Here is a 111,822-nt window from a genome sequence, read left to right on the forward strand (position 1 = left end):
CAGCGGCACGGTGGTCTTGCGGCGGCCGCCGAAGAGGATCGCGTCGATCGGGACACCGCGCGGGTCGTCGTACTCCGGCGCGAGGATGTCGCACTGCTTGATCGGGGTGCAGTAGCGGGAGTTCGGGTGGCTGGAGAGCTCCTCGGACTGCGGGCCCCACGGCTCGCCCTTCCAGGAGGTCGCGCTGGCGGGCGGGTTCTCCAGGCCCTCCCACCAGATGTCGCCGTCCTCGGTGAGCGCGACGTTGGTGAAGACCGAGTTGCCCTTGTTGATGGTCTTCATGGCGTTCGGGTTGGTGTGCTCGTTGGTGCCCGGGGCGACGCCGAAGAAGCCGTACTCCGGGTTGACCGCCCACAGCCGGCCGTCCTCGCCGATGCGCATCCAGGCGATGTCGTCGCCGAGCGTCTCGACCTTCCAGCCGGGGATGGTGGGCTCGAGCATCGCGAGGTTGGTCTTGCCGCACGCGCTCGGGAACGCCGCGGCGATGTACTTCACGGTGCCCTCGGGCGAGGTGAGCTTGAGGATCAGCATGTGCTCGGCCAGCCAGCCCTCGTCGCGCGCCATCACCGAGGCGATGCGCAGGGCGTAGCACTTCTTGCCGAGCAGCGCGTTGCCGCCGTACCCGGAGCCGTAGGACCAGATCGCGCGCTCCTCGGGGAACTGCACGATGTACTTGGTGTCGTTGCACGGCCACGCGACGTCGGCCTGTCCCGGCTCGAGCGGGTGGCCCACGGAGTGGATGCAGGGGACGAAGTCGGCGTCCAGCTCGGTCATCCGGTCGAGGACCGCGGTGCCCATGCGCGCCATCACGCGCATCGAGGCGGTGACGTACGCCGAGTCGGTGACCTCGATGCCGAACATCGGCTTCTCGGCGTCGAGGTGACCCATGACGAACGGGATGACGTACATGGTGCGCCCGCGCATCGAGCCTTCGTAGAGGCCCCGCATGAGCGTCTTCATCTTCTCGGGGTCCATCCAGTTGTTGGTCGGACCCGCGTCGCGCTCGTTCACCGAGCAGATGTAGGTGCGGTCCTCCACCCGCGCGACGTCGATCGGGTCGCTCGCGGCGTAGAAGGAGTTGGGCTTGATCGCCGGGTTGAGCCGGGTGAACGTGCCGGTCGACACCAGGGCGTCGGTGAGCTCGGTCCACTCCTCGTCCGAACCGGTGCACCAGTGGATCCGGTCGGGCTGGGTCATCGCTGCGACCTCGTGGACGAAGTCGAGGATGCCCTGGTGGGTCGTCGGGGCGGTGGTAGGGGCCGTCGTGGTTTCGGCAGTCATGGACTGGTTCCCTCTCGCGGGTGCCGCAGTGCTCGCTCGGCGTCGTTGTCGGCGACTCTTCTGTGCCCACGAGGGAGCCGGTGCCGGACTGCTCCGACCCCGTGGGTGGTGTGACAGTAACCGGGATTCTGACGTGTACACATTGGAACGATCAACGGTAGGTGTGCGGCGTCACATCCCTTGTTTTGAGCGGGATTCGCGCGCCCCGCGGAGTCCGCAGTTGGGTCTTTCGGAGACCTAACTCCGGGTGGTCGCCGAGGACACCCGGACCGGCCGGTGGCCCTGATTTCGGCATCGCCGAGAGGGTCGGCTATCCTCGTCCAGTCGCTCACCCCGGTGGGTCGATGGGCGCCCGTAGCTCAACGGATAGAGCATCTGACTACGGATCAGAAGGTTTGGGGTTCGAATCCCTACGGGCGCGCAAGGTGACGGGCCCGTGACCTGCAGAGATGCAGACCGCGGGCCCGTGCTCGTCTGTGGTGGGCGTGAGTGCCGACGCACTGCTCACCGGACCGCTTCATGATCGCTGCAGAGGGCGTCTCCGAGCCCGTCTGCGCGTTCGCCGAGCACATGCGCGTCGACCCTCAGGGTTGCCGTGGCGTCCGAGTGCCCGAGGCGGTCTGCGACTGCATGCGGTGGCGGGCAGTTGCGACAGGTCCGGGTGACGGCACGTTCGTCGGCGCAGGCGCGCACGATCTCGAAGGAGCGGCTTCTCGCGCGGCCCCGGTGGAGTGATCCCTTCGGGGCACAGGGCGGCCTGTTCGCTTCCCGGATCCGGCCATCGCGCACGGGGCTCGACCTGCTGTTCGGACTCGCGCTGCGGCACCATGCGGTCCGACGCAACCGGTCGAGGAGGACCTCGTCTGCGCGACCAGGAAGCCTGAAGTTGGCTTCCCGGGCCGACGGAGTCGGTCATCGAGGTGTCTGCTGTTTCCCGCATGTTTCGACGGGGAGAGTTCTGAGTTAAACGTGCCGAAACCCTTGCATATCGCGGCATTCCTCTGCATACACTCTCCCCTCAGGCCGCCGAGCCGAAGAGAGGGGTGGCCGTGAGCATCACCACGGACGAACTGGCAGCGGAGCATTCCGCCGTGTTCGACGGACCGAGCGCGACGGGATCCTCCAACGCGCGCGGAGGCGTGCTCCGGCGCCTGCTGACCAGCCAGCTCTCCGGCATCATCCTCGCATTCGTGGTGTGGGAGCTCGTGCCTCGGATCGGGCTGGTTCCGAAGCGCTACATCCCGCCGTTCACCGAGGTGCTTCCGGAGTTCTTCGCCGAGCTCGGCCGCGCCGAGTTCTGGGTCGCAACCGGCAACACCCTGTGGGCCTGGGCCGTGGGCTTGGGCATCGGCGTCGTCACCGGTGTCCTCATCGGCGTCCTCATCGGCTCGAGCGCCGCCGCCTACCGGGCGACCCGTTTCGTGCTTGAGTTCCTCCGGCCGATCCCGTCGGTCGCGCTGATCCCGCTCGCCGTACTGCTGTTCGGGATCAACGGGCACATGAAGATCTCGCTGGTCATCTTCGCGACGGTCTGGCCGATCCTGATCCAGACCGTCTACGGCGTGCGCGAACTCGACCCCGTCGCCCGCGACACGGCGCGCTCGTTCGGCTACTCGCGGTGGGACGTCTTCAGTCACGTGACCCTCCCGACCGCCGCCCCTTCGATCGCGACGGGGATCCGGATCGCGTCAGCGCTGGCCATCGTCATCGCCGTCACGGCCGAGCTGATCACCGGCGTCCCGGGCTTGGGCGCTGAGGTGCTGTTCGCCCAGAGCGCCGGCTCCAGCGTCCGGCTCTACGCTCTCATCCTCGCCATTGGCATCGTGAGCTACGCCCTTTCTCAGGTCATCGAGGCCGTCGAGCGGCGCCTGCTCTGCTGGCATGTGAGCTTCCGGACGGAGCACGCCTGATGCGCGGTCGACTGCGAGCACTGGCCCTCGAGGTCGCCGGGCCGCTCGTCATCATCGCGGTGTGGTGGGTGGCGACGGCCAACTCCACGTCGCTGTACTTCCCGCCCCTGGAGACCATCCTCGGACGGTTCCGTGACGTCTGGCTGGGAGCGGGCTTCACCGAGCACGCCGTGCCGAGCCTGAGCCGGATGCTCATCGGCTATGTGATCGCCGTCGTCGTTGGCGTCGGGCTCGGCGTCATGGTGGGCCTCTCGCCGTGGGCACGCCGGCTCCTCGGCCCCAGCGTGGAGTTCCTGCGCGCCCTCCCCGCCGTCGTCCTGGTGCCGTTCGCCTTGGTCGTCTTCGGTGCCGGGGACGGCATGCAGATCTTCGTTGTCGCGCTCGGCTGCTCCTTCCCGATCCTGCTCAACACCGTCGCCGGGGTCCGGGGGACCGAGCCGGTCATGGTCGACGTGGCTCGCACCTTCCAGTTCACCAGGTCTGAGACCGTGCGCCGCGTCATCCTCCCGGCCGCGGCGCCGAGCATCTTCGCGGGACTGCGCGCAAGCCTCGCGCTCGCCCTGATCCTCATGGTGGTCGGCGAGATGGTGGGCAGCACCAACGGGATCGGCTACTCGATCCTGCAGTCGCAGCGCCTCTTCGCGATCTCGGACATGTGGGCGGGCCTGATCATGCTCGGCTCTCTCGGCTATCTCATCAATCTCCTGCTCCTCGGGACGGAGCAGGTCGCACTCCGCTGGCACCGCGGACTGAAAGCGAGGACAAGAGACGCATGAGCAACACGAGCAAGGTCCCTCACGAGCGCATGCCGACGACCACCGTCCGCTCCGGCGGCGAGCACGGCACCGCCATCGTCGAGGTCGACCACATCGCCAAGACGTACGGCAGCGGCGCGAAGATGCACGAGGCGGTCCGCGACGTCGCCTTCGACGCCCGGCCGGGAGAATTCCTATGCGTCGTGGGCCCCTCCGGGTGCGGGAAGACCACGCTGCTGCGGTGCCTCTCGGGCCTCATGCCACCCACCTCCGGCGAAGTGCGTCTGCACGGCCGGGCGATCACGTCGCCGCCGCCGCAGATGGGGCTGGTCTTCCAGGAGTACAACCGGTCGCTGTTCCCCTGGATGTCGGTGCGCCGCAACGTCGAGCAGCCGCTGCGCAAGCGTCTGGGCAAGACCGACCGGCGCACGGCCGTCGATGAGGCGCTCGCCGCCGTCGGGCTCACCGGTCACGAGGACAAGTACCCGTGGCAGCTCTCCGGTGGGATGCAGCAGCGCGTCGCGATCGCGCGGGCGATCGCCTATCGGCCCGAGATCCTGCTCATGGACGAGCCGTTCGCCTCCGTCGACGCGCAGACGCGCATCGAGCTGGAGGACCTGGTCTTGGAAGTCTGTGCGAGGTACGGCATCACTGTCCTCTTCGTCACCCACGACATCGACGAGGCGGTCTACCTGGCCGACCGCATCGTGGTGCTGAGCCCACCGCCGTGCGTGGTCAAGGAGATCGTGACCATCGACCTGCCGAGGCCGCGCGACCAGATCACCACCAAGGCGCTCGCCGAGTACAGCGAGCTGCGCAAGCACGTGTTCGAGCAGATCGTCGGCCGGCACTGAACCCCACTGAGGCCCGCGACGACGCGGCCGGCAACACCCACCCACTCGAGAACTTGTTTGAGGAGCTCACCATGACCCGCACCCGTTCCATCCGATTCGGTGCCGTCGTTGTCGCAAGCGTGCTGGCCCTGACCGCCTGCGGCGGTGGCGGCAGCGCCTCGGAAGCCGGAGAGGGGGGCCTCATCGAGATCACGGTCGGGACGATGCCGATCGTCACCAACTCCGTGCTCGCGCTCGGCGTCGAGAAGGGCTTCTTCGAGGAGGAGGGTCTCGACGTCACGCTCGAGACCGGCCAGGGCGGTGCCGCGCTGCTGCCGGCCGTCATCAACGGCCAGTACGACTTCGCCTTCTCCAACAACGTCTCCATCCTGACCGCGCGCGCCCAGGGCATGCCGGTCAAGATCGTGGCCGCCGCCAGCAGCGCCGGCGAGGACCCGGCGCCCCCGGACGAGGCCATCGTCGCCTCGGCGAGTAGCGGGATCACCTCGCTCGACCAGGTCCGGGACACCACAGTGGCCGTCAACCAGTTGCTCAACATGGTCGAGGTGGCCGACCGGGTCGCGCTGGAGAACGCGGGCGTCGACCTCGACTCGATCGAGTTCATCGAGATGGGCTTCCCGGACATGCCGGCCGCACTGGCCAACGACAAGGTCGACGTGGCCCACGTCGCCGAGCCGTTCCTCACCCAGGCAGTCGCCGACGGGGCCACCATCCTCTCGGCGCCGTACCGTGAGGTCACCCCCGACGTCTTCATGTCCTCCTGGTTCACCAGCGAGAACACGATCGCGAAGAGCCCCGAGGTCGTCGAGAAGTTCCAGGCGGCACTGGAGAAGTCCCGCCGGTACGCCGTCGACCACACCGACGAAGTCCGCTCCTTCATTCCCACCTTCATCGGCATGGATGCCGATCTCGCGGACAAGATCGCCCTCGGTAACTGGCCTGCTGGCCTGCCTGAGGAGACGTCGCTCCAGGCCTGGTACGACGCAGCGGTGACCTACGGGGTCTTCACCGAGGACCAGCTGTCCGACCCCACCGAGGTCCTCGCCGACTGACGCCCGCCCTGGACAAGCCGGGGAACTGCGGTGGGGTCGACTCCAGCTCGCTGGAGTCGACCCCACCGCACTTCAGCGTCCCAGTCCATGGCCGAGTGGCCGGGCAGCCGGCCCGGCGGCCACGAACGGAGCGATGGGCGGCTGAGACGGCAAGCCGATCGCCAGCCGCCCGTCCGGGTCGCCCAGGGTCGCCAGCGATCCGTCGACTCGCGATGGCCGAGTACGGCGGCTACTGCTGGCGGACGAACGGGCCGCGGTGGATCTCGTGGACTTCAGCGTCCGACGGTCGGTGGCTGTCGGCGCCAGTCGCTTGCACCGATCGTGGGCCCTGGACCTACCGGTTCGAGAGCGACTTCTCTGGTGAGTCCGTGCGACCGGCACGCTGGAGCGTGCCCCGTGTGCGGTCCGGGCTTCACTGCGTCATGTCAGACGGACGCTTCGGCTTCCGAAGCGTGGTGACCCGTCCACAGCCTGAGCCTGATGTTGCGCGATTCAGTGAAGTGCTCGGTCGCGAGCTTCGAGGCCTCGTCGCCGTCGCGGTTCTCGATCGCTTCGACGAGGGCGAGGTGCTGGTCGTTGCCCCGCTCCCAGCGACCGGGAAAGGCGAGCGTGGTCGCAGGGTAGCGGCCCAGATGCAGACCGAGGCGCTCGAGGAGGTCGATCATGGACCGGTTGTGGGTCGCCCGCCACACCGCACGGTGGAACCTGTCGTTGGCGGCTGCCATGTCCGGCGGCGCGGGGGATTCCATGTCGATCATGGCCTGGGCGAGCTGGTGCATCTGCAGAAGGTCGTGCATGGTGCGCCGCTCCGAGGCCATTCGGGCCGCCGTCGCCTCCAGCGCGATGCGCGTCTCGTAGAGGTCCAGGACGTCTTCGGGGCTGTCCTCCCGCACGCTGAGACCGCGATCGGTGCGCACCACGATGCCGTCCTGCTCCAGGCGCGTCAGGGCCTCCCGGATGGGGGTGCGGCTCATCTGGCACCAGTCGGCCAGGGCCGTTTCCACGAGGGGGTCGCCGGGACGCAGCTCTCCGCTGACGATGGCCTGGCGGATCCTGTCGTAGGCTCCGCGCTGTCGCGCTGTGGATGCTCGCCCACGCGTCGGCCCGGAGGGTGACGTTCGCGGGCTGCTGCTCGTGGTCATGACATACCTTTCCCCGATACCGAAGCCCGATGACGACCATCTCGGTCCTGACCCGGTAGCAGACAACGTGACTCTATACTGTGTACGTTAGTATGCATGTCTGGCGATGTGAAGACGCCGCGGTCGGCTGCGAGCGGTGATGAAACGTCCGCCCGTCTGTCCAGGCTGGGGGCGCTCGTGCGGGAGGCCCAGAATCCGGGCGTTTCGCCTGCCGATGTCATCGATCTGCCGCCGGGATCCGCCCTCGATCTGGCCCAGGTTCGGCTGACCCGAGCGTCCACGACGTCGGTCGAGACCCGCACTCCGGTCACCGTCTCGTTGCTGAACCAGCGGGGGACCGTGCAGGGCGGGGTGTTCTCCGTGATCGCCGACGCGACCGCCGGGTGGGCCACCGAGGCATACCTCGGCAACGACTCCTACGCCACCACCGCAGTCGCCAGTCAGTTGCTCGGGGTGGCTGTCGAGGGCGACGTCCTCGTCACCCGGGCGCAGATCGTTCACGGCGGACGCCGTACGGTCGTGGCGTCCGCGGAGATCCACCGCCAGCGGTCCGGCTCGAGCGACCGCTTGGTGGCCGTCGTGACCTGCCAGCAGCTGGTTCTAGCCGAGTCCTGAGCTTCCTTGATGTTCAACCGCCCCAAGTGCTTGCATGTGACAGCATTCATCTGCATACACTGGCGCCTCCGATCCAACTGAGGAGGCCCGCCGTGGTGCGTGTTCTACGTCCGACGACCTTGGATGAGGCGCTCGCCGTGCTGCGCGACGCCGATGAGGACACGAAGGTTGTCGCCGGAGGCACGGCGCTGATGCTCATGATGCGTGCCGGGTTGCTCTTCCCCGACACGTTGGTCTCGCTCGAGGACATCCCCGCGCTGGACTACATCACCATCGACGAGGACCAGGTCCGGCTGGGTGGGCTCACCACCCTGCGCACGATGGAGCGCTCGCAGGACCTCGCCGCCGTGCTGCCGACCCTGACCCAGGCGCTCCCGCTCGTGGCCAACCACCGGGTCCGCAACCGGGCGACGATCGGCGGGAACCTGTGCGAGGCCGACTACGCCTCCGACCCCCCGTCGATCCTGGTCACGCTGGACTGCCAGGTGCGGTTGCGCAGCACGCGTGGTGATCGGCTGGTCCCGTTGCGCGAATTCCTGGTCGACTACTACGAGACCACGATCGAGCACGACGAGCTCGCGGTCGAGGTGATCATCCCCCGACCGGCCGCGGGCACTCGCACCCACTACGTCAAGTACGTCAGCCGGACCTCCGAGGATCGTCCGTGCGTCGGCGTCGCCGCTTCGTTGCAGGTCGTCGACGGCACGTGCCGCGCTGTGAACGTCCAGGTCGCGGGAGCCACCGCGACTCCCTTCAGCGTCCCCCACGCCCTTGCCGACTGCGTCGGACAGGCGCCCACCGACGGCCTGTGGGCACACGTGGCGCACGCTTTCGCGACCGAGATCGACCCCATCGAGGATGTGCGCGGCTCCTCGGCCTACCGACGTCAGGTCACCGGTCGGCTCGTTGCGCGAACCCTGCGTGGCCTGACCCAGAACCACCAGAACGGAGCGACCCGGCTGTGAAGACCCCCGCTGAGATCAACAGCGACGGCGCTGTCGCCGTCGAAGCCGGCTCGGCCATCGGCAAGTCGGTCGACATGTACGCCGGCCGGTCCCGCGTCGACGGGACCATCGAGTTCGCCCTGAATGCCGAGATCCCCGGCATGCTGCACGCCGCCCTGGTTCGCAGCACCGTCCCGCACGCCGAGATCATCTCCGTCGACGTCTCGGCGGCCCTTGAGCTCGAGGGTGTGGTGACCGTCATGACCGCCGCCGACTTCGAGAAGCCGGGCGCCCCCGCGCGCCACTATGGCCCGGTCATCAATGACCAGCCGGTCCTGTGCGGGCGCAAGGTTCGCTTCGTCGGCGACCCCATCGCCATCGTCGGCGCCGAGACTGCGGAGATCGCACGAGCCGCGGCCGAGCTCGTGGAGGTGGAGTACAAGGAGCTTCCGGCCATCGCCTCGGTCGAGGAGGCGCTCGCCCCCGATGCCGAGCTGGTCCACGACCAGCCGCCGCGGGCCCGTCGGCGCAGCTACTCCGACATCCGCCTGCTCGGTCGTGAGGGCAACGTCTGCACCAAGTTCCAGGTCCGCAAGGGGGACGTGGACGCAGCCTTCGCCGAGGCCGACCACGTCATCGAGGACGTCTACTACAGCCCCGCGGTCTCGCACGTGACGATGGAGCCGCACGTCGTCCTCGCCTCCTTCAACGCGCAGGGCCTGCACGTGGTGAGCAGCACCCAGGCGCCGTTCGCGGTCCGCGACACCCTGACGGAGATGTTCGACCTGCCTTCCTCGAAGGTCCGCGTCACGGTGCCGCCGATCGGTGGCGGGTACGGCGGCAAGACCTACGCGAAGGTCGAGCCGGTCACCGCGGCGCTGGCCTGGCACAGCGGCCGGCCGGTCAAGCTCGTGCTCTCGCGGGAGGAGGAGTTCCTCACCACCACCAAGCACGCCGCCGAGATCCACATGCGCTCCGCGGTCAAGGCCGACGGCACCATCATCGGGCGCGACGTCACGATCTACTTCAACGGCGGCGCGTACGCCGACATCAGCCCGCGCCTGATCAAGAACGGCAGCTACAGCTGCGTAGGCCCCTACCGCATCGCCAACGTGCGGATCGACTCCTACGCCCTGTACACCAACCAGGTCCCTGCCGGGGCCTACCGCGGCTACGGCGTCTCTCAGGCCGCATGGGGCTACGAGAGCCAGATGGACCAGATCGCCGACGCCCTGGGCATGGACCCCGTCGAGCTCCGCCACCGCAACCTGCTCAAGCCCGGCGAGGAGTTCGCCACGGGCGAGATCATGAGGGAGGCCGTCTACGACGAGCTCCTCGACATGGCGGCCGAGGCGGTCGACTGGCCCCATGAGGCACGCGTCGACCTGGGCGAGGACCTTGTGCGCGCCAAGGGCGTCGCGGTGATCTTGAAGTCCACCATCACTCCGTCCACCAGTCACGCCGCCGTGCGCCTCGACAACGACGGCTCGGTGCACGTGCTGACCTCATCGGTCGAGATGGGCCAGGGCGCACACACGGTGCTTGCTCAGATCGCCGCGCAGGAGCTCGAGGTTGACATCGACCAGGTCAGCGTCAGCGCACCCGACACCGCGTACACGCCCTATGACCAGACCACCAGCTCCAGCCGCACCACCCGAGCCATGGGTGGCGCTGTGTCCAAGGCGGCCGCCGAGGTTCGCGAACGTCTGCTCGAACGCGCCGCGGACATGTTGGACGTGACCGCGGACAAGCTGGTCCTCAACGAAGGCAAGGTCGAGATCCGCGACGTCCTCGACAGTGGCATCGCTATCCCGGACGTCCTGGCCGAGTCCCGCACCGGCAGCATCGTGGGTCAGGGCGAGGTGATCACCGCCGGCGGCCTGGACGCCGAGACGGGTCAGGGCCTGGCCAGCGACCACTGGCATCAGGGCAGCGCGTCGGTCGTACTCGACGTCGACCTCGCCACCGGCAAGATCTACCTGCGCTCGCTCTACTCCGCAGCGCTCGCCGGCCGCGTCATCAACCCGAAGCTGGCCAAGCTCCAGATGCACGGCAGCATGATCTTCGGCATCGGGCACGCCTTGTACGAAGAGCTGATCTTCGAGGACGGCCAGCTGACCAACCCCAACCTGTCCGACTACGCCATCACCGCGATGGGCGACCTGCCGAAGCTGGAGATCGGGCTGCTCGAGGAGTCGGGGGCCGCCACGATCCACGGACTGGGGGAGACCACCCTTCCTCCCGTCATCGCCGCGATCGGCAACGCCGTCGCGCGAGCCACCGGAGCCCGGGTTCGTCGGCTCCCCATCACCCCGGAGCGGGTCATCGAAGCACTGGAGGCGCTGTGAGCGGGACCGAGGAAGTCAAGGACGTCACCTGCCGTATCAACGGCGAGGAGGTGACGTTGACCGGTGAGGCGGCCGGCTCGACGGTCGCTGCGCTGCGTGCACGAGGGCTCTACGGCGTGCGCGAGACCTGTGGGCTCGGCGTGTGCGGTACGTGCACCGTACTCGTGGACGGGGAGCCGGTCAGCACCTGCATCCTGCCCAAGTTCGCCCTCGAGGGTCGTGACGTCGTCACTGTCGAGGGCGCGGCCACGGACGGCGAGCTCAGCGAGCTGCAGAAGCAGTTCATCGAGTCCCAGGCGTTCCAGTGCTCCTTCTGCACGCCAGGGTTCCTCGCCAGCGCACAGGCACTGCTGGACCGCACCACCGGCGAGCTCACCCGCGACGAGGTCGAGGAGGGTCTGCAGGGGCACCTGTGTCGGTGCGGGTCCTACGACGCGATCAACGACGCGATCATCGCGGTCAGCCGGCGTCGGGGGGCTGGCGACCCGGACGCGGGCGTCGCATGACCTGGGCGCACGAGCGGCCGTTCGAGCCGGTCCACGACCGGCTGCCGTTCCAGCCCATCACGGCCAGGCCGTCGCCGCCGTGGCCGGGCGGGGCGCGGCTCGCGGTGTGGATCGTGCCCAACGTCGAACACTACGAGTACCTGCCGCCCGACGGGGCGCAGAACCCCTACCCCCGTGGACCGCACCCCGACGTCCGCAAGTTCAGCTACCACGACTACGGCAACCGAGCCGGGTTCTGGCGGATGGTGGAGGTGCTGGACCGCTGGGAGATCCCGTGCACGACCTCTCTCAACGTGGCGGTCCTGGACCACTACCCCGAGGTCGCTGAAGCAATGGTCACGCGCGGCTGGGAGTTCATGAGCCACGGCCTGTACAACACGCGCTACCTCACCGGGCTCACCGAGAGCCAGGAGCGCGAGTTCCTCACCGAGGTCGACGACCTGCTGTTCTCCCGCACGGGCCGACACTTCGCCGGGATGCTGGGCCCCAACATCTCGGGCAACCCGTGGACCCCGGACCTGATGGCCGAGCAGGGCATGACCTACCACGCAGACTGGGTCCACGACGAGCGACCGGCTCCACTGCTGACCCGCTCCGGTCGACGTCTCGTCGCGCTGCCCTACACCTACTCGCTCAACGACGCACCGCTGCTGATGCGCTCGCACCGCGAAGGCGCGGCGTACACCAAGATGTGTGCCGACCAGTTCGACGAACTCTGCGAAGGTGAGGAGCACGTGGGCAGGATGATGTGCCTGTCCCTCCATCCGTTCGCGATCGGTCAACCGCACCGCGTCGAGGCACTCGACGCGGTCCTGGCGCACCTGCGGTCGCGGGATGACGTGTGGATCGCCACCGGATCGCAGATCGCCGAGCACTACCTGAGCACGGCGTACGACGACGACCTGGCCCGTGCCACCGAGGGGGGCGCAGCATGAGCGAGGGGCATGTCACCGCAGGACCGCAGTCGATGAACCTGACCTCCGCGGCGCGGCCGGCCCGACCCGGTTACGACCACGGCTGGTTCAGCTACCGGCCCGTCCTCAGGTCATCGGCGCCTGCCTGGCCCGGAGGCCGACCGCTCGCGGTCGCGGTGATCCTCGACGTGCGCGCAGCCGAGTGGGAGAGCGTCGCACCGGCGGTTCCGGTGCCCGGCGGGCGCGGCATCGCGCCGTATCCGGACTACCCGCGTCTGTCGCACCGAGAGTTCGGGCACCGCGTCGGCGTGTGGCGCCTGAGCACGATGCTCGACGACCTGCAGATCCCGTGGACCGGGGTGCTCGACGTCCTCACCGCCGAGCACTACGCCCCGGTCCGGGAGCTGGTCGTGGACCAGGCCTCGCAGATCGCGGCGGGAGGTCTCAGCGCGAGTCGTCCGATCACCTCCGCGATGGTCGAACAGGAAGAGCGCGCCTACGTCGACGCCACCCTCGAGCGCCTCGACGCGGCCCTCGGCGCAGCCCCGAGGACGTGGATGGGACCCGGCTGGTCGCAGTCGGCGTTGACCCCGGGCATCCTGGCCGATGCCGGCGTGAAGGTCATGCTGGACTGGGGCAACGACGATGTGCCTTACCGTGTCGAGGCCGCCGACCCGCTGTGGTCAGTGCCGGTGTCGTGGGAGCTGACTGATGTCGCCGCCATGTTCGAGCGCGACGTGGAGCCGGCCGTGTACGCCGAGTCGGTCGAGCGTGCCGTCGACGTGCTGGCCCGAGACGGCGCCCAGATCCCGCGCATGCTGTGCCTGCACCTGCACCCGTGGCTCAGCGGTGAAGCATTCCGTACCCGCGCACTGCGACCAGTGCTCACCCGACTTGCACAGCGAGACGACGTGTGGCTGGCGACGCCCGAGCAGATGATCGTGCACCTGGCTGGCGGCATCTGATGCCGGGGCGGCCCAGCATCGCGCTGATCAGCACCGGTGGAACCATCGACTCCCTGGGCCATGACCGCACCGACCTGGCGTTCTACACCGAGGCTCGCTCGCGCCTACCCGAGGGTGAGCTGCTGTCCGCGGTCCCCGAGATCGCCGAGGTCGCCGACATCGAGCCGATCCCGTTCGACCGGGTCCCCAGCTACCAGCTGTCGGTCCAGTCCTGGGCCAGGCTGGCCCAGACCGTCCGACAGCTGATCGGTGAGTCTCCCCGTGACGGGGTCGTGATCACCCACGGCACCAACAGCCTCGAGGAGACCGCCTTCCTGCTCAGCCTGACCGTCAACTGCCTCAAGCCCGTCGTGGTCGTCGGCGCGATGCGACCCTTCAACGCTCTCGCCGCAGACGGACCGCTGAACCTGCTGCAAGCGGTGCGGCTGGCCGTCTCGCCGCACGCGCGGGGTCACGGAGTGCTGGTGGTCTCCAACGACACCGTCTTCGCCGCTCGGGACGTCGCCAAGGCGACCACGTTCCGAGCCAACGCGTTCACCGGCGCAGACCTGGGCCCGGTGGGTCACGTCGAGGCCGACGGCAGCGTCGACTTGCGGATGCGTCACCGCTCCAACGGCACGCCTCTCTTCGACGTCGCGGACGTTGCACACATGCCTCGCGTGGATGTGGTGACCTCCTACGTCGGAGCCGACGGCGCTCTGATCGACGCGGCCGTGGCAGCAGGCGCGCGCGGGATCGTGTCGGCCGGGACCGGTGGCGGCCGACCCACCCAGGCCGAGGATGAGGCCCTCGAACGCGCCGCCCGGTCCGGGGTGGTGGTGTGCCAGTCCAGCCGCGTCCCCACGGGGAAGGTGCTGCGCTCCCCCCAGATGAAGACCGCCGGACGCGTGGTCGCGGGCGCACGCCCGGCCTGGCAGGCTCGGATCGCGCTGGCGCTCGCACTGACCAGGACCCGAGATCCGGACGAAGTGCAAACGTATCTGGACCGCCTCTGAATGCAGCTGTATGCTGCGATGTACAACTGATTTCACGGAGGTGGCGGGACCATGCAGATCGACAACGAGTTCCGAGTGCAGGCGCCGGCCGATGAGGTGTGGGACTACCTCCAGCGCACCGAGGACGTCGTGGAGTGCATCCCGGGCGCTGCGATCCTGGAGAAGCTCAGCGAGGACGAGTACCGCGGTCAGGTGACCGTCAAGCTCGGTCCGCTGGCCGTCGTCCTGCAAGGCATGGTCACCATCGACGAGCGTGACCACGACGCACGCACGATGAAGCTCACCGGCCGGGCCAAGGACACGAAGGGTCGCGGAGCGACCGATGCCGGCGTCGTCGTCGACCTCGTCCCCGAGGGCGAGGGCACCCGAGTGTCGCTGGTGTCCGACATCAAGATCACCGGGAAGATCGCCCAGTTCGGGCGCGGGGTGATGAAGGATGTCAGCCAGCGCATCGCCGACGAGTTCGCCCGCAACCTCGAAGCGCGCCTGACCAGCCCGGCAGCCCCCGAGGCCGGGGCCGAAGCGGGTCGTGCGACGGGGCCGGACGCCGTCGCCGAGGCACACCCCGGTGCGACCTCGGCGGCGCCGCGCCCGGCCCAGACGGCTCCGGCGGCCTCGGGTCCCCGGCACGCTGCCGCGACCCCGGCTCAGGCGGCGCCGTCGGTGGGCGGGCTCCGCCTCGTCGCCGGCGCGCTGGCGCGCGCGCTCGGTTCGGCGATCGGCAGCTTGTTCCGCAAGCTGGCCAAGCCGTTCACCGGCGACAATGGCGGACGCCGCTGATGGTCAACCGGCTGCTGACGCGGCTGGACCCCGTCCAGTCCGAGACCTACTACCGCGAAGGGCGTTGGCGTACGGACTCGCTGTGGGACGTGTTCCAGGTGGGTGCCTACGCTCACCCCGACCGGGCGGCGATCATCGAGCGCACTCGCACCCACACCTATCGCGACCTGCTCGACGCGGCCGGCCGCCTGGCCGGGTGGTTGCACGGCCAGGGCCTGCGCCAGGGGGACCGGGTCGCCGTGTGGCTGCCGAGCCGTGCCGAGGTCGCGGTCGCAGTGCTGGCATGCGCCCGGCTGGGACTGGTCTGCTGCCCCTCGTTGCATCGGGACCACACGGTCGGTCAGGTCGTCGAGCTCGTCGAACGCATGCGGGCCGCGGCCTTCATCGGCCAGCCCGGCTACGGGGCTGACGCCGACCGGCACGACATCTTCACCGAGCTGGGCGAGCTCGACACCGCTCCAGTCATGCTGCAGCTGCCTGCCCTCCCTGACACAGTCGATCGGCCGGGGCAGTCGGGGCTCTTGGCCGACCTGGCCGACACCGCGTTGCCGTCCGGGCATCGAACGCACCCCGACGCCGTGGTGTACCTGGCCTTCACCTCGGGCTCGACCGGTGAACCCAAGGGCGTCATGCACTCGAGCAACACGCTGCTGTCGCCGGTGCGCGCCATGGTCCGGGACTGGGACCTGGGCGGAGACACGGTCATCTACTCGCTCTCGCCCCTCAGCCACAACCTCGGCTTCGGCGCCATGCTGACCGCGCTCGCCAGCGGTGGGACCCTGGTCGCGCACGACCTGCCGCGTGGAGCCAGCGTCGCCCAACGGATGGCAGAGACCGGCACCGCATTCGCCTTCGGCGTCCCCACCCACGTCGTCGACCTGCTCGGAGAGCTTGAGCGCGGTCACGCTCGAGAACTGCGCCTGCGCGGGTTCCGCATCTCCGGTGCCGCAGTGTCCGAGGACGTGGTCCTGCGACTGCGGGCACGCGGGATCACGCCGCAGACCGGGTACGGGATGACGGAGGCCGGCTCGCACCACTACACGCGTGCCGACGACGCGCCGGAGCTGATCGCCGCGACCTCAGGTCGCCCCTTCGAAGGCCACGAGGTCAAGATCGTCGATCGCGAGGACTCCACGCGCGAGCTGCCGCCCGGCGAGGTCGGCCAGATCCTGGGCCGTGGCCCGAGCATCACCGTGGGCTACTTCGACGACCAGCGGGCCACCGAGGCCAGCCTCACCGACGACGGGTGGCTGCTGACCGGTGACCTGGGATGGCAGGACGAGAACGGCTACATCCGCATCACCGGTCGCAAGAAGGACGTCATCATCCGCGGGGGGCACAACATCTTCCCCGCACGGATCGAAGGACTCGCCCACGGCTGCCCCGGGCTCGACGCCGTCGCGGCCGTCTCGGTCCCCGACCCGCGCCTGGGCGAGAGGGTCTGTCTGGTGGTCGCCACCGCAGGCCGACCGCCCGCGGCTGAGGTCGTCCTGCAGCACCTGGACCGGGCCGGGTTGTCCAAGTACGACATGCCTGAGTTCTACGCCGTCACGGACGCGCTGCCGCTGCTTCCCTCGGGCAAGGTCGACAAGCGCAGGATCGAGGCACTCATCGCCGACGGATCCCTGTCGGTCGAACCGGTTCGATTCACAACAGGAGCCACGGCATGAGCGAGAAGATGCAGGCAGTCCTCATCTCCCAGTTCGACGACCTCGACGCGATCGAGGTCGCCGAGGTCGACCGACCCGAGCCGGCCGCCGACGAGGTGCTGGTCGGTGTCGCCGCGGTGCCGGTGAACTTCGTCGACCTGGTCACGATGCGCGGGGAGTACCAGTTCAAGCCGACCCTGCCCTACATCCCGGGCAAGGGCCCGGCCGGAACGGTGCTGGCGGTGGGCTCTGAGGTCACCGACCTCAAGGTCGGGGATCGGGTGCTCGCCATGGCTGAGTACGGCGGTTACGCACAGGCGTGCGCCGTACGAGCCGACCAGGTCTACCTCCTGCCCGAGGAGCTGAGCTTCGAGGACGCCGCGGCCATGTCCCTGGCCTTCGACACCGCATGGATGGCGCTGGTCGACCGGGCTCGCGTCGCGCGGGGCGACCGGGTGCTGGTCCTGGGCGCCAGCGGCGCCGTCGGCTCCGCAGCCGTTCAGCTCGCCTGTGCGCTGGGAGCTGGTCAGGTCATCGCAGGCGTGTCCAGCCCGGACCGCTTCGAGGAGCTGAGATCCCTGGGTGCGGACGACTACGTCGACCTCTCGCAGGAGCCGCTGCGCGAGACCGTGCGCTCGCGCGTCGCGGAGCTCACCGACGGGCACGGGGCGGACGTGGTCATCGACATGCTCGGTGGTGACCCGTTCGACGGCGCCGTGCGCGCCGTGGCCTGGCGAGGCCGGATGGTCATCGTCGGGTTCGCCGCAGGTCGCATCCCGACGCTGAAGATGAACTACGTGCTGCTGAAGAACATCGAAGTCTCCGGCCTCCAGATCAGCGATTACCGCAAGCGCACCCCGGAGCTGATGCGTCGCTGCTACGAGCAGGTCTTCGACTTCACCGTCGCCGGCGCGATCACCCCGCCCGCCTTCGACGCTCGACCGCTGAGCCAGTGGCGCAGCGCTGTGGAGGACCTCTCCAACCGCTCCACCACGGCGCGGCAGCTGTTGCAGCCCTCCTGCCCGCATGCCGAGTGACGACTTAACACAACGGCAATCGCAGACCCATTGACGTGTCGTGTACCACTGCATACATTGGCACAACGTTGCATCCCGGGGGCACCGTGCCGCTGTCGCGAAGGTCGCAGTGGCTTCACCCAGAACGAGGAGCTTGGTCACATGAACCGGTTTCGCAAGAGCGCCGCACTCGCCGTCACCCTGACGCTCGCATCCGCCCTGACGGCCTGCGCAGGCGCTGACAGTGGTAGCGCCGGCGGCGACGACGGCGTCTTCAAGGTCGGGCTGTTGCTGCCCTCGGTCGGGCCGTTCGCCGGCATCGCCGAGGACCAGGCAGACGGCTTCCGGCACTACGTCGAGGACGTCGCCGGCGGCGAGTTCGGCGACACCGAGGTCGAGATCGTCACCGGAGACGAGGGCAACGACCCCACCATCGCCCAGGAGAACGTCCAGCGGCTGGTGGAGAAGGAGAACGTCGACGCCCTCGTCGGCGTGATCAGCAGCGCGGTTGCCTACGCCATCGCTCCCTACATCGCTGAGTCCGGCGTGCCAACGGTGTTCACCGCCACGACCGCCGACGACCTCACCCAGCGTCAGCACTCTCCGAACATGTTCCGCGTCAGCAACGCTGCCTCGCAGATCATGCTTCCCCTGGGCGAGTACGCCTGCAAGGACGCCGGGTACGAGACCGCGGCCATGGTGAGCCTCGACTACTCCTTCGGGTGGGAGGCCATGGGCGGCTTCGCCAAGGCCTACCAGGACGCCGGCTGCACCATCAAGCAGGAGCTCTACACGCCCCTCGGCACCGCCGACTGGGGCTCGGTCGCGCAGAGCATCGACAAGTCCGTCGACGTCATCATCCAGACGTCCTCCGGCTCGGACGCCGCCAAGTTCCTCCAGGCCTACCGCGACTTCGGCCTCAGCGACATCCCGATGATCGCCAACGGCTTCGGAACCGACCCCTCCACCCTGCCCGAGGAGTCGCAGCGCAAGCTCGCGACGCCGGTCGAGTCGGTCATGTACTACGCCGAGGCGCTCGACACCCCCGCGAACAACGAGTTCCAGGACTCGTTCCAGGCCAAGTACTCCTACACCCCCGGCATCTACGCGGAGGCCGCCTACGTTGCGGGCATGGTGCTCGACGCCGCCGTCGCGGACCTGGACGACATCACCTACGAGAGCCTCACCGAGGCCATCAGCGGCGTCCAGCTCGACGACGCGCCCCGCGGTGCGCTGCAGTTCGACGAGTACGGGCAGGCCAACCTCCCGGTCTACCTCCGCAAGATGAAGAACGTCGACGGTGAGTTCAAGAACACCGTCGTGACCACGCTCGGCGAGGACCTCAGCCAGTTCTGGACCTTCGACCCCGACGAGGCGATGGCCGAAGAGCCCTACAACGACCTCAAGGGCACCTGGGTCAAGTGAGTCGACGGCCTGGGGCCACCCGTAGCACGCGGTGGCCCCGGGCCGTGATCCTCGCCGACGCGGAAAAGGAAGAGTGCAATGGAGATTGAGATGGTGCTCGCACGCACCCTCAACGGCTTGTCGTACGGGGCGCTCCTGTTCTTGGTGGCCAGCGGACTCACGCTGACCTTCGGCCTCATGCGCACCCTGAACCTGGCTCACGGAGCCTTCTACCTCCTCGGTGGCTACCTGGCCCTGGAGGTGCTGAGCACGAGCGGCAGCTACTGGGCCGGACTCGGCGCCGCTATGGTCGCCGTGGGGCTGCTGGGCATGCTGTTCGAGCGCGTGCTGCTGCACCGCTTCATCGGCCGTGAGCTGCAGCAGATCATCGTCACCATCGGTCTCGCGTTCTTCCTCTCCGACCTGATGCTCGGCTATTTCGGAGGAGCTCCGAGGAACCCACCGCGTCCACCCGGGCTGACCACCTCCCTGGAAGTCGGCGGGCTGACGTTCCCGTGGTTCCGCATCGCGCTGATCTTCATTGCGCTCCTGGTCTGGTTCGGCTTGTGGTTCCTGGTGAACCGCACCCGTGCCGGAGCCCAGATCCGCGCCGCCGTCGACGACCAGGAGATGGCTCGCGCGGTGGGCATCAAGGTGCCCCTCATCTTCATGCTGGTCTTCGCCTGCGGGTCCGCGCTCGCCGCATTCGCCGGCGTCTGGGGCGGAGCCTTCACCGGCCTCGAGCCGGGCACCGAGTTCCAGATGCTGATCATGGCCCTCGTCGTGGTCGTCGTCGGCGGCCTGGGATCGGTCAACGGCGCCCTGCTGGCCGCCGCCCTGGTCGGGCTGGTCGACGAGTTCGGGAAGACGCTGTTCCCCGAGTTCGCGATGTTCACCGTCTTCGCACCGGTTGCGCTCCTCCTCGCGATCCGACCGCAGGGCCTGTTCGGAAAGGCGAACGCATGAGCACGCTGACCCACCCCCGCACCCGCACCGCGCTCGTGGTGCTCGCACTGGTGGTCCTCTTCGTCGCCCTGTTCCTGGCGCCGTTCTACGTTCCGCTCTACTACATGTCGATCGTCACCCGCATCGTCATCGTCGGCGCGTTCGCCGTCGCGTTCAACATCGTCTTCGGCCTCGGCGGAATGCCGTCCCTGGGACACGCCGCGTTCTTCGGCCTCGGCGGGTACGTGGTCGGGCTCGGCGTGACCCGATGGGACTGGGGACTCGGCACCATCCTGCTCGGCCTCGTCGTCGTGGGAGCCGGCCTGGGTCTGGTGCTGGGCGTGCTGTGTCAGCGCGTCAACGGCATCTACCTGCTCCTCATGACGCTCGCCGTCGGTCAGGCCATCTACGGCCTCGCGTTCCAGAATGCTCGCATCACCGGAGGCGACATGGGCATCAGCGGTGTCTTCCGTGACGTCCTGCCCTTCGAGATCGCCTCCCGCCAGCAGTTCCACCAGTTCGCCGTCATCGTCTGCGTCGCCGTCATGGCACTGCTGTGGTGGTTCATGCTCTCCCCGATGGGACGCGCCATCATCGGACTGCGCGAGAGCGAGAGCCGCATGGGCAGCCTGGGATACAACGCCGGCATCTACAAGGCTGCTGCCTTCGTCGTGTCCGGCCTGGCGTGCTCCTTCCTCGGCGCGCTGTACGCCATGCAGCGAGGCTTCGTCGGCATCGACGGGCTCGAGTGGACCTTGAGCGCAACGGTCCTCCTGGCCGCGATCGTGGGTGGCTCACGGTTCTTCCTCGGCCCGTTCATCGGCATCGCGGCGATCATCATCATCGAGGCGTTCTTCCAGGAGTACACCGAGCGCTACACCACCATCCTCGGCCTGTTCTACATCCTGACCATTTTGATCCTGCCCCAGGGCATCCTCGGCATCGGACGCACCCGCAAGGCGCCGACCGACGAACCAGCCCAGCTGGAAGACCACGCCCGACCTACCGAACGTGAGGCAGTCTCATGAACGCCGCACCCGCCATCGCTGCCCGTGACATCAAGGTCCACTTCGGCGGCCTGAAGGTTCTCGAGGGGATCGACCTCACCGTCGACACCGGAGAACGACGCGCACTGATCGGCCCCAACGGCGCGGGGAAGACGACACTGTTCAACGTCCTGGACGGCCACATCAAGCCGACCGCCGGCACGGTGGAGATCTTCGGGGAATCGGTCGGCACCCTCAAGCCGCACCAGCGCGCACGCAAGGGGCTGGCTCGCACCTACCAGATCACCAACCTGTTCGCCGAGCTCACCGTGCGCGAGAACGTGCACCTGGCGCTGGCCGCGGTGCGCGGTGTGGACCGCAACAAGTTCTGGAGCCCGCTGACCCGGATCCCGGGCGTGAAGGCACGCGCCGAGGAGCTCCTGCGCACGTGGGAGCTCTGGGACCGACGGAGCACCACCGTCGCCGAGCTGGCCTACGGCCAGCAGCGGGTCCTGGAGATCGTGATGGCCCTGGCCAGCAACCCCAAGGTCCTGCTGCTCGATGAACCCACCGCCGGCCTGTCCCGGCGTGACGCCGACATCCTCGCGCAGGTCGTCGACGCCCTGCCCAGCGATCTTGCCCTGCTCGTCATCGAGCACGACATGGACATCGCATTCCGACTCTGCGGCCAGGTGACCGTCCTGGCGGCAGGAGCCATCCTCGAAGAGGGCAGCCCCGCACAGATCCGGAAGTCGCGTGCTGTCATCGAGACCTACCTGGGAGAACACGATGACGTTGCTTGAGTGCGAGGGACTCGACACCTACTACGGCGACAGCCAGGTTCTCCACGACACCTCGCTGAGCATCGGCGCCGGAGAGCACGTCGGGGTGATCGGCCGCAACGGCATGGGCAAGAGCACGCTGGTCTACACGATCATGGGCATCGTGCGCGCACGTCGCGGACGCGTGGTGTTCAACGGCAAGGACCTCACCGGCGCGGCCCCGGAGAAGGTGGCAGCGGCCGGCATCACCCTGGTTCCCCAGGGCCGACGCGTGTTCGGCTCCCTGAGCGTGGGGGAGAACCTTCGGGTGTCCCACATCGACCGCGGCTCCGAGGGGTGGACCGTCGACCAGGTCTGCGACCGTCTTCCGATCCTGCGCGATCGCTGGTCCCAGCCGGCCGGGCAGATGAGTGGCGGCCAGCAGCAGATGCTCGCCCTGGGCCGTGCACTGGTCGGCAACGGCGACCTCGTCCTGATGGACGAGCCGAGCGAAGGACTCGACCAGCACCACCTTGCCCTGGTCGTCGACGTCGTCCAGGAGCTGCGCCGGCGTGGCACTGCGGTCCTGGTCGTGGAGCAGAAGCTGCGCTTCGCCCTCGACATGGTCGACGAGCTCAACGTGATGGTGCGCGGACAGTTCGTGCAGATCATCTCCACCGAGCAAGCCCGGAACGACCCGAGCGTGCTCATGGAAGGCCTCGGCTTCGGGTCCGCCGCCGTCTGAGCCACCCGTCACACACATCGAGGGTTGGAGGAGGACACCGTGCTCGACGCGCGAGACCGGGTGACAGGCCGCACGCCGTACGTCATCAACCACGACCTGCCCGGCATGCTGCACTGCCAGGTCGTGCGCTCGACGCTGCCGCATGCGCGCATCCTGGAGGTCGACACGTCGCAGGCGGCGGCCGCCCCCGGCGTCCGAGCCGTGGTGACCGGGCAGGACCTGCTCGCCATGGACGACGTCGCGCCGCGCTTCGGTCCCGTGCTCGCCGATCAGTCGGTCCTGGCTCACGACGTGGTGCGCTACGTCGGTGAACCGGTCGTGGCCGTCGTCGCCGAGACCGCTCGTGCTGCCGCCCTGGCCGCCGAGCTGGTCGAGGTGACCTACGAGCCGATGCCCGCGGTCTTCGACGCCATCGAGGCATGCAGCGGCGAGGCGCCCAGGCTGTTCACCGAGGTGCCGGAACGGGACCCGATGTTCGTGGACATCACCTTGCGTGCCGACCACGACCGCAACATCTGCAACACCTTCACCGTCGAGCGCGGTGACGTCGAGGCCGGCTTCGAGCAGGCCGACCACGTCTTCGACGAGTGGTACGACAGTCCGGCCGTCGGCGCGGCGCCGCTGGAGACCCATGCGGTGGTGGCCGACTGGCGCCCCGACAGCGTCACGGTGTGGAGCAACACGCAGACCCCGCACATCGTCCGCCGCCAGCTCGCCCTGCTGCTGCGCACCACCTTGAGCAAGGTGCGGGTCATCGTCCCGGCGGTCGGCGGCGGGTTCGGCGCCAAGGCCTACGCCGCCATTGAACCCATCGCCGTGGTGATGTCGAAGGTCTGCCGTGCGCCTGTGCGCATGCACCTGCGCCGTGACGAGGAGTTCGTCACGATGACCAAGCACGCGATGAAGGTGCGGCTGCGCACCGGCGTCAGCGCCGAAGGCGACATCGTCGCTCGCGAAGCCACCGCCTACTACAACGCGGGCGCCTACGCCACGATCAGCCCGCGCAAGGTCATGTTCGCCGGGTACGGCCTCAACGGTCCCTACCGGATCCCGAACGTCCGCATCAACGCGCACGCAGTCCTCACCAACACCCCGCCTGCGGGCGCCTACCGGGGCTTCGCCATCAACCAGGCCGCGTGGGCCTACGAGAACCAGATGGACACGATCGCCGAGCACCTCGGCATCGACGCGGTCGAGCTGCGTCGCCGCAACCTGCTCGTCGACGGTGACACCTTCTGCACCGGCGAACAGCTCGACTACCTCAACTTCGTCGACATGCTCGACACCGTCGCCGAGAAGGTCGGCTGGGGCCGAGGACCGGCCGTGGAGCGCGACGGCGACGTCGTACGCGCCTGGGGCGTGAGCGCGGTCATCGAGGGCACCATCACGCCCTCGACGTCCGCTGCCGCCGTGCGCGTCAACGACGACGGCAGCGTCGTGGTCCTGACGAGCTCGGTGGAGATGGGGCAGGGGATCCGCTCCGCGCTGGCCTACAACGTCGCCGAACACCTCGGTGTGTCCACCGACGACGTGCAGGTCTCCTACGTCGACACAGACCTGACCCCCTACGACCAGCAGACCACCGCCAGCCGGTCCGCGTTCTCCATGGGTGAGGCCCTGGGGCGGGCCTCCGAGGACCTCATCGACAAGCTCCGCCACCTCGCCGCGGGCCTGCTCGAGGCTCCGGTCGAGGAGATCGAGTTCGACCAGGGCGCGGTTCAGGTTCGCGGAGTACCCGACACCCGCATGAGCATGGGCGACGTCATCAAGCGCACCATGAGCGGTGACGTCCTGGGGGAGGGGACCTTCACGACCTCCGGCGGCCTGGACCCGTTCACGGGTCAAGGCATCGGGTCCGCGCACTGGCACCAAGCCATCGGCGCCGCACAGGTCGCAGTCGACCTCGCGACCGGACGCGTCACCCTCGAGCGCTACCACGGAGCCCTGTTCGCCGGAAAGGTCATCGACCCGCTCGGTGCCCAGCACCAGTGTGAAGGCTGCCTGCTGTTCGGCGTCGGCAACGCGTTGTTCGAGGAGCTCGTCTACGCCGACGGGCAGCTGGTCAACGGGAGCCTTGCCGACTACATGGTCCCGACGTTGGAGGATCTGCCGACGGACCGCTCCTTCGACCTCGTCGAGGACCCCGAGCGCCCGGAGCCGCACGGCCTCGGCGAACCTGCGTTGCCGCCTATCGCGCCGGCGATGAGCAACGCCGTCTACCGGGCCACCGGAGTGCGCGTGACCTCACTGCCTCTGACCTCGGAGCGGGTGTACCGGGCGCTGCAGGAGGCGAAGGGATCGGCGTCACGAACCAGCGCAGAGGGCGGTGTGGAATGAGCAGCGATGAGGAGAACTTGGTCCTCCTGCCTGACGAGGAGGGCGAGGTCCAGCTGAGCTTGAACGTGAACGGGCAGCGACGCAAGGTCACGGCCCGCACCACGCAACCACTCCTCGAGGTCCTGCGCGACGAGCTGCGTCTGCACGGCGCTCGGAGCGGCTGCGGTGTGGGGGTCTGCGGTGCCTGCACCGTGCTCCGTGACGGCGCGGCCGTCAACAGCTGCCTGACCCTGGCCGGCCTGTGCGCCGACGCCGAGATCACCACCATCGAGGGCCTCGATGACGGTGAGGGCGACCTCTCGCCGGTCCAGGACGCGTTCCTGCGCCACCGCGCGTTCCAGTGCTCCTACTGCACCTCCGGGTTCATCCTCGCTCTCGAAGCGCTCCTGCGCAGGAACCCCCACCCCAGCGAGAAGGACGTCCACGAGGCGTTCAGCGGGCACGTGTGCCGGTGCGGCAGCTACACCCAGATCATGGCCGCAGCGCTGGAGTTCGTGGCCGAGAAGTCGGTCACCGCGGAGTCGGCTGCCCTCGAGACGGCGGCCGCACAGGGGAGCGAGGACCAGTGAGCTCGCCGCCGATCTTCTTTCCTCGCACCCTGGGTGAGGCCTGCGAGATCCTCTCTGACTACGACGGGCAGGCCAAGGTCGTCGCCGGCTCGACGGCGTTGTCGCTGCTCATGGGCCAGAAGCTGGTCGACCCCGAGGCCCTGGTCTCGTTGAGCAGGATCGGCGACCTCGACCAGATCACGGTGACCGATGGCGTCCTGACCCTCGGCGCGCTCGTCACGCACGCGGAGGTCGATCGATCCGACGTCGTGCGCGAGCACGCTCCCGTCCTGGCGCAGTCCTTCGCCGTCGTCGGCAACGCACGGATCCGCGCGGCCGCGACCGTGGGCGGCGTGCTCGCCGAAGCCGACTACGCCTCGGACCCGCCTGCGTGCGTGGTGCTCCTCGACGGCTGGGTCACGGCGGTCGGCCCGCACGGGAGCCGCGAGATCGCCGCCTCGGAGCTGTTCGTCGGCTTCTACGAGACCAGCCTCGAACCCGACGAGGTCATCTCTCACCTGCACGTCCCGGTCACGGACCCGGCCGCCTTCACCTCGTACCTGAAGTACTCCTCCAGGTCGGCGGAAGACCGGCCGTGCGTCGGCGTGGCAGTTCTGGTCCACGTCGGCGAGGACGGCTCGTGCGCGGACGTTCGAGTCAGTGTGGGTGCTGCCGCGGAGGTTCCCCTGCGGCTGCGGGAGGTGGAGAAGGAGGCCATCGGTCATCAGCTGGACGAGGCCCGAATCGCTCGGATCGGCCAGGCCTACGCCGACGCACTGGACCCGATCGAGGACGTCCGAGGCAGTGGTTGGTACCGCACCGAGATGACGCGAAACCTGATCTCGCGAGCCCTCGCGAACGCACGCGACGCCGCGCCCCGAGTAACTGGAGCAGGAGAGAAGAAGCCATGATCGTAGACAGGCGGATCGTCATCGACGCCGCGGCCGCCGAGACGTTCGAGCGTGTCGTCGACATCCCCTTCGTCGGCGAGTGCCTTCCCGGCGCGTCCGGGGTCCGGGCCCAAGGTGACGGCGTCTACGCGGGCAACTTCGTCGTCAAGGTCGGCCCGGTCAAGGTCAACCTCGACGGCACCGTCAGCATCACCGAACAGGATGCCGACGCCCGCCGTGCAGTGCTGCAGATGAAGGGATCGGACCGGCGAGTCGGCGGGGAGGTCGTCGGTCGCATGGACCTCGCAGTCGAGGAGAGCGGCGACACCGCGTCCACGCTGATCGTGCACACCGAGTTCACGATCTCGGGCAAGCTCGGCCAGTTCGGCCAGGCCGTGATGCTGAAGAAGGCCGACCAGATCACCGAAGGGTTCGTCGACGAGTTCTCCCGGCGTATGGGCGAGCTCCCCCTGGCCGAGATCCCTGCGACCGACGGAGCCGATGCCGTCCCGGCCGCCAAGGACGCGCAAGGTGCTTCGGTGCCTGCCGCCGAGGCCATCGTCAAGCCTGCTGTCGTCGCTTGGTCCGAGCCGGCGCTGGTCGCACCGGTGGACATGGTCGACCCGATGCCGTTGCTGCACGCGCTGCTCGGCCTGCTGCGTCGCAGCCGCCACTTCACCCACATCGAGTCCCGCGCGGACCTGGGGGAGAAGGCAGCAAGCACCGAGCCGGCGTGGGTCACACACGAGGCGATGCGCTCCGGCGTTCGAGGAGCCGACGTCGCGGCCGCGCCCGCCTATGTGGTCGAGGCACCCCTGGGCAGGCCCGATGACGTCGCGACGTTCTGGCGCGACACCACCCGCGCCGGCCTGGACGGCGCTGCAGCGATCGCGCTCACCCCGATGGGGCCCGCAGTCGCTGACGTCTCCGCGCTCGCTGAGCTCGGTGCAGCACTCGCCACGCAGACCGGCCACCCGGTTCTCGTCGTGGCCACCACACCGTGGTCGCTGATGTCGGTGGCTCGGGTGGCCCAGACCGGTGTCGTGCACGGCATCGTCGCCGACACCGGTGCCGTGACGTCGGCCGACGCGACCACCTGGATGTGCCTGGCGGTCGAAGAAGTCCGCCGCGCCGGTCTGGAGTCACCGCTGGTGGCCGGCCCGAGCACTTCATCGGCAGACGATGACGCCCTCCGCGCGGCCGGCGCCGATGGCGTCATCCGGAGGCACAGGTCGCGCAATCCCGTCCGGCGGGTCACGGCAGCTCGACGGCGCTGACAAGACGTGCACGATGCGTGAGGTCCTCGACGAGCTGCTCGCCTGGTGGTCGGCTGGGGATGTCGTCGGTGCAGGAACGGTCGTCGAGACGTTCCGCTCGGCCCCCCAGCCGCCCGGGGCGACCATGCTCGTCGGACCTGACGGCACGGTGGTGGGGTCGGTGTCCGGGGGCTGTGTGGAAGGCACCGTGTACGACCTCGCCATCGAGGTGCGAGAGACCCGAGAAGGAGCACTGCACCGGTTCGGCGTCTCCGAGGACGAGGCGTTCTCCGTGGGGCTCACGTGCGGCGGAGAGATCGCGATCCTCGTCACCGCCATCGACAAGACGAGCTTCGCCGACTTTGACCGGTTCGTCGCCGACGTCGAGGTCGGCCGGCCCGTGGCGCTGGCGACCATCATCGAGCACCCCGACCCCGCCCGCGTCGGTCGACGGCTGGTGCTGCGGCCGGATCACCCCGACTCCACCGCGGCGATCGCCACCGGTGGCACCGCGACGGGCGACCTGGGCAGCGACCGACTCAGCCAGGCGGTCCTCGACGATGGCCTGGGCCTGCTCTCCGCCGGTCAGGACGGTGTCATCGAGTACGGCCCCGACGGGCAACGGCTCGAGGACGGATGTCGCGTCGTCGTCTGCTGCTTCGCGCCCGCTCCGCGCATGATCGTGTTCGGCGCCATCGACTTCGCCAGGTCCATGACGACAGCAGGGCGCTTCCTCGGCTACGACGTCACCTTGTGTGATGCCCGTCCGGTCTTCGCCACTCCGGAGCGGTTCCCCGACGCCGATCGGGTCGTCGTGGACTGGCCCCACCGCTACCTGGCTGCCGAACGGGACGCCGGCCGTCTCGACGCGCGCACGGCGCTGACGGTACTCACGCACGACCCGAAGTTCGACGTGCCCCTCCTCGAGGTGGCGCTCCGGCTGCCCGCGGTCGGCTACGTGGGCGCGATGGGGTCGCGGCAGGCCCACGAGGACCGGCTGTCCCGGCTGCGGGAGGCAGGTGTGACCACCGCCGAGCTGACGAGGCTCCGCTCGCCCATCGGGCTGGACCTGCGCGGGCGCACGGCGGCCGAGACGGCCATGAGCATCGGCGCGGAGATCGTGGCCACCCGTTGGGGTGGCACCGGCGCTCCACTCACCTATGTGAACGGAAGCATCCATCAGCATGCAACTGTGGATGCTGACGGACAGGCTCCAGCGCAGCAAAGCAGGCGAGCACACATTTACGCCTGAAATAGGTCAACAAATGGCTTGTACTCTGCGCTCCTGCTGCATACAGTTGTATCCAGACGATACGAGAGGCGGCAACAATGTCGAAGCGAGTCATTGTCGTAGGCGGGGGCAACGCGGCCCTGTGTGCGGCACTTTCTGCCCGTGAGAACGGCGCGGACGTCGTGGTGCTCGAGCGCGCCGAGGGCGACCTGAAGGGCGGGAACACCGCCTTCACCGCCGGTGCGATGCGCGTGGCGTACGAGGGGGTCGACGACCTGCTCACGTTGATGCCCGAGCTCACCGAGGACGAGCTGGCGATCACCGACTTCGGCACCTACTCCGCCTCGGACTTCTTCGACGATCTCGCGCGCGTCACTGAGTACCGGACCGACCCCGAGCTCGCCAGTGTCCTGGCCGACGAGAGCCTCCCGACGCTGCAGTGGATGAACAAGCAGGGCGTACGGTTCGTGCCCATCTACGGCCGCCAGGCGTTCAAGATCGACGGCCGCTTCAAGTTCTGGGGCGGACTGACCGTCGAGGTCTCCGGCGGCGGTCCCGGCCTCGTCGACGCGCTGACCAAGGCGGCCGCCAACGCCGGCGTGCAGGTCGAGTACGGCGCACGCGTGCTCTCGCTGATCGCCGGCGACCAGGGCGTGACCGGCGTCAAGGTGCGCCAGAACGGCGTGACCCGTGAGGAGCACGCCGACGCGGTCATCCTCGCCAGCGGCGGCTTCCAGGCGAACACCGCCTGGCGGACGCAGTACCTCGGCCCGAATTGGGACCTCGCGAAGGTCCGCGGCACCCAGTTCAACACCGGCGACGGTCACAGCATGGCGCTCGGTATCGGCGCCAGCCCTGCCGGCAACTGGTCCGGCTGCCACGCCGTGAGCTGGGAGCTCAACGCTCCCGAGTTCGGCGACATGGCCGTGGGCGACCACTTCCAGAAGCACAGCTACCCGTGGTCGGTGATGATCAACGCCGAGGGCAAGCGGTTCGTCGACGAGGGCGCAGACTTCCGCAACTACACCTACGCCAAGTACGGCCGCCGAGTGCTGGAGCAACCGGGCCAGTTCGCCTGGCAGGTCTTCGACAGCAAGGTCAGCCACCTCCTGCGGGACGAGTACCGGATCAAGCAGGTCACCAAGGTCACCGCGAACACCCTCGAGGAGCTCGCCGAGAAGATGGACGGCGTGGACGCCGCAGGCTTCCTCGCCGAGATCCGCGCCTACAACGCGGCTGTCAACCAGGACGTCGCCTTCGACCCGAACGTCAAGGACGGCCGCGGGACCACCGGTCTGGCTGTCAACAAGTCGAACTGGGCCAACACCATCGAGGACGGGCCGTTCGAGGCCTACGGTGTCACGTGCGGCATCACCTTCACCTTCGGTGGTCTGCGCATCAACACCGATGCGCAGGTTCTGGACACCGACCAGCGCGTCATCCCGGGTCTGTACGCAGCGGGCGAGATCGTCGGCGGCGTCTTCTACTTCAACTATCCGGGTGGATCGGGTCTGACGAACGGTTCTGTCTTCGGGAAGATCGCCGGCGCTAACGCGGCCTGCTGATCGCAGCCGGCCATGGGAGGGCATCCATGTCGACAAGTGCAGCGACATCCGATGGGGTACGGGGGAGACAGCCCACGACGTACTGGTTCACCGCATGCCAGTTCGTCGTCCGCACCGAGGCGGAGGGTCACCCGCGGCAGGCTGCCTCCAGGGCGCACGCCAAGGAGATGGGGACGACGCTGACGGCGTGCGGGCTCGAAGCCACGAGCTGGCACCGCCTCTGGGAGGTGCCGTTCGCCGTGGCGAAGGTCAAGGACCGCTGTCCGCAGTGCGTCGCGATCTGCGCCGAAGCGCGACCGTCGGACCGCGGGTCGGTGCTCGCACGCGCCCACGGACAGTCGAGGAGCAGACCAGAGGCGAGGGATGACCCGCAAGCGACGAACCAGCGCAGCGGGGTACGCCCGCTGGGAGCGCCCGCGCGACCGGATGGGCGCGCTGACAGACGCTCGCGGGAGGCCACCGACTGGGAGCCCTCGCCGGAGTGGGACAGCCGGCCTCGTACGAGAGACGTCCCTGCCGACGTACAAACGACCCAAGGAGATTCACGTTGATTCCCACTGAAGCTCTCACTGGCCCGTCCGTCGTCTTCGACGAGGTGCTCCCCGCCAAGCAGGGCACCGCGTTCGAGATGGCCGCGGGCCAGGTGCTGCGCATCGTCGACGTCGAGGGCCAGCAGGTGCCAGACCTGCTGTGCATCAATGCCGCGGACCATGCGGACAAGTTCTCGCCGCCGAACACGCAGCTGCTCAACCAGACGATCTTCCTCAAGACCGGGCACCACCTGTACTCCACCCGAGCCAGGCAGATGATGACTATCCTCGAGGACACGGTCGGCGTCCACGACGTGATCAGCGGGGCTTGCAGCGCGGCGACGAACGAGTTTCGTTACGGCGTGCGCGGGACGGCGAGCTGTCGTGGCAACTTCGAGAAGGCGCTCGCGCCGTATGGCATTTCCGAGCCTGAGATCCCGTACAACTTCAACATCTTCATGAATGTGACGGTGTCAGCTGACGGTGCAACCGCGATCGAGGAGTGCCCGAGCAAGCCGGGCGACCACATAGACCTGGGTGCGGACATGGACCTCATCGTGGCGATCTCGAACTGCCCGCAGTCGCGCAATCCGTGCAACGGCTGGAACCCGACCGCACTCCGCCTGATCCTGCACGAGCCGGAGGCTCGGACCGGCGTCTGATGGGTCATCTGCACCGGTGCGGCGCCGTGGCTATATCCGGCCGTCCTCAGCGCGCCCATGCCGCGGCCGCCGTGCTGTTGCGCCCCGGATGGTCGGCGCCGTCGTCGCGGCAGCGGTCGTCCACCGCTGACGGCCTCTGCGCGGCCTGCCCGAGGTCCCCGGAGGCTTCCGCCTCTCCGCTCGCGCTCGCGGTCGAGGGCCTCGGCTGGCTGTGCGTCAGGAGTTGGCGCTGCTGCTCCGGCACTGGTGGCCGCTCACCCAGGTAGGCGTCGTGCCGAGCCGTTCGGGTGGCCGTTCGGGTCGCCGCGCCGTGGTCAACGCGCTCGTCGTCGACGTCTCGGAAGCTCACGCGAGCTCCCCGGGGTGAATCCCATGCCGATGGTCGCAGGGCTGGCTGGACGACCTCACCTACGGAGCAGGCCTCTGGTTTGCGGCAGCTCGTGACCGCAGTCTGGGTAGCTTGACGGTGCGGCGCCTTGGCGGGCGTCGGGGCGCTTCGGCTGTGCTGTGCCCCGCCCATTCGGCGACGCAGAAGCCGCCGCCCCAGGCGACGAGGGAGCATGTCGATGAGTCGGTCTGGACGCCCTCCGAACCATCGGAGCGAGACCGTCCGCTCTTTCGGGTAGGCGCTGAGCCTCGTCAGCTCCGGTTCGTATGGGTGCTACCAAGTTGCTGACAACTCACCGCTCCCCGGACTGTCCCCCGGTCGAGCGGTGATGACGTCGCGGAGCCGCTGGTCGCGCCGGTGATCCTGCGATCGGAGGATGTCGACTCACCCCGCCCGGGCTCCACTATCTCAGCGAGGGCGGTCGCTCGGTCGCTCCAGGGTGAGATAGGAGATTTCTCTTGATCCGACACGTCTTCATGTGGCAGCTCGCGGATCCGAACGATGCGGACCGGGTCCTCGAGCTACTGACACGTCTCTCGGATCGGCTGCCCACCCTGCGCAGCTGGGAGCTCGGCTCCCACGCCGGCGAGCCCAACGAGAACGGGGACCCGTGGGACGGCTGCCTCATCTCGGACTTCGACGACTGGGAGGGACTGCGCGAGTACTCGGAGGACCCCTTCCACATGGAGATCGTCGAGGAGCTCCTCCCGTTGGTGAAGTCCCGGGCTGTCGTCGACTTCATCCGCGAGGGCGACGCATGAAGGCCGACATTCAGGTCGCGTCGAGTCCCTACGGCCCCGACGACCAGCTCGGGGCGCTGAACCAGATCACCGCGGCCATGCAGGCCTGCGCTCTGGAGCGGGCCGACGCGGCCCGCATCTACGACCTGAGCATCGACTACTTCGTCGGCATGCCGAGCTTCCAGGCCGCCGGCGACCCGTCCTACCAGATCTACATGAGTCACACGCCGGACGGAACGGTCGTGGACAACCTCAACGGTGTGGGGGCCGACGTCAATCAGCGGGTCTGCTACTCCGGCGACGTCATCTTCATGTACACGCACACCGGGACCCACATCGACTCGCTGAACCACTTCGGTGTCGACGGGAAGATCTACAACGGCTTCTCCGCGTCGGAGCATCTCGGGAGTCGGAGCTGGACGAAGGGTGGGGCCGAGCAGATCCCGCCGATCGTGGCGCGCGGCGTCCTGCTCGACATCGCCCGGTTGAAGGGCGTCGACTGCCTTCCCGACTCCTACGCGATCACGGTCGACGACTGCGTGGACGAACTCGCCCGGACCGGCCTGACGCTCAAGCCCGGAGACGTCGTTCTCGTGCGGACCGGTCGCATGCGGTACTGGCCGGACGGAGGCCGGACCCTCGGCAACCCGCCGGGGCTGTCCCTGGAGGCCGGCAGATGGCTGACGGGTCAGGGGATCGCGGTCATCGGAGCCGACCAGGAATGTGTCGAGGTCGGACCTTCGCAGCACGAGGACAACTGGCTGCCGGGCCACTGCCACTTCCTGGCTGAGGCCGGCGTGCCCATGCTCGAGCTCGTCAACCTCGAGGAGCTGTCGAAGGACGAGGTCAACGAGTTCTGCCTGATCGCTGCGCCGATCCGCCTCCGCGGAGCCACCGGATCGCCGATCCGACCTCTGGCGATCCCCTTCCGCTGATGGCCGTCCTGGACGTCCGTGTCCTGCAGGTCCAGTTCGACGACACCCGCGAGCCCAGCGATCAGCTCGACCGGGTGGCGGCCCTGGTCGCCGCCCAGGGAGGGGCCGACCTGGTCGTGCTGCCCGAGCTGTGGCTGCACGGCGCGTTCGCTCCCGAGCACTGGACGCAGACGGCGCTCTCCGTCGACGGACCCGAGATCTCGGTGTTGGCGGCTGCTGCCCGCCGCGCGGGAACGTACCTGCACGCCGGCACGTTCATCGAGCATTCGGGAGCGGGGGGCGGCTCGGGCCCCCCGTCTCGTCGCCTGTGGAACACCGCTGTGCTCCTGAGCCGCACCGGCGAACTGATGGCGAAGTACCAGAAGATCCATCGATTCGGCTTCGGCGCGGGGGAAGCGGAGCTCATCGAGGCCGGCGTGGACGTCGTCGCGGCGGAGCTCGAGGACAGGAACGGACAGCCTCTCTGCACCATTGGGCTCGCCACCTGTTACGACCTGCGCTTCCCCGAGATGTTCCGCGGACTCATCGACCGCGGCGCCGAGGTGCTCGTGGTCTCAGCCGCGTGGCCGCTGCCGAGGGTCGAGCACTGGAAGACCTTGGGCGTGGCCCGCGCCATCGAGAACCAGGCGTTCATGATCCAGAGCAACGACGGCGGCCGGCACGGGGGCCTCGACATGGGCGGGCACAGCCAGGTCGTCGGCCCCACGGGCGAGGTCATCGCGTCGGCTTCCCGAGGGACGTCGGTGTTGAGCGTCGAGCTCGATCTCGGCGCCGTCGCCACCATCAGACGGGAGTTCCCGGTGCTGGGGGACCGGCGCCTCGGGGTCGAGCGGGTGGGCACATGACCGAGCTCAAGGAGCAGGTGGGGCAGACGCTCGCGAACGATGCTGGAAATGTCATCACGGTCTGGTCCGACATCGGGTGCCCCTGGGCGACGCTGGCGCTTCACACGCTCCGACAGGAGATCCGCAGGGCCCGGGTCGATGTCCTCATCGACCACCGGACCTTCCCGCTGGAGTGGTTCAACGAGCGACCGACGCCGAAGCCCATCACCGACGCAGAGCTGGTGGCGATCGCGGGACTCGTCGGCGGTCTCGAGTGGAGGTCGTGGTCCGCACCGGAGTCGACCTTCCCGGTCACGACGCTCCCGGCTCTGGAAGCGGTGCAGGCGGCGAAGCACCCACGTGCCGGCGGACTCAAGGCGAGCGACGAGCTGGACGAGGCACTTCGCAGGGCCTTCTGGGTCGACCATGAGTGCATCTCCGTACTGCCCATCGTCTATCGCGTCGCGGCGTCGTGCGACAGCGTCGACCTGGACGGCCTGCGCTGGGCGATGGCCACGGGACACGGCCGCCAGGCCGTTCTCGAGCAGTGGCCCGTGGCCCAGCGCGAGGAGGTGGTGTGCAGCCCCCACTTCTTCACCGCGCGGGGTGTCAGCTCCAGCAACCCCGGCGCGCAGTACACTTGGACGGGCGGTGCCGAGGCCGGATTCCCTCGCCTGGTGTCCTACGACCCGCAGTGGGCCGCCGAGCTCGTCGACAGCGTCGCCGGCCGCTCCTAGGCGGAGGTTCGGGTAGTGCGACGACTCCGAGGAATCGCTCCGGATTCAGAACAATCCGCGTATCTTGAGCGCTGATGGTCGACTTCCGAGAGGTCTTCGAGGCCCTACCGTCGGCGACTGCGCTGGTGCAGTCGCAGTATCGAGGCGGGTCGACGGTCGTGGCGGTGAATCCCGCCTTCGTCCGGCTCACCAGGAGATCCGAGGCCTCCATCGTGGGCGCGGACCTCGCCATGGTCTTGCCAGGCGTGAAGACCCGGACGGTCTCCCCCGGTCATCAGGCGAGCGAGCGCGGCCAGGCGTGGTTCATCGACGCCGAAGGACGTCGGATCCCGGTGTCGTACGAGATCGCGCACGGGCGATCGAGGGACGATCCGCTGATCGTGCAGGTGCGGGAGATCGACGCGTCGGTCCAGGCTGACAGCGCGGTGCGAGCCAGCGAGAAGCTGCTGGAGGACATCGCCGACAACGTCGGGGCCTTGATCTATCTCAAGCGTGCCGACGGGCAGTACCTGTTCGCGAACCGCCACTACGAGGAGCTCCTGCGCCAGCCTCGCGGCGTCATCGTCGGGAAGACCGACCCGGATCTGTGGCCGCAGCACATCGCCGACGTCTATGCCGCCAATGATCGAGCGGTGTTCGCTGTCGGCCACCCGATGGAGTTCGAGGAGCCGATTCCCACGGAAGACGGGTGGGGGATGTGGCTGTCACTCAAGTTCCCGATCTTCGACGCCGACGGTGCCGTCTACGGCGTCGGCGGGATCTCGACGGACATCAGTGCCCGCACGCGGGCGCAGGCCGCCATCCGCGAGGCCCGGGACGAGGCGGAACGCGCCAACCGGGCGAAGGACGAGTTCCTGTCCCGGATGAGTCACGAGCTGCGTACCCCGCTCAACTCGATCCTCGGCTTCGGGCAGCTACTCCAGATCGAGGGTCTGCCGTCGTCGGCAGGGACGGACCTGGACCACATCGTCAAGGCAGGTCGTCATCTGCTCGCCCTCATCAACGAGGTCCTCGACATCTCGCGGGTCGAGTCGGGCACCCAAGCTCTGGTCATCGAACGTCAATGCGTCTGTGACTCGATCGGCCAGGCCTACGAGATGGTCCGCCCCCTGGCTGCTGACCGCAGCGTGGAGCTCGTCATGGACCTCCATGACTCGCTCGAGCGTTACGTGATGGCAGACCGCCAGAGATTGACGCAGGTCATGCTCAACCTGCTGGTCAATGCGGTGAAGTACAACCGGCCGGACGGTGTCGTCACGGTCACCACCGAGGTCGAGGACGAGCAGCACCTCCAGATCCTGGTGACGGACACCGGGGTGGGTATCGCGCCCGAGGATCTCGAGCGCGTCTTCGTGCCCTTCGAGCGCGTGGCCGATGAGGACGTCGAGACGGAGGGCACCGGGCTGGGCCTTGCGGTCGCGCGCAGCCTCGTGTCGGCGATGGGGGGTGAGATCGGGATCAAGCGATCGCTGCCCGGGCGAGGCACGGAGTTCTTCGTCCGGCTTCCACTGTCGAGTGCGCCCGACGGGGATGAGTGCGCGTCCCAGAAGCTCCGGGACGCGCAGATCCAGCACACAGCGGATCTGTCGGGTCGGACCATCCTGTACATGGAGGACAACCTCGCGAACCTGGAGTTGGTGCGTAGGATCTTCGACCGCAACGGCGCGCCCCACCTGATCACGGCTACTCACGGACAGACAGGCGTGCGCCTGGCGGTTGCGCACCGACCGGACATGATCCTGCTCGACCTCCATCTTCCCGACCTCGACGGTTCGGAGGTCTTGAGCCAGCTGCGCGCCGACGAACGGACGCGTCCGATCCCGGTGGTGGTGCTGTCGGCAGACGCCACCACCGCTCGGCGCAAGCAGCTCCTCGCCTCGGGTGCAGTTGACTACGTGACCAAACCGATCGCGGTCGAGGGCTTGCTGGACGCCGTGCATCGAAGCATCTCTGTGGGAGGCCGGCGATGAGCGATCGGGAAGCTTCGCAACCGAGGAGCGGAATCGAGATCGTCGTAGCCGACGATCATCCGGTGTACCGCGACGGCCTCATCCAGGCACTCGCGAGACAGGACGGTATCGACGTGGTCGCCGAGACAGGGGACGGCGAAGAAGCTCTCCGTCTCATCCAGCGCCTTCAGCCTGACATCGCGTTGGTCGACCTGCGCCTGCCGTCGCGGGACGGCATCTCGATCGCGGAGGCGGTCAAGGACTCCGAGGTGCGGACGCGCACGATGATCGTCTCCGCGTTCGAGGACGCCTCCACGATGTACCAGGCGTACGACGCGGGCGCTCGGGCCTACGTCACGAAGCATGCGTCGCCCTCCGTCCTGTGCGAGGCGATCGTCTGTGTCTTCGGCGGGCAGATCGTCTTCCCCGAGTCGGTGCGACCCGGGCTGAACGAGGCCGATCGACTGCAGAGAGCGCGAACCGCCTCGACCGGGGCCCTCTCCTCCCGCGAGCACGAGGTGCTGGTCCTGATCTCGCAAGGTCGGTCAGCGCCCGAGATCGCCGAGATGCTGTTCCTGAGCGTCACGACGGTGAAGACCCATCTCCAACACATCTACGACAAGCTGGGCGCCTCCGATCGGGCTGCCGCAGTCGCCACGGCCGCTCGCCGAGGCTTGCTGGACTGAGCATCCGCGCGTCGGGCGGAGGAGGGCCCGGAGCGCAGCGCACCCACGGGTCCTCTCCTGCCCGCCCGCGGTCTCTCGAGGCGCTCGATGCTGCCCTCGGCCCGGGGCGTCGGCCCTCGTGCGATCTCACCGACCACTGACCGGATCCGCCGTCCTGATCGTGCGATCGGAGGATGTCGGCGGCCCGTCCCGGGGACGCAGGATCACACCAAGAGCGGTCGCCGGTCGCTGAGGAACGGTCCTTCGAAAGGATTGCTGAAATGCGTGTCGCTGTGGGGCCGTTCGAGGAACTCCCGACGGGAGCGCTCAAACGCATCACCGTGGAGGGCCTGCCCCCGCTAGTGATCGGCAACGCTGACGGAACGGTGTTCTGTCTGAAGGACGAATGCAACCACGGTGAGGCGAACCTGTCCGAGGGGGAGCTCTGCGGCTTCGAGCTCCTGTGCCCCTTGCACTCCGGGTCGTTCGATGTGCGCTCGGGCAAGGCCGTCAAGCGACCGGCGAAGCGTCCGCAGATCCGCTTCGACGTCGAGGTCGACGACGGCATCGTCTATGTGCGCTCCGGCGAGGACGCCGACGCCGGTCGTCTCGAGCAGGCGGCAGGCAGCGTCACGGCCGGACGCCCCGAACTGTAACGACATTCGATCTGTGCCAACCCGGAGAGAGGATCAACGATGACGACTACGGACGACACGAGGCTCGCCAACGAGCCGTCGGTCATGGAGGACGTGAAGAGGTGGAGCCGGCGAAACGCCGAGCTCGGAACGGCTCCGCTGACGGTCGACCGCTTCATCTCGGAGGAGTGGTTCGAGAAGGAGCGGACCGAGCTCTTCGCGAAGAGCTGGATCAACCTCGGCAGCGTTCGCGACCTCGAGGGAGCCAACTCGTTCTTCACCCGCGACATCATCGTCCTCGACAAGCAGGTCGTCGTGACGATGGACGCCGAGGGCGAGGTCCGCGCGTTCCACAACGTCTGTTCCCACCGCGGCATGAAGCTGATGTGGGAGGACTCCGGCACGTGCCCCGCTGCCATGGTGTGCCGATTCCACGGTTGGGCGTACAATCAGGACGGTAGCGTCAAGTCGGTCCCCGACGAGGGCGAGTTCCACTTCGAGTCCCGCGCCGACATCGGGCTGGTGCCGATCCGCACCGAGGTGTGGAACGGGTTCGTCTTCGTGAACTTCGACGACGCCGGGACCACGACCCTGCGCGAGCACCTCGGGGCCCTCGGTGAGAAGTTCGAGAACTTCCCCTACGACATCCTCCAGCTCGACTACCGCTACGAGATCACCGAGCGGGCGAACTGGAAGGTCGCGATCGACGCTCAGAACGAGATCTACCACGTCCCGATGCTGGCCCCCGTGCACCGCTTCCTGGCGCAGGGCGCGTTCGCCTCGAACGACGACGGCTACACCAGGCTCAACGACTTCTCCCGCCTCGGTCTGCACACCCGGTACACGTCGGTCTCCGAGGACTACGACGAGACCGCCTTCTCGCAGGCCCTCATCGACGGGAACCCGGGCTGGAACGCGGAGCAGCTGCTGCCGCTCGACGACCCGTTCGAGTTCCACGTGCTGTTCCCGAACATGGTCATGTCGTTCTTCGGCAACATGATGTTCACCTACAACTTCTGGCCCCTCGACGTGAACAACGTCGTGTGGGAGATCCGGCTGCACTTCCCGAAGCCGGCCAACCTCGCGGACCTCGTCTCCCGGGAGTTCGGAGCCAAGCGCTTCCGTGACCTCCTGTGCGAGGACAAGACCGGCCACGAGGCCATTCACCGCGGGTGCGAGTCCCAAGCCCGACCGCACATCTTCCTCGGAGACCAGGAAGTTCAGATCCGGGCTTTCCACCGCAGCGTCGACGACTACCTGGAGGGCAAGCGTGCCTAGTTCGACTGTTGGCTTCCCGGCGGGATTCGAGGAGCTCGCCGAGTTCTCCGACTGGTGTCTCAGCAGGGACAGCGACCGGATCGCGAGGCGTCTGGACGCTCCCTTCCCGGAGATGGTCGCGTTCTACGACGGGGTGCTCCCGCACGTGGCCCGGGCGATGTCGTACTTGGCGACGCGCCCGGTCGAGAACCCCTCCCTCGAGGACACGAACCTCGTGAACCTCCTCAAGACCATGGCGGAGATGGCGAACGCCGTGGAGATCTACCACCAGGGAGCGATCCCCGACGCCGGTGACCTTCGCCTGTACGTGAGCACGATCGACCAGGATCTCCTCGGCAGCGACACTCATGGCTGAAACCTTCGGCTTCGCCTTCGTCACCGGCGGTGGCTCAGGCATCGGGCGGGCAAGCGCCGTGGCGCTTGCCCGCCAGGGCCTCCCCGTGATCGTCGCCGACCGCGCGGAGGACGACGCCGCGACGACAGCCGATCTCATCCGCCAGGACGGGGGCGAGGCGACGCCCGTCAGCGCCGACGTGACCGCGATCGACGAGCTGCAGCGCGCGGTCTCGCGAGGGATCGACCTCTACGGTCCGCTCGCGGCCGCCGTCAACAGTGCCGGGATCCAGGGTCAGATCGCCCCGGCCGCCGAGTGCGCTCCGTCGAACTGGGACGCCATCATCGGCGTCAACCTGACGGGGACCTTCCTGAGCATGCAGGTCGAGCTCGAGGCCATGCTCCGGCACGGCTCCGGCTCGATCGTGAACGTGGCGTCCAACTTCGGCCTCGTCGGCCAACGCGGGATGCCGGCGTACTGCGCGAGCAAGCACGGCGTGATCGGGCTGTCGAAGTCCGCGTCGCTCGACTACGCGACCAGCAACATCCGCGTGAACGTGGTCTCCCCCGGGCCGATCGGGACCCCGCTCCTGGACAGCTTCGTCGGTGCGAACGGGTCGCACCTGCTCGACGCCATCAAGGAGTCCGTCCCCATGGGTCGCGTGGGCACGGCCGACGAGGTGGGGGAAGCCATCGCCTGGCTCGCCGGCCCGTCGGCGTCGTACGTGACCGGCGCCGTCCTGACCGTGGACGGTGGTTACGTTGTCCCGTAGCCTCCGCCCGTCCGGCGACGGCTCGGCTCGATGAAGTCGAGCCGGAACCAGCTCACCGTCGAAGTGGCCCACCGGGAGTTGATCGCTCACGATGTCGTCCAGCTGACGGTGCAGGACACCGACGGAGCTCCCTTGCCCTCGTGGTCGCCGGGCGCGCACGTCGACGTCTACCTCCCAGGGATGCTGCGCCACTACTCGTTGTGCGGGGACCCCGACGACCGGACGTCGTACGAGTTCGCGGTCCTCTTCGAGCCGGCAGGTCGCGGGGGATCGAGATATGTGCACGAGCAGCTCGACCTCGGCTCGCGGATCCAGATCGGCCGTCCCCGCAATCACTTCAAGCTGATCGACGCGCCGGGCTACGTCTTCGTCGCCGGGGGCATCGGGATCACCCCGATCCGCGCGATGGTGAACGCCTGCGAGCGCTCCGGCAAGCCGTGGAGGCTCTACTACGGAGGTCGCCGCCGCGCTTCGATGGCGTACTTCGACGAGTTCTCAGGGATGGACGGCCGGGCCCACCTGCTTCCGCAGGACGTGCATGGTCTCTTGAAGCTGTCGTCGATCCTCGCCGAGGCGCCTGCGGACCATGCGATCTACTGCTGCGGTCCCGAGCAGCTTCTGCACGCCATCGAGGAGGTCGCCCTCTCCATCGGCCGCGAGGTCCACGTGGAGCGGTTCGCGCCCTCGGTCGCCAAGCACCAGCCGGATGACCGACCGGTGACGGTCGTGTGCGCGGAGAGCGGCCAGACCGTGCAGGTCGGGCCTCAGGTGACCGTCCTCGACGCTCTCATCGCGGCAGGGGTCGACGTGAACTACGACTGCCGGGACGGAACGTGCGGAACGTGCGAGCTCGAGGTGGTCGAAGGGGAGCCCGATCATCGAGACGCCATCCTCTCGCTGACCGACCGACTCTCGGGAAATGTCATGTATCCGTGCGTATCCAGAGCGAGAGGTGAGCGGCTGATTCTCGACGTCTGAACCAGCGTCATCGGTTCAGTGGAAGTGACCTACGCATCTTTCCAGTTATGCCCGGCTGTGCTCGGAGGTAGGGCTTGTTCAAGGAGATCACAATGCAATCCAGAACACTTGTGGCAGCGGGCACCGCGGTGATCGCGCTTGGTCTGGCCGGCTGCGGCTCGTCCGACGGCGCAGCCAGCTCAGCGCCTGACGAGGCCACCGAGGACTGGTTCCCGACGAGCGTGGCCGTGTGGCCCGAGCCGGGATTCGAGTCCGAGAGCACCGAGCAGGAGTACTCTCCGACGGACGAGGTGAGCAAGGCGTGGAACATCTGCGCCTCGTTCCCGCACCTCTCCGACGCGTACTGGCTGGCCGCCGACTACGGCGTCATCAAGGAGGCCGAGCGAGCGGGCGTCAACATGACGGTCGTCGAGGCCGGTGGCTACGGAAACCTCGACAAGCAGATCCAGCAGATCGAGGACTGCGCTCAGAACAACGACGCGGTCATCATCGGTGCCATCTCGTCGGACGGCCTCAACCCCACCATCGAGAAGCTCAGGTCCGAGGGCAAGGTGGTCATCGACTTCATCAATGGCGTCTCGTCGCCCGACATCACCGCGCAGAGCCTGATCTCCTACCGCGAGATCGCCTCGCAGACGGCGGAGTACCTCCTCGAGGCGTCCGGCGGCGAGGACGTGACGGTGGCCTGGTTCCCCGGCCCCAAGGGCGCGGGCTTCGCCGAGGAGGCGAACAAGGGCTTCACCGAGACCCTCGCCGGCAGCAATGTCGAGGTCATCAACACGCAGTGGGGCAACACGGACAAGGAGTCGCAGTCCAAGCTCATCGAGGATGCCCTCGCTGCGAACCCCGACGTCAACTACGTCGCGGGCAACGCCGTCGCGGCGGAGGCCGCCGGCCCGATCCTGCGCGACAAGGACCTCACCGACACCATCGGCGTCCTCGCGTACTACATGACGCCTGGAACCTACTCGGGGATCCAGTCCGGGAGCGTGCTCGCCTCCGCGGCTGACCCCGCGGTGCTGACGTCGCGTATCGCTACGGACCTCGCTATCCGGGCGCTGGAGGAGCAGGAGTTCGACCTGCACGTCGCTCCCGCGCTCCAGGTGATCGACAAGGGTGCTCTCGAGTCCTGGGACTCCACCACCACGCTCGCGCCGACGGACTGGAGCGCCGAGTTCTCCTACTCCGCCAACTAGCCGCCCACCACCCAGGTGGGGCGACGCGCTGCGCGTCGCCCCACCGTGGGCAGGCAGGAGTTCACGAAATGACTCATCAGATTCCGGCGCTCGAGATGGTCGGCATCTCGAAGCGATTCCCAGGTGTCGTCGCGCTCGACTCGGTCGACTTCCAGTTGCTGGAGGGCGAGACCCACGTCCTCTTCGGAGAGAACGGCGCGGGGAAGTCGACACTGATCTCCATCATGGCCGGAGCGGCGAGCTCCGACGCCGGGAGCGTGCGGCTCGCCGGGCGGGAGACGTCCCTCCGAAACGTCGCCGACGCACGTCGCCTCGGCGTCAGCGCCGTGTTCCAGGAGTTCTCACTCGCTCCGTCCCTCTCGGTGGCCGAGAACGTGGTGATGGGCGAACAGCCGTCCCGCGCGGGCGTCGTGAGCCGTCGCGCGGTCAGGGAGCTGGCGCGACAGCGGCTGGGCGGACTGGGATTCGAGATCCCGCTCGATGCCCCGGTCGAGACACTCACTCGTGCCGAGCAGCAGATGGTGGAGATCGCGAAGGCCTTCCGGTCAGACCTCAAGGTGCTCATCCTCGACGAACCCACCGCATCACTGAACGACACCGAGTGTGAGCGGCTCTACGAGCTCGTCGGGGACCTGAAGCGCCGAGGCGTGGGCGTCGTCTACGTGACTCACCGGATGGGCGAGATCACGCGCCTGGCCGATCGCGTGACCGTGCTTCGCGACGGGAAGTACGTCACGACGGTGCCCGGCACAACCTCCTCGGACGAGCTGATCCGACTGATGACGGGGCGGGTCATGGACCAGATCTATCCGGTCATTCCCCCTCCGACGTCGACGGTCGCGCTCAGTGCCGTCGGTCTCACCACCCGCGACAAGGCGGTGTCCGATGCTTCCTTCGAGGTCCGCAAGGGCGAGGTCGTCGGTTTCGCCGGCCTCATGGGCTCGGGCAAGTCGCACGCAGCGCGCGCTTGTGCGGGAGTGGAGCGCCTGGCCACGGGCCAGCTCGAGCTGCACGGCAGACCAGTCACCGGTGCGTCCATCGCTCGGTCGCTGAAGAACCGGGTCGTCTATCTCCCGCCGGACCGCAAGAGCGAAGGCCTGTTGCTCAATCGCCCGCTCCGGGAGTCCGTCTCTCTGCCGTGGCTCGGTCACTTCTCCTGGGCACGCACTCTGGTCCGGCGGAGAGCCGAACAACGCGAGGTAGCGCAGGTGCTGCAGACGATGAAGCTGTCGCCGCCCGATCCGGACCGGAACGCCGAGGCCTACTCGGGCGGCAACCAGCAGAAGGCCCTGCTGGGCCGGGCTCTGCTCAGCGACTGCGAGGTCCTGCTCCTCGACGAGCCGACGGTCGGCGTCGACGTCGGGGCACGCGTCTCCATCTACCAGCGCGTGGCCGAGATCGCCGAGGCCGGTGCGGGCGTCGTGATCGTCTCCTCAGACCTGCCCGAGGTGCTCCACCTGTGTCACCGGGTCTACGTCTTCTGCCAGGGACGCATCACCGCCCATCTCCAGGGCGACGAAATCAACGAGGAAAGGGTGCTCCAGCACATGATGCACTGGGATGAGATGGAGGCTGTCGGATGACCGACGTCGTGGCCAATACGGCGCCGGCTGCCGCCGGGAAGCGCCGAATGAACGTTGTCGGGCTCGGGGCAAGAGTCTTCGCACGTGTCGGAGCCCTGCCCATCCTGCTCGTCATCGCGATCGTGGTCTTCAGCATTCTGTCGCCGAACTTCTTGACGGTCGACAACCTGCAGTCGGCGCTCCGGCAGAACGCCTACATCGCGATCATCGTCCTGGCTCAGTTCGTGGTGCTGGTGGCGGGAGGCTTCGACCTGTCGGTCGGCGCCATCACCGCCCTCGTGTCGGTCGCCAGCGCTACGGCCATGGCCGACCGGCTGGCGGCCGGTGCCGGCCCGGCCGAGGCCATCGTGCTCGGCCTGGTCATCGGGCTCCTGGTAGGCCTGGGGGCGGGCGCGGTCAACGCGATCGGCATCGGCATGCTGAAGATCAACCCGTTCATCATGACGCTGGCCACTGCGTCGGTCTTCACCGGCGTTGCGCTGAAGGTGACGGCGGGCGTGCCGGTGAGCGGTCTGCCTGTCGAGTTCAGTGACCTGTTCGGCTACTCCAACTGGTGGGGAGTGTCCACCCCGATCTGGATCGCGGTCGCCGCGGCGGCGACTCTCTGGGCGTTGCTGCGGTGGACCAGGCCCGGCCGGAATCTCTACGCGGTGGGCTCGAACCCCCACGCCGCCCGGTTGTCCGGCATCAGTCCCGGATGGACCATGGCGCTGGCCTACATGGCGTCCGGCGTGCTGGTGGCGATCGGTGCTCTGCTCCTGACCGCGCGACTGCAGACGGGCGAGTCGAACATCGGAGCCGATCTCCCGCTGCTGACCATCGCGGCTGCTGTCATCGGCGGCGTGAGCCTGCGGGGCGGCTCCGGCAACGTGCTCAACGCGGTGCTCGGCGCTGTCTTCCTGGGTCTGGTCACCAACGGGATGAACCTGGCGAGGATCGAGTCGTACTACGAGATGATCGTTCTCGGCCTGGTCCTCGCTGTCGCGGTTCTCGCAGACCGTCTGCGAGGCAGGGTGGCCGCGGCGATCAACGCCGGTCGACTCTGACGACCCTGGCGCCCGGCCCACCGCCGCACAGCAGGCGATGGGCCGGGCGCCCGGTCCTCCGATCGGTGGATGGGTTCGCGCCGGGGCGGGAGAGATCCTTGAGTGGTGCGGGTGCTGGATCCGGCACACCGCGAACCCGTGTCGATTCCCAGGAGGCAGTCGCGTGATGCGTGTACCGGAGGCGACCGCCGAAACCCGGGAGTCCTCCCAGACCTATGTCGTGCGCGACCGGGAGCTGACGGAGGAGGGCTGCCGGCTCGTCGTCGAGGACTCCCGGGGTGATCGGGAGACCGTCACTCTGCCCGTGCTCCCCGACCGCTCGGCACCCGGTCAGCTCCACCGCGACGGGCTTCATCCGCTGGCCGTCCGGCTGGAGCTCGACCGGCCGGAGCTCTCCGCCAGCTGTCTCGTGCGTTCGAGCGATGGACCGATGCGCGTCGCGATCACTCCGGCGACGGCGCTCGCCCTCTGTTGTATCGAGGGCCGCCACACGATCCTCGTCCGGCGCGGCCCGGCGCGGAGCGGTCGTGGTCGGCTCGGACGGTGATCCTCGCGGGGAGCACGGTCAGCCCGTGCTCCTCGCGAGCAGCACGGAGCGCCCCGCCTCCAGGCGGGCGACCGGCACGCGGAACGGCGAGCACGACACGTAGCTCAGCCCGACCCGGTCGAAGAAGTGGATCGAGCGCGGATCGCCGCCGTGCTCCCCGCAGACGCCGACCTTGAGGTCGGGCCGGGCCTTGCGGCCCTTCTTGGTCCCCATCTCGACCATGCCGCCGACGCCGAGCTGGTCGAGGGACTCGAAGGGCGAGACGTCGAAGATGGCGTGCTCGAAGTAGCGGGAGAAGAACGACGCCTCGACGTCGTCGCGGGAGAACCCCCAGGCCATCTGGGTGAGGTCGTTGGTGCCGAAGGAGAAGAACTCGGCCTCCTTGGCGATCCGGTCCGCCAGGAAGGCGGCGCGGGGCAGCTCGATCATCGTGCCGACGGCGTAGTCGAGCTTCACGCCGCGGTCCTCCTCGATCTCGCGGGCGACCGCGAGGATGTCGGCCTTGACGATCTCGAGCTCGCGGACGCTGGCCACCAGCGGGATCATGATCTCCGGCAGCGGGCGCATGCCGGCCGCGGTGCGGTCGGCCGCGGCCTCGAGGATGGCGCGGGCCTGCATCCGGAACAGGCCGGGGATCTGGATGCCGAGTCGTACGCCGCGCAGGCCCAGCATCGGGTTCTGCTCGTGCAACCGGACCACGTGCCGGAGCAGGACCCGGTCGTGCTCGTCGACGTCACCCCGCTCCTCGGCCAGAGCCACCCGCACGGACAGCTCGGTGAGGTCGGGGAGGAACTCGTGCAGCGGCGGGTCGAGCAAGCGGATGGTGACGGGGAGCCCGTCCATCGCGTCGAAGATCTCGGTGAAGTCCTGGCGCTGCAGCGGCAGGAGCGCTTCCAGGGCGGTGCGCTGCGTGTCCTCGTCCTCGGCCACGATCAGCCGCTCGACCAGCTCGCGACGGTCGCCGAGGAACATGTGCTCGGTGCGGCACAGGCCGATGCCCTGGGCGCCGAAGCTGCGGGCTCGTGCTGCGTCCTCCGGGGTGTCGGCGTTCGTCCGGACCCGGAGCCGGCGAGCGCCGTCGGCGTGGGCCATGATCCGCGCGACCGCGTCGACCAGGTCGTGGTCGACCTTCTCGCCCTCGAAGTACCGCACCACGAGGGCCGCGGAGACCGGCACCGCGCCGGCGAAGACCTCCCCGGTCGTGCCGTCGATCGAGACCACGTCACCCTCGCGCACCGTCACCCCGTCGCGGGTCCGGAACTCGCGCGCCTTCGCGTCGACGTCGAGTGCGTCGGCGCCGCACACGCAGGTGCGGCCCATGCCACGCGCGACCACGGCCGCGTGGGACGTCTTGCCGCCGCGGCTGGTCAGGATGCCGCGGGCCGCCACCATGCCGCGGAGGTCGTCCGGGTTGGTCTCCTTGCGGACGAGGATGACGTCCTCGCCGCGCTCGGCCCACTCGACCGCCGTGTCGGAGTCGAACACGGCCTTCCCGACCGCGGCGCCGGGGGAGGCGTTCATGCCGACCGCGAGCAGCGTCCGCTCGGCCGAGTCGTCGAACCGGGGGAACATCAGCTGCGCGAGCTGGTCGCCCGTGACACGGGTGACCGCCTCGTCCATCTGGATCAGGCCCTCGTCCACCATGTTCACGGCGATCCGGAACGCCGCCTCCGGGGTGCGCTTGCCGACGCGGGTCTGGAGCATCCAGAGCTTCCCCCGCTCGACGGTGAACTCGATGTCGCACATGTCGCGGTAGTGCCGCTCCAGCCGCGCCATGATCGCCAGCAGCTCGTCGTGGGACCGGCGGTCGACCTCCGCGAAGTCGGCAAGGCTCACCGTGTTGCGGATGCCGGCGACCACGTCCTCGCCCTGCGCGTTCTGGAGGTAGTCGCCGTACTCCCCTTGCGCGCCGCTGGCCGGGTCCCGGGTGAAGGCGACGCCGGAGCCGGAGGTCATGCCGAAGTTGCCGAAGACCATGGCCTGGACGTTCACCGCGGTGCCGAGGTCGTCCGGGATCCGCTCCTGCCGGCGGTAGAGCCGTGCGCGGTCGGTGTTCCACGAGTCGAAGACCGCGCGCATGGCCAGGTCGAGCTGCTCGCGCGGGTCCTGCGGGAAGTCGCTGCCGGTGTGCTCCCGGACGATCTCCTTGAAGGTCGCGACCAGCGCTCGCAGGTCGTCGGCGTCGAGGTCCAGGTCGTTCTCGGTGCCGCGCGCCCTCTTGGCTGCGTCCAGCGCATCGGCGAAGTGCTCCGCGTCGATGTCGAGGACGGTGGTGCCGAACATCTGCAGCAGCCGGCGGTAGGAGTCCTGGGCGAAGCGCTCGTCGTCGCTCTGCCGGGCCAGGCCCACGACCGAGTCGTCGTTGAGGCCGATGTTCAAGACGGTCTCCATCATCCCGGGCATCGAGAACTTCGCGCCCGACCGGACGCTCACCAGGAGCGGGTCGTCGGCCGCACCGAGGCGCCGGCCCATGGTCGACTCCAGTGCGGCCAGGTGCTCGGAGATCTCCTCGCCCAGGCCGTCGGGGTCGCCGCCGTCGGCCAGGTAGGCGCGACAGGCCTCGGTGGTGATGGTGAAGCCCGGCGGCACGGGCAGCTCGAGGTTCGTCATCTCGGCGAGGTTCGCCCCCTTGCCGCCCAGCAGGTCACGCATGTCCTTGTTACCGCTGGCGAACGCGTACACATAGCCCATGTTCGGATTCGTCCTCTGCTGACTCGTCGTGCTCCTGGGGCGCCGGCGCTGCGACGACGCGGGTCCGGCGGTGCTCAGTCAACCACCTGCCCGCCGCGCACCTGTCCGCTGCTGTGACTTCGGACATGCCGGGTCCGGGAGGGATCGCGGACCCGTAACCTCTACCGGTCGGTAACCCCGCTCCAAGAAAACGTGAGCTCGTCAGCATGCGCAAGATCCTCGCCTGGGTGCTGGTCGCCCTCGGCGCCTTCCTCGTCGTCGCCGCCGTCGTGGCCCAGACCTGGGCCCCGGCCCAGGTCGAGCGGACGCCGCTGGACACCGACAACACGACCTACCTCTCCGGCAGCGCGATGAAGGCGAACCCCGCGAACGACTACGAGCTCGAGCCGCTCGACGTGGTCGCGTTCAGCACCAACCGGGCCGACGCCGACGTCTCCGACGACGACGTCATCGCCTGGGTGAGCACGCTCTGCCTGGTCGTCGACGAGGGCGACCCGACCGGCTGCGTGGACGAGGACGACCCGCAGGGCCGGCTGATCAGCGCCGAGACCGACGTCTTCGCGACCGACCGGCACACCGGCATGACCGTGAACGACGACGAGTACCTGCCGGCCGACGCGACGCCGCAGGAGGGGCTCCAGAACAAGTGGCCGTTCGGCGCCGAGAAGAAGACCTACCCGTCTGGGACGGACTGGCCGGGGACGCGGTCGACGCCACCTACGAGGGCACGCAGGACGTCGACGGCCTCGAGACCTACCACTACGTCGCGACCGTGGACGTCTCCGGCGTCGACGTGATCGCGGGGGTGCCCGGCGACTACCAGGCCACGACCGACTACTTCATCGAGCCGCGCACCGGCACGATCATCGACCAGGTCGTCCACCAGGAGCGCCAGGCCGACGGCATCGGGCCGATCCTCGAGCTCGACCTGGAGTTCACCGACGCCCAGGTGCGGAAGAACGTCGACGACACCCGGGACAACCTGTCGACGCTCGGTCTGATCGAGGACACCGTGCCGCTGGTCGGCTACGTCGTCGGCATCCCGGCGCTGGTCATCGGCGTCCTGCTGCTCGTCCGCGAGCGACGCCGGCGCATCGCCCCCGCCGCGGGCTGACCACGCGCGGACCACGAGCAGACCTTCGGGCCCACCCTGCGGGGGGTCACCCGCTGTCCCGGTGGGTACGGTGCCCCCCACAGGGCGTGCTGGCCGAAAGGTGTGCAGTTCATGGTCGACGTGCAGGCAGTCCTCGACGAGGCAGGTCTGACGAACCCCCACGTGCGCGAGTACGTCGCGCACTGGGCGGAGATCACCCAGCCGGAGCGGATCGAGGTCGTGAGCGCGGCCGACGACGCCCGACTGGTCCAGGAGGCCCTGGACGCCGGTGAGCTCCAGCCGGCGGGCGAGGGCCGGTACTACTCACGCAGCTACCACAAGGACACCGCGCGCTCCGAGGAGCGCACGGTGGTCGCCACGAACGAGCCGGCGGACCGCGGCGTCTACAACAACTGGCGGCCGGCGTCGGAGATGAAGCCGATGCTGGTCGAGCGGATGCGCGGCGCGTCGGCCGGCAAGACCATGTACGTCGTCCCGTACCTCATGGCGCCGCCCGGCTCGCCGCTCGAGCGGTACGCCGCCGGCGTCGAGCTCACCGACACCCGGACCGTCGTGCTGCACATGATCCGCATGGCGCGGGTGGGCGCGGCGTACGTCGACGAGCTCGAGGACCCGAACAGCTTCGTCCGCGCCGTCCACGTCACCGGCGACCTGGAGAACCTCGGCCAGGGCACGCCCGACGACCAGCGCTACTTCGTCACCGTCGCCGACGAGCGGACGATCCTGCACTTCGGCTCGTCGTACGGCGGCAACGCCCTGCTCGGCAAGATCGCGCACGGCCTGCGCCAGGCCTGCTACGACGGCTGGGCCTCGCGCGGCTTCCTCGCCGAGCAGTTCATGCTGCTCGGGATCGTCGACCAGGAGACCGGCAAGCGCTGGCACGTCTGCGGCGGCTTCCCGAGCGCCTCGGGCAAGACCAACCTCGCGATGACGCTGGCGCCGGACGCGCTGGGCGACCGCTACCGGGTCGAGTTCTACGGCGACGACATCGCGTGGCTGTGGGTCGGCGAGGACGGTCGGGTCTACGGGATGAACCCGGAGAACGGCGTCTTCGGCGTCGCCAAGGACACCAACGAGAAGACCAACCCGACCGCGCTCGACGCGATCCGGCCCGGCAGCGGCGCGATCTTCACCAACGTCGCCTACAACGCCGACACGCACGACGTCTGGTGGGAGGGCAAGACCCCCGAGCCGCCGGCCGACGTCACCGGCTGGCGGGACTGGAAGGGCGAGCTGATCTCCGAGCGCGCGCCCGGGGACACCTCGCCGTGGGCGCACCCGAACAGCCGGTTCACGACCTCGCTGGCCAATGTCCCGAACGTCGCCTCGGACTACGAGGACCCCGCGGGCGTCCCGATCGACGCGATCATCTTCGGCGGCCGCACCAGCGACCGCGAGCCGCTGGTCCGCGCGATCACCGACCTCGCCGAGGGCGTGTACGACGGGCTGACGCTCGGCGCCGAGGCCACCTTCGCCGCCGAGGGCGTCGACGGGCAGCTGCGCTACGACCCGATGTCGATGCGTCCGTTCATGGCCTACTCCGAGGGGGAGTACGCCGCGCACTGGCTGCGGATCATCGGCGCCGCGACGAAGCCGCCGATCTTCGCGCACGTGAACTGGTTCCAGCGCGACCCCGAGGACGGCCACTTCCGCTGGCCGGGCTACCGGGAGAACCTGCGCGCGCTGCTCTGGCTCGTCCAGCTCAAGGACGGCCTGGTCTCCGGGCGGCCCTCGCCGGTCGGCGTACTCCCCACCCCGGAGGCTTCCGCGCGCAGCACCTGGGCCAGTTCGACGGCCTGCCCCAGGGGATCTGGGAGGCGCACCGCCGGGTGGCCGCCGCCCTCGACGACGCCCGTCCGTAGCCGGCGGACGGCCGGAACCCGACGGTCGTCCTCCGGCTCGGCCAGGGATCGGCGATGTCGATACCGGCCACGGCGGGACTGTCGAGCGGTACGGTCGGCACCGTGCAGGTCCCCGCGCCGATCGAGTACGAGCGTGCGACCAGCGTCGAGCACGCGATCGGGCTGCTGTCCCGGCTCGGCGAGGAGGCGCGGCTGATCGCGGGCGGGCACAGTCTGCTGCCGATGATGAAGCTGCGCCTCGCCAACCCCGAGTACCTGGTCGACATCAACGACCTGCACGGCGAGCTCGGCTACGTCGACATCCGTGAGACCGAGGTGCGGATCGGCGCGATGACACGGCACCGCGAGCTGCTGGAGTCCGACCCGCTCGCCGACATCTGCCCCATCTTCCGCGACGCCGAGCGGGTGATCGCCGACCCGCCCGTGCGCAACCGCGGCACGCTCGGCGGCGCGCTCTGCCAGGCCGACCCGTCCGAGGACCTCTCGTCGGTCTGCACGACGCTGGACGCGAGCTGCGTGATCCGCGGGCCGCACGGTGAGCGGGTGGTGTCGATGGACGACTTCCACCTCGGGCCCTACCAGACCGTCGTCGGGCACGACGAGATCCTGATCGAGGTGCGCATCCCGGTGCGGCCCCGGGGCAGCAGCGCCTACGCGAAGGTCGACCGCCGGGCCGGCGACTGGGCCGTCACCGCGGTCGGTGCCGCGCTCTGGGTCGACGACAACGACACGATCGCCGACGCCCGGGTCGGGCTGGCTGCGGTCGGCCCGAACACCACCGGGATCCCCGCCGTCTCGGCTGCCCTGCGCGGCCGGAGCCCGAGCGAGGACGCCTGGGACGCGGCGGCCTCGATCGCCGCCGAGAGCTGCCGCCCGGTGACCGACGGCCGGGGGAGCGCGGACTACAAGCGCCACCTGGCCGGCGAGCTCACCCGCCGCACCCTCCGCACGGCGTGGGAGAGGGTGGCCACGTGGAGGTGACCCTCACCGTCAACGGCGAGCCGGTGACGCGCGACGTCGAGGCCCGGCTGCTGCTCGTGCACCTGCTGCGCGACGAGCTCGGCCTCACCGGCACGCACTGGGGCTGCGACACCAGCAACTGCGGCAGCTGCGTCGTCCTCTACGACGGCGAGCCCGTGAAGTCCTGCACCGTGCTCGCCGCGATGGCGTCCGGCCACGACGTGCGGACCGTCGAGGACCTCGAGTACGACGGGGTGCTCGACCCCGTCCAGCAGGGCTTCATGGAGTGCCACGGTCTGCAGTGCGGCTTCTGCACCTCCGGGATGCTGATGTCCGCGCGCGCGCTGCTCGACCGCGACCCCGACCCGAGCGAGCACACGATCCGCGAGGCGATCTCGGGCCAGATCTGCCGGTGCACCGGCTACGCCTCGATCGTGAGGAGCGTGCGCTGGGCAGCCGAGCACCCGGAGGGGAGGATCGAGGCATGACGTCGACCGCGCCGATCGGGCACGGCCGGATGCTCCGCAAGGAGGACCGGCGGTTCGTCCGCGGGCGCGGCAGGTACCTCGACGACATCGCGCTGCCCGGCATGCTGCACCTCGCGATCCTGCGCTCGCCGGTCGCGCACGCCCGCCTGGTCTCCGTCGACACCCTCGCCGCCGAGGCGCACCCCCAGGTCAAGGCCGTCGTCACCGGCGCGATGCTCGCCGAGCGCGGGCTGGCCTGGATGCCGACGCTGTCGGGCGACGTCCAGGCCGTGCTCGCCACCGACAAGGTGCGCTTCCAGGGGCAGGAGGTCGCGTTCGTCGTCGCCGAGGACCGGTACGCCGCTCGGGACGCCCTCGAGCTGATCGACGTCGAGTACGAGGTGCTCGACCCGGTCGTCGACGTCCGCCGGGCGCTCGAGCCGGACGCGCCGTTGATCCGCGACGACGTGCCCGGCAAGGCCGACAACCACTGCTTCGACTGGGAGACCGGCGACGCGGCCGAGACGGCTGCGGTCTTCGACCGCGCCGACGTCGTCGTGCGGCAGGAGCTGGTCTTCCCGCGGGTGCACCCGGCGCCGCTGGAGACCTGCGGCGCGGTCGCCGACTACGACCGGGTGGAGGAGAAGCTCACCCTCTGGGCGACGACGCAGGCGCCGCACGCGCACCGGACGCTCTACTCCATGTTCGCCGGCGTGCCGGAGCACCGGATCCGGGTGATCGCGCCGGACATCGGCGGCGGCTTCGGCAACAAGGTGCCGATCTACCCGGGCTACGTGTGCGCGATCGTCGGGTCGATGGTCACCGGCCGGCCGGTGAAGTGGACCGAGGACCGCACCGAGAACCTGGTCGCGTCCGGCTTCGCCCGCGACTACGTGATGACCGGCGAGATCGCCGCGACGCACGACGGCCGGATCCTCGCGGTGCGCAGCCACGTGCTCGCCGACCACGGCGCCTTCAACGGGACGGCCGCGCCGCGGAAGTTCCCGGGCGGCTTCTTCGGCGTCTTCACCGGGAGCTACGACCTCGAGGCGGCGTACTGCTCGATGACCGCGGTGCACACGAACAAGGCGCCCGGCGGCGTCGCGTACGCGTGCTCGTTCCGCATCGCCGAGGCGGTCTACCTGGTCGAGCGGATGGTCGACCTGCTCGCCCACGAGCTCGGCGTCGACCCGGTCGAGCTGCGGCTGCGCAACTTCCTGCGGCCCGAGCAGTTCCCCTACACGAGCCGCACCGGCTGGGTGTACGACTCCGGCGACTACGAGGCCACGATGCGTGAGGCGCTCCGGATCGCGCGGTACGACGAGCTGCGCGCCGAGCAGGCGGAGAAGCGTGCGCGGGGAGAGTTGATGGGGATCGGCGTCTCCTTCTTCACCGAGGCGGTCGGCGCCGGACCGCGCAAGGACATGGACATGCTCGGCCTCGGCATGGCCGACGGCTGCGAGCTGCGGGTGCACCCGACCGGGACGGCGGTCGTGCGGATCTCGGTGCAGACCCAGGGGCAGGGCCACGAGACGACGTTCGCCCAGCTGATCGCCGAGGAGCTCGGCATCCATCCCGACGACGTCGACGTGGTGCACGGCGACACCGACAACACGCCGTACGGGCTGGGGACCTACGGCTCCCGCTCGACGCCGGTCTCGGGTGCGGCGGCGGTGATCGCCGCACGACGGGTGCGCGCGAAGGCGCGGCTGATCGCGGCCGGGATGCTCGAGGTCGCGCCCGAGGACCTGGAGTGGACCAAGGGCCGGTTCGACGTGCGTGGTGTGCCCGGCAGCGGCGTCACCATCCAGCAGGTGGCGATGCGGGCGCACGGCGCCGGCGACCTGCCCGACGGGGTCGAGGGCGGGCTGGACGCGCAGGTGTCCTACAACCCCGACAGCCTCACGTATCCGTACGGCGCCTACATCTGCGTCGTGGACATCGACCCCGGAACGGCCGTGGTGAGGGTGCGCCGGTTCGTCGCGGTCGACGACTGCGGCACCCGGATCAACGAGATGATCGTCGAGGGCCAGATCCACGGCGGCCTCACCGACGGCGTCGGCATGGCGCTGATGGAGTTCATCGGGTACGACGAGCACGGCAACTGCCTCGGCGGCTCGCTCATGGACTACCTCCTCCCGACCGCGCTCGAGGTGCCCGACTGGGAGACCGGCATGACCGTGACCCCGTCGCCCCACCACCCGATCGGCGCCAAGGGCGTCGGCGAGTCCGCGACCGTGGGCTCGCCCCCGGCGGTCGTCAACGCGGTGATCGACGCGCTGGCGCCGTACGGCGTGCGGCACGCCGACATGCCGCTCACCCCGTCCCGCGTGTGGGAGGCGATGCACGGCCGTGCCACGCCACCTCGCTGACGTCACCGCGCTCGTCCTGGCCGCCGGCGGGTCCTCGCGGCTCGGCCGGCCCAAGCAGCTGCTGCCCCTGGGCGCCGGCACGCTGCTCGACGCCACCCTGTCGGTCGTGCGCTCCTGCGGCTTCGGCCAGGTCGTCGTCGCGATCGGCGGCGCGGCCGACGAGGTCGCCGCGACCGTCGACCTGGCGGGTCTCGACGTGGTGCGCAACCCCGGCTTCGGCGCCGGGTGCTCGTCGTCGATCGTCGCCGCCCTCCCGGCGATCTCCTCCGCCGCCGACGGGGTCGTGCTGATGCTGGGCGACCAGCCGGAGGTGTCGCCCGACGCCGTTCGTGCCGTCGCGTCGGTCGACGCCGAGCTCGCGGTGTGCCGCTACCGCGACGGACTCGGACACCCCTTCTGGCTGGGCCGGGGGCTCTTCGCCGACCTCGCAACCCTGCACGGCGACAAGGCGGTGTGGAAGCTGGTCGACGCCGCCGGCCCCGCGCTGGTGACGGTCGACGTCGACGCGTCGGTGCCCGCCGACGTGGACACCGAGGCCGACTACGCGGCGCTGCTGGCGAGGTGGTCGCCGTGACCCCGACCCAGCTGCGCGCGTTCGCGACCGTCGTCCGACTCGGCTCGGTGAAGGCCGCGGCCGCCGACCTCGGGGTCTCCGAGGCGGCGGTGTCGCTGCACGTCGGCCAGTTGCGCAAGGAGCTCGGGGACCAGCTGTTCAACCGCACCGCGTCGGGGCTGGCGTTCACCCCCGGCGGACTGCGGCTGGCCAGCCGGGCGGTCGAGCTGCTGGGCCTCCAGGATCGGACCGTCCTCGAGGTGCGCGAGGCCGGCGTCGGCCGCCGGATGCTGCGGCTCGCGACGACCTCGCTCTTCGCGGAGTACGCCGCCCCCGGGCTCATCGGGCTCTTCGCCGACCGCGCCCAGGACCTCGATGTCGAGCTCAGCGTCCACCCGGCCCGCGACTTCGAGCAGCTGCTGCTCACCCGCACCGTCGACGCGACCGTCGGCCCCCGCCCCGCGACCACCGAACCCGCGGTCAGCAGCCGGCTGTTCCTCAACTACCACGTGCTCGCGGTGGTCAGCCCCGACCATCCCGTCACCCGCGGGCGGCCCGGCGTCGCGATGCTGCGCGAGCAGACGTGGCTGCTCGGTCCGTCGGCCGCCGACGACGCAGGGGTGATCCCGGGACTGCTGCACCGCATCGGCGTACCCGAGGAGCGGCAGCAGATCTTCCAGAGCCACGCCGCCGCCCTCGAGGAGGCCAAGCGCGGGGCCGGCGTCACGCTGGCGGTCGCCTTCGCGGTCGCCCAGGACCTCGCCGCCGGCGCGCTCGTCCAGGTGCCCGGCCGGCCGGTCCAGGGCCAGGGCTCGTGGAACATCTCGATCCTCGCCGGCCAGCGGGCCACGCCCGCGGCGGAGGAGATGGCGCGGTTCGTCAGCACCCCGCGCGCGACCCAGGCGATGCTGCGCGGCCGCGGCGTCACGCACGGCCGGTTCCGGCCCGCCGTGCACGTGACGCTCTGGAGCTGAGCCCCGCGGCGTCCGTCTCCTCCGCGGGCCACTTAAGCGAAGTGTTGATCCGCTGTTGCCGGGGCGTGTGACCCAGAGCACAGTGACCGCCATCAAACTGGAGGCGAGGAGGCGGGCCGTGCCGATCGAGTCGGACGGACACAGCCGGGGGAACCCGCGCATGTACGAGCTCATCGAGAATGCACCGAGGACCGGCGCCAGCCCGACCGTGTTCGCGTTCCCGCAGCTCGTCGAGTTCATGAAGATCGCGGGGCAGCCGGTGGCGGGGCCCTGGCCACCGCACCAGCAGCCGCGGCCGGATCCCACCGACATCGACTCGCTGCCGGTGGCCATCGCGGACCCGGCCGCCGAGCCCGACCGGACGGTGGAGGCCTGATGTACCCGGACCGCTTCCGCTACGAGGCGCCGCGCGCGCTGGACGAGGCGATCGGGCTGCTGCACGAAGGCGCCGGCGAGGCCAAGGTGCTCGCCGGTGGGCAGAGCCTGGTGCCGCTCCTGAAGCTCCGTTTCGCGGCGCCGGAGCTGCTCGTCGACATCAACAACCTGCCCGGGCTCGACCACCTCGAGGTGGCAGCCAACGGCGGCATCCGGGTCGGCGCGTTGTGCCGGCACCGCGACCTCGAGCGCTCCGCCGAGATCGCGCGGGTCCAGCCGGTGATGGCGGCCGCCGCGCCGCTCATCGCGGACCCGATCGTGCGCACCCGGGGCACGCTCGTCGGGTCGCTGTGCCACGCCGACCCCCAGGGGGACTGGGCGGCCGTGGTCACAGCGCTCGGCGGGCACGTCGTCGCGCAGGGCCCGTCCGGCCGTCGGGACATCCCGATCGGCGACTTCGTGACCGGGCCGTTCCAGAACGTCCTGGCGTACGACGAGATCGCGGTCGAGGCGGTCCTGCCGGCGCCGAGCGGGGACGTCGCCGGCGGGTTCCTCAAGCTCGAGCGCCGGGTCGGCGACTTCGCGACGGCTGGTGCGGCGGTGTCGCTCGAGCTCAGCGGAGACCGGGTCACGAGGGCCGGCATCGCGCTGACCGGCGTGGGCAGCCGGACCATCGACGCCCGCGCCGCGGCCGACTCGCTGGTCGGCCAGGCGCTCACCGCGGTGGCGATCGTCCGGGCCGCCGACCTCGCGGCCGAGGCCGCCCAGCCCAACTCGGACCACCGGGGCAGTGCGACGTACAAGCGTCACATCATCCACACGTTCGTCACCCGGCTGCTGACCCGGGTGTCCCAGAGATCCGAGAGGGCGGCATGACCAGCCTGTTCGAGGAAGTGCCCGCGACCGCGGGCGAGGACGTACCCGTACGCCGGGTGACGATCACCGTCAACGGCCAGGCGCGCACGGCCGACGTGGAGCCGCGCCTGCTGCTCGCGCACCTGCTGCGCCAGGGCCTCAAGCTCACCGGCACCCACACCGGCTGCGACACCACGAACTGCGGGGCTTGCACCGTCCTCGTCGACGGGGCGCCGGTGAAGAGCTGCACGATGCTCGCGGTCCAGGCCGACGGGCACGCGGTCACCACGGTCGAGGGGCTGGCCGGGCCGAGTGCGCTGCACCCGATCCAGGAGAGCTTCAAGGCCGAGCACGGTCTCCAGTGCGGGTTCTGCACGCCGGGCATGATGCTCACCGCGAAGGCGCTGCTCGAGGACAACCCGGATCCCAGCGAGGATGAGGTGCGGTTCGCGCTGTCGGGCAACCTGTGCCGCTGCACGGGCTACCAGAACATCGTGAAGTCGGTCCTCCTGGCCGCGAAGACGATGCGGGGTGAGTCGGAGTGACCGCCACCGAGCCCGTCAGCCGGGCGCTGGACGAGATCAAGATCGGCGGCATGGGCGCGAGCCGCAAGCGGGTCGAGGACAACCGGTTCCTCCGCGGCAGGGGCCACTACGTCGACGACGTCGTGCTGCCCGGGATGCTCCACCTGGAGATCCTGCGCAGCCCACTGGCGCACGCGCGGATCAAGAGCATCGACGTCAGCAAGGCATGGGACATCCCCGGCGTCCGGCTGGTGCTCACCGGCGAGATGATGGCGACCCGCAACCTCGCGTGGATGCCGACGCTGAGCTATGACACCCAGGCGGTGCTGGCCACCGACAAGGTGCGGTTCCAGGGCCAGGAGGTCGCCTGCGTCATCGCCGACGACCCCTACATCGCCAAGGACGCGTGCGAGGCCATCGAGGTCGAGTACGAGCCGCTGCCGGTGATCGTCAACCCGACCCAGTCGCTCGCGCCGGACGCGCCGATCATCCGCGACGACAAGGAGAACCAGCGGGACAACGTCTGCTTCGACTGGCAGGTCGGCGACAGGGAGGGCACCGACCGGGCGTTCGCCGAGGCGGACGTCGTCTCCCGGATCGAGATGCACTACCCGCGCTCGCACCCGTCGCCGCTGGAGACCTGCGGCTCGGTCGCGGACTTCGACCGCGCGACCGGCAAGCTCACCGTCTACATGACCACGCAGGCACCGCACATCGTGCGGGCGGCCGTGGCGCTGATCGCCGAGCTGCCCGAGCACATGATCCGGATCGTGTCGCCGGACCTCGGCGGCGGCTTCGGCAACAAGGTGCCGGTCTACCCGGGCTACGTGATGTCGATCCTCGCGTCGATCCTCACCGAGCGTCCGGTGAAGTGGATCGAGGACCGCAGCGGCAACCTGATCTCCACCGGCTTCGGCCGCGACGTCTACCTGACCGGCGAGATGGCGCTGCGCCGCGACGGCAGGATCCTCGGCGTCCGTATGCACACCGACTCCGATCACGGTGCCTTCTTCGGCGACGCCCAGCCGAGCAAGTTCAAGATCGGTCTGATGCACTCGGCCTTCGCCTGCTACGACATCCCGGCGGCGCACCTGACGGCGCGCGGCGTCTACACGAACAAGGCGCCCGGCGGCGTCGCGTACCGGTGCTCCTTCCGGGTCACCGAGGCGATGTTCTTCCAGGAGCGGATGATGCAGGCCGCGGCCGACGACCTCGGCATGGACCAGGCGGAGTTCCGCCGGGTCAACTTCGTGCGCGACGACGACTTCCCACACCGGACGCCGTTCGGCTTCCTCACCGACTCCGGGCAGTACGCCAAGTGCCTGCAGGTCGGGCTGGACGCGATCGACTACGAGGGCTTCCGCCGCGAGCAGGCCGAGGCGGCGAAGAACGGCCGGCTGCTGGGCATCGGCATCTCCTGCATGACCGAGCCGCTCGGTGCCGGCAACAGCCGGGAGTACGACATCCTCGGCATCAAGATGTTCGACTCCGCCGAGCTGCGGGTCCACATGACCGGCCGGGCGATCCTGCGCACCGGGGCGAAGACGCAGGGCCAGGGCCACGAGACGACGTGGGCGCAGATCGTCGCCCACGAGCTCGGTATCCCGGCCGAGGACGTCGTCGTCGAGGAGGGCGACACCGACACCGCGCCGTTCGGCATGGGGACCTACGCCTCCCGCAGCACGCCGGTCGCCGGCGCCGCGATCGCGATGGCCGCGCGCAAGGTCAAGGCCAAGGCCCGCAAGCTCGCCGCGCACCTGCTGGAGGTGTCCGAGGAGGACGTGGAGTGGGAGCTCGGGCGGTTCTACGTCCGGACCGCGCCCGACCGCGGCGTCTCCATCCAGGAGTGCGCCATGGCGGCGTACGCCAACATGCCCGACGGCCTCGAGCCGGGCCTGGAGGCCAACGCCTACTACGACCCGCCCAACCTCACCTGGCCGTTCGGCTGCTACATCGTCACCGTCGAGGTGGACCCGCAGACCGGCGTGTGGGACGTGCTGCGGGTGGTCGCGGTCGACGACTGCGGCGTACGCATCAACCCGATGATCGTCGAGGGCCAGATCATGGGCGGCCTCACCGAGGCCTACGCCATGGCCAACATGCAGTTCATCACCTTCGACGAGGAGGGCAACTGCATCGGCTCGAACTTCATGGACTACCTGCTGCCGACCGCCTGGGAGACGCCCGGCTTCGAGCTGCACGAGGTCGTCACGCCCTGTCCGCACCATCCGATCGGCGCCAAGGGCGTCGGCGAGTGCGCGACCGTCGGCGGGCCGGCGGCGTTCGTGAACGCGGTCATGGACGCGCTCAAGGGCGCCGGCGTGCGCAACATCGACATGCCGCTGCTGCCGGACCGCGTGCACGAGGCGCTCACCGGGGGCCATGACGTCTCGGGCGCACCTCCGATCAGGACCGACCGATGAGCGAGCCGGAGCTGTCGGGCCAGGACCTGTCGGGCCAGGAGTACGCCGTCGCCACGGTCGTGTGGCGGCAGGCGCCGTCGTCCGGCCAGGTCGGGTCGCGCGCGTTCGTCACCGCGGACGGCCGGGTCCACGGCTGGATCGGCGGCGCGTGCGCCGAGCCGACGGTCGTGCGCGAGGCCCAGAAGGTGATCCGTGGGGGCGAGCCACGGCTGCTCTACCTCGGCGGCAGCGAGGACCTGGTGCTGCCCGAGGGGATGATCGCGATCCCGATGTCCTGCCAGAGCGAGGGTGCGTTGCAGATCTACATCGAGCCCGTGTACCCGCCGGTGCACCTCGTGGTCGTCGGCCGATCGCCGATGGCGCAGACCCTGACCGACCTCGCGGCCACGCTCGGCTGGCGATCCGAGCTCGTCGACGCCGCGGACTTCACCAGTGCGAACGTCGACCAGCGGTCCGTGGTCGTGGTCGCGACCCAGGGTCACGGCGACGAGGAGGTCGTCGGCCACGCGGCCTCGGCCATGCCGGCCTTCGTCGGCCTGGTCGCCTCCCACAAGCGCGGGGAGGCGGTGCTCGGCTACCTCGCCGAGCGCGGGGTGCCGCCGCACCTCCTCGACCGGGTGCGTACGCCGGTCGGGCTGGACCTCGGGCGCACGACCCACCAGGAGATCGCGGTGTCGGTGCTCGCCGAGCTCGTGCAGGTGCGGGCCGCCGGGGGCTTCGCGGTCGAGCCGGTACGGCAGCCGCGGCCGCTGCTCGAGACGGCCGACGCGCTCGACCCGGTGTGCGGGATGACCGTGCCCGCCGACGACGCGCACTTCCCGGTCGAGCACGACGGCGCGACGTACCACTTCTGCTGCGTCGGCTGCCGCGACGCGTTCCTGACGAGAGCGGGGGCCTGACCGATGCTGATCCGCAACGACTTCGAGGTCGGCCAGCCGGTCGACAAGGTGTGGGCGTTCTTCGGCGACGTGCCGCAGGTCGCGGCGTGCCTGCCGGGCGCCCGGCTCAACGACGACCTCGGCGACGACACCTACGGCGGCGAGGTCGCCATCCGGATGGGCCCGGTCAAGCTCGAGTTCGACGGCCGAGCCAGGATCGTGGAGCGCGACGACGCGACCAAGCGGATGGTCATCGACGCCTCCGGCGCCGACCGGAAGGGTCGTGGCCAGGCCGCGATGACGGTCACCGCCCAGCTGACGCCGGCGGGCGCCGGCACCCAGGTCCACCTCGAGCAGGACCTCCAGCTCTCCGGCGCCGCAGCGCAGTACGGCCGCGGCATGATCTCCGACGTCACGACCGTGCTCATGGGCCAGTTCGCCGACAACGCCCAGACGCGCATCGCCGCGCTCGAGCGGGGCGAGTCCGTGACCGCCACGGCGACGCCCGCCAGCGGACTCTCGATCGGCCTCCAGGCCGCGCGGATGGCGCTGATGCGGGTCTTCCGCCGGTTCTTCCTCCCCTACCAACCCAACCCGAGCTGAGGTGCCCTGATGCTGTGGTGGATCGGCAACATCGTGCTGCTGGTGGCCGTCGTGCCCGTGCTGGTGGCGCTCCTCAACCGCGTGCTGGCCGCGCTCGAACGCATCCGCGGTGCGGCCGACGACATCCTCGCCGGGGGCGGTGCGCTCGCCGCCGACCTCGAGGGGGTGCCGGAGACGCTGGCCGAGACGGGTGCGACCGTCGCTGCGGTCTCGTCGGGCGCCGTCCGGTACGCCGGCTCGGTCGGAAAGCTCCTGGGGTGATGCGCTGATGCCTGTTGTCGCCTGGGTGACCGTGGTGCTCGCGACGTTGATCATCGCCGCCGCCGCGCTCGGCCTGATCCGCGTGATCGGCCACCTGGTGGCCGTCCGGAAGACGCTGGACGGCGTGATCGCCGGGGTCGGCGTCGTCGCCGACCGCACCGCGACGGTGCCGGCCTCGGTCACGGCGGTCAACGCCAGCCTCAAGCCGGTCCGTGACTTCTGCGAGGGGGTGTAGGTCATGGCCGAGACCGGATGGGTCATCGGATACACGATCGGGATCGTCGTGGTGCTCGTCGTCGTGGCGCTCGTCGTACCGATCCTGCTGCTCGCGCACCGCATCGGCAAGCAGGCCGCCGCGATCGACGCGTCCCTCCAGCAGTCGGTGCAGAACACCGCCGGCCTGGCCGGGCTGAACACGACGATCGAGAGCGCCACCACCATCGTCGCCGGGCTCAACCGCGGCCGGACCCGGCTGGGAGGCTGAGATGACGAGCTTGACGACGATCTTCCTGACCGACACCCAGGAGAGCCTGTGGTGGGGCGCCGTGATCGGCGGCTTCGTCGTCGTCCTCGCGGTCGCGGCGCTGCTGACGATCCTGGTGCTCGAGGTGCGCACCATCGACCGTCGGGTCGCGGGCGTGAAGGCCACGCTGCTCGAGGCGGAGGCCAACACCAACGACACGGCGCTGATCGCCACGACCGCGACCGGCGTGGACGCGGTGCTCGCCGAGGGGCTCGAGCACCATCTCTTCCTCGGCCGGGTCCTCGGAAAGGTGCGGATGTGAACATCCTCGTCGTGCTGACCGTCGTCGACATCGTGGCGCTCATCGCCGGGCTGGCGGTCTACCTGTTCATCGTCGGTGGCCAGCTCACCCGGATCGCGGGCAACCTCGAGGAGTGTGCGGAGATCGTGCACCGGATCGAGGCGAACGCCCAGCCGATCATGCCCGGCCTGCAGCACATCAACCGCACCGGTGGCGTGGTCGCCGGGGCGCTGCCGCTGCTGTACGGCATGGCCGAGGGCATCGTCACCGGCGCCACCTACGTGCCGGCGGCGACCGCCGAGCGGCCGCCCGCCGTACCCGCCTCCGGCCGGCGGCGCTCCCGCCTCCACGACTCCGTGGGCTACGAGCCGGTTCCCTGACCGGGGCCCGGACCGCCGATCCAGTGCTCCCGCCAGGTCGGGTCCACCTGGCGGTCGTTGCACTGCGGCTTGTAGACCGAGACGAGCTCGTCGGCGATCTGCGCCCGGTGGCCGGGGAGGCCACCCGGGACCTGGTACGTCGCGATGTGCACTCCGTACCTCCCGCCGGCTCGCTGCGTCCAGCACGGTGCCGCCGGATGACGGAACGGGAACCCCTCCGTCGACAGGTTCGCGCTGTGCCCGACGTAGATGACGGCGTACTGCTCGCGGTCCGTGTCGGGCCGGTAGAGGATCGCGTAGACCGCGGGCACCTCCGGCGGAGCCCAGCCGGCCAGCACGCGGGGGCCGTCGAACGGGTAGCCCGCCAGCGAGCCGAGCCGGATCACGCCAGCCTCCGCGCGAACTCCTCCAGGTCGGCGAGGCTGCGCGCCGCCAGCACCTCGTCGACGTACGGCGCCGCGACCGCCATGCCGAGCGAGCCCGGCTCGGTGCCGTGCGGGTTGAGCCAGAGGACGCGGTGGGCGAGCCGGGAGAGCCGCTGCATGGCGGACTCCAGCTGCGCGGGATCGCCGCGGTCGAGGCCGTCGGAGCAGACCACCACGATGCCCCCGCGACCGACGCCGCGGCGGCCGAAGTCGCGGACGAACGCGTCCAGCGAGGCGCCGATCCGGGTGCCGCCCTCCCAGTCGACGACGGCCCGGGCCGCCCGGTCGAGCGCCTCGTCGGGGCGCCGGTGCTCGAGCTCACGGGTGATCCGGGTCAGCCGCGTGCCGAAGCAGAACACCTCGACCTTGCTGGTCGCGCGCGAGGTGACGTGGGCGTACTGGAGCAGCGCGCGCGAGTAGTCGGCCATCGACCCGGACACGTCCAGCACCAGCACCAGCGGACGCACCCGCTCCCGACGCCGGCGCCACCGCAGCGTGGCCGGGTCGCCGTGGGTGCGCATCGCCTCGCGGACGGTACGCCGCATGTCGGGGCGTCGTCCGGCGGCGGCCGGCATCGTGCGGCGCGAGCGCCGGCGCGGAGGCGTCAGCCGGACAATGCGCATGATGCGCCGCAAGGCGGCGAGCTCCTCGTCGGTGCAGTCGGCGAAGGCGCGCGCTCGCAGCGTCGCCACGTCGGAGCCGGCGAGACCCATCGGGGCCTCCTGCTCCTCGCTCTCCTCGCCGGGCTGCTCGGGCTCGGGCAGCTGGAGGTCGGCCCAGGCAGCGACGGCGTCGGGTCGGTTGAACGGCCGCGCCTCGTCGGGCTCGCCGGGCACGCCGAGGAACCACTCGCGGAACACCCGGTGGTAGACGGGCAGGTGCTCGCGGCGGCTGACCAGCGTCGCGCGCCCGGCCCAGTAGAGGTCCAGCAGGTCGGTCGGGTCGAGCGGCTCCATCGCGGCGCAGTAGGTCCGGACGTCGCCGGTGCCCACCGGCACGCCGGCCGCGCGCAGCTCGCGGGCGAACCCGACCAGGGTCTCGAGGAACGGCTCAGCCACGGGTGAGCTCGTGCACGTGCGCGCGCACGACGTCGAGGTCGTCGCGGTCCTTGACCACCGCCCCGAGGGTGTCCTCGAGGGTCTCGGCATCGAGGTCGACCGCGCCCACGGCGCCGACGGTGCGCACCCAGTCGATGGTCTCGGCGACACCGGGCGCCTTGGCCAGGTCGAGCTCGCGCAGCCGGTTGACCGCCGCGACCACCTTGCGCGCCAGCGCCTCGGACACGCCGGGCTCGCGCACCATCACGATCTCGACCTCGCGCTCGAACGCCGGATAGTCGACCCAGTGGTAGAGGCAGCGCCGCTTCAGCGCGTCGTGCAGCTCGCGGGTGCGGTTCGAGGTGAGCACGACCAGCGGCGGCCGCTCGGCCGCGACGGTGCCGATCTCCGGGATGGTGATCTGGAAGTCGGAGAGCAGCTCCAGCAGGAACGCCTCGAACTCGTCGTCGGCCCGGTCCACCTCGTCGACCAGCAGCACGGCCCGGTCCCCGGCCCGGACGGCGTCCAGCAGCGGTCGCTCGAGCAGGAACTTCGGCCCGAACAGCGCGTCGACCGCTGCCTCGTCGTCGAGGCTGCGCTCCGACAGTGCGCGGATCTGGAGCAGCTGGCGGGCGTAGTCCCACTCGTAGAGGGCCTGGCTGGTGTCGATGCCCTCGTAGCACTGGAGCCGGATCAGCCGCCGGCCGAGCACCCTGGCCAGTGCCTTCGCCACCTCGGTCTTGCCGACGCCGACCTCGCCCTCGAGGAGCAGCGGGCGGTCGAGCGTGAGGGCGACGTACGCCGCCGTGGAGAGCCCCCGATCGGCGAGGTAGCCGTCCGTGCGCAGCGCGTCGGTGAGCTCGGGGACGCTCGCGGGCCCGGTCATCCCTGGTCGCGACCCAGCACCAGATCGCGGAGCGTCTCGCCGTCGCCGAGCTTGCCCTCGCGGGCCAGCCGGTCGCGCCACGCCTCGCGCAGGTCGGTGCCGGGCTCGGCCATGCCGTCGAAGGTCATCCCGCGCGTGCGCTTGCACACCTTCGCCGGGGTCGCCTCGTCGAGCTCGAGCGCCGCCTCGGTCGCCTCGTCGGCGTCCCAGAGCGCTCGCAGCACCTCGGTCGGCTCAGCCATGCCTCCACTGTAGGTCGGCCCGCGGCCCCCGGCGAGGGCCGGTTAAGGGAACCCTGAGGTGCGCCTTGACCCGCGCCCGCGGCGCCCCGAGGGTGAACGCATGGCGGTCGTCCTGGCGGTGCTGTGCGGTCTCGCCGCGGCGTACTGCCTGCTCCGCTGCGTGCTCCCGCGCTGGCGCGCGGCCGACCACGGCATCGGCGTCGACGCCTGGCACGTGGTGATGGGCGCCGGGATGGTGCTGATGTTCCTGGACCTGATGGGCCGGAGCGCCTCGGTGCTGTTCGCAGCGGGCGCTCTCTGGTGCCTAGGGGCGCTGGTGCGCCGGCACGCCACGGCCGCCCACGCCCGGCTCGGCGTCGCCCTCGCCCTGATGGCGCTGATGCTCCTGCCCTCGCCCGCCACCGCCGCCACCGCCGCGACCCCGCACGGGCACGGGATGGCGGTGGGCCCCTCGGCGTTCCTGGTCGCCGGCGCGGTGGCGGTCGGTGTCGCCGCGGTCAGCGCCGGACGCACCGTGCCCGCCGGCGACGTCCGCGGCCGGCTCGGCCTCTGCTGCGAGGTGGTCATGGCCGTCGCCATGGGCTGGATGGCCGCCACCGCCCTAGGCTGAGGTCGTGAAGACTCGGCTGACCTGCCCGTGCGGTGAGACGATCACGGCGCAGGACGAGGACGAGCTCGTCGAGCTCACCCAGGCGCACCTCGCGGCGGAGCACCCGGGCATGAGCTACGGCCGCGACGAGATCCTGTTCATCGCGACCTGATCCGGGTGCCGGCCGCCAGCGCCCGAACGGCGCAATTGCGCCGAATGGGCGGCTCGAGCCGCGTCTGAGTCGTCCTACCCGCGCAATTGCGCCGAAAGGGCAGCCCGCCGCTTTCAGCCGCGCGGAGGCGCGGTGCTCTCCCGGACCACGAGCCGCGTGGGGAGCAGGACGTCGTCGGGCCCCTCGCCGCGCATCTGGGCGAGGAGGGTCTCGACGGCGCGCCGACCCTTCTCGACGACGTCCTGGCCGACGGTGGTCAGGGGCGGCCGGCTCAGCGCGGCGAGCGAGCTGTCGTCGAAGCCGACGACGGACACGTCGCCCGGGACGGCCAGGCCCAGCTGGTCGGCCGCGCGGATCACGCCGTCGGCGAAGGCGTCGGAGAAGCAGAGCACGGCGGTCGGGCGATCCGGCCCGGCGAGCAGCGTCCGGGCCGCCTCCTCGGCCGCGGTCGCCGGCCGGTAGGGGGTCATCGCGACTTGCGGTTCGATGCCGGCGGCGTCGAGGACGTCGCACCAGCCGAGCATCCGCTGGGCCGCGGGGAAGCTGGGCGAGAGGCCTCCCGCGTTGCCCGCGAGCGTGAGGATGCCGACCTGGGTGTGGCCGAGGTCGACGACGTGCTGGGCCGCGGCGCGGGCGCCGCCCCGGTCGTCGACGTTGAGGCCGGGCACGCCCTCGCGCTTGGTCTGGTCGATCGCGACCTGCGGCAGGCCGCGCCGGTCCAGCCAGGCGAGGTCGACCGAGTCGGGCTCGCAGATGTAGAGCAGCGCCGCGTCCATCGCGACGTCCCGGGACGGGACGTAGTCGTCGCGGCTCGGGGTCAGCAGCGTGAGGGCCAGGCCGTTGTCGGCCAGGGAGTCGGCCACGGAGGCGAAGAACTCCGCCGCGATCGCGTCCTCGAAGGCGTCGCTGAGCCGGTCGTTGAGGACCATGCCGACCGAGCCGGTGCGGCCGCGGGCCAGGGCCCGGGCCGCCGGGTCGGGGCCGACGTACCCGAGCTCGTCGGCCGCGGCCAGGATCTTGGCCCGCAGCTCCGCGCTCAGCTGGTCGGGTCGCGAGAACGCGTTGGACACCGTCATCCGGCTGACACCGACGCGGTCCGCGATCGACTGGAGGGTCACCTTGCCCATAGGTGACTCAGGATAGGGCGGTCACCGACCGTCAGCCCGGCTGGCACGCCTCGGCGGAGCGCGGGCGTGGCTCGACCCGGCGGGCCAGGGCGTGCAGGGCGGCGGCGGACCGCGCCCGGCTGCCGGCCAGCCGTGGCGTGCGCGGCTCCGGCTCCGGGATGACGGGGGCGTCGGGCCGGGCGCTGCCTGCGGTGGCGCGCGCCGCCCGGACGGCCAGGTCAGCGGCGATCGGGTCGAATGTCATGGCTCCTCCTCCGGCAGTGCGTTCACCACCTTCTTGACCGGTACAGTACGCCTGATCTCTGTACCGGTCAAGAGGAGTCGCTCAGTCGGCGGGCTCGACCGACGGCACGTGCGTCACCTGGTCCCAGGTGAACACGTAGGCTGCGCCTCCCCCCGGCACGACGAGGGTCAGGTTGCCGCCGCCGGCGGCACCGCCCGCCCCGTAGTTGATGTCCCACGAGTCGTCGATCGCGACCTTCCACTCGTAGCTGCCCGCGGGCAGCTCGAACGTGCCGTGCCACAGCCCGTCGGAGTCGTCGAAGGCCAGGTGGGTCGCCGCGCAGTCCGGCAGCCAGTCCGCCGGGCAGCCGAGCTCGTCCTGGAGGCTGCCGGCGACCGTCACCGAGTCGACCGCCGCCTCCGGCGCGGCGACCGTGACCGCGACCGGTCGGCTGGTCACCGCGGCGAGGCCGGGCTCGGTCAGCACCGCGCGGTAGCGCACGGTCGTCCCGCGCTCGAGGTCGGAGATGTCGTCGACCCAGGTGTACGCCGGCGCCGAGTCGTCGACGCCGAGCCTCGTCCACGGCCCGCTGCCGACCCGGCGCTGGAACTCCACCGCCTGGAGCGGGCGCTGCGGGTCGACCGTCGCCTCGACCTGGACCGGGTAGACGTCGCCGACCCGGCCGCCGTCGTTCGGGCTGCTGATCGTCAGCTCGGCCTTCGGCACCCGGACGGTCCGGGCGACGGTGCCACGGGTGTGCCCGGCGTTGTCGAGCACGGCGGCGCGGTAGGCGACCTTGGTGCCCGGGCGCAGGGCGGTCGTGTCGTCGAAGACCTGGTACGGCGCCGCGTCGTCGACCCCCACCGTGCGCCACGGTCCGGAGCCGACCCGGCGCTGGAAGGTCACCTCGTAGAACGACGCGCCGCGGACGCGGGCGGCCACGTGCATCCGGCCCTGCGCCGCGGCCGCCGGGGCGGGCTTGCCGAGCGCGATCCCCGGCGCCTTGGGCGACCGGGGGATCCGGGTCCTGGACTCGTAGACGACCGCGGAGAGGCCGGGCACCGCCACGTCGATCCGGGCGCGCGCGTTGGTCGTGAGCCTGGCCGGGCCCTCGCCGTACACCTGGCGGAACGAGCCGCGAGGGAGGAAGGTCCGGAAGCTCGCGGACGCGGGCTCGGTGCTGTTGTTGAGCGCGACGACGTACTCGCGCTGGCGGCGGCGGTCCACCCGCGAGAAGGCGAAGACGCCGGGACCCGCGGAGGCGTAGCGGACCTGCTGGGCGCCGTTGCGCAGCGCCGGGTGCTCGTCGGTCAGCGCGGCCAGGCCGGCGATCGTCGTGTAGAGCGGGTGGTCGGTGACGAAGTTGTCGTCGGCGCCGGTGTTGTCGGTGCCGAGCTGGTCGTCGCCCTGGTACTCCGGGACCTGGCTGGCGAACATCGTCTGGCGCGCGGACTGGTCGCCGCCGAGCCCGGCGAAGCCCTGCTCGTCGCCGTAGTAGACGACCGGGTTGCCGCGCGAGAAGTACATGAGCTCGTGGGCCAGCCGGTCGCGCGCGAGCAGCTCGGCGTCGTCGGCCTCCGGATTGTCGGTCTGGAGGAAGTAGCCGATCCGGCCCATGTCGTGGTTGCCGAGGAAGGTCGGCAGCGCATAGGCGTTCGAGTCGGCGTCGGTGTACCAGTCATCGTTGGCGAAGAACCTCGCCAGCGCCCGGTTGCCGAGCCCCTTGGAGGCGAAGTCGCGGGCCGCGGCCTGGAACGGGAAGTCAAGGATCGCCTGCATCCGATTCGCGGTCGTGTAGTGCGAGGTGAAGCTCTTCGCGGCGGTGCCGCTGCCGTCGAGCGCGACCTCGCCGAACATGAAGAAGTCGTCGTTGCCGTCGGCCGCCGCGATCTGCTGCATGGTGGGGCCGAACTCCTTCCAGAATTCGTCGTCGACGTGCTTCATCGTGTCGATGCGGAAGCCGTCGATGTCGAAGTCCTCGACCCAGGCGCGGTAGATGTCGATCATCCCGTCGACCACCTCGGGCTTCTCGGTGAAGAGGTCGTCGAGGCCGAAGAAGTCGCCGTACTGGCTGTCCTCGCCGGTGAAGGTGGTGTTGCCGCGGTTGTGGTAGTTCGTGACGTCGTTGAGCCAGGCGGGGACCTTGAGGTCCTCCTCGTCCGCGTCGAGCTCGGGCACGTAAGGGAAGGACGTCGCCGGGTCGAGCTCCGGGAACGTCTCGGTGCCGGCGAAGTCGCGGTCGTCGAAGGGGTCCCCGGCGGCGTCGGTGTAGGGGCGCTGGTCCTTGGAGACGTACGCCGTGCGGTCGCCCTCGGCGTAGCCGATCACGTCGGCGGTGTGGTTGGTGATGATGTCGAAGAAGACCTTCATGCCCTGAGCGTGCGCCGCGTCCACGAGGTCGCGCAGGTCCTGGTTGGTGCCGAGGTGCGGGTCGACCTGGGTGAAGTCGGTGATCCAGTAGCCGTGGTAGCCGGCCGACGGGCCGTCCTCGAGCTGCACCGGCTTGTTCTTGAAGATAGGCGTCAGCCAGATGGCGTCGGTGCCGAGGCCCCGGATGTAGTCGAGCCGCTCGCGCAGCCCGACCAGGTCGCCGCCGTTGTAGAAGCCCTTGCTGGTGGGGTCGAATCCGGTGACGTCGCGGCCCCCCGAGAGCCCGCCCTCGTCGTTCGAGGGCTCGCCGTTGGCGAACCGGTCGCCCATGACGAAGTAGAAGTCCTGGTCGCTGAGCCCCGGCCGTGGGGCGTGCCGCGCGTAGCCGCCATCGTCGGGCGCGGCCCAGGCGGGCGCGGCCGTGACGGTAAGGCAGAGGGTGACGAGCAGGGCTGACAGATGACGAAGACGCATGGTCCCTCCCGAGGCGTGACCTGGATCACGGCGATGTTGCAACCTAGATCCACCCACCGACACCGGGCAAGGCCTGCCCCCGCGGGACGCCGTCAGCGTGCGAGGTGCAGCGACCCGCCGCGCACGCGGTCGAGCGACCGGCCGATGACCAGCCGCTGGATCTGGTTCGTGCCCTCGAAGATCTGCATGACCTTGGCCTCGCGCATGAACCGCTCGACCGGGAAGTCGCGCGTGTAGCCGTAGCCGCCGAGCACCTGGACGGCGTCGGTGGTGACCTTCATGGCGTTGTCGGTGGCGACCAGCTTGGCGACCGAGGCCTCGCGGCCGTAGGGGAGGCCCTGGTCCTTGAGGCGGGCGGCGTGCAGCAGGATGGCGCGGGCGGACTGGACCGCGGCCTCCATGTCGGCCAGCACGAAGGCCAGGCCCTGGTGGTCGATGATCCGCTCACCGAAGGTCTCGCGCTCCTGGGCGTAGGCGACCGCGTGGTCGAGCGCGCCCTGGGCCAGGCCGACGGCGACGGCGGCGATGCCGAGCCGTCCGGCGTCGAGCCCGGCGAGCGCGATCTTCAGGCCCTCGCCCTCCGAGCCGAGCAGCCGGTCGGCGGAGACGCGGACGTCGTCGAAGCGCATGGTCGCGGTGGCCGAGCCGGTCAGGCCCATCTTGTGCTCCGGCGGGTCGGCGACCAGGCCGTCGGCGTCCGCCGGGACGAGGAAGCAGGAGATGTCGCCCCGGCCGTCGCCGGTGCGCGCTATCACCTTGTAGAAGTCGGCGTGCCCGCCGTGCGTGGTCCAGGCCTTCGCGCCGGAGATGACGTACTCGTCGCCGTCGCGCCGGGCGCGGGTCCGCATCGCGGCCGGGTCGGAGCCGGCGTGGGGCTCGGAGAGGCAGTAGGCGCCGAGCAGTTCCCCGCTCAGCATGTCCGGGAGCCAGCGCCGCCGCTGCTCCTCGGTGCCCGCGGTCGCCAGGCCGAAGCAGGAGAGGGCGTGGACCGAGACGCCGACGCCGACGCTCGCCCAGATCGCGCCGATCTCCTCCAGGACCTGGAGGTAGACCTCGTAGGGCTGGCCGCCCCCGCCGTACTCCTCGCCATAGGGGAGGCCGAGCAGGCTGGCCCGGCCGAGGGTGCGGAAGACCTCGCGCGGGAAGGTCTCGGTGCGCTCGGCGTCGGCCACGAGGGGGGCGAGCTCGCGCGTGGTGAGGTCGCGGACCAGGCCGATCAGGTCGACGGCCTCGTCGGTGGGCAGCAGGCGAGTGGCGGGCATGAGTACCAGAATACGCCAATTGGTACTGATACCGTCATCCCCGTGCCCCCGCCGCGCCACCAGTTGCTCGACGAGCTGATCGAGCTGTTCCTCGCCGAGGGGTTCCTGGAGTTCGGGATCGGCGACCTCGCCGCCCGGCTGCGCTGCTCGCGGACGACGATCTACCAGGTCGCCCAGAGCAAGGAGCAGGTCGTGCTCGCCGCCGTCCGCGGCTTCTTCCGCCGCGCCGCCGAGCGGATCGAGGCCCAGGTCGCGGCCGAGCCCGACCCGGGAGCGCGGCTCGCGGTCTACCTCACCGCGGTCGCCGCCGAGCTGGCGCCGGCGTCCGAGCGGTTCTACGCCGACCTCCAGGCCTACGCGCCGGCGGCGAGCATCTACGAGGAGAACACCCGGCTGGCCGCGCAGCGCGTGCAGGACCTCGTCACCGCGGGAGTGGCGGCCGGGTCGCTGCGGCCGGTCGACGCGACGTTCGTCGGGGCCGCGGTCGCCCAGGTGATGACCGCGATCCAGGGCGGGCGGATCGCCGCCGTATCGGGGCTGCCGGACGCCGCGGCCTACCGGGCGCTCGCCGACCTGGTCGTGCACGGTGTGGGCGGGACCACTCGCTGAAACCCCACTGCGGTGCCCGGTCGCCTGACAGAGTGCAGGCCATGAGCAACCTCCCCGAGTCCCTGGCTGGCACGACCGTCGCCGTCCTCGGTGGCACCGGACCGCAGGGGCGTGGCCTCGCCCGGCGCTTCGCCGCGGCCGGCGTCCCGGTGGTGATCGGCAGCCGCAGCGCGGAGCGGGCCGCGGACACCGCCGCGGAACTGGCGGAGGCGACCGGGGCCGAGGTGTCCGGCGCCGACAACGCGGGCGCTGCCGCGGCCGGGGACATCGTGGTGGTCGCCGTACCGTGGGACGGCCACGGCGAGCTGCTCGCCTCGCTGAGGTCCGAGCTCGCCGGGAAGGTCGTCGTCGACTGCGTCAACCCGCTCGGCTTCGACAAGCAGGGCGCCTACGCGCTGGCGGTCGAGGAGGGCTCGGCCGCGCAGCAGGCGCAGGCGATCCTGACGGACTCCACGGTGGTGGGCGCGTTCCACAACGTCAGCGCCGTGCTGCTCGAGGACCCCTCGGTCGACTCCGTCGACACCGACGTGCTGGTGCTCGGCGACGTGCGCGAGGCCACCGACCTCGTGCAGGACCTGAGCGGCGTGATCCCGGGCGTGCGCGGCATCTACGGCGGCCGGCTGCGCAACGCCCACCAGGTCGAGGCGCTGACCGCGAACCTGATCTCGGTCAACCGCCGCTACAAGGCGCACGCCGGCGTCCGGATCACGGATGTCTGACCTCGGTGTGCCGGAGATCACCCCGCCGAAGGCGTCTTGACCCGCAAGATAGTTCGCAGTTCGCCGCTGTGACGGGTAATCTTTTCGGGCGGGAGTAGTCCCCAACCTCATACGTCTGACCGACGCGGTCGTCGTGCACCCCCCGGTGCGCGGCGGCCGTGTCGCATGTCTGCGCACGCGCGCCGGAAGGAGTGAACATGAGCCTCGACCTCACCACCGCCGTTGGACTGGCCGGCACCTTGCTGGCGGCCGCCTACACTGTCCCGCAGTTCCGCAAGCTGCGTGGGATGACGACGGCGGCCGGCGTCAGCATCGCCGCGCTGGCGAACTCGACGATCAGCGGCATCGCCTGGACCGTCTTCGGCATCCTCGAGCGCGAGCTCTGGGTCGCCCTCCCCGCGCTGGTCGCGGTGCCCGCCACCGTCGGCGCACTCGTGATCGCCTGGTTCCGGGGCGGCTCGCGCGCCCGGCTCTGGCTGCCGGTCGTCTGGCTGTTCGTGGTCTCGGCCGCGGGCCTCTCGGCCTTCTGGGTCGGCCCGGTCGTCGCGACCGTCGTGCTCGGCTGCTCGGTCGCGCTGCTGGTCACCCCCGCCGCGATGACCGCATGGCGCAGCCACGACGTGTCGGCCATCGCCGCCTCGGCCTGGGCGCTGCTGATCGTGGACGCCCTGCTCGCCGGCGCGTACGGCCTCCTCGCCGACATCGACGCGAACCTGATCTACGCCGCCGTCGCCACCATCGGCTCGCTGGCCATCCTCCTGCGCATCGGCATCCCCGCCCACGTGCACGCCCGGATCGTCCGCCTCCCCGACGGCATGGACCCCGAGATCACCTGCGGCGAGCTGGAGCTGGCTGCCTGAGGCCTGCCTCTTTCGGGGTAGTCCCTGACGTTCCGGGGGTCGACACGCCGTCGGCACCCCTCGTTCGTCGGGGACTACCGTGATGGCGGCGTTCGGATGAGGGCCGCCACAGCCGCTCACCGAGTTGGACCGATCTGACAGTCTTCGGGCATGGGATTCCCGGGGGGAGCGGCCGCCAAGCGAGTCGTCCTGGAGGTCGTGGGGTGGGTGCTGGTCGTGGCCGGGATCGCGGCGCTGGTGCTGCCCGGGCCGGGGCTGCTGATGCTGGCGGCCGGGCTCGTGGTCCTCTCGCAGGAGTACGAGTGGGCCGAGCGCCGCGTGGAGCCGATCAAGAAGAAGGCCCTCCGCGGAGCCGCGGAGAGCGTGGAGACGACGCTCCGGGTCACGCTGTCGACGCTGTTCGCCGTCGGGCTGATCACGTGCGGCGTGCTGTGGATCGTGGGGCCCGACATGCCGGGCTGGTGGCCGTTCCCCGCGTGGAGCTGGCTGCCGGGCGGCTCCGCGACCGGGATCACCCAGGTGCTGTCCGGACTGCTCGCGCTCGGGCTGATCGTCTACAGCTACCGGCGCTTCCGGGTCCGGCACGAGCCCGTCCCCGAGTAGCCACCCCCAACGGCGGCTACCCGGGGATCCGGGCTCAGGCTGCTCGACCCACGCGGGGCAGGTCGCAGACCGGCAGCGGCAGGCCGAGGTCGCAGACCGGGTCGAGGACCGGGCCCGGGTCCGGGGCGCTCCCGCCGCCGGTCGCCGCGTCGCAGATCTCCTGCGAGGCCGGCGTCGCACAGCGGCTGGATCGGGCTCTCGCCACCCGGGCCGGGCGGGTTCGTCGCGGCGTCGCAGATCGGCTGCGGCAGGCCGTTGTCGCAGAGGGCCTGGATCGGGCTGTCGCCACCGGCCGCCGGCGTCGACAGCGTGGCGAGCGCCTCGCAGATCTCCTGCGGCAGGCCGGCGTCACAGGCCGGCTGGAGGTCGTTCTCCGGCTCGCTCGGGGCCTGGTTGTTCCGGCACTGGCGCAGCTTCTTCTTGGCCTTCTTCTTGGCCTTCTTGGCCTTGGCCAGCGACTTCTGCTGGGCGTACCCGGCCTTGGCCGCCACGGTCGTCTGGCTGCTGGTGCCGGTGCTGGTGTGGGCGCCCGCACCGGTACTGACCGCGCCGGCGAACGTCAACGCGAACGCGACGCACCCGGCCAGCACCAGCTTCGCTGCACTTCTCATGGTCATGTCCCTCCTCCTCGGGTGGGGAGGTGCCCACGCCGAAGTGGCGCCAACCACAGGTCCACACCGGCTCCGTCGCGGTCAGGCGACCGGCGAGCGCCCGACCGTCGCCGTCGCGCGGTGCACCTCCTGTGAGTCTCAGAACCCGATCGGCAGGCCCGCGTAGTTCTCCGCCAGCCCGGCCGCGCCGGCCGCGCTCGTCGCGACCCACTGGAGCTGGGAGCGCTGGAGCTCGCGGTCGAACGGGTCGTCGCTCGCGTGCAGCATCGTGGTCATCCACCACGAGAAGTGGGTGCAGCGCCAGACCCGGCGCAGCGCGGTGTCGGAGTAGGCGTCCGCGAGGGCGGGGTCGCCCTTGAGCAGCGCGGCGAGGGCGGGCGCGAGGAGGGCGACGTCGGCGACCGCGAGGTTGAGACCCTTCGCGCCGGTCGGGGGCACGATGTGCGCGGCGTCGCCGGCGAGGAACAGCCGGCCGTGGCGCATCGGCTGCGACACGTTCGACCGCATCGGCAGCACGCTCCGGTCGGTGATCGCGCCGGTCGCCAGCGACCAGCCGTTCTGGCCGTGGCCGAGCCGGGCCGCGAGCCCGTCCCAGATCCGGTCGTCGGACCAGTCGGCGAGGTCGGTGTCGTTGGGGACCTGGAGGTAGAAGCGCGAGACGGTCGAGGAGCGCATCGAGTGCAGCGCGAACCCGTCCGGGTGCCAGGCGTAGATCAGCTCGTCGGTCGACGGCGCCACGTCGGCCAGGATGCCGAGCCACGAGTAGGGGTAGGTCCGCTCCCACGTCCGGCGTACGCCGGTGGGCACGGCCGCGCGCGACGGCCCGAACGAGCCGTCGGCGCCCACGACCACCTCGGCCTCGAGCCGTCGGGTCGCCCCGGACGCGTCGGTGAACGTCACCGACGGGCGGTCGGTCCCGAGGTCGTGCAGCGCGGTGTCGCGCACCCCGTAGACGATCTCCTGGCCGCGCCGGTGGGCCGCCTCGACGAGGTCCGTCTGCACCTCGGTCTGGCCGTAGACCCACACGGACCGGCCGACGAGGTCCACGAAGTCGAGGTGGTGCCGCTCGCCGAGCCACTGGAGGTAGACCCCGCGGTGCTGGTCGCCCTCGCGGGCGAGCCGGTCACCGAGCCCGACCGCGTGCAGGAGGTCGACCGTCGACTGCTCGAGGATGCCGGCGCGGATCCGGCCCGCGACGTACTCCTCCGAGCGCGTCTCGACCACGACGGACTCGACGCCGTCGGTCGCCAGCAGGTGGGAGAGCAGGACACCGGCGGGGCCGGCGCCGACGATGGCGACCTGCGTGCGCATGCCCGGCAGTCAACGGCCCGGCAGGCGGGCCGGGCCATCAGCTGCTTCCGCTGGACGAAAGCGCGCGCCCGACGCCCCGGGCGGCGACGTGCAGCGCGCCGGTCAGCCGGGCCCGGTCCCTGAGCGAGGGCACGACGATGCCCAGTGAGGCCACGACCTCCTGGTCGCGGCGGATCGGCACCGCGATCGAGCAGGCGCCGAGGCTCATCTCCTCCGTGGTCGTCGCGTGGTCGTCCTTGAGCACTTTGGCGAGCTGGCGGCGCAGCAGGCCCGGCTGGGTGACGGTGTACGGCGTGACCCGGGTCAGGTGGGCGAGCACGTCCTGGACGACCGGCGCCGGCGCGTGGGCGAGCAGCACCTTGCCGACGCCGGTCGCGTGCATCGGCAGCCGCGAGCCGACGCTGCTCACCACCGGCACGGACGCGTGCCCGGCCAGCCGGTCGAGGTAGAGGACCTCGCTGCCGTCGCGCACCGCGAGGTGGACGGTGGCGAGCGTGGCGCCGTACAGGTCGTGGAGGTACGGCGAGGCCAGCTCGCGCAGGCCGGACTGCACGGGTGCCAGCAGGCCGAGGTCCCAGATCCGGCGGCCGACGACGTAGTCGCCCGCCGGCGTCCGGGCGAGCGCGCCCCAGCCGACGAGCTCGCCCACCAGCCGGTGCGCGGTCGGGATCGGCAGCCCGGCCCGGGTCGCGAGCTCGGTCAGCGTGAGGCGGGGATGACGCTCGTCGAAGGCGCCGAGCAGCGCCAGCACGCGCGAGGCGACGGTCGCGCGCGGGGTGGAGGTGTTGCCGGCCATGGCGTCCAGTCTTCCACTGGCCGGAAAGCACGTGTCGTCAACGCCGTGCGCGGCTCCCTACCGTCGAGGCCGTGACCACCAGCTCTGACGCCGCCTCCGGGACGCAGGCCGAGATCTCGTCGGAGATCGAGCGGATCGCCCAGGAGTACGACGCCGGCGGCACGACCGAGACGGCTCCCCGGCTCGACTACCCGCCGTACCGGTCCAGCATCCTGCGGCACCCCACCAAGGATCCGCACCACGGCGATCCCGAGGGCATCGAGCTGTGGTCGCCGGTCTTCGGACAGCGCGATGTCGACCCGCTCGAGGCCGACCTGACCATCCAGCACGGCGGCGAGCCGATCGGCGAGCGGATCGTGCTGACCGGCCGGGTGCTCGACGGCGAGGGCCGCCCGGTGCGCCACCAGCTGGTCGAGGTCTGGCAGGCGAACGCCGGCGGCCGGTACATCCACCAGCGCGACCAGCACCCGGCGCCGCTCGACCCGAACTTCACCGGCGTCGGCCGCTGCCTCACCGACGGCGACGGGTGGTACCGCTTCACCACGATCAAGCCCGGGCCGTACCCCTGGAAGAACCACCGCAACGCCTGGCGTCCCGCGCACGTGCACTTCTCGCTGTTCGGCCGCGAGTTCACCCAGCGGCTGGTGACCCAGATGTACTTCCCCGGCGACCCGCTGTTCGCGCTCGACCCGATCTACCAGGCCATCGTCGACCCGGCCGCCCGCCAGCGGCTCGTGGCGACCTACGACCACGACGTGACCACGCACGAGTGGGCGACCGGCTACCGCTGGGACATCGTCCTGACCGGCAGCCACCGCACCCACTTCGAGGAGGACGAGCAGTGAGCCTGCCCCCGACCCCGGGCCAGACCATCGGCCCGTTCTTCGGCTACGCCCTGCCGTACGCCGGCGGCCCGGAGCTCGTCCCGCCCACCCGGCCGGACGCGGTCCGGCTGCACGGCCGCGTCCTCGACGGCGCGGGCGACCCGGTGCCCGACGCGCTCCTCGAGCTCTGGCAGCTCGCGCCCGACGGCACCGTCCCGCGGTCCCCGGGCTCCCTGCACCGCGACGGGTACACCTTCACCGGGTGGGGCCGGGCCGAGACGGACCGGACCGGGCACTACCAGTTCACGACGCTGCGGCCGGGCGGCGAGGCGCCGTTCTTCGCGCTCACGATCTTCGCCCGCGGGCTGCTCGACCGACTGCACACGCGGGCCTACCTGCCGGGCACCGCGCCCGCGCGGTGGCCGGGCCGGTCCGCGGAGGCCGACGACCGCGGCTTCGTGTTCGATATCCGCCTTCAGGGCGAGGACGAGACCGTCTTCCTGTCGTACGCGCAAGACGCTCTGCCGGTTGAATAGGGCCATGGCGGACCTGTTCTGGCCCGGCGACGAGCGCGCGGGGCAGCACTTCACCGGCGCGGCGTTCCTGCGCGCGATGGTCGAGGTCGAGTCGCAGTGGCTCGGCGACACCCTCGAGGTGCCCGAGCTCGAGCCCGGGCTGGCCGAGGCCGGCGGCAACCCGGTGATCCCGCTCGTGCGGCTGCTGCGCGAGCAGGACGCCCGCGTGCACCGCGGCCTCACCAGCCAGGACGTCGTCGACGCGGCGCTGATGCTGATGGCCGAGGCCGCCGTCGCCGAGCTGCGCGGCCACCTGGCGTCGGTCGTCCGCACCCTGGCCGGGCTCGCCACCGAGCACCGCGACACCCCGATGGTCGCCCGGACGCTCACCCAGCACGCCGTGCCCACGACCTTCGGCTTCCGGGTCGCCGTCTGGCTGACCGCGGTCCTCGACGCGGACGGCGACCTCGCCCGCCTGGCCTTCCCGGGCCAGGTCGGCGGCGCCGCCGGCACCCGCGCCGCGATCGTCGAGCTCGGCCGTGAGATCCCGCTCGGCGTCCCGCGCTGGCACACGACCCGTGCGCCGGTGACCCGGCTGGGCGACGCGCTCGCCGGCTGCACCGACGCCTGCGCACGGATCGCGAACGACGTCGTGACCATGTCGCGCCCCGAGATCGGTGAGCTCGCCGAGGGCTCGGGTGGCGGCTCGTCCACGATGCCCCACAAGGCGAACCCCGTCCTGTCCGTGCTCGTCCGGCGGGCCGCGCTGACGACGCCCCAGCTCGCCGCGACGCTGCACCTGGCGGCCGCCCAGCAGGTCGACGACCGGGCCGACGGCGGCTGGCACGCGGAGTGGGCGACGCTGCGCGACCTGGTCCGCCGCACGCTGGTCGCCGCGTCGCAGACCGCCGACCTCGTCGCCGGGCTGCGCGTCGACACCGGCCGGATGGCCGCGACGCTCGCCGCGGCCGGCGACAGCGCGCTCGCCGAGCAGCGCAGCATGACCGACCACCCCGCGCCGACGTACCTCGGCGACGCCACGGCCTGGGTCGACGAGGTCGTCGCCCGCGCCGAGCAGAGTCTGGGCCCGACCCTGGAGGAGACACCGTGACCCCCGGCATCACCGCCGTCCGGATGACGGCCGCCCGCGACCGCTCCGAGCTGCCCCTGCTGGTGCTCGGGCCCTCGCTCGGCACGTCCGCGGCCACGCTGTGGACCGCCTGTGCCGCCGGCCTGACCGACGCCTTCGACGTCGTGGCGTGGGACCTCCCCGGCCACGGCCACAACCGGGCGGTGCCCGAGGAGCCGTTCACGATGCCCGAGCTCGCCGCTGGCGTGCTGGCGGTCGTCGACGACCTGCTCACCGAGCGCGGCGAGCCCCGCGCGCCGTTCTTCTACGCCGGCGACTCCGTCGGCGGCGCCGTCGGGCTCCAGCTCCTGCTCGACGCGCCCGACCGGGTCGTCGCGGCCGCCCTCCTCTGCAGCGGTGCCCGGATCGGCACCGCGGAGTCGTGGGCCCAGCGGATCGACGCCGTGCGCGCGTCCGGCACGCCGTCGCTCGTCACCGCCTCCGCCGAGCGGTGGTTCGGGCCCGGCTTCCTCGACCGCGAGCCCGAGCGCGGCAGCGCGCTGCTGCACGCCCTCTCCGACGTCGACGACGAGGGCTACGCCCGGGTGTGCGAGGCGCTCGCGGCCTTCGACGTCCGCGAGGAGCTGGGCCGGATCAAGGCTCCGGTGCTCGCCGTCGCCGGTGCCGACGACGTGGCCACCCCGCCCGAGACGCTGCGCGAGGTCGCCGACGGCGTCGCCGACGGGACGTACGTCGAACTGTTCGGTGTCGCGCACCTGGCTCCGGCCGAGGCGCCCGACGAGGTGGCCCGGCTGCTGCGTGAGCACTTCCTCGGCGAGACCCCTCCTCCGCCCGCGCCGTCCGGCTCGGACGGGATGCGGGTCCGCCGCGAGGTGCTCGGCGACGCGCACGTCGACCGGGCGTCGGCCGCCACGACGGACTTCACGCGCGACTTCCAGGAGCTGATCACGGCGTACGCCTGGGGCGAGATCTGGACCCGTCCCGGCCTCGACCGCCGCTCCCGTTCGATGATCACGCTGACCGCGCTCATCGCCCGCGGCCACCACGAGGAGCTGGCGATGCACGTGCGCGCCGCCCTGCGCAACGGACTCACCGTGGAGGAGATCAAGGAGGTGCTGCTGCAGTCCGCGATCTACTGCGGCGTGCCCGACGCCAACACGGCGTTCCGGATCGCGTCCGCGGTGCTGACGGAGGAGGGCCTGCTGTAACGCCGGGTTATTCGCTGTTCCCCCCGGGGTTGCAGCCGGGTGGGAACAGGCACTAACCCGGCGTTACAAGCGCGGCGACGAGCTCGGCCACCCGGCGCACGGCCGGGGAGTCCTCCCCGGCGCGCGTGGCGAGGGCCAGGTCGATCGTCGGAGGGTCACTGAGTGCGACGTAGCTGACGCCCTCCAGGCCCAGGCTGCGCACGGGCTCCGGGACGAGCGCGACGCCGAGCCCGGCCGCGACGAACACCACGAGCGTCGAGGTCTCGGCGACCTCGAGGACCGGGGACGGCTCGAACCCGGCGGCGGCGCAGGCCTCCAGCACCCGGGCGTGCACCGAAGACCGGTGGCCGGACGGGTGCATGACGAACGGCTCCCCGGCCAGCCGGGCCAGCCCGATCCGCCGCCGTCCGGCGAGCGGGTGGTGGGCCGGCAGGACCGCGACCAGGCGCTCGGTCCGGAGCGGGCGGACGTCGAGGCGCCCGTCGTCGGGCGGGCCCGGCCGCAGCAGCGCGAGGTCGTAGGTCCGGTCGGCGAGCCCGGCGACCAGCTGCGGGGAGAGCAGCTCGCCGCGCAGCTCGAGCTCGACGTCGGGGAGCTCGCGCGCCACCTCCCGGGCGACGCGCGGCAGGACGTCGTACGTCGCCGTGCCGATGAACCCGACCGAGACCCGGCCGGCCCGGCCCGTCGCGAGCAGGGCCATGTCGTCGTTCGCGCGCTCGACGTCGCCGAGGACGGTCCGGGCGTGCTCGGCGAAGCGCGCGCCGGCCGCGGTCAGCTCGACCCGCCGCGTCGTGCGGGTGAGGAGGGGGACGCCCAGCTCGCGCTCGAGCTGCTTGACCTGCTGGGAGAGCGCGGGCTGCGCGATGTGCAGGCGCTCGGCGGCGCGGCCGAAGTGCTGCTCCTCGGCGAGCACGGCGAACGAGCGCAGGTGCCGCAGTTCCATGCAGCCAACTTATCAATCAGGTGGGATTCGGTATTGGAATCGATCAACCGATGCGGCCTACGGTGAAGGCATGACTGCTGCCTTCGTGTACGCCGCCGCGCGCACGCCGTTCGGCCGCTTCGGTGGCGCCCTGGCCGAGGTACGGCCCGACGACCTCGCCGCCACCGCGATCACCGGCGTCCTGGCGAAGGCGCCGGACCTCGACCCAGGCCGGGTCGGGGACGTCGTCTGGGGCTGCGCCAACCAGGCCGGCGAGGACAACCGCAACGTCGGCCGGATGGCGGTGCTGCTCGCGGGCCTGCCGGTCGGCGTGCCCGCGACGACCGTGAACCGGCTCTGCGGCTCCTCGCTCGACGCCGCCATCATCGGCTCGCGGACCATCGAGTCCGGCGACGCCGACGTGGTGCTGGTCGGCGGCGTCGAGTCGATGACCCGCGCCCCCTGGGTGCTGCCCAAGCCGTCGCGCGGGTTCCCGGCCGGCAACGTCACCGCGGTCTCGACGACGCTGGGCTGGCGCCTGGTGAACGAGAACATGCCGGAGGAGTGGACGGTCTCGCTCGGCGAGGCCAACGAGATGCTCGGCGAGAAGTTCGCGATCTCCCGGGAGCGGCAGGACGAGTTCGCCGCCCGGTCGCACAACCTCGCGGACGCCGCGTGGGAGGCCGGCTTCTACGACGACCTCGTGGTCCCGGTCAGGATCGGGCAGGGGGACCATGCGCGCGACGAGGGCATCCGGCCCGGCTCGACCGCCGAGAAGCTGGCCGGCCTGAAGCCGTCCTTCCGCAAGGACGGCACGATCACCGCGGCCAACGCGTCCCCGCTCAACGACGGGGCGTCCGCCGTACTGCTCGGGTCCGAGGACGCCGGCCGCTCGATGATCGGCCTCGACCCCGTCGCCCGGATCGCCGGCCGCGGGGTCAGCGCGGTGGAGCCGCCGATGTTCGGCTACGCACCCGTCGAGGCCGCCGACCGCGCCCTCGCCCGCGCCGGCATCACGTGGGCCGACGTCGGCGCCGTCGAGCTCAACGAGGCGTTCGCGATGCAGTCGCTCGCGTGCGTCGACGCGTGGGCCGGAAGTGGGCTGAGAGACCCGGAGATCGTGAACGCCAAGGGCGGCGCGATCGCGATCGGCCACCCGCTCGGCGCGTCCGGCGGCCGGATCCTCGGCACGCTCGCCGCGCGGCTCCAGGAGTCCGGAGACCGGTACGGTGTGGCCGCGATCTGCATCGGCGTCGGCCAGGCGCTCGCCGTCGTGCTGGAGAACGTGTCGTGAGCGCGGTCGTCTGCGACACCACCGCCGAGGCGGTCGCCGGGATCGAGGACGGCGCCACGGTGCTGGTCAGCGGCTTCGGCCTGGCCGGCATGCCGGTCGAGCTCGTCGACGCGCTCATCGACCAGGGCGCCACCGACCTGACCGTGGTCTCCAACAACGCCGGCAACGGCGACACCGGGCTCGCGGCGCTGCTCGCGAAGGGCCGCGTGCGCAAGGTCGTCTGCTCGTTCCCGCGACAGAAGGACTCGTGGGTCTTCGACGGGCTCTACCGCGAGGGCAAGATCGAGCTCGAGCTCGTGCCGCAGGGCAACCTGGTCGAGCGGATGCGCGCCGCCGGCGCCGGGATCGGCGCGTTCTTCTGCCCCACCGGAGTCGGCACGCCCCTCGCGGAGGGCAAGGAGAAGCGGGAGATCGACGGCCGCACCTACGTGCTCGAGTACCCGATCCGCGGCGACGTCGCGCTCGTCGGCGCCCACCGCGCCGACCGGATGGGCAACGTCGTGTACCGCAAGACCGCACGCAACTTCGGCCCGGTGATGGCGACCGCCGCGACCACCACGATCGTGCAGGTGCGCGAGGTCGTCGAGACCGGCGAGATCGACCCCGAGGTGGTCGTGACGCCGGGCATCTACGTGGACCGCGTCGTCGAGGTGGGGGTGGCGGTATGAGCCTCAGCAAGGACGAGATGGCCGCGCGGGTCGCGCAGGACGTCCCGCGCGGTGCCTTCGTCAACCTCGGGATCGGCCAGCCCACGCTGGTCGCCGACCACCTCGACGCGGACTCCGGCGTCGTGCTGCACACCGAGAACGGCATGCTCAACATGGGTCGGGCGGCCGTGGGCGACGAGGTCGACGGCGACCTGATCAACGCCGGCAAGGTCCCGGTCGTCGAGCCACCGGGTGCGGCGTACTTCCACTCCGCAGACTCGTTCGCGATGATGCGGGGCAGCCACCTCGACGTGTGCGTGCTGGGCGCGTTCCAGGTCAGCGCCGGCGGCGACATCGCCAACTGGCACACCGGCGCGCCCGACGCCATCCCCGCCGTCGGTGGCGCGATGGACCTCGCGATCGGGGCCAAGCAGGTCTTCGTGCTGATGACGCTCTTCGACAAGGACGGCGCGCCCAAGCTGGTGCCCGAGTGCACCTACCCGCTGACCGGCGTCGGCTGCGTGTCGCGCGTCTACACCGACCTCGCGGTGTTCGAGGTCGGGCCGGACGGCGTCGTGGTCGTCGAGACCTTCGGGACGACGCGCGAGGAGCTGGCCGAACGGCTCGACGTGCCGCTGCGACCGATTTCGCCCACGTGAGGGATGTCGCCGGCGGTGTCCGTCGCTAGCGTCGCGACATTCCGCCTGCCGCGCTCGGGACGTCCTGACTGAGCCTCCGCGCCCCTGTCGCCCCGGCCGCGACAGCGCCGAGCAGCGAGGAGGATTCCCCATGAGCGCCCAGCTGGACACGTTGCGCGAGTCGGTCCGGGGGACCGTCATCGGCCCGGACGACGCCGGGTACGACGAGGCACGTGCGGTCTACAACGCCATGATCGACCGGCGACCCGCCGTCGTGGTCCGAGCCGTCAACGCCGGCGACGTGATGACCGCCGTGCGGTTCGCCGCCGACCATGGGCTGACGGTCGCTGTCCGCGGAGGCGCCCACAGCGTCCCCGGCTTCGGGACCGCGGACGACGCCGTCGTGGTGGACCTCTCGGCGATGCGCGGAGGCCGGGTGGATCCGGCCGCGCGCACCGTGCGGGTCGGCGGCGGCGCGACGTGGGGCGACCTCAACGCGATGACCTACCCCTTCGGCCTGGCGACGACCGGGGGCATCATCTCGACCACCGGCGTCGGTGGTCTCACGCTCGGGGGCGGCATCGGCTACCTCACGCGCGGCCTCGGCCTGTCGCTCGACAACCTCATGTCGGCTGACGTCGTCACGGCGGACGGAACGTTCCACCAGGCCAGCGAGGACGAGGACGAGGACCTGTTCTGGGCCATCCGCGGCGGCGGTGGCAACTTCGGCGTCGTCACCTCCTTCGAGTTCCACCTGAGCCCGGTTCGGGACATCTACGGCGGGCCCATGTTCTTCGAGCTCGACCGAGCCGGTGACCTGCTGCGGTTCTACCGCGACTTCATCGTGGACGCCCCCGTCGAGCTCGGTTGCTTCCCGGCGTACCAGATCGCCCCGCCCCTACCGTTCATCCCGGAGGACCGCCACGGCGAGCCGTTCGTGGCCATGGTGGCGTGCTGGGCCGGGGACCTCGAGGCCGGCGAGAAGGCGCTCCAGCCGATCCGTGACGTGGCTCCGCGGGTGGCCGAGATGGTTGGCCCGATGCCCTACCCGGCGCTCAACAGCGCCTTCGACGGGCTCGTCCCCCCGGGGCTGCACCACTACTGGAAGGCCAACTTCGTCAAGGAGCTGACCGACGACGCGATCGCGGCACATCTGGAGCACGGCCCGAGGCTGCCGGCCCTGAACTCGACCATGCACATCTACCCGATCAACGGGGCCTGCCACCGCGTCGCCCCGGACGCGACAGCGTTCGCCCACCGCGACGCGACCTTCGCGACCGTGATCGCCGGGATGTGGCCACCCGACCAGGTGGACGACGAGGTGGCTACGACCTGGGTCAAGGACTACTACGCCGCCACGGCGCCGCACTCCGAAGCCGGTGGCTACATCAACTTCGCGGCCGAGGACGACCAGGACCGGGTCCGCGCGAACTACGGCCCCAGCTACGACCGGCTGCGGCAGATCAAGTCCAAGGTCGACCCTGGGAACATGTTCCGCCACAACCAGAACATCGCGCCTGTCGGGGCCAGCTAGCGCAGTTGCCGGTGCTTGGTGCCGCCGGTGACGGCCTCGGCGGTGCCGACCAGGGCGACGGCGGCCACGACCGACAGCACGAAGCCGAGGATGTTGAGCTCCCAGATCGAGCCGGTGCCGAGCAGCCAGGCGACGGTCCCGCCGATGAGCGAGCCGACCAGGCCCAGGCCCAGGGTGGCGAGGAGCGAGAGGTGCTGGCGGCCCGGCTTGAAGAGCCGGGCCAGCGCTCCGATGATCACGCCGGCGACGAGGAATCCGATCATCGCCCCAGTGTTGCTCGGCGCTCCAACCACGCCGACGACCCGCGGCCTACCGCTCGGCCAGCTCCGTGAGCCGGGCGATGCCGGGCGCGGTGTGCCGGGCGATCCGCTCGACGGCGTCCTCGAGCTCCGGTGTCCGCGGCGTCCCGGGCGGGATGCGGGCCGGGTTGAGGGCGACCCCGTCGGCCCAGCCCTTGATGTCGGGCTCGGCGTTGAAGGCCGCCGACGCGCGGAAGCCCAGCACGTTCATGCGGGCCCAGTCCTCGAGCGAGTTGCCGAACGACGAGGGAGGGCACAGCCGGTTCTTCTCGGCGTCGTCCGTGCGCGTCGCCTCGACGTAGCCGGTCAGCGCGGCCCCGAAGCAGGGGAAGCCGGCCCGGATCGGCTGGAGGGTGATCACGTCCTCCTGCCACACCGGGACGCGGGCCGGCTGCTTGAGCCCGTCGGCCGCGCAGTTGACCACGACCGCGTCCGGCGGCAGGTCGACGGTGCCCCCGTCGAGCTCGATCCGGTCGCGGTGCACCGTGCGGATGTGGCCCAGCCGGACGACGTCCTCGATGCTGCGCAGGAGCTCGAGCTCCCACCGGGCGAGCGTCGGCGCCTTGGCCATCGTCGGCATCACCGACCGGTCGACGCGGTGCATGATTCCGGCGTCCTCGAGCCGCAGGAAGAGCTCGGGCAGCGAGGCTGCCGCCTCGGCCTCGGCCATCGTCGTCGCGACCATGCCGAGGAAGATCGTCGGGTCGGGCTGGATCACGGCGCGGTCGAGCATCCACGGGTCGCGCGGGCGGACCCACCTGATGGCGTCCGGGTCGACGCCATGGGTCAGTAGCCAGACGATGGTGTCGGTCGCGGTCTTGCCCGACCCGACCACGACGTACCGGCTCGGGCTGTGGTCCTGGCGGACCACGTCGTTGACCGGGATCACCGGAGCCCCCTCGGCGACCCCGAAGCGCGGCGGCGACTCGGCCGGGATGTCGGGGGAGAGGTAGCGGCCGTCGACGACCCGGCAGTGCTCGGGCACCGCGAACCGCTCGCCGGAGATCCGCGAGAAGAACGTCCGGTCGCCGGCGTACTCGCACCCGCCGAAGAACTCGACCTTCCCCGACGCGATCATCCGGTCGGTCAGCACGTCGCTGAAGTACGAGGCGATCTTGGGCTGGTCGGCGCGCTCGTGCAGGCCCGTCTCGGGCCCGGTCTCCTGGATCCGGCCGCCGCCGAGCAGCGTCGAGGCGACGCCGTAGAACGTCGAGGACTGGTGCAGTCGGACGAAGGGGTACGCCGCCAGCCAGTGCCCGCCGACGCCGTGGCGCCGGTCGACCAGCGCGACCCGCACGTCGGCGTGGTCGACCAGCGCATCGGTGAACGCCATGCCGATGGCGCCGGCGCCGATGACCAGGTAGTCGACCTCGAGCGTGCGGGTCACATCGGCAGGTTAGGGCACGGCTCCCGATCCGGAATCGCCTGCAACGGGGACTTTCGCATCCGACTCGGCGGCGTTGTCGGCGGCCGCACCCTAGCGCCGATCGTGCTTGATGCGGCGGCGCAGCTGCCAGATGCGGAGGGTGCCGACCAGGGCGGCGAGCGCGATGCCGATGACGGCGGCGATGAGCAGGGCCACCGCCAGCGGCGCCGTGCCGTCGACCCACAGGAACGAGATGTGGACGTCGTCGGTGTTCTGCGCGACGAAGACGACGAGCAGCGCCAGGAGCACCGCGGCCGCCACGACCGCGACCCAGGCGCCGCCGGTCCGGGATCGGCGCAGCGGGTCCTTCGGCGGGGGCGGCGGGGTCGGGTCGGTCTCGGCCATGCCGGTCCGTACCCGGGCCCGTCCGGTATCAGTCGGACCGCCTGTCCCCGCTTCACCGTAGGGTGCCCGGCGTGACCCTGCAGATCCACCGAGCCGCGCGCACCGACGTGCTCGCGGACCGGCTCGGGGACCTCCTGGCCGCGCCGCTCGACGACCCGTTCGCCGAGGAGGTCGTCGTGGTGCCGGCCAAGGGTGTGGAGCGCTGGCTCACCCAGCGGCTCAGCCACCGGCTCGGCACCGGGCCGCGCGGCGGCGACGGCGTCTGCGCGGGGGTCCGCTTCCTCAACCCGCGGAGCCTGGTCAGCCTGCTGCTCGGCCGCGAGCGCGACGACCCGTGGGATCCCGAGCGGCTGGTGTGGCCGCTGCTGGCGACCATCGACGAGTGCCTCGGGCGGCCCGGGTTCGAGACCCTCACTGCCCACCTCGACGGCGAGATGCGGCGCAACCGCCGCTACTCCGTCGCGATCCGGCTGGCCCATCTGTTCGCGTCGTACGGCGTGCAGCGTCCCTCGCTCCTGGCCGGCTGGCGCGAGGGCGACGACGGCGATCTGCCGGAGGACCTGCGCTGGCAGGCCGAGCTCTGGCGCCGGCTGCTGCCGCAGGTCGGTGCGCCGCCGCCGGACGTCCGCCACGCCGAGACCTGCGCGGCCCTGCAGGCGGGCGGCGCGGACCTGCCGCTCCCCGCGCGGCTGAGCCTCTTCGGCCATACCCGCATCCCGGTCACCGAGGTCGGGCTGCTGCGGGCGCTCGGCGAGCACCGCGACGTGCACCTGTTCCTGCCCCAGCCGTCCCCGGCGCTGTGGGACGACCTGGCCGGCCTGGGCGGCGTGGTCCCGCGCGAGGAGGACGACTCGACCGAGCGGGTCGGACACCCGCTGCTGGCCTCGCTCGGCCGCGACGCCCGCGAGCTGCTGCGGGTCCTCGACGGCATCCCGGCCGAGGTCGTCGCCACCCCGCCCTCGGACCAGGGGAGGATGCTGGGCTGGCTCCAGCACGACCTGCGCGCCAACCACGCCCCGTCGTACGACGAGCGCGCCGATCGCCACCTCGCCGACGGCGACCGCAGCCTCCAGGTGCACGCGTGCCACGGCCCGGCCCGGCAGGTCGACGTGCTCCGCGAGGTGCTGGTCGGGATGCTCGAGGACGACCCGACCCTCGAGCCGCGCGACATCCTCGTGATGTGCCCGGACATCGAGACCTATGCGCCGCTGATCTCGGCCGGCTTCGGGCTCGCGACCGCCGACGGCCACCCCGCGCACCGGTTGCGGGTGAAGCTCGCCGACCGCGCGCTCTCCAGCACCAACCCGCTGCTCGCGGTCGCGGGTGACCTGCTCGAGCTCGCGGGAGGACGGGTCACCGCGTCCGCCGTGCTCGACCTCGCCGCGACCGACCCGGTCCGCCTGCGGTTCGGGTTCACCGACGACGATCTCGACCGGGTGTCGCGCTGGGTGTCGCGCGCCGGCGTCCGGTGGGGCCTCGACGACGCGTCGCGGGCGGCGTTCCGGATGGAGCGGTTCCCGCACAACACCTGGCGCACCGGCCTCGACCGGATCCTGCTCGGCGTCGCGATGAGCGGCGACGACCACCGCCACCTGGGCCGCGGGCTGCCGCTCGACGACGTCGGCAGCAGCGAGATCGACCTCGCCGGCCGGCTGGCCGAGCTGGTCGAGCGGCTCGATCGCACGCTGACCGCGCTGGCCGGCGCGCAGACCGTGGCGGACTGGACGACCGGGCTGCGCGACGGCGTCCGCTCCCTCACCGACGTCGCGAGCGACGACGCGTGGCAGCTGCCGCAGTTCGAGCGCGAGCTCGCCCGCGCGGCGGCGTCCTCGCACGACGGCGGCCTCGAGCTGCGGCTCTCCGACGTCCGCGCGATGCTCCAGTCCCGGCTGGCCGGACGGCCCACCCGCGCCAACTTCCGCACCGGCGGCCTGACCGTCGCCACCATGGTCCCGATGCGCTCGGTGCCGCACCGGGTGGTCTGCCTGGTCGGCCTCGACGACGGTGTGTTCCCGCGCGCGGGTGTGGCCGACGGCGACGACGTGCTCGCCCGGCACCCGCTGACCGGCGAGCGCGACGCGCGCAGCGAGGACCGACAGCTCCTGCTCGACGCCGTGCTCGCCGCGACCGAGCACCTCGTCATCACCTATACCGGTGCCAACGAGCAGTCCGGCGCGCCCCGCCCGCCCGCCGTGCCCCTCGGCGAGATCCTCGACGCCGCCGACCGCACCACCGCCGAGCCCGTGCGCGACCGAGTACTGACGCACCACCCGCTCCAGCCGTACGACGCGCGCAACTTCCTCAGCGCGGGCCCGTTCAGCTTCGACACCGCCGCGCTGGCCGGCGCGCGCTCGGCGTGGGGAGTCCGCCACGAGCCGCCGCCGCTGCTCGACGGGCCGCTGCCGCCCGGCGCCCGCGACGACGTGTCGCTCCAGGACCTCCGCGACTTCCTCGGGCACCCGGTCCGCGCCTTCCTGCGTGGCCGGCTCGACGTCGCGACGCCGTTCGAGCCCGACGACCTCGCCGACGCGATCCCGGTGACGCTGGACAGCCTGGAGAAGTGGCAGATCGGCGATCGGCTGCTCCGCGAGCTGCTCGCCGGGCAGGACCCGGTCGCGGTGATGACCGCCGAGCAGCTCGCCGGCACGCTGCCGCCGGGCGGGCTCGGCACCACCGCGCTCAACGAGGTCGTCGAGGAGTGCCAGCGGCTCTGGTCGCGCACCGCCGACCTGCGCGACGGCGACCGCCGCTCGGTCGACGTCGACGTGGACCTCGGCGACGGCCGCCGGCTGACCGGCACCGTGCCCGGCGTCTACGGCAGCCGGGTCGTCAGCCTCGGCTACTCCCGCCTCAACGCCCGTCAGCGGCTGCATGCGTGGGTCGACCTGCTCGCGCTGTCCGCGACCTACCCCGACCAGCATTGGACCGCCCACGCCGTCGGCAAGGACCGCGCCGGCCCGAAGCGCGCCCTCAGCGGTCCGCTCGACCACCGCGCCGTCGACTGGCTGCGCCGGCTGGTCGACCTCCGCGACCGCGGCCTGTGCGCCCCGCTGCCGGTCCCGGTGAAGACCGGGCTGGCCTGGGCCGAGGCCCACGCGCGCGAGCTGATGGGCCAGGACACCCCGCCGGTCGAGGCCGCGCGCCGGGAGTGGGAGACCGACCCCCACCACCAGTTCGGCATCACCGGAGAGGACGCAGACCCCTACCACCACCGGGTCTTCGGCGTCGGCGCACCCGTGGAGGCGCTGGTCGGCGCGGGCCTCGGCGACGCCGCCTGGACGATCTGGGAGCCGCTGCTCACCGGCGCCGAGAGGGTCGGCCCCCTATGAGCCCCTTCTCGATCACCGACCCGCTGCCCACGGGCACGGTGCTGCTCGAGGCCAGCGCCGGCACCGGCAAGACCTGGACCATCGGCGCGCTCGTGACCCGGTACGTCGCCGAGGGCGTCGCGCGGCTCGAGCAGATGCTCGTGGTGACGTTCGGCCGGGCGGCCAGCCAGGAGCTGCGCGAACGCGTGCGCGCGCAGCTGGTCGAGGCCGAGCGCGTGCTGAGCGACGAGCCCGCCGCCGCCGACGTCGGCGACTCCGACCTGGTCACGCTGCTGCGCTCGTGGGACGAGCCGCAGCGGCGGCGGGGTCATCGTCGGGTGACCGAGGCGCTGGCCGGGTTCGACGGCGCGACCATCGCGACCACCCACCAGTTCTGCTCGATGGTGCTCGACTCCCTCGGCGTCGCGGGCGACACCGACTCCCGCGCGCGGCTGGTCGAGGACCTCGACGACCTCGTCAAGGAGACCGTCGACGACCTCTACCTCCGGGCGTTCGCCTTCGGCGCCGAGGAGCCGGTGTTCAGCCACGCCGAGGCCCTGGCGATCGCCCGCGCGGCCGTGGGCGACCCACAGGCCGCGCTCGAGCCCGCCGACGAGGACCGCGCCACCGTGCCCGGCCGCAAGGTCAGCTTCGCGCGCACGATCCGCGACGAGCTCGAGCGCCGCAAGCGCCGCCTCGGGATCCTGTCCTACGACGACCTGCTCTCCCAGCTCGCCGACGCGCTGGTGGACGAGGACGGCGCGGCCGCCCAGCGGATGCGCGCGCGGTGGAGCATCGTGCTCGTCGACGAGTTCCAGGACACCGACCCGGTGCAGTGGCAGGTGCTCGACCGGGCGTTCTCCGGCCACGCCACGATGGTGCTCATCGGCGACCCGAAGCAGGCGATCTACGCCTTCCGCGGCGGCGACGTCACCACCTACCTCGCCGCCGCCGAGACCGCGACCACCCAGCAGACGCTGTCGGTCAACTGGCGCAGCGACGGCCCGCTCCTGGACGCCTTCCAGACCCTGATGGCCGGTGCCGCGCTCGGCGACGACCGGATCGTCGTGCGCGACGTCGAGGCCCACCACGGCGAGAGCCGCCTGTCCGGCGGCGCCCCTCCGTTCCGGCTGCGGGTCGTGCGCCGCGAGACCTTCGGCCGCCGGGGCGGCAGCACCCTCGCCGTCGGCCAGGTCCGGCCGCACGTCGCCAAGGACCTGGCCCTCGACGTACGCCGCCTGCTCGCGTCCGGCACGACCTTCTGCGGCGAGCCGGTCCGGCCGCGCGACATCGCCGTCATCGCCTACCGCCACGCCGACCTGGCGACCGTCCGGGAGGCGCTGCTCGAGGTCGGGGTCCCGGCGGTGATCGCCGGCGGCGGCAGCGTGTTCGCGACACCGGCCGCGATCGAGTGGCTGACGCTGCTGGAGGCGCTGGAGCAGCCGCACCGCAGCACCCGCGTGCGGTCGGCCGCGCTCACCTGCTTCTTCGGGCACACCGCCGCCGACCTCGACGCCCGGGGCGACGACCTCACCGACGAGGTCGCGGACACGCTCCGCGGGTGGGTCGAGCTGTTCGCCACCCGCGGGCTCGCCGCGGTGCTCGAGGCCGCGAACGTCGCCGGCCTGCCCGAGCGCGTCCTCGCCGAGGTCGGCGGCGACCGCCGCCTCACCGACCTGCGCCACATCGGTGAGGCGCTGCACGAGGTGACGCTCACCGAGCGGCACGGCCTGCCGTCGCTGCTGACCTGGCTGCGCGAGCAGGTCACCGAGGGGCGCGCCGGCCGCGGCGTCGAGCGCACCCGACGGCTCGACTCCGACGCGGCCGCCGTCCAGCTGGTGACGATCCACGCCAGCAAGGGCCTGGAGTACCCCGTCGTCTACCTCCCCGCCCTCGCCGACCGGTTCGTGCCGAAGCCGACCCGCCCGCTCTTCCACGACGACGAGGGCCGCCGCTGCCTCGACGTCGGCGGGGGCGGCCGGCACTGGGACGACCACTGCCGGCGCTGGGCCGACGAGGAGGCCGGCGAGTGGCTCCGGCTGCTGTACGTGGCGATCACCCGCGCCCAGTCGCAGGTCGTCGCGTGGTGGGCGCCGACCAAGAACGCCGTCGCCTCGCCGCTCCACCGGATGCTGCTGCGCGACGTCCACGCCGCGGACGTGCCGGAGTCGCCGGCCGTCCCCGACGACGACGCGGTGATCGCGCTGTTCTCGGACTGGCGCGACCGCGGCGGTCCGGCGCCGGAGGCCGCGCTGCTGGCCGACCCGGGGGAGGACCCGCCCCGGCCCGCCGTCCCCGACCTGGCCGCCCGCGCGTTCACCCGCGAGGTCGACGCCGAGTGGCGCCGCGCGTCGTACTCCTCCCTCAGCAAGGTCGAGGCCGCCACCGCCCCGGCGGGCGCGGTGACCAGCGAGCCCGAGGTCGTCGGCAAGGACGACGAGCCGCTCGAGCCCGAGGCGGTCGTGGTCCCGCCGGTGGCGGGCGACGTGCCGTCGCCGATGGGCGGGCTGCCGGTGGGCGCGACCTTCGGGTCGCTCGTGCACGCGGTGCTGGAGCACGCCGACCCCGACGCCGCCGACCTGCGCGAGGAGCTGCTCGGGCACATCGACGAGCAGCTCGGCTGGTGGCCGGTCGACCTCGACCGCGAGGAGCTCGCCGACGCGCTGGTCGCGGTCTGCGACTCGCCCCTCGGGCCGCTGGCCGACGGCACCACGCTGCGGCAGGTGCCGCTGCGCGACCGGCTGCGGGAGATGGAGTTCGAGCTGCCGCTCGGCGACGGCCTGCTGCGCGACCTGCGGCCGCTGCTCGAGCGGCACCTCCCGGCCGGCGACCCGGTGCGCGCGTACGCCGACCACCTCGACGGCCCGCTCGGCGACCAGACCCTGCGCGGCTACCTCACCGGCTCGGTCGACGTGGTCCTCCGCGTCCGTTCTGAGCAGGGTCCGCGCTACCTGGTCGTCGACTACAAGACGAACTGGCTCGGGCCGGCCGACGAGCCGCTCACCGCGCACAGCTACGCCCCGGTCGCGCTCGACGCCGCGATGGGCCACTCCGACTACCCGCTCCAGGCGCTGCTGTACGCCGCCGTGCTGCACCGGTTCCTGCGCTGGCGCCAGCCCGGGTACGACCCCGAGCAGCACCTCGGCGGTGTCCTCTATCTCTACCTGCGCGGCATGTGCGGTCCCGAGACGCCGTTGGTCGACGGCGCCCCGTGCGGCGTCTTCGCCTGGCAGCCGCCCGTGGCGCTGGTCGAGGAGCTCTCCGACCTCCTGGACGGAGGTGCCCGATGAGCACCCCACGAAACCGCGGGCTTCCCCCGCTTCGCTCCTCCAGCCCGCGCTTCCGAGGGGACCCCGCATGACGGAGCTGTTCGAGCCGGTCGACGACCACGACTGGCGGCTCGCCGCCGGCGCGACCGGGCTGCTGGCCACCTTCAACGCCGCCGGCGTGCTGACCTCCTCCGACGTGCACGTGGCCACCCGCATCGGCGCCCTCGGCGGCGAGGACGACGAGCGGATGCTGCTCGCGGTCGCGCTCACCGTGCGCGCGGTCCGGCGCGGCTCGGTCTGCCTCGACCTCGCGACCGTCAGCGCGACCGCGCCCGACCTGCCGTGGCCCAACGAGTGGCCGGTCGCGGACTCCCCGCTCGTGCACGCCGGGGCCGTGCGGTGGGAGCACGGGCTGCTCTACCTCGACCGGTACCACCGGCTCGAGTCGCAGGTCCACGACGACCTGGCCGCCCGGCTCACGCTCGCCCCGCCGGCCGTCGACGAGGCCCGGCTGGAGGCGGCGCTGGCGAGGGTGCAGGGCCCCCACTTCAGCCCCGAGCAGGAGGCGGCGGTCGTGGCAGCCGTGCGGCGGCGTACCACGATCCTGACGGGAGGCCCCGGCACCGGGAAGACGACCACGGTCGCGCGGCTCCTCGCCCTGCTGGCCGACCAGGCCGGCGGCGGGCTGGCCATCGCGCTGGCGGCGCCGACCGGCAAGGCCGCGACGCGGCTCCAGGAGGCCGTCGCCACCGAGCTCGCCGCGGTCGCGGAGTCGTGGCCCGGGGCGCCGTCGCTGGTCGGCCGGCTCGACGGGCTCACGCTCCACCGGCTGCTGGGCTGGCGCCCCGACAACGCGACCCGGTTCCGGCACGACCGCTCCAACCGGCTCAAGTACGACGTCGTCGTGGTCGACGAGTCCTCGATGGTCGAGCTGACGATGATGGGCCGGCTGCTGGAGACGCTGCGGCCGGACTGCCGGCTGGTGCTCGTCGGGGACCCGCAGCAGCTGACCTCGGTCGGTGCCGGCGCGGTGCTCAGCGACCTCGTCGCCGGCTACGAGGGCCGACCCGACTCGCCGGTGTCGGCGCTCTCGACCAACTTCCGCTCCGAGGAGGACATCAAGTCGCTCGCCGGCGCCCTCCGCAGCGGCGACGCCGACGCGGTGGTGCGCGTGCTGCGCGCGACCTCCGACCAGGTCTCGTGGGTGGAGACCTCCGACCAGGACGAGGTCGAGGCCGCGCTGCGGCCCGACTCCGTCGCCGCCGCCCGGGCGATCTGGGCCGCCGCGCGCGACGAGGACGCGGCGACCGCGCTGGCCGAGCTCGACCGCTATCGGCTCCTCTGCGCGCACCGCGAGGGGCCCTACGGCGTACGCCGCTGGAACCACCTCGTCGAGCGCTGGCTCGCCGAGGACCCCGACGTCGAGGTCTACGGCGAGTGGTACGTCGGGCGCCCGCTGCTGGTCACCAGCAACGACTACGCGCTCGACGTCTACAACGGCGAGACCGGCGTGGTCGTGCGGCAGGACCAGCGGCGGCGGGTGTTCGTGGCGGGGTCGGAGCGGCTCAAGGAGTTCGCGCCCGGGCGGCTCGACGCCGTCGAGACCATGCACGCGATGACGATCCACAAGAGCCAGGGCAGCCAGGCCGACCGGGTGACGGTGCTGCTGCCCGACGAGGCGTCGCGGCTGCTCACCCGCGAGCTGTTCTACACCGCCGTCACCCGCGCCCGACGCCACGTGCGCGTGGTCGGGTCGGAGGCCGCCGTCCGCGCGGCGGTCGGCACGCGAGCCGAGCGCGCGACCGGACTCCGGCTCCGTCTCGCTGGGCGATGACCGGAAATACCGCCGCAACCTGGCCCGGCTAGGGTCGAGCACATGCCGTACCTGCTCCGCGTGGAACTGCCCGACGTACCCGGTTCGCTGGGTCGGCTGGCGACTGCGATCGGTATGGCCGGCGGCGACATCGAGGCGATCGAGATCGTCGAGAAGCGCCACGACGGCACCGCCGTCGACGACGTCCTGCTCGAGACGGCGCCCGGCGCGATGCCCGACTCGATCGTCTCTGCGTGCAACGCGCTCGACGGGGTCAGCGTCATCTGGATCAGCCGGTACGCCGCCGGCGGCAACCTCGTCCTCGATCTCGAGGCCGTCGAGGAGCTGACCGCCGACCCCGAGGTCGCGCTCGACCGCCTCATCGACCTGCTGCCCGCGACGTTCCGCGCCGACTGGGGGGCGCGGGTCTCGAAGTCCGACGGCGTCCTCTACGCCACCCACGCCGCCCCGGACGACCTGGAGTGGATCCAGATCGAGCGGGCCGAGCACCTCCAGACCGACGACGAGAACGCCGTCCTCATCGGCGCCCGCCTCAACAAGACCGAGTGCGTGTTCATCGGCCGCCGCGGCGGACCGGAGTTCCTCGACTCCGAGGTCGCCCGCCTCGGCCACCTCGTCGGCCTGGCGATGTCGATCTCCCGCACCGCCAAGGCCGTCGCTCCCTGAGGCTCCTCTGGGGTAGTCCCCTGCCGTCACGGTCCCGGCGGCGTGCGGGCTACACCCGCTCGAGCAGGAAGATCGGGATCTCCCGGTCGGTCTTCTCCTGGTATTCGGCGTACGGCGCGTACTGCGCGACCGCGAGCTCCCACCACTCGGCGCGCTCCTCGCCCTCGGCGATGCGCGCGCGGTAGGTGTGCTTCTCGGACTTGTCCTGGAGCTCGACCTCGGGGTGGTCGATGAAGTTCTGGTACCAGGCGGGGTTGTCCGGCGTCCCGCCCTTCGACGCGACCGCGGCGTAGACGCCGTCCTTCTCGACCCGCATGACCGGGTTCTTGCGGAGCTTGCCGGACTTCGCGCCCTTCGACGTGATCACGACGATCGGCCACTCCGGCTTGCCCTGGAGGGTGTTGGCCTCCTGGCCGTTCGTGGCCTCGAACTGCTCCACCTGCTCGCGCACCCAGTCGCTCGGGCTGGGCTCGTACTCGCCTTCAAGAGTCATGCCCCCTCAATGCCCGGTCGGGGCGGCGGCATTCCCCGGCGATAGCCTCACGGCATGAGCGCGATCGACGGGGTGTCGGAGATCTTCGACGCCGACGACTGGGACCTGGTGCCCGGCTTCGAGGACCTGACCGACCTGACCTACCACCGCGCGAAGGCGCACGGCACCGTGCGGGTGGCCTTCGACCGGCCGGACATCCTCAACGCCTTCCGTCCCCACACCGTCGACGAGCTGCTCCGCGTCCTCGAGCACGCCCGCACCACCAGCGACGTCGGTTGCGTGCTGCTCACCGGCAACGGCCCGAGCGCGAAGAACGGCAAGTGGGCCTTCTGCACCGGCGGCGACCAGCGCATCCGCGGCCGCGCCGGTTACCAGTACGCCGAGGGCGAGACCGCCGAGACCGTCGACAAGGCCAAGCTCGCCCGCCTCCACATCCTCGAGGTCCAGCGGCTCATCCGGTTCATGCCCAAGGTCGTCATCTGCGTCGTCCCGGGCTGGACCGCCGGCGGGGGCCACAGCCTGCACGTCGTCTGCGACCTGACCCTCGCCTCCGCCGAGGAGGCGCGCTTCAAGCAGACCGACGCCGACGTCGGCTCGTTCGACGGCGGCTTTGGGTCGGCGTACCTCGCGAAGCAGGTGGGCCAGAAGTACGCCCGCGAGATCTTCTTCCTGGGTCAGGAGTACTCCGCCGAGGACGGCGTGCGGATGGGCACCGTCAACCGCGCCGTGCCGCACGCCGAGCTGGAGAAGGTCGCGCTCGAGTGGGGCCGGCTGATCAACGGCAAGTCGCCGACCGCGCAGCGGATGCTGAAGTACTCCTTCAACCTCCTCGACGACGGCCTGGTCGGCCAGCAGCTCTTCGCCGGCGAGACCACGCGGCTCGCGTACATGACCGACGAGGCCCAGGAGGGCCGCGATCAGTTCCTCGAGAAGCGCGAGCCGGACTGGTCGCCGTACCCCTGGTACTACTGAGCCGACGCGTTTGCGCAGGTCAGAGGGCTGTTAGGGCCTCGTGCGTGGCAGATGCGTGGCAAGAGCGGCCGCCGTGATCTCCGACGCCGCTGCACGAGTGTCGTCTTCGGCCGCCGCACGCTCCAGTCCAACGTGCGATGCTCACTGTTCCTCCCAGGGACGCACCACCCGGGGTCTGCAGTCCAGCACTCCATCCCGGGAGATGACGACCTCGTCGCAGACCACACAGTTCACCTCGACCCGGGTACCCGTTTCCTCGTCGAGAACCAGGGAGACCCGATACGAGGTGCCGCACCGTGCGCAACTCACCGACTCATTGGCGTTCTCAACGCGCATTCGCACGTCCGTGGACGACGTTGACAGCCAGGAAGGGCGTGCGGTCGAGGCGTCGATGCGTGCCAGCGCACTGCCTCCGCAGAACAACGTGATGGGTCCGTCGGCGGAGACGACCACCGCGAGCGCTCCCGGGTGGTCGAAGCTGAACCGCTTGGCTGAGGTGTGTCGTGACCCGCCGTGTTCGGAGGCCACGTCGACCGCTTTGTCGCTGAACTTGAGCTTTGAGGCATAGCGCGCCAGACCGCCGTCGGCATCGACCAAACAGGCTCCGTCTTCGTAGGCGAGCATGTTCCGCAGCAGGACCTGGTCCTCACGTCGAAAGACATTCAGTGCCATTGCTGGCACCGCGCCCTCGTCCGAGGTCCCCTCGAATAGGTCCGCTGCCTCTCCGCTCAGATTGACGACGATCGTCGCGCCGATCCCGTTGGGGCTAAGGCCGTGGTAACAAAGCTCTAGCAGGCGCCCGATCTCGCGCATCCGTTCCAACCGCGAGAGCGAGCCATCGGGCAGCGCGAGCTCGCCCGTCAGGCTGCGGATGACCGATCCCGTCGCCGGACGGAGCGACCAGTCGCCGCCGTCGTTCAACGCGATGCCCGCGCGAGTGCCGATTCGGAGGCGCCCATCGGCAAGCCGTTGAACGGAGACACCCTTCATTCGGGACAGGAAGTCGACAAGGGCCAACTCGTCCTCGACTTCCACGGGGATGATGCCGAGGCGGCCGGTCAGGTCGCGCACCAGCATCGTCGAGGACCCGTCCACCATGGGACGAATGCTCCACACGTCATGATGGACGATCTCGCGTAGGGCTGACTTCTCATCGGCGCCAACTTCACCCAGGTCCGCGACAAGCACACACCCGTACCGTGGGCGCAATCCCTCATGGACAGGTGCGTGGCGTGCATAGATGATCTCTTCCAGCAGGATCGCGTCCACAGTGGCGGCCTCGCCGGCGAGCTTGTCGGGGTATCGCGCGCCCCCGAGGATGGGCACGTCCTCCTGCTCGAGTTCTGCCCGCATGCGCTCACGACGCTGATCGAGTCGCTCGGCGAACCGCTGAGCGACCTCGTTCCTAGCCGACATCGCCGGCCTTGTCGCCGTCCTTATGGCCCTCGCCGAGGTCGCTGTCAGTTGAGGTCATGGCTCCTTGGCCGGTCGCTCTTAGAGGCACTGGCCTGCCGCCCTCGGGTGCAACCGGCCCTGCCCCAGGTGAAGTCGCCGGCTCAGCCAACACCGCGGCTTGCTCGTCGTCGCCAGCGGGCGCGATCTGACGCCGGGACTCAAGACGCTCACGCTCGGCCCGCCTCTCGTCCTCCATGTATGCGTGGCGGAATCTGTGCTCAGGCTCGTCTACGAAGCGCGAGCGTGCACGCGACTGACCGCTGTACCCGGCGTGAGGCTTTGCCTGGTAGGAGTAGGCCGTCATCGTCACCGGGTGGAAGGCCATCTGGGCGACTCGAAGCCCTGGGTACAACACGAGTGGCACGCGACCCGTGTTCTGAAGTTCAAGAGTGAGGTAGCCCTTAAAACCGGCGTCGACCATTCCCGCCGTCGCGTGTACCTGGAGGCCCTGACGAGCCCAAGTGCTGCGCCCCTCAAGTCGGCCGCACAGATCGCCCGGTAGGTGCATGAACTCAAGTGTCAGTGCCAGCAGTAGCTCATCGGGGTGCAGCACGACCCCGTGGCGCTGCCCGGCGGTGAGCCGAAACTCTTCGACGCCGTTCCTCAACAGCTCAGCAGCTGACTCAGGGTCCTCGCCAGGATCCATAGCGCCGAACCGGTAGGGACGCATGGCCTCCCACTCGGTCCCCAGGCGGACGTCGACACTGCTCGTCCCGATTTGGCGATCGTTGATGATCGGGCTGATGACCAGCCGGCTCGGGTGCTCAGGCGGGAGCAACATGCGTCGGATCAGGGCGAGGCTTCCGAGCGGGCTGCTTTCCAGCTCTTGGTAGCGGCCGGCCGCGAGCCGTTCCTGAGCGTCTGTCAGCCCGTGGTTGTCGGCCGGCTCCACCGGCCCCGTGGTCGCCCTCGTCATGCCGTCTCCTGCCCGATGGCCGCGCGCTGCCGTGCATCGCGGCGCTCGCCATCGTCTACCCACCGGTGAACGGCGGCTGACTGGAGCGCACGAGCGAGCCAGGTGTCTCGCTCGACGACGTCGCGCATCGCCTCGTGGATGGTCTTGTCGTCGCGAGGGCCACACAGACTGTCCAGCAACTGCGTCGGATCGCGCTCGCAGTCCTCCAGCCACGCGGCCTCAAGGATCTCCCCGTCAGACAGCGGCCGGTGCACGGCCAGGTTGGTGAGGTCACCCACCTGCTCAGGCGTTAGGGGGGAGGCCGGCGACCGGCCGGCCTGGTCGAGCGCATTGACCATGCCCATGAGACCTTCGACGCTGCGAGCGTGCGAACTCAGTACGGCGGTCGGTGGCTCACCACTGGATATCAGCTGACGGGCCTCACCAACCCGCTCGGGGTCGTTGGTCGACGGCTCGCCTACCAGCTTGAGCGCCTCGGCACGCATCTCGGCGCGGTCTTCCTCTGACGTCGGGTCTGGGGGAGGTGCGGGCGGCTTGGAGCCCGATGTGGGCACAGGCGAGCGCTCGTCCAGACGCCAGACAGACGGCAAGTTGTCGATGAGCGGGGTCGGACCGCCGAGGAGCCGGAGGCGGTCCGCCACCGAGACGCCTCCACCCTGGTGGGTCTTGTACGAAAGCAGGTAGCCCTCGCGGGCCAGTGCGTACGCGTAGGCATCACCGAGTGCACCTTGAGCGATCGCGTCTGCGACGATCTCCTTGAAGCTCGTCAAGTCGGCCTCGCGCCAGCCGCGCTCCTGGGCGATTCGGAGGACGTTCGGGTACACAAGCGCCGCGTCAGGCAGGAAGTAGTGGCCGAGCTCATGGACTGCTAGGGGCCAACGCAAAGGGGTGAGGGTCTCCAGCCAGGGGACGGCGATCGCCGCGGCACTGGGGCCGTCTGCCTGGAGTTGAGTGAAGCGCGTCGCCTCCCATGTCAGCATCCGCGACTCTTGGACGCTGAGGAGTCGGGTGTGTTCGCGACTCATCAACGAGAATCGCATCGAGCGCATTAGCAGGTAGAGCAGGTCTTCGCGGGCGGCCGACCGCCCTGGCAGGTGGGTGGCCACCTCGTAGTGCTGGATGGACAGCAGGTCGAACATGGCGACCGTCGCTGAACTCATCTCCCCGAGCTCGTCCGGAGGCCACTCGCTGGGCTGGTCGCCAAACCCGGCTCGAAGGCCCTCGATATGATCTGCCAGGATCCCCTGCTGCTCGACGAGGAGTTCGCTGACGCGACCTCGGTAGGTCTGGAGCACTGTCCTAGTGCCGGCGTCAGCCGCAGCGCTCGCCTCATCGAGGCCGGCGAGCATGCGGAGGAAGCGCTCACGCACGTCAGCCGCGCTTGAAAGCACGAGGAGCTGCTCGAACATGTGTGGTCCCGGTTGCGATTACTCGGCAGGTTGGCAACCACAATGTTGCCTGCGCTGAGCCCAAATGGCGGGACCTACACGCTTGGTGTTGTCAGGACCTCGTGGGAGTCGTCCAGCGCGGCGCTGATCTCGCCCCGTCCAGCCTCTTGAAGTCGCTGCGCGAGGCGCTTCATCGTGTCTGCCTGCGCCGCCATCTCAGCAGCGTCAAACGCCCCCTCGTCGATCTGCTTCAGGAGCTTCAGGAGAGTCGAGTCGAGGTCCTCTGGAATGTTCAACGCTCCGCGCACGTCGCTCCATAGCCTGCGGGGAACCAGTTGGCTCGTCTCGTACAAGCTCGTGACGTCGGCATGCTCGATCTCCCGGATGAGCATGGCAAGGTCGTGCGCCCGCCGGCGCTGGCCTTGGAGCCGTTCGGGGTCCACGCCTTCTCGCGACAGGCCGTGGAACAGGGCCGCCGCCACGGATGCGTAACTACTCAGGCGAGTGGCCAAAGTAGCGGTCTGCAGGGCTAGCGCACGCTGGCCTGTGCCTACGACCGGTCCGGGTCGGAGAACCTCCGCTTCCATCTTCACCCGCTCCCTCGTCGCCACACGCATTGATCCTCTCGCTGTTCGAGTCCCGCGTCACCCCAGTCTTTAGGATGACGGCAGATCCTCGAGTTGTCGAACATATGTTCGAACAGACCAGCATATCGTGCCAGTTCTGATCTTGGTCTGCGCGTTCTATTGTTCCAATGTTGCCCATCACGCGCCTTGATCTACGCTTAGACGCGCCGAGGGGTTCCGATTTCCATGTCAGTTTCATGCCGCACAAGTTCAGCGCGAACCCTGTGCTGCAAGAGATCGATCCCACCAACAGGAGGTGACGCTCATGGCCAAGTCCGACGGTGGCGTCACCCGCCTCACCCTGATCCCGGATGTACCCAAGCTGAACCAGGAGTTGGGTCTGCCGTGCAAGCGGCCCACTTGCAACAACCTCGCTGAACGAGATCGGGCCGGTAGGCCAACCGACTTCTGTTCTGGGCCGAGCAACTGTCAGGTTACGTATCAGGCCGAGCGGAAGAGGGCGAAACGTCAGCTCGCCGAGGCGGTCGATATCGCGGAACGCTACGAATGGTCGGTGAATCTTCAAGTCGAAAGCGCTGTCAGGAGTGGTGTCCGCTCTCAGCCCCCGACGCAGAAGACTCAGACCGCATCCGCGCCCGCCCCCGTGACGAGCGCGACGCCCAGAGGTCAACCGCAGGCGCCACCTGATGCCGCCCACAACCTCGTGGCGTCGCTGCTCCACGAAGTGGGCCTGGCGCTGGGCGCTCTACAGACGGCCTCACGCCCGGACGCCGATCCGGTGGACTTTCCGCACCGCGCTGCCCGTGCCATCGAGCGACTCGAGCGCGCGCGGGCAAGCGCCTTCGAGGAGCTTGCCGCTCTTGACCCCTAGAGGTTCCAACGGACCAGTCCCCCAATCAGTGGTCTGAGGCTTAGAGGTGTTCCTTAAGCCAGGCGCTCCCCTTCTCGTTGAAGCCCTTCCATGCGGCGACGCCTGAGGACTGCACCACCAACACCTTGTCATTGGCGTCGGTGTGCTCCTTGATTCCGTCGCGCAACTGCACGGCGGAAAGGTTCGTGACAATCACCCACGTGCTCCCGAGGTGATGCCACCAATTCGACTGAGACTTCAAGAACTCGCTCAACGTCGCGTAGTCCTGGCCCGGCCGCTGCAGGTCGTAACTGACTACGTAGGTGTTCATGTGCTGATTGTTGCTCCACCCACCGACAGCTCACCTGTCACCGCGGTGCGACTACATCGCTCGATGTTTCAGCGTGCGCCCGGCGCCTGTCGGATCAGTGCGCACCCGCAATGTCCGGGCTTGCGGGGTGGCTGAGCCTTCTCGACCACGTGACCGACCTCGCGCCGTCCACTTCCTGTGAGATCTGCTTCAAGATCGCAAGTTTGCAGGCCGACCGGGCGGCTGTAGGTCGAGGACGGCAGCAGCCATGCCGGACGCCGCCGCTCGCGTCTTGTCCTCGGCCGTCGGCCAGAGGTGCGCGTACGTGTTCAGCGTGGTCGTCGCCGACGCGTGGCCCATAGCGCGCTGGACGGTGACGACGTCGCAGCCGGCCGCTATCAGGCCGCTGGCGAAGTAGTGCCGCAGGTCGTGCAGCTTGTGTGTGAGGCCGGCATCATTTCGAGTCGAGCGCCAGCGATAGTCGACGAGGTTGTCGTGCCAGGGCTTCCCTCGTTCGTCGAAGAGCCAGCGGTCAGGCATCCCGGTCGGCGTGTGCAGGCGGACGTGCTCGGACAAGATCGCGATCAACTCGTCGGGCAGGAAGATCGTCCGCTCGGACTCGTACTTCGGTCGGCGGACGACGACGGTGATTCCGCCCGCCGCGTCGACGAGGTTCTTCCCGTCGGCGATGTCGGCTGACTTCGCTCGTTGCAGCTGACGGGTGACGCGGAGAGTGCGGCCGAGGAAGTCGACGTCGCTGACCTGGACACCAAGCGCCTCGCCGCGGCGAAGCCCGGCGAAGGCGCACAGGGCGACGTACGCAGTGAAGCCCGGCCGCGACCTCGGTCGATTGGATGGCTCGGCGGCGTTCAACAGCCTCGCGACGTCCGCGTGCGTCGGTATGCGCATCGCTGCCTCGGCCTTCCGCCTGCGCGGCAGGACGACCCCCACTGTTGGGTCGCTGGCTATAAGCCGATCTGCAACCGCCGCGCGGAAGACTCCGCGCACGATTGTGAAGCGCGTGTCGATCGTCGTGGCTGCGAGTCGAGAGGTCATGTTCTTCACCCACGCCTCGACGTGCGAGCGCCGGATCGACCGCAGCTGCATCTCGGCGAACGTCACGCCCGCGGTGGCCAGATCGGCGTTCTCGCGCGTCGACGAGAGCCAGACCTGCCGCGGCGCCCAGTCGGCGTAGAACGCCGCGAACGTGACCTTCCCGGCGGCCGGGTCGATCCAGTCTCCGCGGACGACCTTCGCCTCTTCGGTCGCGATCCAGCGCTTGGCGTCGACCTGCCTCTCGAACGACTTGGTGTGCTGCTTGCCGGCTTCGTCGCGGTACGACCCGCGCCAGGATTGGCGTTCCTTCCAGACCCAGCCCATGGCTGTCTCCTTCCGAGAGATCTTCATGATGCGCCCGTCCGCCGATGGGCGCCGAGCGGTTCAGTGGTGCTGGGGGCGGTTCATCTGCTCGGTGAGCCAGAGGACGACATCGGCCTTCCAGTAGCGGACGTGGCGGCCGACCTTGAAGCTGCGCGGGCCGGCGCCCGTCACGCGCCAGTAGCGCAGGGTGTTCTCGGGGATGCGGAGCAGCGCGGCGGTCTCGTCGAGCGTGAGCATCTCGTCGCCGAGGTTCCTGCGCGGATCGGGGATGGAGGGCTGTGCGGTCATGACGGTTCTCCTCGGTGATTCGACCGGGTGGGTCGCAAGGCGGCGTTTCCACCTCACCCATGAGGTGTGCATGGCATTCCCATCGACGATCAGCGATCATCGAGAGATGTCCTCACGGACAGTCATCGAGGCAGCTCGCCGCGCGGCGGGCCTGTCCCAGCGCCGTCTGGCCGAGATCGCGCGGACCCAGCAGTCGTCGATCTCGGAGTACGAGCGACGCCGCAAGTCCCCGACGCTGGACGTGGTCGAGCGACTCCTCGACTCGGCAGACCACGAGCTGGTCGCCAGACCGATGGTGTTCTGGGACCTCGTCGAGGATGCCGGGGTCGACTCGTTTTGGGTGCCGGACAAGCTGTGGACGGTTCTCTTCCCCAAGTGCTTCGCCAAGGTGAAGGCCCTCAAGTTCCTCTTCCCTCCCGACGCCACGCGCGACTGGAAGCGATTCACCCGGACCTGGGACTTGTCAGTGACGAGCGAGCGCATCGACTACTACGAGCTCGTCCTGCAACACGGCCTCCACAACATGATCGAGGACTCGGTCGACGGAATCCTGCTGATCCAGGCCTGGCCGGACCTGATCTTGCCCGCCGCGGTACGCAGTGCTTGGCAGCCACTCATCGACGCAGCGACCCGGTCCCAGGACGGGAAGCCCATCGATCCCGGTGGTGCGAGCGAGTGGATGGCCGGGGAACTCAAGCTCGGCTGGCCTCTGCCGAAGCGGTGGCGGGGCGCGATTCCGAGTTCGTAGCGCGTCACATCGAGAGCCTGTGGTCGTGGATCGGGGCGACGGCTGGCGGCGGTGGAGCGGGGCGGCGCCGGACAGCCGTGCCGTAGCGATCGATCGCGTCGATCGCCTGGCGTCGAGCGTGGGACGGTCCGAGGTCGGCGCGATCGCGGCTGAAGGCGTCGACCCACTGCTTCCGTGCGTCATCGACGGACTCGGCCACGAGGTGGGCGGTGTTGCTCTCGCGGCCGCGGGTCATGGCGACGTACGCCGCCGCCGCGCCGGTCGTCTCGCTCAGCGCGACGTGGGCGCGGTCGACGGTGTCGCCCTGCGCTCCGTGGATGGTGGTGGCGAAGGCGAGCTCGATGTACTGGTTGGCGTACTTAGCCGGGATCTGTCGCTCTCGACCGCGGCCGCGAAGTGTGAGGCTGCCGTCGTCGCCGATGCCGCTCACGGTCCAGGTCTGGCGGTTTGCGACCTGCAGATTCGGATCGTTGCGGCGGGTGGCGACTCGGTCCCCGACGCCGAGACGCTCTCCGCTGGCGGTTGTGATCGTGCCGCGGTCCTGTTCGCCCGAGTGCAGGTCGCGGATCGCTGCGTTGAGGTCGGCCACCCGCTCGCGACGGTCGGCGATGACGAGATCGCCGGTCGCGCCGACCTCGGCGAGTGCCGCAGTGCGCTCGACGTCCGAAGCGTGGATGGCGATCTGCCCGCGGCGATGCAGCTCGTCGAACACGCTGGCCGGGTCCTCGCCCTTCCGCATGCTCAGACTCAACGCAGCGTAGTCAGGGTCGGTGAACCGGTGCACCTTCTCCAGCGAGACGACGGCTGTGGGGTGTGCCCAGCCGAGGGCGTGGTCGAGTACGCCGCCTCGGCCAACTGCGGGAAGCTGCTGTCGGTCGCCGACGAACGCGACGCGGGCTCCTGTCTCATCAGCGATCGTCAAGAGTGCCCGGGCCGTGTCCTGGTCGAGCATCCCGGCCTCGTCGACGAGGAGCAGATCGCCCGGCCGAAGTTGTGCCGACGGTCCGGGCGTTGCGTGCGGTTCGCGAGTCCATCTGCCGTCCGCATCCCACCGCCAGCCGTGCTGATGGATCAGCCACGCCGCCGAATGCCCGTCGGCACCCGTCTCGGTCGCGGCGACCTCGGCCGCCTTGAGTGTTGGGGTCACCACCATCAGCCGGTGGCCTTGTCGCGCAAGGATCGTCTGGGTCGTGCGCAGCGCAGTGGTCTTCCCGGCGCCGGCCGCGCCCTCGACCACGACGAGCTCACCGTCGCCCGCGAGCGTGCCCACGACCGCAGCTTGAGCTGGGTCGATCCGATCCAGTCCGCGACGGCCGATCCGCACCCGACTCGCGGGCCGCGCTGCACGCCGCGACAGGCGCGTGATGATGTCGCGCTCGACATCGAGCACGTATGGCGACGACAGCGATCGGACGTGCTCCGGTACGCCGTCTCCGGTGAGCAGGCGGGTGCACCGCTCGGCGACTCGGGCAGTGATGTCCTCGGCCAGCTCGATCCGGACCGCCGTGTCGGCGATCAGGCAGGTCTGCGCGAGCAGGATTTCGGTCTTTCCGCGGATGTCGGCCTCGTTCCAGGCTGACGCCTTCGTGCCGAGGACGGAGACGAGCAGGTCTGCAGCTGCGTCGCGGTCGATCCAGGCGGGCTGGGTGCCCCGGAGGGCGACGGCCTCGCCGGGATCGCGATAGCCAAGATCTTGCAGCTCCTGGTTCCACCGCTCGACGAGTTCCCGCCCGTCGAGCGGGACCACCTTGTCGGGACGAGCCTCGGCCCATGCTCGCCTGTCCCACGCTTCGCGGAGCCGCGGTCCCGGCTGGTCACCCAGATGCTCGGCTCGCCACTCAGCCTCGTAGCGGTCGACGTTGCGTCGGATCTGCGAGCTCCTGGCGCTGAAGGCGCCGACGTATGGCGCCAGCTCGCGGATCTCGTTCGTCTCGGGATCGAGGGTCAAGCCATGCGCGGCGAGCGCGGCCCGGAACTCAGGGTCGGTCGCGACCGCCGCATGGCCGATGCCGTTGATCGCCTCGATCGAGTCCCGGAACCCGACCGAGTGGATGCCGCGCCAGCCACCGGCGGCGCAGATGCGGGCGCTGATCTGGAGGTGGAGGTGGCGATGCGGGTCGCCGGCGCGGGAGGTGTAGTGCCGGATAACGGCCGCCTCGATCTTCTCGACCGGCACTTGCACCTGGCGTCCGCGTGGCCCGACACGGGTGGTCGCCTGTGACGCCACCCAGCCGACGATCTCTGTCGCTGCCTTGTCCTGGGCAGCATCCAACGCGGCCGAGATCTCCGGGTGGAGCGCGGCCGCGAGCGACCAGGTCTTGGGTCCGTTGACGGTGACCTCGACGAACCTCAGCGCGCGTTCGTCCTTGAGCAGTCGACCCTTGTTGACGCCGGTGTCGATGTCGATCCCGCCCACCCACTGCTCGTACGTATCGCCGTCCATCGAGCCGACCCGCTCGACGCCGTCGGGTGTCGCGGTCAGACGCTCGGCGACGCCGGTGCCCTCACCGAGGTAGTAGTCGTCGGCGCGTGATCGATCGCGCTCGACGTAGCTGCGGGCAGCCTTCGCGGCGCCGCGGTAAAACTTCACGCCACCGTGCACTCGCGCCACCCCGATCAAGCGTCCGTCGACTACCATCGACAACCACGTATCCGCAGGTCACAGGCCCTTTTCGGCCCCGACTCCTACGATCCTTCGTAGCATGCGTGCCGACTGAAATGGGGGTGTGTTGAGGCGGTAGCGAGGGGGCACGGGGACGAGATTCTGAGAGCCGTGAAGAGTCAATGGTGATCAATGGTTGGGGAGCTGAGGAACGAGGGCGGGTAGGTGGCCGGTGGAGAAAGTCGGTCGGGGCGAGTGGCCGTCGTAAGCGAGAATGCGCGCATGGAAACGGTCACCCTCTGGCGCCCGATGGGCCCCAAGGAACTCGCGCTGGTCGAGGAGTCCGGCTGGCGCGCGTGGCCGCCGAGGCTGCCTGACCAGCCGATCTTCTATCCGGTCCTGAACGAGGACTACGCCGTCCGCATCGCCCGCGACTGGAACGTCAAGGTGAGCGGGGCCGGCTACGCGACGCGCTTCGAGGTCGAGAAGGACTTCCTCGACAGGTACGACGTCCAGCAGGCGGGCGGGCAGACGATCTTGGAGTACTCGATCCCTGCTGAGGATCTCGATGAGTTCAACCGGCACATCGTCGGCCTGATCGAAGTCGTTCGTGAGTTCCGATGACCGACTACGACGTGACGCCAGAACAGGCGTCACACGGCCGAGTGATCCCGGACCGCGACCTGCCGATGGTCGCCGCGCAGTGGTTGGTCGACGGCTATGACTCGCCGCTTCTGCGGGAGATGGCCTCCCTGACATCCAGGCAGGCGCTCGAAGGCGAGGTGCGGCTTACCGACGTCCTGGCCGAGCTCGGCCATCCGATCCGGGAAGTTGATTCGCCTTACGAGCAGTTGCCTTGGCGCGGCCAGTGGGAGGGCATCTGGTGGGCCGTCGATCGGATGGATCGCACCCATCGGCCCTATGCGTCGGCGCAGTACGTCCTCGAGATCATCGGCGACCACGAAGGTCTCTGGGAGCCTGGCGGTGGTGAGGTGCTGATGGCCATGTTGAAAGCCTGGGACGACCACCCCGACCAGCGGTCTGAGACTGATGACCAGATCCGGCGGCATCTTCGGCGGCTTAGTGAGGAGGACGTGCCGCCTCTTGTCGGATAGTCGGGCGCCGAGATGTGCAGCGCGCCTGCAGGAGACGAAGTGACTTGCGTCCGTGGTTACGCTTCAGATGGCTTCGCCACGGCACGCCGCCCTTCGGGTCTGAAGCGTAACCACGGACATCGTTTGCCTATTGGATGCGCGCTTCGCGCCGGTGTATGGTTGCCCACCTGGGCTGGCCGAGAGGCCCTGGTCCAACCTTTAGGCGGGGATATCCCCCGCCACCCTCTTGAGGCGGGTTCTACCCGCCTCAAGTCGTGTCCAGAGGTTCTGCCGTGCGCGAGCTGAGCATCTTCATCGACGAGTCCGGCGACTTCGGCCCGTTCGAGAAGCACGC

General features: G+C 70.4%; 109 protein-coding genes, 1 tRNA gene and 1 pseudogene (2 of these 111 cut by a window edge). 84 read left to right on the forward strand and 27 right to left on the reverse strand.

All coding sequences use genetic code 11. The annotated features are described in order from the left end of the window. On the reverse strand, positions 1-1,281 hold the 5' portion of the coding sequence (locus ACYQ0U_RS04110) for a phosphoenolpyruvate carboxykinase (GTP) (protein WP_459969711.1). 543 nt of this gene lie to the left of the window's left edge; 1,281 of the gene's 1,824 nt are visible here — the first part of the coding sequence; its start codon is at positions 1,279-1,281; its stop codon lies beyond the left edge, outside the window. A gap of 348 nt (positions 1,282-1,629) precedes the next feature. Here ACYQ0U_RS04110 and ACYQ0U_RS04115 point away from each other — a divergent pair. From ACYQ0U_RS04115 to ACYQ0U_RS04135, 5 genes are all read left to right on the forward strand, one after another. After that, positions 1,630-1,702, forward strand: a tRNA-Arg gene (locus tag ACYQ0U_RS04115). 628 nt (positions 1,703-2,330) lie between these two features. Continuing rightward, a complete protein-coding gene (locus tag ACYQ0U_RS04120) occupies positions 2,331-3,191 on the forward strand; it encodes an ABC transporter permease (RefSeq protein WP_459969713.1) in 861 nt (286 codons plus the stop codon). Continuing rightward, positions 3,191-3,967: an ABC transporter permease gene (locus tag ACYQ0U_RS04125; protein ID WP_459969714.1), complete on the forward strand. Its 777-nt coding sequence runs from the start codon at positions 3,191-3,193 to the stop codon at positions 3,965-3,967. Before ACYQ0U_RS04120 ends, ACYQ0U_RS04125 begins: the two co-directional genes overlap by 1 nt. Next, complete coding sequence (locus ACYQ0U_RS04130) at positions 3,964-4,800, forward strand: ABC transporter ATP-binding protein (protein ID WP_459969716.1); 837 nt, start codon at positions 3,964-3,966, stop codon at positions 4,798-4,800. Before ACYQ0U_RS04125 ends, ACYQ0U_RS04130 begins: the two co-directional genes overlap by 4 nt. Before the next feature lie 71 nt (positions 4,801-4,871). Further along, positions 4,872-5,852, forward strand: a complete 981-nt coding sequence (locus ACYQ0U_RS04135) for an ABC transporter substrate-binding protein (protein ID WP_459969718.1) — start codon at positions 4,872-4,874, stop codon at positions 5,850-5,852. A 425-nt stretch (positions 5,853-6,277) separates the two neighbouring features. Here the strand turns inward: ACYQ0U_RS04135 and ACYQ0U_RS04140 are convergent, their stop codons facing one another. Next, positions 6,278-6,994: a GntR family transcriptional regulator gene (locus ACYQ0U_RS04140; RefSeq protein WP_459969721.1), complete on the reverse strand. Its 717-nt coding sequence runs from the start codon at positions 6,992-6,994 to the stop codon at positions 6,278-6,280. 108 nt (positions 6,995-7,102) lie between these two features. Here ACYQ0U_RS04140 and ACYQ0U_RS04145 point away from each other — a divergent pair, with 108 nt between their 5' ends. The 37 genes from ACYQ0U_RS04145 to ACYQ0U_RS04325 all read left to right on the forward strand — a co-directional run bounded on the left by ACYQ0U_RS04145 (position 7,103) and on the right by ACYQ0U_RS04325 (position 46,193). Continuing rightward, complete coding sequence (locus tag ACYQ0U_RS04145) at positions 7,103-7,609, forward strand: PaaI family thioesterase (protein WP_459969723.1); 507 nt, start codon at positions 7,103-7,105, stop codon at positions 7,607-7,609. 92 nt (positions 7,610-7,701) lie between these two features. Continuing rightward, positions 7,702-8,574, forward strand: coding sequence for an FAD binding domain-containing protein (locus tag ACYQ0U_RS04150; protein ID WP_459969725.1), 873 nt, complete (start codon positions 7,702-7,704; stop codon positions 8,572-8,574). Next, on the forward strand, positions 8,571-10,901 hold the full coding sequence (locus ACYQ0U_RS04155) for a xanthine dehydrogenase family protein molybdopterin-binding subunit (protein WP_459969727.1): 2,331 nt from the start codon (positions 8,571-8,573) through the stop codon (positions 10,899-10,901). Before ACYQ0U_RS04150 ends, ACYQ0U_RS04155 begins: the two co-directional genes overlap by 4 nt. Continuing rightward, entirely contained in the window at positions 10,898-11,407 is a 510-nt protein-coding gene (locus tag ACYQ0U_RS04160; protein ID WP_459969729.1) for a (2Fe-2S)-binding protein, read from the forward strand. The genes ACYQ0U_RS04155 and ACYQ0U_RS04160 overlap by 4 nt, the downstream gene beginning before the upstream one ends. Further along, a complete protein-coding gene (locus ACYQ0U_RS04165; RefSeq protein WP_459969730.1) occupies positions 11,404-12,342 on the forward strand; it encodes a polysaccharide deacetylase family protein in 939 nt (312 codons plus the stop codon). Before ACYQ0U_RS04160 ends, ACYQ0U_RS04165 begins: the two co-directional genes overlap by 4 nt. After that, positions 12,339-13,286, forward strand: a complete 948-nt coding sequence (locus ACYQ0U_RS04170; protein WP_459969732.1) for a polysaccharide deacetylase family protein — start codon at positions 12,339-12,341, stop codon at positions 13,284-13,286. The genes ACYQ0U_RS04165 and ACYQ0U_RS04170 overlap by 4 nt, the downstream gene beginning before the upstream one ends. Beyond that, positions 13,286-14,281 carry an asparaginase gene (locus tag ACYQ0U_RS04175; RefSeq protein WP_459969735.1) on the forward strand — a complete coding sequence of 332 codons (996 nt, stop codon included), beginning with the start codon at positions 13,286-13,288 and terminating at the stop codon, positions 14,279-14,281. Before ACYQ0U_RS04170 ends, ACYQ0U_RS04175 begins: the two co-directional genes overlap by 1 nt. 51 nt (positions 14,282-14,332) lie before the next feature. Next, positions 14,333-15,061 (forward strand): SRPBCC family protein, encoded by a 729-nt coding sequence (locus ACYQ0U_RS04180; protein WP_459969737.1) that lies wholly within the window; start codon positions 14,333-14,335, stop codon positions 15,059-15,061. Then, entirely contained in the window at positions 15,061-16,731 is a 1,671-nt protein-coding gene (locus ACYQ0U_RS04185) for a class I adenylate-forming enzyme family protein (protein ID WP_459969739.1), read from the forward strand. Before ACYQ0U_RS04180 ends, ACYQ0U_RS04185 begins: the two co-directional genes overlap by 1 nt. Next, the gene (locus ACYQ0U_RS04190; protein WP_459969741.1) at positions 16,728-17,747 is read left to right on the forward strand and encodes an NADPH:quinone oxidoreductase family protein; all 1,020 of its coding nucleotides are present in this window, start codon (positions 16,728-16,730) and stop codon (positions 17,745-17,747) included. Before ACYQ0U_RS04185 ends, ACYQ0U_RS04190 begins: the two co-directional genes overlap by 4 nt. A gap of 141 nt (positions 17,748-17,888) precedes the next feature. Continuing rightward, complete coding sequence (locus ACYQ0U_RS04195; RefSeq protein WP_459969743.1) at positions 17,889-19,151, forward strand: ABC transporter substrate-binding protein; 1,263 nt, start codon at positions 17,889-17,891, stop codon at positions 19,149-19,151. A gap of 78 nt (positions 19,152-19,229) precedes the next feature. After that, positions 19,230-20,096 (forward strand): branched-chain amino acid ABC transporter permease, encoded by an 867-nt coding sequence (locus ACYQ0U_RS04200; RefSeq protein WP_459969746.1) that lies wholly within the window; start codon positions 19,230-19,232, stop codon positions 20,094-20,096. Beyond that, complete coding sequence (locus ACYQ0U_RS04205) at positions 20,093-21,103, forward strand: branched-chain amino acid ABC transporter permease (protein ID WP_459969748.1); 1,011 nt, start codon at positions 20,093-20,095, stop codon at positions 21,101-21,103. The genes ACYQ0U_RS04200 and ACYQ0U_RS04205 overlap by 4 nt, the downstream gene beginning before the upstream one ends. Then, positions 21,100-21,864, forward strand: coding sequence for an ABC transporter ATP-binding protein (locus ACYQ0U_RS04210; protein ID WP_459969751.1), 765 nt, complete (start codon positions 21,100-21,102; stop codon positions 21,862-21,864). The genes ACYQ0U_RS04205 and ACYQ0U_RS04210 overlap by 4 nt, the downstream gene beginning before the upstream one ends. Next, complete coding sequence (locus tag ACYQ0U_RS04215) at positions 21,851-22,567, forward strand: ABC transporter ATP-binding protein (RefSeq protein WP_459969753.1); 717 nt, start codon at positions 21,851-21,853, stop codon at positions 22,565-22,567. The genes ACYQ0U_RS04210 and ACYQ0U_RS04215 overlap by 14 nt, the downstream gene beginning before the upstream one ends. A 39-nt stretch (positions 22,568-22,606) precedes the next feature. After that, entirely contained in the window at positions 22,607-24,904 is a 2,298-nt protein-coding gene (locus tag ACYQ0U_RS04220) for a xanthine dehydrogenase family protein molybdopterin-binding subunit (RefSeq protein WP_459969755.1), read from the forward strand. Between the two features lie 17 nt (positions 24,905-24,921). Continuing rightward, positions 24,922-25,473, forward strand: a complete 552-nt coding sequence (locus ACYQ0U_RS04225; RefSeq protein ID WP_459969757.1) for a (2Fe-2S)-binding protein — start codon at positions 24,922-24,924, stop codon at positions 25,471-25,473. After that, positions 25,470-26,363: an FAD binding domain-containing protein gene (locus tag ACYQ0U_RS04230; protein WP_459969759.1), complete on the forward strand. Its 894-nt coding sequence runs from the start codon at positions 25,470-25,472 to the stop codon at positions 26,361-26,363. Before ACYQ0U_RS04225 ends, ACYQ0U_RS04230 begins: the two co-directional genes overlap by 4 nt. Next, on the forward strand, positions 26,360-27,619 hold the full coding sequence (locus tag ACYQ0U_RS04235) for an SRPBCC family protein (protein ID WP_459969761.1): 1,260 nt from the start codon (positions 26,360-26,362) through the stop codon (positions 27,617-27,619). The genes ACYQ0U_RS04230 and ACYQ0U_RS04235 overlap by 4 nt, the downstream gene beginning before the upstream one ends. Positions 27,620-27,632: 13 nt before the next feature. Next, the gene (locus ACYQ0U_RS04240) at positions 27,633-28,850 is read left to right on the forward strand and encodes an XdhC family protein (protein ID WP_459969763.1); all 1,218 of its coding nucleotides are present in this window, start codon (positions 27,633-27,635) and stop codon (positions 28,848-28,850) included. Positions 28,851-28,927: 77 nt separating this feature from the next. Next, the gene (gene tcuA / locus ACYQ0U_RS04245) at positions 28,928-30,394 is read left to right on the forward strand and encodes an FAD-dependent tricarballylate dehydrogenase TcuA (RefSeq protein WP_459969765.1); all 1,467 of its coding nucleotides are present in this window, start codon (positions 28,928-28,930) and stop codon (positions 30,392-30,394) included. Between the two features lie 595 nt (positions 30,395-30,989). After that, a complete protein-coding gene (locus ACYQ0U_RS04250) occupies positions 30,990-31,586 on the forward strand; it encodes a DUF1989 domain-containing protein (RefSeq protein WP_459969767.1) in 597 nt (198 codons plus the stop codon). An 846-nt stretch (positions 31,587-32,432) separates the two neighbouring features. Next, a complete protein-coding gene (locus tag ACYQ0U_RS04255) occupies positions 32,433-32,735 on the forward strand; it encodes a Dabb family protein (RefSeq protein WP_459969769.1) in 303 nt (100 codons plus the stop codon). After that, positions 32,732-33,649 (forward strand): cyclase family protein, encoded by a 918-nt coding sequence (locus tag ACYQ0U_RS04260; protein WP_459969771.1) that lies wholly within the window; start codon positions 32,732-32,734, stop codon positions 33,647-33,649. Before ACYQ0U_RS04255 ends, ACYQ0U_RS04260 begins: the two co-directional genes overlap by 4 nt. After that, the gene (locus ACYQ0U_RS04265) at positions 33,649-34,494 is read left to right on the forward strand and encodes a nitrilase-related carbon-nitrogen hydrolase (protein ID WP_459969773.1); all 846 of its coding nucleotides are present in this window, start codon (positions 33,649-33,651) and stop codon (positions 34,492-34,494) included. Before ACYQ0U_RS04260 ends, ACYQ0U_RS04265 begins: the two co-directional genes overlap by 1 nt. Beyond that, positions 34,491-35,210 (forward strand): DsbA family oxidoreductase, encoded by a 720-nt coding sequence (locus ACYQ0U_RS04270; protein ID WP_459969774.1) that lies wholly within the window; start codon positions 34,491-34,493, stop codon positions 35,208-35,210. The genes ACYQ0U_RS04265 and ACYQ0U_RS04270 overlap by 4 nt, the downstream gene beginning before the upstream one ends. A gap of 74 nt (positions 35,211-35,284) precedes the next feature. Continuing rightward, a complete protein-coding gene (locus ACYQ0U_RS04275; protein WP_459969776.1) occupies positions 35,285-37,180 on the forward strand; it encodes a PAS domain-containing hybrid sensor histidine kinase/response regulator in 1,896 nt (631 codons plus the stop codon). Continuing rightward, entirely contained in the window at positions 37,177-37,845 is a 669-nt protein-coding gene (locus ACYQ0U_RS04280; RefSeq protein ID WP_459969778.1) for a response regulator transcription factor, read from the forward strand. Before ACYQ0U_RS04275 ends, ACYQ0U_RS04280 begins: the two co-directional genes overlap by 4 nt. Positions 37,846-38,105: 260 nt before the next feature. Beyond that, on the forward strand, positions 38,106-38,480 hold the full coding sequence (locus ACYQ0U_RS04285; RefSeq protein WP_459969780.1) for a Rieske 2Fe-2S domain-containing protein: 375 nt from the start codon (positions 38,106-38,108) through the stop codon (positions 38,478-38,480). A 39-nt stretch (positions 38,481-38,519) separates the two neighbouring features. Next, the gene (locus tag ACYQ0U_RS04290) at positions 38,520-39,737 is read left to right on the forward strand and encodes an aromatic ring-hydroxylating oxygenase subunit alpha (RefSeq protein ID WP_459969782.1); all 1,218 of its coding nucleotides are present in this window, start codon (positions 38,520-38,522) and stop codon (positions 39,735-39,737) included. After that, a complete protein-coding gene (locus ACYQ0U_RS04295) occupies positions 39,730-40,092 on the forward strand; it encodes a hypothetical protein (protein WP_459969784.1) in 363 nt (120 codons plus the stop codon). The genes ACYQ0U_RS04290 and ACYQ0U_RS04295 overlap by 8 nt, the downstream gene beginning before the upstream one ends. Beyond that, positions 40,085-40,843, forward strand: a complete 759-nt coding sequence (locus tag ACYQ0U_RS04300) for an SDR family NAD(P)-dependent oxidoreductase (protein ID WP_459969786.1) — start codon at positions 40,085-40,087, stop codon at positions 40,841-40,843. Before ACYQ0U_RS04295 ends, ACYQ0U_RS04300 begins: the two co-directional genes overlap by 8 nt. A gap of 30 nt (positions 40,844-40,873) precedes the next feature. Then, entirely contained in the window at positions 40,874-41,821 is a 948-nt protein-coding gene (locus ACYQ0U_RS04305) for a PDR/VanB family oxidoreductase (RefSeq protein ID WP_459969788.1), read from the forward strand. 92 nt (positions 41,822-41,913) lie between these two features. Continuing rightward, on the forward strand, positions 41,914-43,017 hold the full coding sequence (gene torT, locus ACYQ0U_RS04310; protein ID WP_459969790.1) for a TMAO reductase system periplasmic protein TorT: 1,104 nt from the start codon (positions 41,914-41,916) through the stop codon (positions 43,015-43,017). Positions 43,018-43,112: 95 nt separating this feature from the next. Continuing rightward, a complete protein-coding gene (locus ACYQ0U_RS04315; RefSeq protein WP_459969981.1) occupies positions 43,113-44,600 on the forward strand; it encodes a sugar ABC transporter ATP-binding protein in 1,488 nt (495 codons plus the stop codon). Beyond that, on the forward strand, positions 44,597-45,646 hold the full coding sequence (locus ACYQ0U_RS04320) for an ABC transporter permease (protein ID WP_459969792.1): 1,050 nt from the start codon (positions 44,597-44,599) through the stop codon (positions 45,644-45,646). Before ACYQ0U_RS04315 ends, ACYQ0U_RS04320 begins: the two co-directional genes overlap by 4 nt. A 163-nt stretch (positions 45,647-45,809) precedes the next feature. Next, positions 45,810-46,193: a hypothetical protein gene (locus ACYQ0U_RS04325; RefSeq protein ID WP_459969794.1), complete on the forward strand. Its 384-nt coding sequence runs from the start codon at positions 45,810-45,812 to the stop codon at positions 46,191-46,193. 18 nt (positions 46,194-46,211) lie between these two features. Here ACYQ0U_RS04325 and ppdK read toward each other — a convergent pair whose 3' ends face one another. Beyond that, the gene (gene ppdK / locus ACYQ0U_RS04330; protein WP_459969796.1) at positions 46,212-48,884 is read right to left on the reverse strand and encodes a pyruvate, phosphate dikinase; all 2,673 of its coding nucleotides are present in this window, start codon (positions 48,882-48,884) and stop codon (positions 46,212-46,214) included. Between the two features lie 206 nt (positions 48,885-49,090). Between ppdK and ACYQ0U_RS04335 the strand changes: the two are divergent. The 18 genes and pseudogenes from ACYQ0U_RS04335 (at position 49,091) to ACYQ0U_RS04420 (ending at position 64,249) form a co-directional block, all read left to right on the forward strand. Further along, positions 49,091-49,998 (forward strand): annotated as a pseudogene (locus ACYQ0U_RS04335) (PorA family protein). A gap of 111 nt (positions 49,999-50,109) precedes the next feature. Next, positions 50,110-52,056, forward strand: a complete 1,947-nt coding sequence (locus tag ACYQ0U_RS04340) for a phosphoenolpyruvate carboxykinase (GTP) (protein WP_459969798.1) — start codon at positions 50,110-50,112, stop codon at positions 52,054-52,056. After that, a complete protein-coding gene (locus ACYQ0U_RS04345; RefSeq protein ID WP_459969800.1) occupies positions 51,963-52,841 on the forward strand; it encodes an FAD binding domain-containing protein in 879 nt (292 codons plus the stop codon). Before ACYQ0U_RS04340 ends, ACYQ0U_RS04345 begins: the two co-directional genes overlap by 94 nt. Continuing rightward, the gene (locus ACYQ0U_RS04350) at positions 52,832-53,308 is read left to right on the forward strand and encodes a (2Fe-2S)-binding protein (RefSeq protein ID WP_459969802.1); all 477 of its coding nucleotides are present in this window, start codon (positions 52,832-52,834) and stop codon (positions 53,306-53,308) included. Before ACYQ0U_RS04345 ends, ACYQ0U_RS04350 begins: the two co-directional genes overlap by 10 nt. After that, entirely contained in the window at positions 53,305-55,659 is a 2,355-nt protein-coding gene (locus ACYQ0U_RS04355) for an aerobic carbon-monoxide dehydrogenase large subunit (protein WP_459969804.1), read from the forward strand. The genes ACYQ0U_RS04350 and ACYQ0U_RS04355 overlap by 4 nt, the downstream gene beginning before the upstream one ends. Then, on the forward strand, positions 55,640-56,233 hold the full coding sequence (locus ACYQ0U_RS04360; RefSeq protein WP_459969806.1) for a nucleotidyltransferase family protein: 594 nt from the start codon (positions 55,640-55,642) through the stop codon (positions 56,231-56,233). The genes ACYQ0U_RS04355 and ACYQ0U_RS04360 overlap by 20 nt, the downstream gene beginning before the upstream one ends. Further along, entirely contained in the window at positions 56,230-57,186 is a 957-nt protein-coding gene (locus tag ACYQ0U_RS04365; RefSeq protein ID WP_459969808.1) for a LysR family transcriptional regulator, read from the forward strand. Before ACYQ0U_RS04360 ends, ACYQ0U_RS04365 begins: the two co-directional genes overlap by 4 nt. 118 nt (positions 57,187-57,304) lie before the next feature. After that, entirely contained in the window at positions 57,305-57,562 is a 258-nt protein-coding gene (locus ACYQ0U_RS04370; protein ID WP_459969810.1) for a hypothetical protein, read from the forward strand. After that, a complete protein-coding gene (locus tag ACYQ0U_RS04375; RefSeq protein ID WP_459969812.1) occupies positions 57,562-58,437 on the forward strand; it encodes an FAD binding domain-containing protein in 876 nt (291 codons plus the stop codon). Before ACYQ0U_RS04370 ends, ACYQ0U_RS04375 begins: the two co-directional genes overlap by 1 nt. Beyond that, positions 58,434-58,961, forward strand: coding sequence for a (2Fe-2S)-binding protein (locus ACYQ0U_RS04380; RefSeq protein WP_459969813.1), 528 nt, complete (start codon positions 58,434-58,436; stop codon positions 58,959-58,961). The genes ACYQ0U_RS04375 and ACYQ0U_RS04380 overlap by 4 nt, the downstream gene beginning before the upstream one ends. Beyond that, positions 58,958-61,363: an aerobic carbon-monoxide dehydrogenase large subunit gene (locus tag ACYQ0U_RS04385; protein WP_459969814.1), complete on the forward strand. Its 2,406-nt coding sequence runs from the start codon at positions 58,958-58,960 to the stop codon at positions 61,361-61,363. The genes ACYQ0U_RS04380 and ACYQ0U_RS04385 overlap by 4 nt, the downstream gene beginning before the upstream one ends. Further along, the gene (locus ACYQ0U_RS04390; RefSeq protein WP_459969816.1) at positions 61,360-62,262 is read left to right on the forward strand and encodes an XdhC family protein; all 903 of its coding nucleotides are present in this window, start codon (positions 61,360-61,362) and stop codon (positions 62,260-62,262) included. The genes ACYQ0U_RS04385 and ACYQ0U_RS04390 overlap by 4 nt, the downstream gene beginning before the upstream one ends. Positions 62,263-62,265: 3 nt before the next feature. Continuing rightward, entirely contained in the window at positions 62,266-62,844 is a 579-nt protein-coding gene (locus ACYQ0U_RS04395; protein WP_459969818.1) for an SRPBCC family protein, read from the forward strand. A 9-nt stretch (positions 62,845-62,853) separates the two neighbouring features. Continuing rightward, positions 62,854-63,105, forward strand: a complete 252-nt coding sequence (locus ACYQ0U_RS04400) for a hypothetical protein (RefSeq protein ID WP_459969820.1) — start codon at positions 62,854-62,856, stop codon at positions 63,103-63,105. A gap of 7 nt (positions 63,106-63,112) precedes the next feature. Then, positions 63,113-63,340 (forward strand): hypothetical protein, encoded by a 228-nt coding sequence (locus ACYQ0U_RS04405; RefSeq protein WP_459969821.1) that lies wholly within the window; start codon positions 63,113-63,115, stop codon positions 63,338-63,340. A 3-nt stretch (positions 63,341-63,343) separates the two neighbouring features. Continuing rightward, a complete protein-coding gene (locus ACYQ0U_RS04410; protein WP_459969823.1) occupies positions 63,344-63,589 on the forward strand; it encodes a hypothetical protein in 246 nt (81 codons plus the stop codon). 1 nt (position 63,590) lies between these two features. Continuing rightward, on the forward strand, positions 63,591-63,890 hold the full coding sequence (locus ACYQ0U_RS04415; protein WP_459969825.1) for a hypothetical protein: 300 nt from the start codon (positions 63,591-63,593) through the stop codon (positions 63,888-63,890). Beyond that, entirely contained in the window at positions 63,887-64,249 is a 363-nt protein-coding gene (locus ACYQ0U_RS04420) for a hypothetical protein (RefSeq protein WP_459969827.1), read from the forward strand. Before ACYQ0U_RS04415 ends, ACYQ0U_RS04420 begins: the two co-directional genes overlap by 4 nt. Here the strand turns inward: ACYQ0U_RS04420 and ACYQ0U_RS04425 are convergent. Genes ACYQ0U_RS04425 through ACYQ0U_RS04440 form a run of 4 tightly spaced genes read right to left on the reverse strand, consistent with a single transcriptional unit; the run spans position 64,231 to position 66,839 of the window. Continuing rightward, on the reverse strand, positions 64,231-64,635 hold the full coding sequence (locus ACYQ0U_RS04425; protein ID WP_459969829.1) for a hypothetical protein: 405 nt from the start codon (positions 64,633-64,635) through the stop codon (positions 64,231-64,233). The two genes, ACYQ0U_RS04420 and ACYQ0U_RS04425, sit on opposite strands and share 19 nt — an antisense overlap. Next, complete coding sequence (locus ACYQ0U_RS04430; protein WP_459969831.1) at positions 64,632-65,732, reverse strand: vWA domain-containing protein; 1,101 nt, start codon at positions 65,730-65,732, stop codon at positions 64,632-64,634. Before ACYQ0U_RS04430 ends, ACYQ0U_RS04425 begins: the two co-directional genes overlap by 4 nt. Further along, on the reverse strand, positions 65,725-66,597 hold the full coding sequence (locus ACYQ0U_RS04435) for an AAA family ATPase (protein WP_459969833.1): 873 nt from the start codon (positions 66,595-66,597) through the stop codon (positions 65,725-65,727). Before ACYQ0U_RS04435 ends, ACYQ0U_RS04430 begins: the two co-directional genes overlap by 8 nt. Continuing rightward, positions 66,594-66,839 carry a hypothetical protein gene (locus ACYQ0U_RS04440; protein ID WP_459969835.1) on the reverse strand — a complete coding sequence of 82 codons (246 nt, stop codon included), beginning with the start codon at positions 66,837-66,839 and terminating at the stop codon, positions 66,594-66,596. The genes ACYQ0U_RS04435 and ACYQ0U_RS04440 overlap by 4 nt, the downstream gene beginning before the upstream one ends. A 100-nt stretch (positions 66,840-66,939) precedes the next feature. Between ACYQ0U_RS04440 and ACYQ0U_RS04445 the strand changes: the two genes are divergently transcribed. Continuing rightward, positions 66,940-67,449, forward strand: a complete 510-nt coding sequence (locus tag ACYQ0U_RS04445; protein ID WP_459969836.1) for a DUF5134 domain-containing protein — start codon at positions 66,940-66,942, stop codon at positions 67,447-67,449. 4 nt (positions 67,450-67,453) lie between these two features. Continuing rightward, positions 67,454-67,600 (forward strand): DUF1059 domain-containing protein, encoded by a 147-nt coding sequence (locus tag ACYQ0U_RS04450; protein WP_459969838.1) that lies wholly within the window; start codon positions 67,454-67,456, stop codon positions 67,598-67,600. 113 nt (positions 67,601-67,713) lie between these two features. On the opposite strand, the gene ACYQ0U_RS04455 is transcribed toward ACYQ0U_RS04450, so the two are convergent. The 4 genes from ACYQ0U_RS04455 to ACYQ0U_RS04470 all read right to left on the reverse strand — a co-directional run bounded on the left by ACYQ0U_RS04455 (position 67,714) and on the right by ACYQ0U_RS04470 (position 73,056). After that, entirely contained in the window at positions 67,714-68,727 is a 1,014-nt protein-coding gene (locus ACYQ0U_RS04455) for a LacI family DNA-binding transcriptional regulator (RefSeq protein ID WP_459969840.1), read from the reverse strand. 31 nt (positions 68,728-68,758) lie between these two features. Next, entirely contained in the window at positions 68,759-68,971 is a 213-nt protein-coding gene (locus ACYQ0U_RS04460) for a hypothetical protein (protein ID WP_459969842.1), read from the reverse strand. Positions 68,972-69,052: 81 nt separating this feature from the next. Then, entirely contained in the window at positions 69,053-71,794 is a 2,742-nt protein-coding gene (locus ACYQ0U_RS04465) for an alpha-amylase family glycosyl hydrolase (protein ID WP_459969844.1), read from the reverse strand. Between the two features lie 92 nt (positions 71,795-71,886). Further along, positions 71,887-73,056 carry an acyl-CoA dehydrogenase family protein gene (locus tag ACYQ0U_RS04470; protein WP_459969846.1) on the reverse strand — a complete coding sequence of 390 codons (1,170 nt, stop codon included), beginning with the start codon at positions 73,054-73,056 and terminating at the stop codon, positions 71,887-71,889. Between the two features lie 42 nt (positions 73,057-73,098). On the opposite strand from ACYQ0U_RS04470, the gene ACYQ0U_RS04475 reads away from it, so the two are divergent. The 4 genes from ACYQ0U_RS04475 to ACYQ0U_RS04490 all read left to right on the forward strand — a co-directional run bounded on the left by ACYQ0U_RS04475 (position 73,099) and on the right by ACYQ0U_RS04490 (position 75,847). Beyond that, the gene (locus ACYQ0U_RS04475) at positions 73,099-73,665 is read left to right on the forward strand and encodes a TetR/AcrR family transcriptional regulator (RefSeq protein ID WP_459969848.1); all 567 of its coding nucleotides are present in this window, start codon (positions 73,099-73,101) and stop codon (positions 73,663-73,665) included. Between the two features lie 41 nt (positions 73,666-73,706). Beyond that, positions 73,707-74,384 carry an NADPH-dependent F420 reductase gene (gene npdG, locus ACYQ0U_RS04480; RefSeq protein ID WP_459969850.1) on the forward strand — a complete coding sequence of 226 codons (678 nt, stop codon included), beginning with the start codon at positions 73,707-73,709 and terminating at the stop codon, positions 74,382-74,384. Between the two features lie 197 nt (positions 74,385-74,581). Further along, positions 74,582-75,244, forward strand: a complete 663-nt coding sequence (locus ACYQ0U_RS04485) for a hypothetical protein (RefSeq protein WP_459969852.1) — start codon at positions 74,582-74,584, stop codon at positions 75,242-75,244. A 150-nt stretch (positions 75,245-75,394) separates the two neighbouring features. Beyond that, positions 75,395-75,847, forward strand: a complete 453-nt coding sequence (locus ACYQ0U_RS04490; RefSeq protein ID WP_459969854.1) for a PGPGW domain-containing protein — start codon at positions 75,395-75,397, stop codon at positions 75,845-75,847. On the opposite strand, the gene ACYQ0U_RS04495 is transcribed toward ACYQ0U_RS04490, so the two are convergent. From ACYQ0U_RS04495 to ACYQ0U_RS04505, 3 genes are all read right to left on the reverse strand, one after another. Continuing rightward, positions 75,805-76,464, reverse strand: coding sequence for a hypothetical protein (locus ACYQ0U_RS04495; RefSeq protein WP_459969856.1), 660 nt, complete (start codon positions 76,462-76,464; stop codon positions 75,805-75,807). The genes ACYQ0U_RS04490 and ACYQ0U_RS04495 overlap by 43 nt on opposite strands. 132 nt (positions 76,465-76,596) lie before the next feature. After that, positions 76,597-77,769: a 4-hydroxybenzoate 3-monooxygenase gene (locus tag ACYQ0U_RS04500; RefSeq protein WP_459969858.1), complete on the reverse strand. Its 1,173-nt coding sequence runs from the start codon at positions 77,767-77,769 to the stop codon at positions 76,597-76,599. A gap of 37 nt (positions 77,770-77,806) precedes the next feature. Beyond that, on the reverse strand, positions 77,807-78,565 hold the full coding sequence (locus ACYQ0U_RS04505) for an IclR family transcriptional regulator (RefSeq protein ID WP_459969860.1): 759 nt from the start codon (positions 78,563-78,565) through the stop codon (positions 77,807-77,809). Between the two features lie 71 nt (positions 78,566-78,636). Here ACYQ0U_RS04505 and pcaH point away from each other — a divergent pair, with 71 nt between their 5' ends. Genes pcaH through pcaDC form a run of 4 tightly spaced genes read left to right on the forward strand, consistent with a single transcriptional unit; the run spans position 78,637 to position 82,202 of the window. Next, the gene (gene pcaH / locus ACYQ0U_RS04510) at positions 78,637-79,410 is read left to right on the forward strand and encodes a protocatechuate 3,4-dioxygenase subunit beta (protein ID WP_459969862.1); all 774 of its coding nucleotides are present in this window, start codon (positions 78,637-78,639) and stop codon (positions 79,408-79,410) included. Further along, entirely contained in the window at positions 79,407-79,925 is a 519-nt protein-coding gene (locus tag ACYQ0U_RS04515) for a dioxygenase family protein (RefSeq protein ID WP_459969864.1), read from the forward strand. The genes pcaH and ACYQ0U_RS04515 overlap by 4 nt, the downstream gene beginning before the upstream one ends. A gap of 4 nt (positions 79,926-79,929) precedes the next feature. Beyond that, entirely contained in the window at positions 79,930-81,015 is a 1,086-nt protein-coding gene (locus tag ACYQ0U_RS04520; RefSeq protein WP_459969866.1) for a lyase family protein, read from the forward strand. Next, positions 81,012-82,202 carry a bifunctional 3-oxoadipate enol-lactonase/4-carboxymuconolactone decarboxylase PcaDC gene (gene pcaDC, locus ACYQ0U_RS04525; RefSeq protein ID WP_459969868.1) on the forward strand — a complete coding sequence of 397 codons (1,191 nt, stop codon included), beginning with the start codon at positions 81,012-81,014 and terminating at the stop codon, positions 82,200-82,202. Before ACYQ0U_RS04520 ends, pcaDC begins: the two co-directional genes overlap by 4 nt. A 52-nt stretch (positions 82,203-82,254) precedes the next feature. On the opposite strand, the gene ACYQ0U_RS04530 is transcribed toward pcaDC, so the two are convergent. Further along, positions 82,255-83,145, reverse strand: coding sequence for a LysR family transcriptional regulator (locus tag ACYQ0U_RS04530; RefSeq protein WP_459969871.1), 891 nt, complete (start codon positions 83,143-83,145; stop codon positions 82,255-82,257). A gap of 70 nt (positions 83,146-83,215) precedes the next feature. On the opposite strand from ACYQ0U_RS04530, the gene ACYQ0U_RS04535 reads away from it, so the two are divergent. The 4 genes from ACYQ0U_RS04535 (at position 83,216) to ACYQ0U_RS04550 (ending at position 87,237) form a co-directional block, all read left to right on the forward strand. Beyond that, positions 83,216-84,418 (forward strand): thiolase family protein, encoded by a 1,203-nt coding sequence (locus ACYQ0U_RS04535; protein WP_459969873.1) that lies wholly within the window; start codon positions 83,216-83,218, stop codon positions 84,416-84,418. Beyond that, positions 84,415-85,086, forward strand: a complete 672-nt coding sequence (locus tag ACYQ0U_RS04540) for a 3-oxoacid CoA-transferase subunit A (protein ID WP_459969875.1) — start codon at positions 84,415-84,417, stop codon at positions 85,084-85,086. The genes ACYQ0U_RS04535 and ACYQ0U_RS04540 overlap by 4 nt, the downstream gene beginning before the upstream one ends. Continuing rightward, complete coding sequence (locus ACYQ0U_RS04545; RefSeq protein WP_459969877.1) at positions 85,083-85,724, forward strand: 3-oxoacid CoA-transferase subunit B; 642 nt, start codon at positions 85,083-85,085, stop codon at positions 85,722-85,724. Before ACYQ0U_RS04540 ends, ACYQ0U_RS04545 begins: the two co-directional genes overlap by 4 nt. Positions 85,725-85,854: 130 nt before the next feature. Beyond that, entirely contained in the window at positions 85,855-87,237 is a 1,383-nt protein-coding gene (locus tag ACYQ0U_RS04550; RefSeq protein ID WP_459969879.1) for an FAD-binding oxidoreductase, read from the forward strand. On the opposite strand, the gene ACYQ0U_RS04555 is transcribed toward ACYQ0U_RS04550, so the two are convergent. The 3 genes from ACYQ0U_RS04555 to ACYQ0U_RS04565 all read right to left on the reverse strand — a co-directional run bounded on the left by ACYQ0U_RS04555 (position 87,234) and on the right by ACYQ0U_RS04565 (position 89,307). Further along, positions 87,234-87,500, reverse strand: coding sequence for a GlsB/YeaQ/YmgE family stress response membrane protein (locus ACYQ0U_RS04555; protein WP_459969882.1), 267 nt, complete (start codon positions 87,498-87,500; stop codon positions 87,234-87,236). The genes ACYQ0U_RS04550 and ACYQ0U_RS04555 overlap by 4 nt on opposite strands. A 46-nt stretch (positions 87,501-87,546) precedes the next feature. After that, on the reverse strand, positions 87,547-88,923 hold the full coding sequence (locus ACYQ0U_RS04560) for an NAD(P)-binding protein (RefSeq protein ID WP_459969884.1): 1,377 nt from the start codon (positions 88,921-88,923) through the stop codon (positions 87,547-87,549). 90 nt (positions 88,924-89,013) lie between these two features. Continuing rightward, positions 89,014-89,307: a LapA family protein gene (locus ACYQ0U_RS04565; protein ID WP_459969886.1), complete on the reverse strand. Its 294-nt coding sequence runs from the start codon at positions 89,305-89,307 to the stop codon at positions 89,014-89,016. A 71-nt stretch (positions 89,308-89,378) separates the two neighbouring features. Between ACYQ0U_RS04565 and recC the strand changes: the two genes are divergently transcribed. The 4 genes from recC (at position 89,379) to ACYQ0U_RS04585 (ending at position 98,384) form a co-directional block, all read left to right on the forward strand. Continuing rightward, positions 89,379-92,636, forward strand: a complete 3,258-nt coding sequence (gene recC / locus ACYQ0U_RS04570) for an exodeoxyribonuclease V subunit gamma (protein WP_459969888.1) — start codon at positions 89,379-89,381, stop codon at positions 92,634-92,636. Next, the gene (locus ACYQ0U_RS04575; protein ID WP_459969890.1) at positions 92,633-95,905 is read left to right on the forward strand and encodes a UvrD-helicase domain-containing protein; all 3,273 of its coding nucleotides are present in this window, start codon (positions 92,633-92,635) and stop codon (positions 95,903-95,905) included. Before recC ends, ACYQ0U_RS04575 begins: the two co-directional genes overlap by 4 nt. 67 nt (positions 95,906-95,972) lie before the next feature. Further along, positions 95,973-97,718, forward strand: coding sequence for an exodeoxyribonuclease V subunit alpha (recD, locus tag ACYQ0U_RS04580; protein ID WP_459969892.1), 1,746 nt, complete (start codon positions 95,973-95,975; stop codon positions 97,716-97,718). Between the two features lie 42 nt (positions 97,719-97,760). Then, complete coding sequence (locus ACYQ0U_RS04585; protein WP_459969894.1) at positions 97,761-98,384, forward strand: ACT domain-containing protein; 624 nt, start codon at positions 97,761-97,763, stop codon at positions 98,382-98,384. 49 nt (positions 98,385-98,433) lie between these two features. Here the strand turns inward: ACYQ0U_RS04585 and ACYQ0U_RS04590 are convergent, their stop codons facing one another. Next, entirely contained in the window at positions 98,434-98,877 is a 444-nt protein-coding gene (locus ACYQ0U_RS04590; RefSeq protein WP_459969896.1) for a nitroreductase family deazaflavin-dependent oxidoreductase, read from the reverse strand. Between the two features lie 54 nt (positions 98,878-98,931). Between ACYQ0U_RS04590 and ACYQ0U_RS04595 the strand changes: the two genes are divergently transcribed. Then, complete coding sequence (locus ACYQ0U_RS04595) at positions 98,932-99,849, forward strand: 1,4-dihydroxy-2-naphthoyl-CoA synthase (protein ID WP_459969898.1); 918 nt, start codon at positions 98,932-98,934, stop codon at positions 99,847-99,849. Positions 99,850-99,990: 141 nt separating this feature from the next. On the opposite strand, the gene ACYQ0U_RS04600 is transcribed toward ACYQ0U_RS04595, so the two are convergent. From ACYQ0U_RS04600 to ACYQ0U_RS04615, 4 genes are all read right to left on the reverse strand, one after another. Continuing rightward, positions 99,991-101,202, reverse strand: coding sequence for a diadenylate cyclase (locus tag ACYQ0U_RS04600; protein ID WP_459969900.1), 1,212 nt, complete (start codon positions 101,200-101,202; stop codon positions 99,991-99,993). A 52-nt stretch (positions 101,203-101,254) separates the two neighbouring features. Continuing rightward, on the reverse strand, positions 101,255-102,220 hold the full coding sequence (gene dcd, locus ACYQ0U_RS04605; protein ID WP_459969902.1) for a dCTP deaminase: 966 nt from the start codon (positions 102,218-102,220) through the stop codon (positions 101,255-101,257). Further along, complete coding sequence (locus ACYQ0U_RS04610; RefSeq protein ID WP_459969904.1) at positions 102,217-103,629, reverse strand: hypothetical protein; 1,413 nt, start codon at positions 103,627-103,629, stop codon at positions 102,217-102,219. The genes dcd and ACYQ0U_RS04610 overlap by 4 nt, the downstream gene beginning before the upstream one ends. A gap of 74 nt (positions 103,630-103,703) precedes the next feature. Beyond that, positions 103,704-104,090: a hypothetical protein gene (locus ACYQ0U_RS04615; protein WP_459969906.1), complete on the reverse strand. Its 387-nt coding sequence runs from the start codon at positions 104,088-104,090 to the stop codon at positions 103,704-103,706. Between the two features lie 409 nt (positions 104,091-104,499). Here ACYQ0U_RS04615 and ACYQ0U_RS04620 point away from each other — a divergent pair, with 409 nt between their 5' ends. After that, entirely contained in the window at positions 104,500-105,066 is a 567-nt protein-coding gene (locus ACYQ0U_RS04620) for a hypothetical protein (RefSeq protein ID WP_459969908.1), read from the forward strand. Positions 105,067-105,106: 40 nt separating this feature from the next. Here ACYQ0U_RS04620 and ACYQ0U_RS04625 read toward each other — a convergent pair whose 3' ends face one another. From ACYQ0U_RS04625 to ACYQ0U_RS04635, 3 genes are all read right to left on the reverse strand, one after another. Further along, a complete protein-coding gene (locus tag ACYQ0U_RS04625; protein WP_459969910.1) occupies positions 105,107-105,376 on the reverse strand; it encodes a hypothetical protein in 270 nt (89 codons plus the stop codon). Between the two features lie 189 nt (positions 105,377-105,565). Beyond that, complete coding sequence (locus ACYQ0U_RS04630) at positions 105,566-106,762, reverse strand: tyrosine-type recombinase/integrase (RefSeq protein ID WP_459969912.1); 1,197 nt, start codon at positions 106,760-106,762, stop codon at positions 105,566-105,568. 33 nt (positions 106,763-106,795) lie between these two features. Further along, positions 106,796-107,023 (reverse strand): helix-turn-helix domain-containing protein, encoded by a 228-nt coding sequence (locus ACYQ0U_RS04635; RefSeq protein WP_459969914.1) that lies wholly within the window; start codon positions 107,021-107,023, stop codon positions 106,796-106,798. Between ACYQ0U_RS04635 and ACYQ0U_RS04640 the strand changes: the two genes are divergently transcribed. Next, positions 107,022-107,771, forward strand: a complete 750-nt coding sequence (locus ACYQ0U_RS04640; protein WP_459969916.1) for a helix-turn-helix domain-containing protein — start codon at positions 107,022-107,024, stop codon at positions 107,769-107,771. The genes ACYQ0U_RS04635 and ACYQ0U_RS04640 overlap by 2 nt on opposite strands. A gap of 4 nt (positions 107,772-107,775) precedes the next feature. Here ACYQ0U_RS04640 and mobF read toward each other — a convergent pair whose 3' ends face one another. Then, positions 107,776-110,409, reverse strand: coding sequence for a MobF family relaxase (mobF, locus tag ACYQ0U_RS04645; RefSeq protein ID WP_459969918.1), 2,634 nt, complete (start codon positions 110,407-110,409; stop codon positions 107,776-107,778). Between the two features lie 246 nt (positions 110,410-110,655). Here mobF and ACYQ0U_RS04650 point away from each other — a divergent pair, with 246 nt between their 5' ends. The 3 genes from ACYQ0U_RS04650 to ACYQ0U_RS04660 form a co-directional block, all read left to right on the forward strand. Further along, positions 110,656-110,997, forward strand: a complete 342-nt coding sequence (locus tag ACYQ0U_RS04650) for a hypothetical protein (RefSeq protein ID WP_459969920.1) — start codon at positions 110,656-110,658, stop codon at positions 110,995-110,997. Then, entirely contained in the window at positions 110,994-111,488 is a 495-nt protein-coding gene (locus ACYQ0U_RS04655; protein ID WP_459969922.1) for a hypothetical protein, read from the forward strand. The genes ACYQ0U_RS04650 and ACYQ0U_RS04655 overlap by 4 nt, the downstream gene beginning before the upstream one ends. A 272-nt stretch (positions 111,489-111,760) precedes the next feature. Further along, on the forward strand, positions 111,761-111,822 hold the 5' end (the start) of the coding sequence (locus tag ACYQ0U_RS04660; RefSeq protein WP_459969924.1) for a DUF3800 domain-containing protein. Its footprint extends 634 nt past the window's final position; only the first 62 of its 696 coding nucleotides appear in the window; it begins with the start codon at positions 111,761-111,763; its stop codon lies off the right edge, out of view.

This window comes from Nocardioides pyridinolyticus (assembly GCF_054653575.1).

What these genes read in the sequence shown, in the direction of transcription:
- ACYQ0U_RS04545 (WP_459969877.1), top strand. Translation starts at nt 85,083, where the DNA reads ATGAGCCTCAGCAAGGACGAGATGGCCGCGCGGGTCGCGCAGGACGTC.
- ACYQ0U_RS04130 (WP_459969716.1), top strand. Translation starts at nt 3,964, where the DNA reads ATGAGCAACACGAGCAAGGTCCCTCACGAGCGCATGCCGACGACCACC.
- ACYQ0U_RS04300 (WP_459969786.1), top strand. Translation starts at nt 40,085, where the DNA reads ATGGCTGAAACCTTCGGCTTCGCCTTCGTCACCGGCGGTGGCTCAGGC.
- ACYQ0U_RS04620 (WP_459969908.1), top strand. Translation starts at nt 104,500, where the DNA reads ATGGCCAAGTCCGACGGTGGCGTCACCCGCCTCACCCTGATCCCGGAT.
- ACYQ0U_RS04460 (WP_459969842.1), bottom strand. Translation starts at nt 68,971, where the DNA reads ATGACATTCGACCCGATCGCCGCTGACCTGGCCGTCCGGGCGGCGCGC.
- ACYQ0U_RS04495 (WP_459969856.1), bottom strand. Translation starts at nt 76,464, where the DNA reads ATGACCATGAGAAGTGCAGCGAAGCTGGTGCTGGCCGGGTGCGTCGCG.
- ACYQ0U_RS04635 (WP_459969914.1), bottom strand. Translation starts at nt 107,023, where the DNA reads ATGACCGCACAGCCCTCCATCCCCGATCCGCGCAGGAACCTCGGCGAC.
- ACYQ0U_RS04595 (WP_459969898.1), top strand. Translation starts at nt 98,932, where the DNA reads ATGAGCGCGATCGACGGGGTGTCGGAGATCTTCGACGCCGACGACTGG.
- ACYQ0U_RS04315 (WP_459969981.1), top strand. Translation starts at nt 43,113, where the DNA reads ATGGTCGGCATCTCGAAGCGATTCCCAGGTGTCGTCGCGCTCGACTCG.
- ACYQ0U_RS04190 (WP_459969741.1), top strand. Translation starts at nt 16,728, where the DNA reads ATGAGCGAGAAGATGCAGGCAGTCCTCATCTCCCAGTTCGACGACCTC.
- ACYQ0U_RS04165 (WP_459969730.1), top strand. Translation starts at nt 11,404, where the DNA reads ATGACCTGGGCGCACGAGCGGCCGTTCGAGCCGGTCCACGACCGGCTG.
- ACYQ0U_RS04625 (WP_459969910.1), bottom strand. Translation starts at nt 105,376, where the DNA reads ATGAACACCTACGTAGTCAGTTACGACCTGCAGCGGCCGGGCCAGGAC.
- ACYQ0U_RS04555 (WP_459969882.1), bottom strand. Translation starts at nt 87,500, where the DNA reads ATGATCGGATTCCTCGTCGCCGGCGTGATCATCGGAGCGCTGGCCCGG.
- ACYQ0U_RS04455 (WP_459969840.1), bottom strand. Translation starts at nt 68,727, where the DNA reads ATGGGCAAGGTGACCCTCCAGTCGATCGCGGACCGCGTCGGTGTCAGC.
- mobF (WP_459969918.1), bottom strand. Translation starts at nt 110,409, where the DNA reads ATGGTAGTCGACGGACGCTTGATCGGGGTGGCGCGAGTGCACGGTGGC.
- ACYQ0U_RS04305 (WP_459969788.1), top strand. Translation starts at nt 40,874, where the DNA reads ATGAAGTCGAGCCGGAACCAGCTCACCGTCGAAGTGGCCCACCGGGAG.
- ACYQ0U_RS04655 (WP_459969922.1), top strand. Translation starts at nt 110,994, where the DNA reads ATGACCGACTACGACGTGACGCCAGAACAGGCGTCACACGGCCGAGTG.
- ACYQ0U_RS04535 (WP_459969873.1), top strand. Translation starts at nt 83,216, where the DNA reads ATGACTGCTGCCTTCGTGTACGCCGCCGCGCGCACGCCGTTCGGCCGC.
- ACYQ0U_RS04575 (WP_459969890.1), top strand. Translation starts at nt 92,633, where the DNA reads ATGAGCCCCTTCTCGATCACCGACCCGCTGCCCACGGGCACGGTGCTG.
- ACYQ0U_RS04440 (WP_459969835.1), bottom strand. Translation starts at nt 66,839, where the DNA reads ATGGCTGAGCCGACCGAGGTGCTGCGAGCGCTCTGGGACGCCGACGAG.
- ACYQ0U_RS04290 (WP_459969782.1), top strand. Translation starts at nt 38,520, where the DNA reads ATGACGACTACGGACGACACGAGGCTCGCCAACGAGCCGTCGGTCATG.
- ACYQ0U_RS04435 (WP_459969833.1), bottom strand. Translation starts at nt 66,597, where the DNA reads ATGACCGGGCCCGCGAGCGTCCCCGAGCTCACCGACGCGCTGCGCACG.
- ACYQ0U_RS04170 (WP_459969732.1), top strand. Translation starts at nt 12,339, where the DNA reads ATGAGCGAGGGGCATGTCACCGCAGGACCGCAGTCGATGAACCTGACC.
- ACYQ0U_RS04585 (WP_459969894.1), top strand. Translation starts at nt 97,761, where the DNA reads ATGCCGTACCTGCTCCGCGTGGAACTGCCCGACGTACCCGGTTCGCTG.
- ACYQ0U_RS04520 (WP_459969866.1), top strand. Translation starts at nt 79,930, where the DNA reads ATGGCGGACCTGTTCTGGCCCGGCGACGAGCGCGCGGGGCAGCACTTC.
- ACYQ0U_RS04405 (WP_459969821.1), top strand. Translation starts at nt 63,113, where the DNA reads ATGCCTGTTGTCGCCTGGGTGACCGTGGTGCTCGCGACGTTGATCATC.
- ACYQ0U_RS04395 (WP_459969818.1), top strand. Translation starts at nt 62,266, where the DNA reads ATGCTGATCCGCAACGACTTCGAGGTCGGCCAGCCGGTCGACAAGGTG.
- ACYQ0U_RS04340 (WP_459969798.1), top strand. Translation starts at nt 50,110, where the DNA reads ATGGTCGACGTGCAGGCAGTCCTCGACGAGGCAGGTCTGACGAACCCC.
- ACYQ0U_RS04205 (WP_459969748.1), top strand. Translation starts at nt 20,093, where the DNA reads ATGAGCACGCTGACCCACCCCCGCACCCGCACCGCGCTCGTGGTGCTC.
- ACYQ0U_RS04505 (WP_459969860.1), bottom strand. Translation starts at nt 78,565, where the DNA reads ATGGCCGGCAACACCTCCACCCCGCGCGCGACCGTCGCCTCGCGCGTG.
- ACYQ0U_RS04410 (WP_459969823.1), top strand. Translation starts at nt 63,344, where the DNA reads ATGGCCGAGACCGGATGGGTCATCGGATACACGATCGGGATCGTCGTG.
- ACYQ0U_RS04140 (WP_459969721.1), bottom strand. Translation starts at nt 6,994, where the DNA reads ATGACCACGAGCAGCAGCCCGCGAACGTCACCCTCCGGGCCGACGCGT.
- ACYQ0U_RS04240 (WP_459969763.1), top strand. Translation starts at nt 27,633, where the DNA reads ATGCGTGAGGTCCTCGACGAGCTGCTCGCCTGGTGGTCGGCTGGGGAT.
- ACYQ0U_RS04175 (WP_459969735.1), top strand. Translation starts at nt 13,286, where the DNA reads ATGCCGGGGCGGCCCAGCATCGCGCTGATCAGCACCGGTGGAACCATC.
- ACYQ0U_RS04275 (WP_459969776.1), top strand. Translation starts at nt 35,285, where the DNA reads ATGGTCGACTTCCGAGAGGTCTTCGAGGCCCTACCGTCGGCGACTGCG.
- ACYQ0U_RS04630 (WP_459969912.1), bottom strand. Translation starts at nt 106,762, where the DNA reads ATGAAGATCTCTCGGAAGGAGACAGCCATGGGCTGGGTCTGGAAGGAA.
- ACYQ0U_RS04530 (WP_459969871.1), bottom strand. Translation starts at nt 83,145, where the DNA reads ATGGAACTGCGGCACCTGCGCTCGTTCGCCGTGCTCGCCGAGGAGCAG.
- ACYQ0U_RS04285 (WP_459969780.1), top strand. Translation starts at nt 38,106, where the DNA reads ATGCGTGTCGCTGTGGGGCCGTTCGAGGAACTCCCGACGGGAGCGCTC.
- ACYQ0U_RS04470 (WP_459969846.1), bottom strand. Translation starts at nt 73,056, where the DNA reads ATGCCCGCCACTCGCCTGCTGCCCACCGACGAGGCCGTCGACCTGATC.
- ACYQ0U_RS04390 (WP_459969816.1), top strand. Translation starts at nt 61,360, where the DNA reads ATGAGCGAGCCGGAGCTGTCGGGCCAGGACCTGTCGGGCCAGGAGTAC.
- ACYQ0U_RS04490 (WP_459969854.1), top strand. Translation starts at nt 75,395, where the DNA reads ATGGGATTCCCGGGGGGAGCGGCCGCCAAGCGAGTCGTCCTGGAGGTC.
- ACYQ0U_RS04380 (WP_459969813.1), top strand. Translation starts at nt 58,434, where the DNA reads ATGACCAGCCTGTTCGAGGAAGTGCCCGCGACCGCGGGCGAGGACGTA.
- ACYQ0U_RS04280 (WP_459969778.1), top strand. Translation starts at nt 37,177, where the DNA reads ATGAGCGATCGGGAAGCTTCGCAACCGAGGAGCGGAATCGAGATCGTC.
- ACYQ0U_RS04550 (WP_459969879.1), top strand. Translation starts at nt 85,855, where the DNA reads ATGAGCGCCCAGCTGGACACGTTGCGCGAGTCGGTCCGGGGGACCGTC.
- ACYQ0U_RS04210 (WP_459969751.1), top strand. Translation starts at nt 21,100, where the DNA reads ATGAACGCCGCACCCGCCATCGCTGCCCGTGACATCAAGGTCCACTTC.
- ACYQ0U_RS04610 (WP_459969904.1), bottom strand. Translation starts at nt 103,629, where the DNA reads ATGTTCGAGCAGCTCCTCGTGCTTTCAAGCGCGGCTGACGTGCGTGAG.
- torT (WP_459969790.1), top strand. Translation starts at nt 41,914, where the DNA reads ATGCAATCCAGAACACTTGTGGCAGCGGGCACCGCGGTGATCGCGCTT.
- dcd (WP_459969902.1), bottom strand. Translation starts at nt 102,220, where the DNA reads ATGACGAGGGCGACCACGGGGCCGGTGGAGCCGGCCGACAACCACGGG.
- ACYQ0U_RS04135 (WP_459969718.1), top strand. Translation starts at nt 4,872, where the DNA reads ATGACCCGCACCCGTTCCATCCGATTCGGTGCCGTCGTTGTCGCAAGC.
- ACYQ0U_RS04180 (WP_459969737.1), top strand. Translation starts at nt 14,333, where the DNA reads ATGCAGATCGACAACGAGTTCCGAGTGCAGGCGCCGGCCGATGAGGTG.
- ACYQ0U_RS04400 (WP_459969820.1), top strand. Translation starts at nt 62,854, where the DNA reads ATGCTGTGGTGGATCGGCAACATCGTGCTGCTGGTGGCCGTCGTGCCC.
- ACYQ0U_RS04125 (WP_459969714.1), top strand. Translation starts at nt 3,191, where the DNA reads ATGCGCGGTCGACTGCGAGCACTGGCCCTCGAGGTCGCCGGGCCGCTC.
- ACYQ0U_RS04355 (WP_459969804.1), top strand. Translation starts at nt 53,305, where the DNA reads ATGACGTCGACCGCGCCGATCGGGCACGGCCGGATGCTCCGCAAGGAG.
- ACYQ0U_RS04375 (WP_459969812.1), top strand. Translation starts at nt 57,562, where the DNA reads ATGTACCCGGACCGCTTCCGCTACGAGGCGCCGCGCGCGCTGGACGAG.
- ACYQ0U_RS04590 (WP_459969896.1), bottom strand. Translation starts at nt 98,877, where the DNA reads ATGACTCTTGAAGGCGAGTACGAGCCCAGCCCGAGCGACTGGGTGCGC.
- ACYQ0U_RS04640 (WP_459969916.1), top strand. Translation starts at nt 107,022, where the DNA reads ATGACGGTTCTCCTCGGTGATTCGACCGGGTGGGTCGCAAGGCGGCGT.
- ACYQ0U_RS04185 (WP_459969739.1), top strand. Translation starts at nt 15,061, where the DNA reads ATGGTCAACCGGCTGCTGACGCGGCTGGACCCCGTCCAGTCCGAGACC.
- ACYQ0U_RS04260 (WP_459969771.1), top strand. Translation starts at nt 32,732, where the DNA reads ATGAAGGCCGACATTCAGGTCGCGTCGAGTCCCTACGGCCCCGACGAC.
- ACYQ0U_RS04565 (WP_459969886.1), bottom strand. Translation starts at nt 89,307, where the DNA reads ATGGCCGAGACCGACCCGACCCCGCCGCCCCCGCCGAAGGACCCGCTG.
- ACYQ0U_RS04265 (WP_459969773.1), top strand. Translation starts at nt 33,649, where the DNA reads ATGGCCGTCCTGGACGTCCGTGTCCTGCAGGTCCAGTTCGACGACACC.
- ACYQ0U_RS04465 (WP_459969844.1), bottom strand. Translation starts at nt 71,794, where the DNA reads ATGCGTCTTCGTCATCTGTCAGCCCTGCTCGTCACCCTCTGCCTTACC.
- ACYQ0U_RS04600 (WP_459969900.1), bottom strand. Translation starts at nt 101,202, where the DNA reads ATGCGGGCAGAACTCGAGCAGGAGGACGTGCCCATCCTCGGGGGCGCG.
- ACYQ0U_RS04270 (WP_459969774.1), top strand. Translation starts at nt 34,491, where the DNA reads ATGACCGAGCTCAAGGAGCAGGTGGGGCAGACGCTCGCGAACGATGCT.
- ACYQ0U_RS04320 (WP_459969792.1), top strand. Translation starts at nt 44,597, where the DNA reads ATGACCGACGTCGTGGCCAATACGGCGCCGGCTGCCGCCGGGAAGCGC.
- npdG (WP_459969850.1), top strand. Translation starts at nt 73,707, where the DNA reads ATGAGCAACCTCCCCGAGTCCCTGGCTGGCACGACCGTCGCCGTCCTC.
- ACYQ0U_RS04200 (WP_459969746.1), top strand. Translation starts at nt 19,230, where the DNA reads ATGGAGATTGAGATGGTGCTCGCACGCACCCTCAACGGCTTGTCGTAC.
- ACYQ0U_RS04195 (WP_459969743.1), top strand. Translation starts at nt 17,889, where the DNA reads ATGAACCGGTTTCGCAAGAGCGCCGCACTCGCCGTCACCCTGACGCTC.
- ppdK (WP_459969796.1), bottom strand. Translation starts at nt 48,884, where the DNA reads ATGGGCTATGTGTACGCGTTCGCCAGCGGTAACAAGGACATGCGTGAC.
- tcuA (WP_459969765.1), top strand. Translation starts at nt 28,928, where the DNA reads ATGTCGAAGCGAGTCATTGTCGTAGGCGGGGGCAACGCGGCCCTGTGT.
- ACYQ0U_RS04415 (WP_459969825.1), top strand. Translation starts at nt 63,591, where the DNA reads ATGACGAGCTTGACGACGATCTTCCTGACCGACACCCAGGAGAGCCTG.
- ACYQ0U_RS04500 (WP_459969858.1), bottom strand. Translation starts at nt 77,769, where the DNA reads ATGCGCACGCAGGTCGCCATCGTCGGCGCCGGCCCCGCCGGTGTCCTG.
- ACYQ0U_RS04485 (WP_459969852.1), top strand. Translation starts at nt 74,582, where the DNA reads ATGAGCCTCGACCTCACCACCGCCGTTGGACTGGCCGGCACCTTGCTG.
- ACYQ0U_RS04445 (WP_459969836.1), top strand. Translation starts at nt 66,940, where the DNA reads ATGGCGGTCGTCCTGGCGGTGCTGTGCGGTCTCGCCGCGGCGTACTGC.
- recD (WP_459969892.1), top strand. Translation starts at nt 95,973, where the DNA reads ATGACGGAGCTGTTCGAGCCGGTCGACGACCACGACTGGCGGCTCGCC.
- ACYQ0U_RS04215 (WP_459969753.1), top strand. Translation starts at nt 21,851, where the DNA reads ATGACGTTGCTTGAGTGCGAGGGACTCGACACCTACTACGGCGACAGC.
- ACYQ0U_RS04650 (WP_459969920.1), top strand. Translation starts at nt 110,656, where the DNA reads ATGGAAACGGTCACCCTCTGGCGCCCGATGGGCCCCAAGGAACTCGCG.
- ACYQ0U_RS04235 (WP_459969761.1), top strand. Translation starts at nt 26,360, where the DNA reads ATGATCGTAGACAGGCGGATCGTCATCGACGCCGCGGCCGCCGAGACG.